107 protein-coding genes and 1 tRNA gene (2 of these 108 cut by a window edge) are annotated in these 115,343 nt (G+C 34.9%); 50 read left to right on the plus strand and 58 right to left on the minus strand.

Annotation, left to right across the window (positions count from 1 at the left end):
• From BLT04_RS17570 to BLT04_RS17630, 13 genes are all read left to right on the plus strand, one after another.
• A protein-coding gene (locus BLT04_RS17570; RefSeq protein ID WP_089757091.1) for a DinB family protein crosses the window boundary here: on the plus strand, window positions 1-266 show its 3' portion. It extends 232 nt beyond the left edge of the window; 266 of the gene's 498 nt are visible here — the last part of the coding sequence; its start codon lies beyond the left edge, outside the window; the stop codon is at window positions 264-266.
• A 205-nt stretch (window positions 267-471) separates the two neighbouring features.
• Window positions 472-3,405 carry a reprolysin-like metallopeptidase gene (locus BLT04_RS17575; protein WP_089757092.1) on the plus strand — a complete coding sequence of 978 codons (2,934 nt, stop codon included), beginning with the start codon at window positions 472-474 and terminating at the stop codon, window positions 3,403-3,405.
• Between the two features lie 392 nt (window positions 3,406-3,797).
• Window positions 3,798-4,265: a pyrophosphohydrolase domain-containing protein gene (locus tag BLT04_RS17580; protein WP_089757093.1), complete on the plus strand. Its 468-nt coding sequence runs from the start codon at window positions 3,798-3,800 to the stop codon at window positions 4,263-4,265.
• A gap of 2 nt (window positions 4,266-4,267) precedes the next feature.
• On the plus strand, window positions 4,268-4,831 hold the full coding sequence (locus BLT04_RS17585; protein WP_089757094.1) for a TlpA family protein disulfide reductase: 564 nt from the start codon (window positions 4,268-4,270) through the stop codon (window positions 4,829-4,831).
• A 6-nt stretch (window positions 4,832-4,837) separates the two neighbouring features.
• On the plus strand, window positions 4,838-5,443 hold the full coding sequence (locus tag BLT04_RS17590; RefSeq protein ID WP_089757095.1) for a DUF4230 domain-containing protein: 606 nt from the start codon (window positions 4,838-4,840) through the stop codon (window positions 5,441-5,443).
• 12 nt (window positions 5,444-5,455) lie between these two features.
• Window positions 5,456-5,641: a hypothetical protein gene (locus BLT04_RS17595; RefSeq protein ID WP_089757096.1), complete on the plus strand. Its 186-nt coding sequence runs from the start codon at window positions 5,456-5,458 to the stop codon at window positions 5,639-5,641.
• 246 nt (window positions 5,642-5,887) lie between these two features.
• On the plus strand, window positions 5,888-7,807 hold the full coding sequence (thrS, locus tag BLT04_RS17600; RefSeq protein ID WP_089757097.1) for a threonine--tRNA ligase: 1,920 nt from the start codon (window positions 5,888-5,890) through the stop codon (window positions 7,805-7,807).
• Between the two features lie 165 nt (window positions 7,808-7,972).
• Window positions 7,973-8,473, plus strand: a complete 501-nt coding sequence (gene infC, locus BLT04_RS17605; RefSeq protein ID WP_139166279.1) for a translation initiation factor IF-3 — start codon at window positions 7,973-7,975, stop codon at window positions 8,471-8,473.
• A 211-nt stretch (window positions 8,474-8,684) separates the two neighbouring features.
• On the plus strand, window positions 8,685-9,506 hold the full coding sequence (locus tag BLT04_RS17610) for an alpha/beta fold hydrolase (RefSeq protein WP_089757099.1): 822 nt from the start codon (window positions 8,685-8,687) through the stop codon (window positions 9,504-9,506).
• Window positions 9,507-10,000: 494 nt separating this feature from the next.
• The gene (rpmI, locus tag BLT04_RS17615) at window positions 10,001-10,198 is read left to right on the plus strand and encodes a 50S ribosomal protein L35 (protein WP_034711140.1); all 198 of its coding nucleotides are present in this window, start codon (window positions 10,001-10,003) and stop codon (window positions 10,196-10,198) included.
• Between the two features lie 122 nt (window positions 10,199-10,320).
• On the plus strand, window positions 10,321-10,665 hold the full coding sequence (rplT, locus tag BLT04_RS17620; RefSeq protein ID WP_089757100.1) for a 50S ribosomal protein L20: 345 nt from the start codon (window positions 10,321-10,323) through the stop codon (window positions 10,663-10,665).
• 116 nt (window positions 10,666-10,781) lie between these two features.
• Window positions 10,782-11,957, plus strand: a complete 1,176-nt coding sequence (locus tag BLT04_RS17625; protein WP_089757101.1) for a M28 family peptidase — start codon at window positions 10,782-10,784, stop codon at window positions 11,955-11,957.
• 100 nt (window positions 11,958-12,057) lie between these two features.
• On the plus strand, window positions 12,058-13,230 hold the full coding sequence (locus BLT04_RS17630) for a M28 family peptidase (protein ID WP_089757102.1): 1,173 nt from the start codon (window positions 12,058-12,060) through the stop codon (window positions 13,228-13,230).
• Window positions 13,231-13,255: 25 nt separating this feature from the next.
• Here BLT04_RS17630 and hisIE read toward each other — a convergent pair whose 3' ends face one another.
• The 14 genes from hisIE to BLT04_RS17700 all read right to left on the minus strand — a co-directional run bounded on the left by hisIE (window position 13,256) and on the right by BLT04_RS17700 (window position 25,989).
• On the minus strand, window positions 13,256-13,843 hold the full coding sequence (hisIE, locus tag BLT04_RS17635; protein ID WP_089757103.1) for a bifunctional phosphoribosyl-AMP cyclohydrolase/phosphoribosyl-ATP diphosphatase HisIE: 588 nt from the start codon (window positions 13,841-13,843) through the stop codon (window positions 13,256-13,258).
• Complete coding sequence (gene hisF, locus BLT04_RS17640; RefSeq protein ID WP_089757104.1) at window positions 13,840-14,592, minus strand: imidazole glycerol phosphate synthase subunit HisF; 753 nt, start codon at window positions 14,590-14,592, stop codon at window positions 13,840-13,842. Before hisF ends, hisIE begins: the two co-directional genes overlap by 4 nt.
• Window positions 14,585-15,307, minus strand: coding sequence for a 1-(5-phosphoribosyl)-5-[(5-phosphoribosylamino)methylideneamino]imidazole-4-carboxamide isomerase (gene hisA, locus BLT04_RS17645; RefSeq protein ID WP_089757105.1), 723 nt, complete (start codon window positions 15,305-15,307; stop codon window positions 14,585-14,587). Before hisA ends, hisF begins: the two co-directional genes overlap by 8 nt.
• A gap of 2 nt (window positions 15,308-15,309) precedes the next feature.
• Complete coding sequence (gene hisH, locus BLT04_RS17650; RefSeq protein ID WP_089757106.1) at window positions 15,310-15,888, minus strand: imidazole glycerol phosphate synthase subunit HisH; 579 nt, start codon at window positions 15,886-15,888, stop codon at window positions 15,310-15,312.
• Entirely contained in the window at window positions 15,888-16,982 is a 1,095-nt protein-coding gene (gene hisB / locus BLT04_RS17655; protein WP_089757107.1) for a bifunctional histidinol-phosphatase/imidazoleglycerol-phosphate dehydratase HisB, read from the minus strand. The genes hisH and hisB overlap by 1 nt, the downstream gene beginning before the upstream one ends.
• A 2-nt stretch (window positions 16,983-16,984) precedes the next feature.
• Window positions 16,985-18,010 carry a histidinol-phosphate transaminase gene (hisC, locus tag BLT04_RS17660; RefSeq protein ID WP_089757108.1) on the minus strand — a complete coding sequence of 342 codons (1,026 nt, stop codon included), beginning with the start codon at window positions 18,008-18,010 and terminating at the stop codon, window positions 16,985-16,987.
• A gap of 6 nt (window positions 18,011-18,016) precedes the next feature.
• On the minus strand, window positions 18,017-19,297 hold the full coding sequence (gene hisD, locus BLT04_RS17665) for a histidinol dehydrogenase (RefSeq protein ID WP_089757109.1): 1,281 nt from the start codon (window positions 19,295-19,297) through the stop codon (window positions 18,017-18,019).
• Window position 19,298: 1 nt separating this feature from the next.
• Window positions 19,299-20,156 carry an ATP phosphoribosyltransferase gene (gene hisG / locus BLT04_RS17670; protein ID WP_089757110.1) on the minus strand — a complete coding sequence of 286 codons (858 nt, stop codon included), beginning with the start codon at window positions 20,154-20,156 and terminating at the stop codon, window positions 19,299-19,301.
• Window positions 20,157-20,410: 254 nt separating this feature from the next.
• Entirely contained in the window at window positions 20,411-21,508 is a 1,098-nt protein-coding gene (locus BLT04_RS17675; RefSeq protein ID WP_089757111.1) for a glycosyltransferase family 4 protein, read from the minus strand.
• Window positions 21,505-22,281 carry a polysaccharide deacetylase family protein gene (locus tag BLT04_RS17680; protein WP_089757112.1) on the minus strand — a complete coding sequence of 259 codons (777 nt, stop codon included), beginning with the start codon at window positions 22,279-22,281 and terminating at the stop codon, window positions 21,505-21,507. Before BLT04_RS17680 ends, BLT04_RS17675 begins: the two co-directional genes overlap by 4 nt.
• A 2-nt stretch (window positions 22,282-22,283) precedes the next feature.
• Window positions 22,284-23,213, minus strand: coding sequence for a glycosyltransferase family 2 protein (locus tag BLT04_RS17685; RefSeq protein ID WP_089757113.1), 930 nt, complete (start codon window positions 23,211-23,213; stop codon window positions 22,284-22,286).
• Between the two features lie 4 nt (window positions 23,214-23,217).
• A complete protein-coding gene (locus BLT04_RS17690) occupies window positions 23,218-24,393 on the minus strand; it encodes a glycosyltransferase family 87 protein (protein ID WP_089757114.1) in 1,176 nt (391 codons plus the stop codon).
• Between the two features lie 25 nt (window positions 24,394-24,418).
• On the minus strand, window positions 24,419-25,231 hold the full coding sequence (locus BLT04_RS17695; RefSeq protein WP_089757115.1) for a 2,3,4,5-tetrahydropyridine-2,6-dicarboxylate N-succinyltransferase: 813 nt from the start codon (window positions 25,229-25,231) through the stop codon (window positions 24,419-24,421).
• A gap of 185 nt (window positions 25,232-25,416) precedes the next feature.
• Entirely contained in the window at window positions 25,417-25,989 is a 573-nt protein-coding gene (locus BLT04_RS17700; RefSeq protein WP_089757327.1) for a C40 family peptidase, read from the minus strand.
• A 237-nt stretch (window positions 25,990-26,226) separates the two neighbouring features.
• Between BLT04_RS17700 and BLT04_RS17705 the strand changes: the two genes are divergently transcribed.
• Window positions 26,227-26,874, plus strand: coding sequence for a hypothetical protein (locus BLT04_RS17705; RefSeq protein ID WP_089757116.1), 648 nt, complete (start codon window positions 26,227-26,229; stop codon window positions 26,872-26,874).
• A gap of 51 nt (window positions 26,875-26,925) precedes the next feature.
• Here the strand turns inward: BLT04_RS17705 and BLT04_RS17710 are convergent, their stop codons facing one another.
• A complete protein-coding gene (locus tag BLT04_RS17710) occupies window positions 26,926-27,294 on the minus strand; it encodes a hypothetical protein (protein ID WP_089757117.1) in 369 nt (122 codons plus the stop codon).
• Window positions 27,295-27,619: 325 nt separating this feature from the next.
• Here BLT04_RS17710 and BLT04_RS17720 point away from each other — a divergent pair, with 325 nt between their 5' ends.
• Entirely contained in the window at window positions 27,620-27,991 is a 372-nt protein-coding gene (locus BLT04_RS17720) for a DoxX family protein (protein ID WP_089757119.1), read from the plus strand.
• Between the two features lie 51 nt (window positions 27,992-28,042).
• Here BLT04_RS17720 and BLT04_RS17725 read toward each other — a convergent pair whose 3' ends face one another.
• From BLT04_RS17725 to amaB, 10 genes are all read right to left on the minus strand, one after another.
• Entirely contained in the window at window positions 28,043-28,402 is a 360-nt protein-coding gene (locus tag BLT04_RS17725) for a winged helix-turn-helix transcriptional regulator (protein ID WP_089757120.1), read from the minus strand.
• Window positions 28,403-28,634: 232 nt separating this feature from the next.
• Window positions 28,635-28,708: transfer RNA gene (locus tag BLT04_RS17730), tRNA-Ala, on the minus strand.
• Between the two features lie 252 nt (window positions 28,709-28,960).
• Window positions 28,961-30,376: an efflux transporter outer membrane subunit gene (locus BLT04_RS17735; protein WP_089757121.1), complete on the minus strand. Its 1,416-nt coding sequence runs from the start codon at window positions 30,374-30,376 to the stop codon at window positions 28,961-28,963.
• A gap of 90 nt (window positions 30,377-30,466) precedes the next feature.
• Window positions 30,467-33,613 carry an efflux RND transporter permease subunit gene (locus BLT04_RS17740; RefSeq protein ID WP_089757122.1) on the minus strand — a complete coding sequence of 1,049 codons (3,147 nt, stop codon included), beginning with the start codon at window positions 33,611-33,613 and terminating at the stop codon, window positions 30,467-30,469.
• A 1-nt stretch (window position 33,614) separates the two neighbouring features.
• A complete protein-coding gene (locus tag BLT04_RS17745) occupies window positions 33,615-34,799 on the minus strand; it encodes an efflux RND transporter periplasmic adaptor subunit (protein ID WP_089757123.1) in 1,185 nt (394 codons plus the stop codon).
• 1 nt (window position 34,800) lies between these two features.
• A complete protein-coding gene (locus tag BLT04_RS17750) occupies window positions 34,801-35,256 on the minus strand; it encodes a transcriptional regulator (RefSeq protein WP_089757124.1) in 456 nt (151 codons plus the stop codon).
• Between the two features lie 118 nt (window positions 35,257-35,374).
• Entirely contained in the window at window positions 35,375-35,887 is a 513-nt protein-coding gene (locus BLT04_RS17755) for a GNAT family N-acetyltransferase (protein WP_089757125.1), read from the minus strand.
• Window positions 35,888-36,080: 193 nt separating this feature from the next.
• Window positions 36,081-36,311 carry a DUF2007 domain-containing protein gene (locus BLT04_RS17760; RefSeq protein WP_089757126.1) on the minus strand — a complete coding sequence of 77 codons (231 nt, stop codon included), beginning with the start codon at window positions 36,309-36,311 and terminating at the stop codon, window positions 36,081-36,083.
• Window positions 36,312-36,374: 63 nt separating this feature from the next.
• A complete protein-coding gene (gene lat / locus BLT04_RS17765; protein WP_089757127.1) occupies window positions 36,375-37,700 on the minus strand; it encodes an L-lysine 6-transaminase in 1,326 nt (441 codons plus the stop codon).
• Between the two features lie 100 nt (window positions 37,701-37,800).
• Window positions 37,801-39,351 carry an L-piperidine-6-carboxylate dehydrogenase gene (gene amaB, locus BLT04_RS17770; protein ID WP_089757128.1) on the minus strand — a complete coding sequence of 517 codons (1,551 nt, stop codon included), beginning with the start codon at window positions 39,349-39,351 and terminating at the stop codon, window positions 37,801-37,803.
• A 134-nt stretch (window positions 39,352-39,485) separates the two neighbouring features.
• On the opposite strand from amaB, the gene BLT04_RS17775 reads away from it, so the two are divergent.
• Complete coding sequence (locus BLT04_RS17775) at window positions 39,486-39,683, plus strand: hypothetical protein (protein WP_089757129.1); 198 nt, start codon at window positions 39,486-39,488, stop codon at window positions 39,681-39,683.
• Window positions 39,684-39,764: 81 nt separating this feature from the next.
• Here the strand turns inward: BLT04_RS17775 and BLT04_RS17780 are convergent, their stop codons facing one another.
• The 5 genes from BLT04_RS17780 to BLT04_RS17800 all read right to left on the minus strand — a co-directional run bounded on the left by BLT04_RS17780 (window position 39,765) and on the right by BLT04_RS17800 (window position 45,845).
• Window positions 39,765-39,953, minus strand: a complete 189-nt coding sequence (locus BLT04_RS17780; RefSeq protein WP_089757130.1) for a type II toxin-antitoxin system antitoxin — start codon at window positions 39,951-39,953, stop codon at window positions 39,765-39,767.
• A gap of 133 nt (window positions 39,954-40,086) precedes the next feature.
• Complete coding sequence (locus BLT04_RS17785; RefSeq protein WP_089757131.1) at window positions 40,087-40,953, minus strand: SPFH domain-containing protein; 867 nt, start codon at window positions 40,951-40,953, stop codon at window positions 40,087-40,089.
• A 210-nt stretch (window positions 40,954-41,163) separates the two neighbouring features.
• Complete coding sequence (ccsA, locus tag BLT04_RS17790) at window positions 41,164-44,424, minus strand: cytochrome c biogenesis protein (protein ID WP_089757132.1); 3,261 nt, start codon at window positions 44,422-44,424, stop codon at window positions 41,164-41,166.
• A gap of 196 nt (window positions 44,425-44,620) precedes the next feature.
• Entirely contained in the window at window positions 44,621-45,202 is a 582-nt protein-coding gene (locus BLT04_RS17795; protein WP_089757133.1) for a Crp/Fnr family transcriptional regulator, read from the minus strand.
• A gap of 82 nt (window positions 45,203-45,284) precedes the next feature.
• A complete protein-coding gene (locus BLT04_RS17800; protein WP_228421995.1) occupies window positions 45,285-45,845 on the minus strand; it encodes a cysteine hydrolase family protein in 561 nt (186 codons plus the stop codon).
• A 386-nt stretch (window positions 45,846-46,231) separates the two neighbouring features.
• Here BLT04_RS17800 and BLT04_RS17805 point away from each other — a divergent pair, with 386 nt between their 5' ends.
• The 5 genes from BLT04_RS17805 to BLT04_RS17825 all read left to right on the plus strand — a co-directional run bounded on the left by BLT04_RS17805 (window position 46,232) and on the right by BLT04_RS17825 (window position 52,675).
• On the plus strand, window positions 46,232-48,772 hold the full coding sequence (locus BLT04_RS17805) for an FtsK/SpoIIIE family DNA translocase (RefSeq protein WP_089757135.1): 2,541 nt from the start codon (window positions 46,232-46,234) through the stop codon (window positions 48,770-48,772).
• A gap of 70 nt (window positions 48,773-48,842) precedes the next feature.
• Window positions 48,843-49,490 carry an outer membrane lipoprotein periplasmic chaperone LolA1 gene (locus tag BLT04_RS17810; RefSeq protein ID WP_089757328.1) on the plus strand — a complete coding sequence of 216 codons (648 nt, stop codon included), beginning with the start codon at window positions 48,843-48,845 and terminating at the stop codon, window positions 49,488-49,490.
• Window positions 49,491-49,590: 100 nt separating this feature from the next.
• On the plus strand, window positions 49,591-51,051 hold the full coding sequence (locus BLT04_RS17815; RefSeq protein ID WP_089757136.1) for an LptF/LptG family permease: 1,461 nt from the start codon (window positions 49,591-49,593) through the stop codon (window positions 51,049-51,051).
• Window positions 51,052-51,186: 135 nt separating this feature from the next.
• Window positions 51,187-51,945, plus strand: coding sequence for a hypothetical protein (locus BLT04_RS17820; protein WP_089757137.1), 759 nt, complete (start codon window positions 51,187-51,189; stop codon window positions 51,943-51,945).
• 91 nt (window positions 51,946-52,036) lie between these two features.
• Entirely contained in the window at window positions 52,037-52,675 is a 639-nt protein-coding gene (locus tag BLT04_RS17825) for a hypothetical protein (RefSeq protein WP_089757138.1), read from the plus strand.
• A 53-nt stretch (window positions 52,676-52,728) separates the two neighbouring features.
• Here the strand turns inward: BLT04_RS17825 and frr are convergent, their stop codons facing one another.
• Complete coding sequence (gene frr, locus BLT04_RS17830; RefSeq protein WP_089757139.1) at window positions 52,729-53,283, minus strand: ribosome recycling factor; 555 nt, start codon at window positions 53,281-53,283, stop codon at window positions 52,729-52,731.
• Window positions 53,284-53,403: 120 nt separating this feature from the next.
• The gene (pyrH, locus tag BLT04_RS17835; protein WP_089757140.1) at window positions 53,404-54,111 is read right to left on the minus strand and encodes a UMP kinase; all 708 of its coding nucleotides are present in this window, start codon (window positions 54,109-54,111) and stop codon (window positions 53,404-53,406) included.
• A 168-nt stretch (window positions 54,112-54,279) separates the two neighbouring features.
• Between pyrH and porQ the strand changes: the two genes are divergently transcribed.
• From porQ to BLT04_RS17860, 5 genes are all read left to right on the plus strand, one after another.
• A complete protein-coding gene (gene porQ / locus BLT04_RS17840) occupies window positions 54,280-55,272 on the plus strand; it encodes a type IX secretion system protein PorQ (RefSeq protein ID WP_089757141.1) in 993 nt (330 codons plus the stop codon).
• A gap of 107 nt (window positions 55,273-55,379) precedes the next feature.
• On the plus strand, window positions 55,380-56,054 hold the full coding sequence (cmk, locus tag BLT04_RS17845) for a (d)CMP kinase (protein WP_089757142.1): 675 nt from the start codon (window positions 55,380-55,382) through the stop codon (window positions 56,052-56,054).
• Window positions 56,055-56,147: 93 nt separating this feature from the next.
• Window positions 56,148-56,495: a YtxH domain-containing protein gene (locus tag BLT04_RS17850; RefSeq protein ID WP_089757143.1), complete on the plus strand. Its 348-nt coding sequence runs from the start codon at window positions 56,148-56,150 to the stop codon at window positions 56,493-56,495.
• Window positions 56,496-56,574: 79 nt separating this feature from the next.
• Window positions 56,575-56,883 carry a phage holin family protein gene (locus BLT04_RS17855; RefSeq protein ID WP_089757144.1) on the plus strand — a complete coding sequence of 103 codons (309 nt, stop codon included), beginning with the start codon at window positions 56,575-56,577 and terminating at the stop codon, window positions 56,881-56,883.
• Window positions 56,884-56,886: 3 nt separating this feature from the next.
• Entirely contained in the window at window positions 56,887-57,384 is a 498-nt protein-coding gene (locus BLT04_RS17860) for a phosphoribosyl-ATP pyrophosphatase (RefSeq protein ID WP_089757145.1), read from the plus strand.
• A gap of 278 nt (window positions 57,385-57,662) precedes the next feature.
• On the opposite strand, the gene BLT04_RS17865 is transcribed toward BLT04_RS17860, so the two are convergent.
• A complete protein-coding gene (locus BLT04_RS17865) occupies window positions 57,663-58,388 on the minus strand; it encodes a TrmH family RNA methyltransferase (protein WP_089757146.1) in 726 nt (241 codons plus the stop codon).
• Between BLT04_RS17865 and tamL the strand changes: the two genes are divergently transcribed.
• Complete coding sequence (tamL, locus tag BLT04_RS17870; protein ID WP_089757147.1) at window positions 58,374-60,971, plus strand: translocation and assembly module lipoprotein TamL; 2,598 nt, start codon at window positions 58,374-58,376, stop codon at window positions 60,969-60,971. The genes BLT04_RS17865 and tamL overlap by 15 nt on opposite strands.
• 2 nt (window positions 60,972-60,973) lie before the next feature.
• Here tamL and BLT04_RS17875 read toward each other — a convergent pair whose 3' ends face one another.
• Window positions 60,974-61,591 (minus strand): SanA/YdcF family protein, encoded by a 618-nt coding sequence (locus BLT04_RS17875; protein WP_089757148.1) that lies wholly within the window; start codon window positions 61,589-61,591, stop codon window positions 60,974-60,976.
• Window positions 61,588-62,712 carry a flavin reductase family protein gene (locus tag BLT04_RS17880; RefSeq protein ID WP_089757149.1) on the minus strand — a complete coding sequence of 375 codons (1,125 nt, stop codon included), beginning with the start codon at window positions 62,710-62,712 and terminating at the stop codon, window positions 61,588-61,590. Before BLT04_RS17880 ends, BLT04_RS17875 begins: the two co-directional genes overlap by 4 nt.
• A gap of 32 nt (window positions 62,713-62,744) precedes the next feature.
• Here BLT04_RS17880 and BLT04_RS17885 point away from each other — a divergent pair, with 32 nt between their 5' ends.
• From BLT04_RS17885 to BLT04_RS17930, 10 genes are all read left to right on the plus strand, one after another.
• Window positions 62,745-63,299: a TlpA family protein disulfide reductase gene (locus BLT04_RS17885; protein WP_089757150.1), complete on the plus strand. Its 555-nt coding sequence runs from the start codon at window positions 62,745-62,747 to the stop codon at window positions 63,297-63,299.
• A 24-nt stretch (window positions 63,300-63,323) separates the two neighbouring features.
• Window positions 63,324-64,295 (plus strand): FecCD family ABC transporter permease, encoded by a 972-nt coding sequence (locus tag BLT04_RS17890; RefSeq protein ID WP_089757151.1) that lies wholly within the window; start codon window positions 63,324-63,326, stop codon window positions 64,293-64,295.
• Between the two features lie 178 nt (window positions 64,296-64,473).
• Complete coding sequence (locus BLT04_RS17895) at window positions 64,474-65,397, plus strand: ABC transporter ATP-binding protein (RefSeq protein ID WP_089757152.1); 924 nt, start codon at window positions 64,474-64,476, stop codon at window positions 65,395-65,397.
• Between the two features lie 166 nt (window positions 65,398-65,563).
• Complete coding sequence (locus tag BLT04_RS17900) at window positions 65,564-66,013, plus strand: MarR family winged helix-turn-helix transcriptional regulator (protein WP_047402308.1); 450 nt, start codon at window positions 65,564-65,566, stop codon at window positions 66,011-66,013.
• Between the two features lie 21 nt (window positions 66,014-66,034).
• A complete protein-coding gene (locus BLT04_RS17905; RefSeq protein ID WP_089757153.1) occupies window positions 66,035-68,428 on the plus strand; it encodes a 3-hydroxyacyl-CoA dehydrogenase/enoyl-CoA hydratase family protein in 2,394 nt (797 codons plus the stop codon).
• 84 nt (window positions 68,429-68,512) lie between these two features.
• Window positions 68,513-69,694, plus strand: a complete 1,182-nt coding sequence (locus BLT04_RS17910; protein ID WP_089757154.1) for an acetyl-CoA C-acyltransferase — start codon at window positions 68,513-68,515, stop codon at window positions 69,692-69,694.
• A gap of 35 nt (window positions 69,695-69,729) precedes the next feature.
• The gene (locus BLT04_RS17915; protein ID WP_089757155.1) at window positions 69,730-70,086 is read left to right on the plus strand and encodes a four helix bundle protein; all 357 of its coding nucleotides are present in this window, start codon (window positions 69,730-69,732) and stop codon (window positions 70,084-70,086) included.
• Between the two features lie 47 nt (window positions 70,087-70,133).
• Window positions 70,134-71,924 carry an acyl-CoA dehydrogenase family protein gene (locus BLT04_RS17920; protein ID WP_089757156.1) on the plus strand — a complete coding sequence of 597 codons (1,791 nt, stop codon included), beginning with the start codon at window positions 70,134-70,136 and terminating at the stop codon, window positions 71,922-71,924.
• A 264-nt stretch (window positions 71,925-72,188) separates the two neighbouring features.
• Window positions 72,189-72,635: a phosphohydrolase gene (locus tag BLT04_RS17925; protein ID WP_089757157.1), complete on the plus strand. Its 447-nt coding sequence runs from the start codon at window positions 72,189-72,191 to the stop codon at window positions 72,633-72,635.
• Window positions 72,636-72,642: 7 nt separating this feature from the next.
• Window positions 72,643-74,691 (plus strand): M48 family metallopeptidase, encoded by a 2,049-nt coding sequence (locus BLT04_RS17930; RefSeq protein ID WP_089757158.1) that lies wholly within the window; start codon window positions 72,643-72,645, stop codon window positions 74,689-74,691.
• Here the strand turns inward: BLT04_RS17930 and BLT04_RS17935 are convergent.
• On the minus strand, window positions 74,688-75,404 hold the full coding sequence (locus BLT04_RS17935; RefSeq protein ID WP_089757159.1) for a DUF2490 domain-containing protein: 717 nt from the start codon (window positions 75,402-75,404) through the stop codon (window positions 74,688-74,690). The genes BLT04_RS17930 and BLT04_RS17935 overlap by 4 nt on opposite strands.
• Window positions 75,405-75,477: 73 nt before the next feature.
• Window positions 75,478-77,289, minus strand: coding sequence for a TonB-dependent receptor plug domain-containing protein (locus BLT04_RS17940; RefSeq protein ID WP_089757160.1), 1,812 nt, complete (start codon window positions 77,287-77,289; stop codon window positions 75,478-75,480).
• A 690-nt stretch (window positions 77,290-77,979) separates the two neighbouring features.
• Here BLT04_RS17940 and uvrA point away from each other — a divergent pair.
• Window positions 77,980-80,772 (plus strand): excinuclease ABC subunit UvrA, encoded by a 2,793-nt coding sequence (uvrA, locus tag BLT04_RS17945; protein ID WP_089757161.1) that lies wholly within the window; start codon window positions 77,980-77,982, stop codon window positions 80,770-80,772.
• Between the two features lie 107 nt (window positions 80,773-80,879).
• Here the strand turns inward: uvrA and BLT04_RS17950 are convergent, their stop codons facing one another.
• Window positions 80,880-81,533: an NAD(P)-dependent oxidoreductase gene (locus BLT04_RS17950; RefSeq protein ID WP_089757162.1), complete on the minus strand. Its 654-nt coding sequence runs from the start codon at window positions 81,531-81,533 to the stop codon at window positions 80,880-80,882.
• A 693-nt stretch (window positions 81,534-82,226) separates the two neighbouring features.
• Between BLT04_RS17950 and BLT04_RS17955 the strand changes: the two genes are divergently transcribed.
• Window positions 82,227-82,823: a Crp/Fnr family transcriptional regulator gene (locus BLT04_RS17955; protein WP_089757163.1), complete on the plus strand. Its 597-nt coding sequence runs from the start codon at window positions 82,227-82,229 to the stop codon at window positions 82,821-82,823.
• Window positions 82,824-82,869: 46 nt separating this feature from the next.
• On the opposite strand, the gene BLT04_RS17960 is transcribed toward BLT04_RS17955, so the two are convergent.
• From BLT04_RS17960 to BLT04_RS17980, 4 genes are all read right to left on the minus strand, one after another.
• On the minus strand, window positions 82,870-83,787 hold the full coding sequence (locus BLT04_RS17960; protein ID WP_089757164.1) for a helix-turn-helix domain-containing protein: 918 nt from the start codon (window positions 83,785-83,787) through the stop codon (window positions 82,870-82,872).
• A gap of 131 nt (window positions 83,788-83,918) precedes the next feature.
• Window positions 83,919-84,716 (minus strand): SDR family oxidoreductase, encoded by a 798-nt coding sequence (locus BLT04_RS17965; protein WP_089757165.1) that lies wholly within the window; start codon window positions 84,714-84,716, stop codon window positions 83,919-83,921.
• 345 nt (window positions 84,717-85,061) lie between these two features.
• A complete protein-coding gene (locus BLT04_RS19150; protein ID WP_317040706.1) occupies window positions 85,062-85,871 on the minus strand; it encodes a GNAT family N-acetyltransferase in 810 nt (269 codons plus the stop codon).
• Window positions 85,872-85,918: 47 nt separating this feature from the next.
• Entirely contained in the window at window positions 85,919-86,974 is a 1,056-nt protein-coding gene (locus BLT04_RS17980; protein ID WP_089757166.1) for a M28 family metallopeptidase, read from the minus strand.
• Between the two features lie 87 nt (window positions 86,975-87,061).
• Between BLT04_RS17980 and BLT04_RS17985 the strand changes: the two genes are divergently transcribed.
• Window positions 87,062-88,201: an aminotransferase class I/II-fold pyridoxal phosphate-dependent enzyme gene (locus tag BLT04_RS17985; RefSeq protein WP_089757167.1), complete on the plus strand. Its 1,140-nt coding sequence runs from the start codon at window positions 87,062-87,064 to the stop codon at window positions 88,199-88,201.
• Window positions 88,202-88,364: 163 nt separating this feature from the next.
• On the opposite strand, the gene BLT04_RS17990 is transcribed toward BLT04_RS17985, so the two are convergent.
• The 10 genes from BLT04_RS17990 to pdhA all read right to left on the minus strand — a co-directional run bounded on the left by BLT04_RS17990 (window position 88,365) and on the right by pdhA (window position 99,651).
• Window positions 88,365-91,091, minus strand: a complete 2,727-nt coding sequence (locus BLT04_RS17990; RefSeq protein WP_089757168.1) for a sodium-translocating pyrophosphatase — start codon at window positions 91,089-91,091, stop codon at window positions 88,365-88,367.
• A gap of 523 nt (window positions 91,092-91,614) precedes the next feature.
• Window positions 91,615-92,226 (minus strand): inorganic pyrophosphatase, encoded by a 612-nt coding sequence (locus BLT04_RS17995; RefSeq protein ID WP_089757169.1) that lies wholly within the window; start codon window positions 92,224-92,226, stop codon window positions 91,615-91,617.
• A gap of 23 nt (window positions 92,227-92,249) precedes the next feature.
• Entirely contained in the window at window positions 92,250-92,762 is a 513-nt protein-coding gene (locus BLT04_RS18000; protein ID WP_089757170.1) for a DUF7935 family protein, read from the minus strand.
• 36 nt (window positions 92,763-92,798) lie between these two features.
• Complete coding sequence (locus tag BLT04_RS18005; RefSeq protein WP_089757171.1) at window positions 92,799-93,731, minus strand: phytanoyl-CoA dioxygenase family protein; 933 nt, start codon at window positions 93,729-93,731, stop codon at window positions 92,799-92,801.
• A 78-nt stretch (window positions 93,732-93,809) separates the two neighbouring features.
• Complete coding sequence (locus BLT04_RS18010) at window positions 93,810-94,676, minus strand: hypothetical protein (protein WP_089757172.1); 867 nt, start codon at window positions 94,674-94,676, stop codon at window positions 93,810-93,812.
• A complete protein-coding gene (gene radC, locus BLT04_RS18015; RefSeq protein WP_089757173.1) occupies window positions 94,673-95,350 on the minus strand; it encodes a RadC family protein in 678 nt (225 codons plus the stop codon). Before radC ends, BLT04_RS18010 begins: the two co-directional genes overlap by 4 nt.
• A 29-nt stretch (window positions 95,351-95,379) precedes the next feature.
• A complete protein-coding gene (locus BLT04_RS18020; protein ID WP_089757174.1) occupies window positions 95,380-95,961 on the minus strand; it encodes a murein L,D-transpeptidase catalytic domain-containing protein in 582 nt (193 codons plus the stop codon).
• Window positions 95,962-95,973: 12 nt separating this feature from the next.
• A complete protein-coding gene (locus tag BLT04_RS18025; protein WP_089757175.1) occupies window positions 95,974-96,642 on the minus strand; it encodes an ABC transporter ATP-binding protein in 669 nt (222 codons plus the stop codon).
• 301 nt (window positions 96,643-96,943) lie between these two features.
• Window positions 96,944-98,554, minus strand: coding sequence for a pyruvate dehydrogenase complex dihydrolipoamide acetyltransferase (locus BLT04_RS18030; RefSeq protein WP_089757176.1), 1,611 nt, complete (start codon window positions 98,552-98,554; stop codon window positions 96,944-96,946).
• A 95-nt stretch (window positions 98,555-98,649) separates the two neighbouring features.
• Window positions 98,650-99,651, minus strand: coding sequence for a pyruvate dehydrogenase (acetyl-transferring) E1 component subunit alpha (gene pdhA, locus BLT04_RS18035; protein ID WP_089757177.1), 1,002 nt, complete (start codon window positions 99,649-99,651; stop codon window positions 98,650-98,652).
• Between the two features lie 126 nt (window positions 99,652-99,777).
• On the opposite strand from pdhA, the gene BLT04_RS18040 reads away from it, so the two are divergent.
• Both BLT04_RS18040 and BLT04_RS18045 read left to right on the plus strand, forming a co-directional pair.
• Window positions 99,778-100,380 carry a phosphatase PAP2 family protein gene (locus tag BLT04_RS18040; RefSeq protein WP_089757178.1) on the plus strand — a complete coding sequence of 201 codons (603 nt, stop codon included), beginning with the start codon at window positions 99,778-99,780 and terminating at the stop codon, window positions 100,378-100,380.
• A gap of 9 nt (window positions 100,381-100,389) precedes the next feature.
• Complete coding sequence (locus BLT04_RS18045; protein ID WP_089757179.1) at window positions 100,390-100,839, plus strand: BlaI/MecI/CopY family transcriptional regulator; 450 nt, start codon at window positions 100,390-100,392, stop codon at window positions 100,837-100,839.
• Between the two features lie 49 nt (window positions 100,840-100,888).
• On the opposite strand, the gene BLT04_RS18050 is transcribed toward BLT04_RS18045, so the two are convergent.
• The gene (locus tag BLT04_RS18050) at window positions 100,889-101,278 is read right to left on the minus strand and encodes an RNA recognition motif domain-containing protein (RefSeq protein WP_089757180.1); all 390 of its coding nucleotides are present in this window, start codon (window positions 101,276-101,278) and stop codon (window positions 100,889-100,891) included.
• A 335-nt stretch (window positions 101,279-101,613) separates the two neighbouring features.
• On the opposite strand from BLT04_RS18050, the gene BLT04_RS18055 reads away from it, so the two are divergent.
• The 8 genes from BLT04_RS18055 (at window position 101,614) to BLT04_RS18090 (ending at window position 110,795) form a co-directional block, all read left to right on the plus strand.
• Window positions 101,614-102,009, plus strand: a complete 396-nt coding sequence (locus BLT04_RS18055) for an acyl-CoA thioesterase (RefSeq protein WP_089757330.1) — start codon at window positions 101,614-101,616, stop codon at window positions 102,007-102,009.
• On the plus strand, window positions 102,006-102,566 hold the full coding sequence (locus tag BLT04_RS18060) for a helix-turn-helix domain-containing protein (protein WP_089757181.1): 561 nt from the start codon (window positions 102,006-102,008) through the stop codon (window positions 102,564-102,566). The genes BLT04_RS18055 and BLT04_RS18060 overlap by 4 nt, the downstream gene beginning before the upstream one ends.
• 237 nt (window positions 102,567-102,803) lie before the next feature.
• Window positions 102,804-105,629, plus strand: coding sequence for a heavy metal translocating P-type ATPase (locus BLT04_RS18065; RefSeq protein WP_089757182.1), 2,826 nt, complete (start codon window positions 102,804-102,806; stop codon window positions 105,627-105,629).
• A 5-nt stretch (window positions 105,630-105,634) separates the two neighbouring features.
• A complete protein-coding gene (locus BLT04_RS18070) occupies window positions 105,635-106,366 on the plus strand; it encodes a DUF72 domain-containing protein (RefSeq protein ID WP_089757183.1) in 732 nt (243 codons plus the stop codon).
• Window positions 106,367-106,492: 126 nt separating this feature from the next.
• Complete coding sequence (locus BLT04_RS18075; RefSeq protein WP_089757184.1) at window positions 106,493-107,359, plus strand: polysaccharide deacetylase family protein; 867 nt, start codon at window positions 106,493-106,495, stop codon at window positions 107,357-107,359.
• An 88-nt stretch (window positions 107,360-107,447) separates the two neighbouring features.
• A complete protein-coding gene (locus BLT04_RS18080; protein ID WP_089757185.1) occupies window positions 107,448-108,107 on the plus strand; it encodes a YggS family pyridoxal phosphate-dependent enzyme in 660 nt (219 codons plus the stop codon).
• A 56-nt stretch (window positions 108,108-108,163) separates the two neighbouring features.
• Window positions 108,164-109,348 (plus strand): sigma-54-dependent transcriptional regulator, encoded by a 1,185-nt coding sequence (locus BLT04_RS18085; RefSeq protein ID WP_089757186.1) that lies wholly within the window; start codon window positions 108,164-108,166, stop codon window positions 109,346-109,348.
• Window positions 109,349-109,433: 85 nt separating this feature from the next.
• The gene (locus BLT04_RS18090) at window positions 109,434-110,795 is read left to right on the plus strand and encodes an MATE family efflux transporter (RefSeq protein WP_089757187.1); all 1,362 of its coding nucleotides are present in this window, start codon (window positions 109,434-109,436) and stop codon (window positions 110,793-110,795) included.
• Window positions 110,796-111,203: 408 nt separating this feature from the next.
• Here the strand turns inward: BLT04_RS18090 and BLT04_RS18095 are convergent, their stop codons facing one another.
• The 5 genes from BLT04_RS18095 to BLT04_RS18115 all read right to left on the minus strand — a co-directional run.
• On the minus strand, window positions 111,204-111,707 hold the full coding sequence (locus BLT04_RS18095) for a GNAT family N-acetyltransferase (RefSeq protein ID WP_089757188.1): 504 nt from the start codon (window positions 111,705-111,707) through the stop codon (window positions 111,204-111,206).
• Between the two features lie 104 nt (window positions 111,708-111,811).
• A complete protein-coding gene (locus BLT04_RS18100; protein ID WP_089757189.1) occupies window positions 111,812-112,240 on the minus strand; it encodes a DoxX family protein in 429 nt (142 codons plus the stop codon).
• 68 nt (window positions 112,241-112,308) lie between these two features.
• Complete coding sequence (gene era / locus BLT04_RS18105; RefSeq protein ID WP_089757190.1) at window positions 112,309-113,184, minus strand: GTPase Era; 876 nt, start codon at window positions 113,182-113,184, stop codon at window positions 112,309-112,311.
• Window positions 113,185-113,301: 117 nt separating this feature from the next.
• Window positions 113,302-114,144, minus strand: a complete 843-nt coding sequence (locus tag BLT04_RS18110) for a sugar phosphate isomerase/epimerase family protein (RefSeq protein WP_089757191.1) — start codon at window positions 114,142-114,144, stop codon at window positions 113,302-113,304.
• A gap of 16 nt (window positions 114,145-114,160) precedes the next feature.
• A protein-coding gene (locus BLT04_RS18115; protein WP_089757192.1) for a carbohydrate porin crosses the window boundary here: on the minus strand, window positions 114,161-115,343 show its 3' portion. The gene runs 227 nt beyond the window's last position; 1,183 of the gene's 1,410 nt are visible here — the last part of the coding sequence; its start codon lies beyond the right edge, outside the window; the stop codon is at window positions 114,161-114,163.

A 115,343-nucleotide genomic window follows, 5' to 3' on the forward strand; every position in this document is an offset into this window, starting at 1 on the left:
CTGAAAATATTGTTGCTAAATTTGAAGAGAATGTTGCTAAAGCTAAGCAGGCAATAGAAAATTCTGACGAAAATACCTACTTTAACGATTGGAAAATGGAAATGAACGGCAATACGCTTTTCCCTCCTACCCCGAAAATTCAGGTTATCCGAGGCTTTTTATTTAATCATTTATACCATCACAGAGGTGAATTGGTTGTTTATTTACGATCGACAGGAAATAAAGTTCCCGGAATGTACGGGCCGACTGCCGACGATAAGTTATAAGAAATTAGAATTATATCATTAATAAGTGAATAGCACTCGTGTTTTGCGGGTGCTATTTTCTTTTCAGAAGACAATATAAAATTCATTATATTTAATGTATTACATAATATTTTGAATGAATTATCAAAAAAAATCTTAAAAAATTTTCTTTTTCGTTATAAAATTTTTATTAGCTTTGATATTCCATAACCTAAGAATATTTTATATGAAAAAACAATTATCCATGATTGGGATGCTTCTTATCACGGGCATTTCTTTCGCGCAGACCGATCGTCTTTGGTCTGAAAGTTCTAAAAAAACATCATCAGAGATTTTTGAAAACAAAAACAGCATTAATAATCCTAAGATTTACAGTCTTGATATTAATGGGTTGAAAAATGCTCTTGCAAAAGCTCCCAAAAGGCTGGCTGCAGGAGAAAAATCAGAGATCATTATTTCTTTTCCCAATTCGGAAGGAAAAATGGAAAATTTCAAAGTAAAAGAAAATTCAAACTTTGATCCTCAGTTGGCGGCAAAATATCCGGATATCAAATCTTACGTTGGTGAAGGTCTTGATGATCCCAATTCTACGGTTTATTTTAGCCTTTCTCCGCTGGGATTATCTTCAATGGAAATTTATGGTGATAAATCTGCCGTTTTCATTGAGCCTTACACAAAAGATTTATCTGCTTATGTGGTTTACAAAAAGTCAGATAAAAAAGACAATCTCGATAAATTTGAATGTACCGTAATTGATGTTGCCCAAAAAGGAGTGGCCAATACAAGCAATCTCACAGCAAGACCAAATGCGGATGATGCAAAATTAAGAACATTCAGACTGGCGCTTTCAAGTACAGGAGAATACACCGCTTATTTTGGCGGAACAAAGGCCAACGCTTTGGCAGCAATGAACAACACAATGACCCGTGTAAACGGAGTTTTCGAGAAGGATTTTTCTGCCAGAATGGTTCTTATCGCCAATAATGATGCGGTAATTTACACAAGTGCTTCTTCTGATCCATATTCACCTGCTGCTCAGATGAACAACTGGAATTCTCAGTTGCAGTCAACCCTAACATCAGTAATCGGTGAAGCCAATTACGACATCGGTCACTTATTCGGAGCTTCCGGAGGGGGCGGAAATGCGGGCTGTATCGGTTGCGTTTGTACAAACGGCTCAAAAGGAAGCGGTTACACGTCTCCGGCAGATGCAATTCCATCAGGTGATAATTTTGATATTGATTATGTAGCGCACGAAATGGGTCATCAATTCGGAGGAAATCACACTTTCTCAATGAGTAATGAAGGAACCGGTGCCAATATGGAACCTGGCTCAGGATCAACAATCATGGGATATGCAGGAATTACAGCTCAGGATATTCAGCCACATTCAGATGCTTTTTTCCATGCGATCAGCATTCAGCAGATTACCAATAATATTAAAGCTAAAACCTGTCCGGTAAGCACCAATACAGGAAATTCAATTCCGACAGCAAGCGCAGGTTTGGATTATACGATTCCAAAAGGAACACCATTTATGTTAACAGGAACAGGAACTGACGCCAACGGAGATTCTTTAACCTATGTTTGGGAGCAAATGGACAACGCTTCTTCTTCTCAGACGGGCGCAAGTTCTGCGGCAAGTGCTACAAAAGCTTCAGGGCCAACCTTCAGATCCTGGACCCCACAGACAACTCCGACAAGATATTTCCCAAGAATGGCTTCAGTTTTAGCAGGAGCAACAACAACTGCCGGATCAGAAATTACTGTTGAAGCTTTATCTAATGTAGCGAGAAGTTATAATTTCAGATTTACCGTTCGTGACAACAGAGCCGGAGGTTCAGGAAACAATTCTGACGATGCGGTAATTACTGTAAACGGAACTGCAGGACCTTTCAGCGTGAGCTCACAGAATTCGGCAACAACGTATACAGGAGGAACTTCTCAAACCGTAACCTGGAATGTTGCAGGAACTACCGCCAACGGTGTAAATGCAGCAAACGTAGATATTCTTTGGTCTACAGACAGCGGAAATACTTGGTCTACGTTATTGGCAGGAACTCCAAACGACGGAACTCAGGCTGTAACAATTCCGAATGTTTCTACAACGACAGGAAGAATTATGGTAAAAGGTTCAAATCATATTTTCTTTGATGTAAATAATGCAAATATTACAGTAAATGCAGGTTCAGGAAGTGGTGATGTAATTGCTCCGACCGCTCCTACTCTTGCAGCTTCCGGAACGACTTCCACAAGCACAAATCTTTCCTGGAGCGGTGCCACAGATGCAGTCGGCGTTACAGGATATGATGTGTATCAGGGAGCTTCATTGATCGGTTCTACAGCTTCTACAACTTATACTGTGACAAGCTTAACACCATCAACAATTTACAGCTTCTCAGTTAAAGCAAAAGATGCAGCCGGAAATATTTCGCCTTCAAGCAATACGGTGAGCGTTACCACTCTTGCGGGAAGTACAGTTTCTTATTGTTCAGCAGCTTCTACCAATACAGCTGATGAAAGAATCGGAAATGTAAAATTCGGAACTATCAATAATACTTCAACGGGAACTGCCGGTTACGAAAACTTCACTTCTGTTTCTACTAACGTGACAACAGGAAGCGCTTATACCATTTCTGTAACTCCGGTTTGGACATCAAGTGTTTACAGCGAAGCTTATGCAGTTTACATTGATTATAACCAAGATGGCGACTTTACAGACAGCGGAGAATTAGCATGGTCAAAAGCCGGTTCTACCACTTCTCCAGCGACGGGATCTATTACAATTCCTTCGGCAGCAACGTTAGGAAACACAAGAATGAGAGTAATCATGAGATATAGCACTACTCCTACAACTTCTTGTGGTACATTTACTTACGGACAGGTTGAAGATTATACTTTAAATATCGTTTCTTCAGGAAAAGGAGATATTTTAGATACAAAAGATGTCATGACCGGCATTAAATTATATCCAAATCCTGCAAGAAATACATTAAATATTTCAAATACGACTTCAGAAGATTATAAAATCTTCGATATGGGTGGAAAACTAATCAATTCAGGAAAACTCGAAAGAGGCTCTGTCAATGTGAGCAATCTTATCAAAGGAGCTTACATTATTCAGATTGGAGATATCTCCAAGAGATTTATCAAAGACTAATAATTACTTAATTAATCTTTGAAATACAAGGCTGTCCGTTTGGGCAGTCTTTTTTTAATTATGAATTATGAATTATGAATTATGAATTATGAATTATGAATTATTTTTATTAAACACTATATTTTCCAACATCAATAGAAACAGGCTTTAGCCCGTTTATAATAATGAAAACCTTCATTTGGTTTTAGCTAAATTTAAACATAATAATTCAGTTTTTTATAATGTTAATAAATATCTCAACTTTAATTTTAAAATAAAAGAGATTCTTCGTTCATCAGAATGACAACTATAAATAATTTGTCTTACAATAAAAAACAATCAATAAAAACCTGACTCCTGATTCCTTATTTCTAATTCCTAATTTTTATATTTGCGTTAAATAAAAAATATTCATGGATAAAATTGACAGTCTGAACCAGGTAGCAGAATTCCACACCACTTTTAAAGCCCCTATTTTAGATACACCACAGATTCCTTCCCCGGAGAGATGCAACCTTAGAGTTGAGCTTTTGCAGGAAGAATTAAACGAATTAAAACAGGCTATTGCAGATAATGATATCGTAGAAATTGCAGATGCACTTTGCGATTTGCAGTATGTTTTAAGCGGTGCGGTGCTTGAGTTCGGACTTGGCAACAAATTTGTAGAGCTATTCAATGAAGTTCAGCGTTCCAATATGTCTAAAGCTTGCGACAATGAAGAACAGGCACAGGAAACCGTTGAGTTTTACAAAGAAAAAGAAGTAGAATCTTTTTATGAAAAATCAGGTGAAAAGTACAATGTTTACAGACAGGCAGACCATAAAGTCTTAAAAAACAAATACTACTCTCCTGCCGATTTGAAGACAATTATTGAAAAATAAATATGAAAAAAATTATTACAAATATTGCTGTTATCTCTTGTCTGGCACTGACTGCCCAACAGGTTAGCGCTCAGAAAGTGGTCGTAAATCGCGAAGTTGAAACCACAAATGACGGCAAAATGCTTTTGGGAAATCAGTTGAAAGACCAGTTTCTAAAAGCTCCGTACGCAGATTGGTTTGTGAAAGAACATGACGAATATACTGTTGATCAAAAAGCAGTCGGTGAGCTGAAAAAGGCAAAAATCAATACATACAATCTTGTTGTTTTCATGGGGACATGGTGTGAAGACAGCCACAGAGATTTCCCAAGACTGATGAAAATTTTAGAGGAATTGAAGTTTCCTGACGGAAAATTGACCATTATTGCGGTTAACCGTAAAAAAGAATCTCCTACCGGCGAAGAATCACGATATAATATTCAAAAAGTTCCGACCATTATTGTTGAAAAATATGGCAAGGAAATTGGAAGAATCATCGAAATGCCCACATCAGGTTATATTGAAAGAGATTTGGTTGAAATTTTAAAGAAAGACGACAAATCTGTGATCAAAGAAATATTTAAATAACAGATATTGAAAAATAGTAGAATTATAATACCATTTTTAGCAGGAGCTCTCATTATGTTGCTCCTGTTTTTTGGTTTAAAATCCTGCCTAAATCTGGGCGGAAAAACAGAAAAATCAGATTATTATATTCTGACCAATCAGATTTCCAAAATGAATAAAATGGTGGTGTTGGAGCAGGATATTTCCAGTATGCAGAAAACAAAAATGAGCTATGAGTTTTTTGGAAGCGAAATGACCAGCAACAACATCATTACCTACACAAAAACCAATGCTCAGGTTTCTTACGACCTTAATAAGATGAAGATGAAGGTAGATTCAATTAATAAAAAATTGATTATTACTGAACTGCCCGATGCAAATATAAGAATTACTCCAAGCGTTGAGATCCAGTCGATGGACGATTCTTTTTTCAATAGAATTTCCGAGAAAGACATTAAAAATGTAACTCAAAAAGCCAAAGAAACGGCGGTTAAATCTATTAACCAAAATAAGCTGAGAGATGAAGGACATAAACAATTAATGGAAAATCTTAATAATATTTTCGTTTTGGCAAAGGCTTTGAATTATACAATAGAAGACCAGACAGGTAAGCTGGGTGTTTTAGGACTATAAAATTTCAACGTTATGGACTCAAAAGGAAAAGATAAAAAAGAGGAATCTGCAAACTCTGCAGAGTCAAAAAAGCAAAATCAGGATTTTCCAAATATTCCTGCTTCATCAAAAAAAACAAATCCGCCTGATATTGATAAAGAAGATGTTCAGAAATCTTCAAAAAATAAATCAGGAAAAACCGATAATACGGATGAATAGATGCAACAAAAAGATTCTGTCTCACACGAGGCAGAATTTTTTTACAAAATATTCATTGTAAGAATTGTAAAAAAATTTTTAAAATAAATCTATCAACCCATTCATAATTAGAAGATTAATTATTTAAGAATTAGTAAAAACGATTTTATTTAATTTTTAGTATTAAATCTCGTCTCAAATATACCGTAATGTAGTATTTTAAATAAAAAATGCGTATTTTTGCATCTTAAAATTTCTTAGTAAACAATGATAAAAATTACACTTCCAGACAATAGCGTCAAAGAATTCGAGGCGGGAGTTACTCCGCTAGATGTGGCAAAATCTATAAGCGAGGGATTGGCTAGAAACACCATTTCCGCAGTTGTTAACAACCAACAAGTAGAGACGACCACACCTATAACCACGGATTCTACGGTACAGCTGTTGACCTGGAACGATGATCTTGGAAAGAAGGCTTTCTGGCACTCTTCAGCCCACCTTTTGGCGCAGGCTATCCTTGAATTTTATCCTAATGCTAAGTTGACGATCGGGCCCGCTATTGAAAGCGGATTCTATTATGATGTAGATTTCGGGGACGAAAGTTTATCTGAAAAAGATTTTGAGAAAATTGAGAAAAAAGTATTGGAAAATGCTAAAAAAGCTTCAACATTCTCATTATACCCTGTTTCTAAGGAGGAAGCATTAAAAACATACGCTGATAATCCTTACAAAGTTGAGCTGATCTCTAATCTTAATGATGGTGAAATCACTTTTGTAACACACGATAATTTCACAGATCTTTGTCGTGGAGGACATATTCCGAATACTGGAATTGTAAAAGCAATGAAGATTTTAAATGCTGCCGGAGCTTATTGGAGAGGAAATGAAAAAAATCCTCAATTAACAAGAGTTTACGGTATTTCTTTCCCTAAACAAAAAGATTTAACTGAATATCTTGAGCGTTTAGAAGAAGCAAAAAGAAGAGACCACAGAAAATTAGGTAAAGAATTAGGGATTTTTGCTTTCTCTGAAAAAGTAGGTGCCGGTTTACCGCTTTGGTTGCCAAAAGGTACTGCTTTGAGAAGGAAATTGGAAAATTTCCTTTCTGTTGCTCAGAAAAAAGGAGGTTATGAATTTGTAATGACGCCACACATTGGGTCAAAAGATTTGTATGTAACTTCCGGACACTGGGATAAATACGGAGCAGACAGCTTTCAGCCGATCAAAACTCCGAATGAAGGAGAAGAATTTATGCTGAAGCCGATGAACTGCCCTCACCACTGTGAAATTTACAAAACTTCACAATGGAGCTACAGAGATTTACCAAAAAGATATGCAGAATTCGGAACTGTTTACAGATATGAGCAAAGTGGAGAGCTTCACGGCTTAACAAGAGTTCGTGGATTTACCCAGGATGACGCTCACCTTTTCTGTACTCCGGATCAGTTGTTAGGAGAATTTGAAGCGGTGATCGACCTTGTATTATATGTTTTCAGATCTTTAGGTTTTGAAGATTTCATGACTCAGGTTTCGTTAAGAGATCCTGATAACAGAGAAAAATATATCGGTTCTGATGAGAATTGGGAGAAGGCAGAAAATGCAATTATCACAGCAGCAGCAAACAAAGGGTTGAAAACTGTTGTTGAATATGGTGAAGCTGCATTTTATGGTCCGAAATTGGATTTCATGGTAAAAGATGCTTTAGGCAGAAAATGGCAGCTTGGAACCATCCAGGTTGATTATAATTTACCGGAAAGATTTGATCTTCACTACATCGGAAACGACAACGAGAAACACAGACCGGTAATGATCCACAGAGCGCCATTTGGTTCTATGGAACGTTTTATCGCGATTTTATTAGAAAATACTGCAGGAGATTTTCCACTTTGGCTGAGCCCGGATCAGTTTATCATTCTGCCGATCAGTGAAAAATATGTAGATTATGCTAAAAAAGTTTCACAATTTTTAGAAAATCACGATATTAGCGGTCAGATTGACGACAGAAACGAAAAAACGGGTAAAAAAATCCGTGATGCAGAATTAAACAAGATCCCATTCATGCTTGTTGTAGGAGAAAATGAAGAGAGAGACGGCACAATTTCTGTAAGAAGACGTAGTGAAGGAGATCTTGGAGTGATGAATATGGAAGATTTCGTCAGTTATTTTAAGAAAGAAGCAGCAATATAAAAATTATTAAAAGATTGAAGGATTAAATTAAAAAATTACATAAGTGTAAATGATATTCTAATCTTTTAATAAATAGTAAGTTAACCAATAAAATTTAAGACAATAGCACAAAAAAGATTTAACAACAGGGGCCCACTAAGACGTCCGGTACAGGAGGACGCACACTTGATCAACGATAAAATTCGTGTGAGAGAGCTTCGTTTGGTGGGCGATAACGTAGAGCCGGGAATTTATCCGATTGACAAAGCAAGACAGCTTGCTGCAGAACAGGAATTGGATCTGGTAGTAATTTCAGATAAGGCAGAACCGTTTATTGCAAGAATATTAGAATATAAAAAATTCTTATACGAGCAAAAGAAAAAGCAGAAGGAACTAAAAGCCAAGCAGGTAAAAGTGGTTGTAAAAGAGATCCGTTTCGGGCCTCAGACAGATGACCATGATTATGAATTTAAGAGAAAGCATGCTGAAAAATTCCTTGAAGAAGGTTCAAAATTAAAAACCTACGTATTTTTTAAAGGACGTTCGATTATCTTTAAAGATCAGGGAGAAATTTTGCTTCTAAAACTGGCTCAGGAACTTGAGCACGTTGGAAAAGTAGACCAGCTTCCTAAACTTGAAGGAAAAAGGATGATCATGATGATGAGTCCGAAAAAGCCAGCAAAATAATCTATAGCCAGATCATTTGGATCTGATTACGATATAAACCTCAAAGAAATTTGAGGTTTTTTTATTTTATATATATTGATTAATTAATTATTAAAATTTACCTTACATCAATATTATGATAAAAAATTTCCTCTACATTTGCTTTATAAATGAGAAACGGAAAACTCATTTAGATCAAAAATAAATTATTAATATTTTAAACATTAAAAAAATGAGCACACTTACATTAAAAGACGGAACAGAAATTTTTTACAAAGATCAAGGAGAAGGACCAGTACTGATGTTCCACCACGGATGGCCGCTATCTTCAGATGACTGGGATGCGCAGGTGATCTTTTTCCTGCAGAAAGGTTACAGAGTAGTTACACACGACAGAAGAGGCCACGGACGTTCAAGCCAGAATATTTACAATCATACTATTGAGCAATATGCTTCTGATGCCGCTGAGCTGGTAGAATTTCTTGACCTTAAAGAGGTAATCCATATCGGGCATTCAACAGGTGGTGGTGAAGTTATTCGTTATGTAAATAAATATGCTAACGGCAGAGCGAAAAAAGCAGTGTTAATTAGTGCTGTGCCTCCGGTAATGGTAAAAAGTGAAAATAATCCGGATGGAGTTCCTATGGAAGTTTTCGATAATATCAGGGACCAGACTTTAAATAACAGAAACCAATTTTATATTGATCTGACTTTCCCTTTCTACGGATACAACAGAGAAGGCGCCAAAGTGAAAGAAGGCGTACAGAGAAACTGGTGGAGACAGGGAATGATGGGAGGTATCGTAGCTCATTATGATGGGATTAAAGCTTTTTCTGAAACAGATTTTACAGAAGATTTGAAATCTGTTGATATTCCTGTTCTTTTACTTCATGGTGAAGATGACCAGATTGTGCCAATTGAAAATTCAGCAATAAAATCAGCGAAGTTATTGAAAAACGGTAAATTAATCACATATCCAGGATTCCCTCACGGAATGCCGACTACTGAACACGAAACGATCAATAAAGATCTTTTGGAGTTTATCGAATCTTAATTTCTTATCTAAACATATTAAAAGAAAGCTACAATCAAATTTTGGTTGTAGTTTTCTTTATAAGTTTGTTTTGCACATAGTATTAGAAAAAAAGCTTGAAATATTCGTGTCTAGATCCTTTCAGGATGACAAACAGGATGGTTTTAAAAAGTGTGAATTTTAAAAGTGAATTGTCAACCGTCAATTTTTCCAGCTTCATGTAAATTCACAATTCACTTATTGACCATTCACTTTCCTAGCCCCGATAGAAACGGCATCCTTTTGGGTTGCGGGCGAAGCGAAGCGGAGGCCGTAACTCAAAAGATACAGTGGAAAGCGGGAAACAGCTTCAAATAAAAATTTAAACTTCTATCCAGCCTCAAACTTCCCTCTTCCAGTCTAAAAATTTCTTTCGCATCTCACTTTTTTTTCGTAATTTTGCAAACTATTATTCCTAAATGTATTTAGGGATAACCAATACAGATATTGATAACAAAACAATAAAAAGCAAAACAATGCCAAAATTAAAAACGAAATCAGGTGCTAAAAAGCGTTTTAAACTTACCGGAACTGGTAAGATTAAAAGAAAAAATGCTTTCAAAAGCCACATCTTGACAAAGAAAGAAACTAAGCAGAAGAGAAATCTTACGCAAACTTCTTATGTTGCAAAAGTGGACGAGAAAAGCGTTAAACGTCAATTAGCAATTAAGTAGTTTTTATAAATCTATAATTCGGTTTATAAGAATTCAAAAAATTCAGAAATTTTAACCCTGAAATGGAGCAGCTAAGTGTAATGAAACAGTTTACCGCACATTTCAAAAAAACAATTTAAATTATGCCAAGATCAGTAAATGCAGTAGCTTCAAGAGCTCGCAGAAAGAAAATTATTAAGCAAGCTAAAGGTTTTTTCGGTAGAAGAAAGAACGTTTGGACTGTAGCTAAAAACGCCGTGGAAAAAGCAATGCAATATGCTTACCGTGGTAGAAAAGAGAAAAAGAGAAACTTCAGAGCACTTTGGATCATGCGTATCAACGCAGGAGCTAGAGAGCACGGGATGTCTTACTCTCAGTTTATGGGAGCTCTTAAACAAAACAACATTGAGCTTAACAGAAAAGTTTTAGCAGATTTAGCAATGAATCACCCTGAAGCTTTCAAAGCAGTTGTAGATCAAGTAAAATAATGTAGAATTTTTTGTTATCAATATAAATCCCGAGTTTTTTTGCTCGGGATTTTTTTATCACTACATTTGCTTGAATTTTATTAAATATATAAAGGATTATTAAATTTTATAAGAAAGTGAAAAAACTAGCTACTCTTCTACTCTTTTCTTTTGCAACATACACTGTACAGGCCCAAAGCTTTATCCAGGCTTATCAAACAAGGGCTAACCAGGTTTTGCAGACAAATATTACTTCAAATTTACAGGAATTCGGAAACCTTGGTGTGAAAACCACAGGTTCTGCAGCCAATACAAATACCTTAAACTGGATTAAGAATAAGTACATTTCTTATGGATATAACGTAAGCCAGATGGAAGAAGATCCTTTTCTGATCGGAAGTAACACAAGTTCTAAAAATTTAATTATAACTAAAACAGGAACCGTTTATCCTAACACTTATGTGATTATCTGCGGACATTACGACACAATAGTAGGACCCGGAGTGAGCGATAACGGGAGCGGAACTTCAATTATTCTGGAAGCTGCTAGAATTTTAAAAGATGTTCCGACAGAATATTCGATTAAATTCATCCATTTCTCAGGCGAAGAGCAAGGCTTATACGGAAGCGATCATTATGCCAATAACGTGGTTTTCCAAAACGGTGTCCGCCAGTTGGATATAAGATTGGTTTTTAATATTGATCAGGTTGGTGGTAAATTATCTAGCCCAAGTAATTCTATTAAATGTGAGAGTGATCAGTCAGGTCAGTCAGGAAACGACGCGCCATCATTAGATTTTACAGAACAATTGGCAACTTGTACTACATTATATTCGCCATTACAAACGGTAATGTCAAATGCATATTCATCAGATTATATGCCTTTCGAAGAAAATGGTGACATCATTACAGGCTTCTACGAAACTCCACAAAGTCATAATGAGCACACGGTAAATGATACTTTTGCAAACGTTGATCCGACGTATGTATTCAAGGTGGGAAAAGCTGCGGTAGGAGCTCTTCAGCATTTTGCAGTCGCTTCTACAACAATTTTAGGGACAAAAGAAAATGATTTAAATAAATTTGAATCGGTACAGGTTTATCCGAATCCTACAAAAGATTTTCTTAATCTGGACTTGCCAAATAGTATTAAAGATTTTAATGTAGAAATCACAGATGCAAGTGGTCGCACAGCATTACACATAGGAAATGAGAAAAAAATCAATGTTTCTACACTAATAAACGGAACTTATTTATGCACTATTAAATCAAAGGAAACAAGTGTTACCAGAAAATTTATCATTGAAAGATAATTTTACTGATATAAAGAATTAAGGTCCTGAGTTTTTGCTCAGGATTTTTTTATTATCTACATTTGTCGGAATTATTAAAATACTAAAAAGATAATATAAAGTGAGAAAAATTACTACTCTTTTGCTTTTTTCTTTAACAACTTTAAGTTTGCAGGCGCAAAGCTTTATCCAGGCATATCAGGACAGAGCCAATATGGTTACACAAACCAATATTACAATGAATTTGCAGGAATTTGCTAATCTTGGCGTGAAAACAACAGGTTCCACAGCAAATGCAAATGCATTAACATGGCTTAAAAATAAATATCTTTCTTATGGATATTCTGCAAGCCAGATCGAGGAAGATCCTTTCACTTTTGGAAGCACCAGCTCTAAAAATCTGGTCATTACAAAAACAGGAACTGTTTATCCTGATAAATATGTAATTATCTGCGGACACTTCGACAGCATCGTAGGCCCGGGAGTAAATGATAACGGAAGCGGAACTTCAATTATTCTTGAAGCTGCCAGAATTTTAAAAGACGTTCCTACAGAATATTCTATAAAATTTATTCATTTTTCAGGTGAAGAACAGGGGTTAAAAGGAAGTACTCACTATGCAAATACTGTGGCCTATCAGGGAAATACCCGAGTTTTGGATATTAAATTGGTGTTTAATTTAGATCAGGTCGGTGGTAAATTAGGCAATAATAATGACACAATCTATTGTGATGAAGACATGGGCGGAAATCCTAACAATACCGCAGCTTCAGTGGCCGCAAATCAGGAATTAATTGCTTGTACAGGACTTTATTCACCATTATTTACAGATATTGATGAAGCTGAAGATACTGATTATATGCCTTTTGAAGCTAAAGGAGAAGTGATTACAGGGTATTTTGAATACCATAGAAGTAATCTTCCTCACACCGCAAACGATACTTTTGCAAACACAGATCCGGTCTATATTTATAAAGTAGGAAAAGCTTCGGTTGGCGCCCTTCAACATTTTGCAGTGGCGGCTACAACGATTTTAGGAACGAAAGAAAACACTTTAAATACCTTAGAATCTACAGAAATTTATCCGAATCCGGCAAAAGATACCTTGAATATTGAACTTCCAAAGAATGTCAAAAACTTCAGCTTTGAAGTAACAGATCTATTAGGCCGACCGCTTTTGAAAAACAGTAATGAAACGAAAATCAATGTTTCATCTTTACAAAACGGAGCTTATATTGGAATTTTAAAATCCGGAGATCAGAAGGTTGTAAGGAAAATTTTAATTGAAAAATAAAAAGTAAACCCTGTAAAAGCAGGGTTTATTTATTTCTGGTCTCCAAAGCTTTTTCAACGTCCTCTAAAGAAAATCCTTTTGCTTTAAGTAAAATCAAAAAATGATAAAGCAAATCTGCCGCTTCATTTTTAAATAATTCATCATTATTATCTTTGGCTTCAATAACCAATTCTACGGCTTCCTCTCCTACTTTTTGAGCTACTTTATTAATACCTTTTTGATATAATGAATAGGTGTAGGAAATATTTACTTTATTATCTATTCTTTGCGAAATTTTTTCTTCTAGTTCGTACAAAAATCCTTTAGAATCTTTTTCGCCAAAACAACTGAAACTTCCGGTGTGACAAACCACATTTTTAGGAATTGCTTTAATTAAAATGGTATCGTTATCACAGTCTATTGTAATATTTTTTACACTTAAAAAATTTCCGGATTCCTCACCTTTTGTCCAAAGTCTGTTTTTTGAACGGCTGAAAAAGGTGACAATTCCTTCTTTTTTAGTTTTTTCAAAAGCTTCTTCGTTCATGTAACCCAGCATCAAAACCTGCAAAGTTCTGTTATCCTGAATGATAACGGGAACTAGCCCGTTTGTTTTATTAAAATCTATTTTCATCGTATTGCAATTTTTTTGAATTTTAATTCTTTTTTTAAATCTTTAATACTAACCTCTCCAAAATGGAAAATACTTGCTGCCAAAGCCCCTGTTGCTAATGTTTCATTAAAAACATCTTCAAAATCTTTTGTTTTTCCTGCTCCTCCGGAAGCAATCACCGGAATATTTACATTCTCAGAAATTAATTTCGTGATTCTCAGATCAAAACCGTTTTTTGTTCCGTCACCATCCATCGAGGTCAAAAGAATTTCTCCTGCTCCTAAAGATTCAATTTCTTTTGCCCAGTCTAATGTTTTTAGCTGAGTTATTTCCCTTCCGCCTTTTATATGAACCCGATCAGACTGATTGACAAATTTTGTATCAATTGCTACAACGATGCACTGATTTCCAAACTCTTTTGACAGATCATAAATTAATTTTGGATTTTTCACAGCAGAAGAATTAACACTAATTTTATCTGCTCCGGCTTCCAATAATAATCTCACATCTTCAACTGAAGAAATTCCACCTCCGACTGTAAATGGTATGCTTGAATTTTTTGCTATATTTCTAACTAATTCAGCGAAAGTTTTTCTCTTTTCAATGGTTGCGGTAATATCTAGGAAAATCAATTCGTCAGCTCCATCTTGTTCATATTTTTTTGCTAATTCTATTGGATCTCCTGCATTTCTGAGTCCTTCAAAATTGATTCCTTTTACGGTTGTTCCGTCTTTGATATCCAAACATGGGATGATTCTTTTTTTAAGCATTCTCAATAAAATTTTGAAGTTGGATTAATGTAATTTTCCTTTCATAAATTGCTTTTCCGATAATCGTTCCGGAGCAGCCGATTTCTTTCATTTTGTAAACATCTTCAATACAGGAAATTCCACCGCTTGCTATCAGCTGAATTGAAGTTTTGACTAAAATTTCTTCATACAACTCAATCGACGGGCCTTCAAGCATTCCATCTTTTGAGATGTCTGTGCAGATTGTATTTTTTATACCTTTTTGTTGATATTGTAGAATAAAATCAATGACGTTTTGGCCACTTTCCTCAACCCAACCCGAAGTTTTTATTTTTCTATCATCACAGTCTGCTCCTAAAATAATTTTCTCAGGACCATAATTTTCAATAATTTCATAACAAGATTCAGGATTCTGAATGGCAAAGCTTCCAATCGTTATTTGTTTTGCCCCTGAATTAAAAGCTATTTCAATGTCTTCTTTTGATTTTAATCCACCTCCGAAATCTATTTGTAATGAAGTGTCTCTAGCTATTTTCTCAAGTATTTTTTGATTAACAATATGTTTAGATTTTGCGCCATCTAAATCAACAAGATGTAAAAATTTAACTCCAAAGTTTTCAAATTCTTTTGCAACTTCTAAAGGATTTTCATTATAAATTTTCTTTGTCTCGTAATCACCTTTGGAGAGACGTACACATTTTCCGTCGATAATGTCAATTGCAGGAATAATTTTCATCTTTATAGTTTTAAAAAGTTATTTAATAGACTTCTTCCAATTTTGCCCGATTTTTCGGGATGAAACTGCATGGCGTAAAAATTATCTTTTTGTAAAGAAGCGCTGAAAGGTAAAATATAATTGCAAACAGAAGTCGTAAAATGAGATATTTCACAATAAAAACTGTGCACAAAATACACATCCCTTTCTTCTTCAATTCCTGAGAAAACTGTTGTTTTTAAATTTGAAATCGTGTTCCAACCCATATGCGGAACTAAATCTTTCGGCGGAAATTTTTTCACATTAATATCAAAAATTCCCATCCCATTTGTATTCCCTTCTTCATTTTCATTACACATCAGCTGCATTCCCAGACAAATTCCCAAAAAGGGTTGTTTCAAAGTAGGAATTAATTGATCTAACCCTTTTTCCTTTAATAATTTCATTGTTGAGGACGCTTCTCCAACTCCCGGGAAAATTACTTTGTCAGCTTTTTGAATCACATCATAATCATCTGTAATAATGGATTTTACATTCAGTCTGTCGATTGCATTTTGTACGGAACTGACGTTTCCGCCGTTGTATTTTATGATGGCTATCATTATAAGCTTCCTTTTGTTGATGGTACATTAAAATTTTGATCAGTCTGATTAGCAGCCATTTTTAGAGCTTTTGCAAATGCTTTAAAAATAGATTCGATCTTGTGATGCTCATTCTCTCCTTCCGCTTTAATATTTACATTACATTGAGCCGAATCTGTGAAAGATTTAAAGAAATGGTAAAACATTTCGGTCGGAACATCACCAATTTTTTCACGCTTAAAATCTGCTTCCCAAATCAACCAAGGTCTTCCCCCAAAATCAATGGCAGCCTGTGCCAGACAATCATCCATTGGGAGTAAAAAGCCATATCTCTCGATTCCTTTTTTCTTTCCTAATGCTTTTAAAACGGCTTCTCCCAAAACAATTCCCGTATCTTCAATTGTATGATGTTCATCAACTTGCAAGTCTCCTTTTGCTTTAATTTTTACATCTAAATTTCCGTGTTTCGAAATTTGTTCAAGCATATGGTCGAAAAAATGTAATCCCGTTGATATTTCAGAATTTCCTTTTCCGTCGAGATTGATTTCAATTTCAATATCGGTCTCATTCGTTTTTCTTGATACTTTTGATTTTCGTGGAATTTGCTTTAAATATTGATAAATTTCTTCCCAGCTTTCTGTTGTCAAAACAGCATCTTCATTTTGAATATTATTAATGAAAATTGCTTTTGAGCTTAAATTTTTTGCAAGCTGAATGTCTGTAATTCGATCACCAATCACAAAAGAATTTTCAAGATCATAATTTCCGTAAATATATTTTCCGAGCATTCCTGTTTTTGGTTTTCTAGTTGATAGATTTTCATGCTCAAAACTTCGGTCGATCAGAATATCATTAAATATTATCCCTTCATTTTCAAAAGCTTTTAACATTTTTTCATGAGGTCCGGTAAAATTTTCAAAAGAAAAAGTTTCTGTCCCCAAACCATCCTGATTGCTTACTATTACCAACTCAAAATCAAGCTCTTTTGCAATTTTTGAAAGATTTTGAAAAACATTAGGATAAAATTCAAGCTTCTCAAAACTATCAACCTGAAAATCGATTGGTGGTTCAACAATTAATGTTCCGTCACGGTCGATAAATAATACTTTTTTCATGATTAAATACTTTTTAAAAGATTGAGAAGCTTTATGTTTTCCTCTCTATTTCCAACATTAATTCTGATGCAGTTAGGAATTGCCGGACTTCTTTTGCTGGTTAAAATTTCTTCATTTAAGAGCTTTTCATACACTTTTTCAACATCATCAAATTCGATCAGAAAAAAATTCGCGTCTGTCGGAAAAATTTTTGTTATGCAGGTAATATTTTGAAATTCTGATTGCAACCATTCCCTTTCTTTTAAAATATTTTTTACATTTTGTTTAAATTCATCTGTATTTTCAAGGCTTTTTAAAATTAGTTCCAAACTCAAAGAATTGACATTATAAGGCGCTTTTACCGTGTTGATAAATTGGATTATTTCTTCGGAAGAATAGGCGATTCCTATCCTTGCTCCTGCCATTCCCCAAGCTTTCGAAAAGGTTTGTAAAACAATAACATTGGGATATTTTTCTATTAATACTATACTTGATTTTTTATCTGAAAATTCAATATATGCTTCATCAATTACTACAATTCCATCGAAATTTCGAACAAAAAACTCAATATCTTCAATACTGTTTCCTGTTGGATTATTTGGTGAGCACAAAAAGAAAATTTTCAATCGAAAATCTTTTATAATCTTTAAAAAATCATCTTTTATAATTTCGGAATTTTCATTTAAATCAAGCTTCATTATTTTGTTTTGATTAATAGAAGCATAAAATCCATACATCGCAAAAGAAGGATTCATCATTAAAATTGAATCATTGTTGGGTTCACAGAAAATTTTTGTAATTAAATCAATTAATTCATCACTTCCATTCCCAACGGCAATTTGATTAGGTGAAATGTTTTTTATCTGAGATAATTTTTCCTTTAATTTTTTCTGTGTTGAGTCAGGATAACGGTTGTATTTTCCGAACGGGCTTTCATTAGCATCCAGCAAAACGGGATTATCAAATTCATTGTGATCTCTGAAACTGATATAAGGCTGTAGTTCTAAAATGTTCTTCCGAACAAGATTGTTTATATTAATTGTTGTCATTTTTGTCTATTTTGTATTTAATCGAATTGAAACTGCATTTTTATGGGCTATTAAACCTTCTGCTTCTGCCATAATTTCTATAGTTTTACCTAAATTTTGAAGTCCATTTTTTGTCAAATATTGAAATGTAATTTTCTTCACAAAGCTGTCTAAAGAAACACCACTGTAATTCTTTGCAAAGCCGTTGGTAGGAAGCGTATGGTTGGTTCCGCTGGCATAATCTCCCGCACTTTCACAGGTGTAATTTCCCAGAAAAACGGAACCCGCATTTTGAATAAACGGAATGTATTTTTCAAAATCCTGTAAAGCTAAAATAAGGTGTTCCGGCGCATAAAAGTTACTTAATTCTACAGCTTTTTCGAGTGAATTTAATAGAATGAAATTGCTGTTTTTTAAAGAATCCTGCGCAAATTTATTTCTGGGAAGCTGAATAATTTGTTTATTTATTTCATTGATGGTTTCATCAAAAACTTTTTCATTTGTTGAGATAAAAATCACCTGACTGTCACTTCCATGTTCCGCCTGTGAAAGAAGATCGGCTGCACAAAACTCGGGTATAGCCTGTTCATCGGCAATGACGAGGACTTCACTTGGCCCGGCCGGCATATCAATCGCCACTCCAAAACTTTGAGCATATTCTTTTGCGGCAACAACAAATTGGTTTCCGGGGCCAAAAATTTTATAAACATTTGGGATTGTTTGTGTACCAAAAGTCATGGCTGCAACAGCTTGGGCACCACCTGTTTTGAAAATTTTTGTCACCCCGCAAAGTTGAGCAGTGTAAAGAATTGCAGGATTTATTTCTCCGTTTTTATCTGGAGGCGTACACAAAATTATTTCCTGACAACCAGCCAATTGAGCGGGAATGGCAAGCATTAAAACAGTTGAAAACAGTGGCGCGGTTCCTCCCGGAATATAAATTCCAACCTTTTCGATGGCTCGATTTTCTCTCCAACAAATCACTTCTTTTGCCGTTTCAATTTTTTCAATTTCTGTTTTTTGAGAGGCGTGAAATTTGGTGATATTTTCTTTTGCTTGCAGAATGGCAGTTTTAAGTTCATCATCAACTAAATTTGATGAATCATTGATTTCACTTTCAGAAACTGCAATATTTTTAATTTCAACTAAATCAAACTTTTTATTGAAATTTATTAATGCCTGATCGCCTTTTTTTTCAACTTCATTAAAAATTTCAATGATAGTTTTAGAGAGCTGTTCCCTTTTTATGACAGGTCTTTTGATTAATTCTGACCAGGAATTTTTATTTGGATATTTATAAATTTTCATATTAAATCACCATTTTATCGATTGGAATTATTAAAATATCCTGTGCTCCGTTTTCCTTGAGTTCATCAATGACATCCCAGAATCTTTCTTCATCAATTACCGAATGAATACTGCTCCAACCCTCTTCTGCTAAAGGAATTACAGTTGGGCTTTTAAGAACCGGAAGTATTTTTGAAATAATAGAAATTTTATCATTTGGAACATTCATCAAAATATATTTTGAGTTTTTCGCCTTTAAAACAGCTTTAATTCTGAATAAAAACTTTTGAAGGATAATTATTTTTTCTTCGTCTAAATTTGAAGTTTTGGCCAATACAGCTTCTGATTTTAACAGCGTAACGGTTTCTCTCAACCCGTTTTTGAATAAAGTGCTTCCGGAACTTACTATATCACAGATTCCGTCTGCCAAACCAATATTGGGAGCAATTTCTACAGAGCCCGAAATCACGTGGATATCTGCATAAATATTATTTTTTTGAAGAAAATTTTTAAGTGTATTCGGATAAGAGGTTGCAATTTTTTTACCCTGAAAATAATTAATATCATCTGTTTCAATTTCTTTCGGAATCGCTAAAGAAACACGGCATTTTGAAAATCCAAGATTCTGAACAATTTCAATGTTTTTTTGTTTTTCAGCTAAAAGATTTTCACCAACGATGGCAATATCCACGACTCCGTCTTCCAAATATTGAGGAATATCGGAGTTCCGTAAATACAGGATTTCCATGGGAAAATTGTCAACCGAAACTTTTAACTGATCTTTTCCGTTGTTAATGAAAATCCCGCAGTCTTTGAGAAGTTGCAGAGATTCTTCATAAAGCCGTCCGCTTTTTTGTATCGCAATTTTTAATTTACTCATTTTACATTATTTATGTCTGAGTAAAAGAAAAACAGATTAATTGAAATAAATTGCCCGGGAAGAATTTAGAAACAAAAAAACCGTCTGTTTACTCAGACGGTTTTTAATTATTTTGATTTTTAACATAGTTACCTACCAATCAATTCCGTCTAGCAGAGATGATGATAATAATGATGTACTGTTAAAAAATTCGGTTTCATTGTTGAAATTTGTGGTACAAATGTAAAGCTTATTTTTAAACTGCCAAGTTTTTTCTAGAGAATTTTTTGATAGAGATTCATTAATTCATTTGCAATCGGTTTATCATTAAATTTTTGAACAAACTCGAAACCCTTATCAGCACGGCGTTTTCTCTCAGATTCATTATCCCATAAAAATTTTATTTTTGACTGAATGTCTAAATAATTATTAGGATCAATGTAGACAGAATCCGGTCCGCCCGCTTCAGGAAGGCAACTTGTGTTGCTCGTAATGGTTACCGTTTTTGAAAATAAAGCTTCAATCACGGGAATTCCAAAACCTTCAAAAAAGCTTGGATAAACGAAAATATCAGCTGATTTATAGATCATCGCAAGCTCCTCCATAGAAACTCCTTCTAAAAAATGAACTTGATTTTCCAGCTTATTTTTTTTTATGAAATCCTGGATTTTAGTGAAATATTTTGTCTTTTTTCCAACAACAACTAAAGGGATATCTGTTCCTTTGATAGCTTTAACAATATTCAACAGGTTTTTGCGGTCTTCGATCGTTCCGACGTTTAAAATAAATCTTTCCGGAAGGCTGAATTTCTCTTTAGTAATCTGAGTTAATTCGCTGGATTGCTGTTCTTTAAAAGACTTGTGACAACCTTGATAAATAACTTCAATTTTACTTTCAGGAACTTTTAAGTATTGAATAATATCTCTTTTTGTCTGCTCAGAAATTGCAATAATTTTATCTGCAGTGTTTGCTGCTTTTTTAAATTTCCAAAGATGAATTTTCCGGTCAAAAAATGAATAATATTGAGGATATCTAATGAAGATTAAATCATGAATGGTAACGATTTTTTTAATTGGTTTTTTATCCCATTTAAAGGGTAATTCGCCTGATAAACCATGAAAAATATCCGCATTTTGTTTCTGCGCATCTTTTCCCATTTTTAATTGACGCGACATCGTTCCTTTTGATGTTTCAACAAAATGAACATTGGGTTTGTTTACAATATCCGCTCCTCGTTCAGACTTATTTTTATTCATTAAAATGTATTCATTTTCGGGAAAATATTCAGCTAAGATTCTTACGAGATCTCTTGAATAATTTCCTAATCCTGAAGTATTGTGAAAAAAACGTTTGGCATCGAAAGCAATTTTCATGATTCTATTTGTTTTTGAAATTCCTGAAATGTTCCGAATGAATAATTTTTACTTTTAAGCCAGAAAATAAAATTATCAAACCTTTCAATCATTTCTTTTCCTGAATTTTTTACCGTAAATCCGGGTAATTTGAATGCTTCATCTTTAATTTCTGCAAACTCCCACGGATGAAAATAAATGTTCAGATAATGGTCTTTTTTTAAGGTATCTGAAGCTAATTTTTTATAAAAAAATAAGGGAAAGTTATGAAAACTCAACCAAAATAGCGGTATTCTGAAATTCGGAGAAACAGACGCCGGAATTTGCATTACTTTTCCTTCTTTAAAATAGGTCCTGGAAACTTTTAAATTATTATATCTTCCCGGAAGAAATGTTGGATTGATCGAAGAATTGTAAGAATATCCTGCATTTTCAACAGCATTTTCATTGACGGGCATCATTCTCGGCATTCGCAAACCTGTCACTTTTGTAGAAAATAATTCTTCGAGCTTTTCTCTGGATTCGAGTAAATGTTTTTCTTCAAACTCAGAATGAAACCAGGTATGAGAGGCCAATTCGTGACCTTCATTCAATAATCTTTCAATAAGAAGCTTACTGTTTTCTGCAAAAATTACCGTTGAAAAAAAAGTAGCTTTTGCATTATGTTTTTTTAGAATATCTAAAATTTTTTCTAATCCTGTCTGTGAAATCGATATTTGCTTTTCAAAAGGAATTTCTCCTTTATATTCTAATGGCATATCAAATTCCTCAATATCAAAACTTAATAAAACCATTGTTAAAAATTTTTATTTCTAATGATGTAATTAGGTCTTTCTTTAACCTGTTTGAATATTTTACCTAAATAAATTCCCATGATTCCCAAAATAATCAATTGAAGGCCTCCAAAAAAAACGATGGTCATAATTAATGATGCCCAACCTGAAATTTCGGTTTCTACAACGAATGAATAAATAACATACCCAACATATCCGACAACAGAAAGCGCCGAAAATAAAAAGCCCAGATAAGCCGCAATATAAAGAGGTTTCACACTGAAAGCGGTGATTCCTGTAAAGGCAAAAGTGATCATTTTCTTTAGATTATAGCTGCTTTCACCGGTTAATCTTTCATTGGCGGTAAACTCTATTCCTGTTTGTTTAAAGCCCATCCAGCTTGTCAAACCCCTTAAAAAAAGGTCGTCTTCCGTGAAGCTTCTCATGACTTCAACTGCATGTGCATCCAATAATCTAAAATCTGATCCGCCGCCTTTTGTAAGATCTACATCGGAAAGCCTTGAAAGCATTTTATAGAAAAAATCTGATGTTTTCCGCTTAAAATAAGGAATTTGTTTCGGATACGTGCGGATTGTATAAACAACATCAAATCCTTCTTCCCATTTTTTAATTAGTTCCGGAATCAGCTCGGGTGGGTGTTGCAAATCGCCATCCATTGAGATAACTGCGTTTCCTCGGGCGTTATCCATTCCGGCTTTTACGGCGGGTTGGTGCCCGAAATTTCTTGAAAATTCGATAAATTTTACTTCGCTATATTGTTGGGAAAGCTCTTCTAATCTTTGTTGAGTATTATCACGGCTTCCATCATTGACGAAAATAATTTCAAAATCATAATTGTTTAATCCTGAAAAAACTTCTTTAATTTTTTCATGAACTAAAGCAACGTTCCCTTCTTCGTTATGGGCAGGAATGACGATAGAAATTTTCTTCATATTGTTAATTCAGGCTGTAATCTTTCTCAAAATCTTTAGTTAAAAGTTCGTAAACGACCCTCAACCAAACGATAATGCAAGGTACAGCTTTTAGAGAATATTTTTTGATATAATTAAGTCTGATATCTTTAGGAAATAAGTCTGAAGTTGAAAAACACGTGAAAATAATCACGAAAATCAACAATCCGATCAACCAAGGAGTTCTTACTTCCTGAATAAAAAACCAGATCATCACACCCGTTACGGCGATGATGTAAGTCGGTGATTCTGAGCTTGAACTGAACAATACCAAAAACAGTAATGTTGAAGCCAGAATCATCAATTGGAAAGCATAATTTTTATATTGTTTAATTCTGAGATAAGGCGCTGCGAATAATGGTAATCCCACCGCTAAAAAGACCAAATTTGAAATCGAGGCATCTCCTAAAATTCTTCTGAAAAATCCCATTAATGAAATATCCTGCATATTACCTAACGCCTGATTCTCATTGTTTTTTTCAACGATTGAATGAAACCAATCTGCATAACTCTGAATCACAAACTGCGGACTGGAATACACCATCGGAATTACAAAAAATAATACAGCAATTATTAATCCTGAAAGAATAAATTTAACCTTATTTTTAATAAAGAAGAACTGTGTTAATCCCACAATTCCGTAGATTTTCACAAAAACACCGACTAAAATTGCAGTGACAGATTTCACTTCTTTATTCTCGTAAATATACGTTGCAGATAACATCAAAAGCCCTGTCAGAGCGATATTGAACTGTAAGCTTAAAGCCGCCGTAATGTATTCCTGCAAACAAAGTAAAGCGAAAATTGCCTTTTTTGGATCAGATAAAGGTAGTTTATGAATGGCATAAACAAAAATGAACGTATTGGCTACATTCCAAAGAGAAATCCCCAGCCAATCGGGCATTACAGCAAACGGAGCGATCAGTAAACTAAAAAAAACTCCATAATGATTTAAATCAAAATAGAGATCAGGATAGTGAATAAATAAATTTTTCTGATGGACTGTATTAAAAAACACATTCTTAAAGATCAGATAATTATTGATCGCATAATCTCCTCTGAAATATTTGGAAATCGCTGTAACAACCGATATAATAAGATAAACCCCAAATATATATTTAGGGTTTAATAATATTTTAAGAAATTTTTCTTTCAAAATTATTTGGTATTGGTTTAAAAAATTAATCTTAAACAGCTACGTTGTTTTCTCTCAATGCATCATTCAGAGACGTCTTCTTATCTGTAGATTCTTTTCTCTGACCGATGATCAAAGCGCATGGAACTTGATATTCTCCCGCAGGATATTGTTTTGTGTAGCTTCCGGGAATTACTACTGAACGAGCAGGAACTCTTCCTTTAATTTCGATTGGTTCAGGACCTGTAACGTCGATAATTTTAGTGGAGGCCGTCAATACAACATTCGCTCCTAAGACCGCTTCTTTTTCTACGTGGACTCCCTCTACAACGATACATCTTGAACCGATAAAGCAGTCATCTTCAATGATAACCGGTGCAGCCTGAAGGGGCTCCAAAACACCACCGATTCCAACACCACCGCTCAAGTGTACGTTTTTACCGATCTGTGCACAACTTCCTACCGTTGCCCAAGTGTCAACCATTGTTCCTGAATCTACATAGGCTCCGATATTTACATAAGAAGGCATCAGAATCACTCCTGAAGCCACGAAAGAACCTTCTCTCGCGATCGCATGAGGTACAACTCTCACTCCTTTTTCAGCGTAATTTCTCTTCAAAGGAATTTTGTCATGAAATTCAAACGGACCTACCTCGATAGTTTCCATTTTCTGAATTGGGAAATACATAACCACTGCTTTTTTCACCCATTCATTTACCTGCCATCCGTTTTCTGTAGGCTCTGCAACACGAAGCTCACCTGAATCTAATAAAGAAATAACCTCTCTAATTGCCTTCTGGCTGTCTTCATTTTGTAATAAATCTCTATTTTCCCAAATGTTTTCAATAGTTTGTTGTAACGACATGTTTCTAGTTTATATTAAATTGAAATTATACGCGACCAAAGATACAAAAGTTTTATTTTAAGGCTAAGGTTTAGGTTAAGAATAAAATTGAAAATATTATTTGAATTGTAGAATTGAACGTTATCATTTACAGTTTCTTTAAACTATAATTCTTGCCTGGTTTTAACTTAAACCTTAGTCTCAATTTACAAAACTCTTTGCGCATGAAGGTAAGCTTTGTTCCAGTATTTTTCGTTTAAAGAAGAAATAATTACGCCTTTTGATGTCGATGCATGAATAAATTTAATTTCACCGTCGCTTGCAATGTCGTGAACAATTCCCACGTGGGAAACCCTGCTTCCGCCTGCCGTTGCGAAGAATAAAAGATCTCCGGGTTTTACCTCTTCAATATCAATTTTCTTACCGGCTTCTGCCTGATCAGAAGATCTTCTGGGAATCGTTACATCATGTTCTTCAAAAACTTTTACGGTAAATCCGGAGCAATCGAAACCGGAAGCAGAGTTGCCACCAAATTTGTAAGGGGTTCCCAGGTATTTTTCTGCGTCTTTCAGAATATCATTGACCGATTTTGAAACTTTTCCGTCAAAACGAGAATCTAGTTTTCTGAGGTTTTCTGCTTTTACAACTATTTTAGAACCTGTATTTTTCTTTGTGGCAACACTTTTTGAGCTTCCACATGAAATCACAAACGCCGATGCCATCAATAAAACAAATAACTGTTTTATCCCTAAGTTTTTGTAAAGTAATCTTGTCTTCATATTCATCTGATTTTTACTACAGTAACTAATTAATTACAAATATACTAGTTATAATTTAATTATACTTAAACTATACTACAACTATGTTATAAATATATGTTAAAATTTTTTAATTGGTTATTAATTGTTATATTTGGACTTTAAATAGAAAAGGCACAAATATTTTTAACGAATTACCATGAATTTCATTTATAGAACTTGTGAAAGTATTTGTAATGTTCGGCTTATCAATAAATTATGGCAACATACGAGAGCTTAATTACCATAAAAGGCGCAGTTGGCGATCTTGTTTTTTATAATCTGAACGGCAAAAATGTTGTTCGGAAGAAAAGCGGATTCAATAAAACTGCCTTTAAAAAAAGTCCGACTTACGAAAAAGTAAGACATAACAGCTCGGAATTCGGACATTGTTCCAAGATTGGGAAAATCATCAGAAAAGGATTGGATAAATACATTAAAGAATCTGGAGATCCTCTACTTTACCAAAGTTTTGCGAAAATGATGACTGAAGTTAAAGATTTAGATACCATTTCAGAAAGAGGAAACCGAACGGTAAAAAACGGATTGGAAACGGAAAAAGGAAAATTAGTTTTGAACAATTTTCAGTTTGGAAAAAAGCAGAATCTGAAAAATATTTTATCTGTTAAAAACGGACTTTTTGAGAAAAGTATTCAACTTGAGCAGGAAATTTCTTTCGACGAAATTGAAGTTATTAGTTTAAAAATCGATTTTGAAAATTATGTAACGGAAAGCCTTGAAGAAAAAATAAATGTAAGCCGGCACCAAAAAATTTCTTTTCAAAAACATTTTACTGATGATGATTTTGTGCTGAATTTCATTGTTTTAAAAGCAAACGGGAAAATTCTAAATATGGGATTTGTGTAAATAAAAAGACTATCTAAAATAGATAGCCTTTTTTTATATTGTAATAATTATTTACTTTTTTTCGCCTGTCCAAGAACCTGTTCTTTCCGGGGTCGGGACTGAGTTTCTCCAGTTTCCGCTGCCTTTCTTATCTCTTGTTAAGCTTCCTTTGAATTCACCGTCTGAAGGCAATCCTACGACAGCATTCAAATCTCCTGATTCACTTAAGCTACCGGAAATATTGTAATTTTCAGTATTTACGTCAGAATGCATAGTCCCTGTAACTTTACCATTGCTTGCCACAACAATGTTCCAGGTGCCTTTGTCACTGCCTTCGTAAGTACCCGACCATGTTCCGATGTAGTCATAAATCGTATCTTCGTCTGAGCTGCAACCGATAAATAAAAAAGCTGTCAATAAAAGGAAAAAAAGTTTCTTCATAGTTTGATAAATAGAGTTTTATGATAATTAAATTTTGTTTAAAAAAAGGAAATCCTAATAATTTTACACTTTTAATAAATAATTTATCCAAGAACTTTTATGGATATTGGCAAATATATAATTTTTATTTGATTTGTGCACTTTTTGTGCTTTTTTATGATCTAAGAAATTATATAGTAAGGAAGATTATTAAAGTCAATAAAAATTCGCCGAAGATAAAAAATGATATTGCAAAATATTATTCCTTTTGACGATACATACAATTTTGTCTGTTATTCTTTATATTTTTTTTAATAATTAAATTTGGACAATAAAATTTTAATAAATGGAATTAGTAAGTAAAATAATTTATTGGGCATGTTATGCTTATTATTTATACGTATTCGGATATGCGTCATTATTTAAAATCTTTCAGAAAGAATCTATGGTGAAAAGTATGCAATCGCTTGGTTTCAATACAACATGGACAATGCTGATTGGTGCAGCAGAGTTTATTGGTGTTATATTGATTGTTGTGGGATTAATTAAACCACAATTCAGGAATTTGGGAATTCTTTTTCTATTTCCTTTTGCTATCGGTGCACTTACTACTCATATGGCTCATGGCGAGTATAATCATTACTATAACTCATTAATAATGTGTGTGTTCTCGGTAATTCTCTTAACGTTGGATAAGAATTTTAAAATAATAATTTAATAACTGTTTGTTATTGAATCCTAAATAACCGCAGATTAGCTGAGCGGTTATTTATGTCTTGTCATACCTGGACTCTCCCCATTTATCCATGCATTTGATGATTTCATTAAGAGATTGGCCAAGTTCCGTTAATTCATACTCCACCTTTCGAGGATATTGCTGGTAAATGATTTTGTTTATTAACTCGTTGTTTTCTAGTTCTTTCAGGTTTTTTATGAGCATTCTTTCAGAAATTCCCTCAAGCTTATTTTTAAGCTCACCAAACCTTAGTTTTTTATCTTTCAGAAGATAGGCTAAAATATTTATTTTCCATCTGCCACCAATCATTGCCAATGTATATGAAATGCCGCAATAATTATTCAGATAAGTGAGATTAATATTATTTGTAGAGTTTTTCTTTCTTGTTTCCATATGTAACTTCTAATATTTATACTTATTACCATTAATTGTGAATGAATAAATATGTATTCAGGTTTGGACATGTATTTAAATTTCACGTAAAGAGTATAGTATAAATTAAAGACTATTTGCTTTTTATTTCGATCTTAAAATAATATTATAAAATCAATAATTTTTGAGCAAATTTTATGGCAAATAAAAAAGAGTTGCAAATTTAAACCCTGCAACTCCTTGATTATCAATGTGGAGAATACGGGGATCGAACCCGTCACCTTTAGACTGCCAGTCTAACGCTCTAGCCAGATGAGCTAATTCCCCAATTTTGCAATCCGTATCCGAAAAGCGGTACAAAAGTAAGTATTTAAACCACAAATGCAAATATTTTATCGAATTTTATTTGGAAAAAATATAGATTAAAGTAAAATGATTATTTCTTATTGCTGTTTAACAAAGAAAAACAGAAAATATGAGAAGAAATTTATCTGAGATTTTAGAAAACCTAACTTTTAATATAAACAAAAACGCGTGCCCAAAAAGAACACGCGTTTTAATTTTAATATATTGAAAAAATTATTTCCAACCACCGCCAAGTGCCTGATAAAGGTCTACAGCAGCTTTCATTTTGCTGTATTGAGCATTAGAAATATTCAGTTCTGCGTTCAGTGAATTTACACTTGCATTCAATACTTCAAGGTAATTTGCCATACCGTAATTCACCAATTCCTGTGAATATTCAACCGAATTTTTGTAGGCATTTAATTCCTTTTGCTTTAAATCAATATAAGAATCCTGAACAGAGAAAACTCTAATCGCATCAGAAACCTCTTTTCCAGCGGTAAGAACTGCCTTTCTGAAGTTTAAATAGGCTGTTTCCTGATTGGCAAGGCTTACTTCATAATTGGTTTTAATCGCTCTTCTGTTTAAAATCGGTTGAGCCAAACCTCCCACAACACTTGCAAACAATGAATTTACACTGAATAAATGGTCAATATCCAAAGACTGAATTCCTCCGCTTCCTGTAATTTTCAAAGTAGGATAAAACTGTGCTTTTGCAGAATTTGTTAATTCAAAAGCATTCATTAAATTGTATTCCGCCCTCATAACGTCCGGTCTGTTTGCCAGTAATTGAGCCGGATAACCTAATTTTAGGTCAACCGGAACATTCTGAGCTTCCAGCGTTGATCTTTCAATCGAATGTGAAGGCTCTCCCATCAGCAAACTCATCGTATTTTCCAATAACTGAATCTGAGTATCAATATCAATTAATAAAGATTTTGCGTTTAAAACCAGCGCTTCACTTTGCTGAACGGCAACTTCTGTTACTGTTCCTGCAATTTTCAACGCTTTTGTCGTTTCTAGATTTTTCTCACGAACGGCAATTGTTTCCGCAATAATTCTCTTTTGCGCATCGTACGTCAGCAATTGATAATATGAAGAAGCAATTGAAGCTATAAGATCACTTTTTACCGCTTTGTGAGCAGCAACAGTTCCTAAATAAGCTGCTAATTGCGCTTTTTCCTGAGATTTTAATTTACCCCAGATATCTGCTTCAAAACCTACACTTGCAGTAATATCAAGCTGGTTGATGTAACGTCTTGAACCAAATAGCTGTCCGGTTTGTGTATTCAGAGACTGTGTCTGGAAAGTATAGCCCGGTCCTACAGTCACTGTCGGTTCGTAAGCTGCTTTACTCTGCTTTAGATAAGCTTCTGCTGAAGTAATGCTCTGCAAAGCAATTCTTATATCTAAATTGTTTTCTAAAGCTTTGTTGATATGCCCCTGAAGTATCGGATCCGTAAAAATCTGTTTCCATGAAACATTCGCGATATTGGTACTGTCAGAAGGAAGCATATCTGTACGGAACAGCTTTTCGTCCACAACATTTTTCGGTCTTTCATATTCTTTTCTTGTCATACAAGATGATACGGCTGCAAGAATTGCGACTGAAAAAGTTATTCCTTTTATAATGTTTAATAAACTCTTCATTGTTAAAAATTAGAAGTTAGAAATTAAAGGTTAGAAGTTAGAATCAGAACTAATTTTTCTAATATCTAACCTCTAACGTCTTTAATTAAATTATTCTGCTAAATTGATGTCTTCTTTTTTAAGAGGTTTAACCTTTTCCTGTAATGTTTCAAAAATTACATACAAAACCGGAATTACGAAAAGTCCTAAAATGGTTCCTATTAATAATCCGATTGCTGCACCTGTTGCGATGGATCTGTTACCAACCGCACCAATTCCGCTTGCTAAAACCAATGGCAATAGACCGAAGATAAAGGCAAATGATGTCATCAGAATTGGTCTTAATCTCGCTTTTGCAGCATTGATGGCAGACATTACAATCGTTTCACCGTGATGTCTTCTCTGGACGGCAAATTCCACGATCAAAATTGCATTTTTTGCTAATAATCCGACCAGCATGATCAGGGCAATCTGGAAATAAATGTTGTTTTCCAAGCCCATGATTTTCTGTCCGAAATATGCTCCCATTACCCCAAGAGGAAGAGAAATTACAACGACAAGCGGTAAAATATAACTTTCATACTGAGCAGAAAGGATGAAATAAACGAAGATTAAACTTAATGCAAAGATGAGAACCGTTTGCGATCCTGAGTTTAATTCTTCTCTTGTCAATCCTGTGAATTCTACGTCATAGTTTTGATTCAAAGTCTCTTTTGCAACAGCCTGTACCGCAGTAATTGCATCCCCGGAACTGTATCCCGCCGAGTTTGCACCTGTAATTTTTACTGAAGTAAATAAGTTGTAACGGCTTACAGATTGTGGGCCGTATGCTTTTTTCAATGTTACGAACTGTGAGATCGGCGACATAACCCCGGAACCTGTTTTTACATACAATTCATTCAGATTATTGATGTTTTGTCTGTTTTCAGGAAGTGCCTGTACCATTACTCTGAACTGTTTTCCGTATTTTGTAAAGTCAGCGGTATAAATACCTCCGATATAACCCTGCATCGTTGAAAGGATATCACTTACAGAAACTCCCAGCTGTTTTGCCAACGGAACGTTGATCTGCATTTCATACTGAGGATATTTTGTATTGAATGAGCTCTGGGCAAATTCGATCTCAGGTCTTTCTGTCAGCTTACCAATAAATTCATTCATTTTATTGTCTAAATCTGCATATTCCCCACCTGATTTATCTAGCAATACCATCTCAAAACCGGCACTGTTACCAAATCCAGGTACACTCGGCGGCTGGAAGAACACAACTTTCGCATCAGGCACTTTCCCTGAAATACCGAATAAAGTTTTTGTAATGTCTTCAGAGCTTTGACCGTCTTTTTTTCTTTCGTCAAATGGTTTTAACTTAATGAACGCCAAACCGTTGTTACTACCGTTTCCTGATAAGAAGCCTCTACCCGTAGAAATCGTAACGTTTTGTACTCCAGGAACTTTCATTGCATTTGCCTGAAGAGTTTTCAAAGCATTATAAGTTCTTTCCATTGAAGCACCCGGAGGAAGCTGAACGTCTGTAAAGATAATTCCTCTGTCTTCCGTTGGTACGAAACCTTTTTTCATGGTTGTACTTGCCCAATATAGGATACATCCTGTAACCGCAAAAATGATTAATGTGACCCATTTATGTCTTAATAAGAACACAAATCCTCTTCCGTAACGGTCTGTGGTTGTTTTAAAAGCAATATTAAACTTATAGAAAAACTTCTGTAAAAGATTTAATTTTTTATATTCTGCATGATGCGCATCGTGAGGTTTTAAGAATAATGAACATAAAACCGGACTCAGCGTCAAGGCATTAATTGCAGAAATAATGATCGCAATAATCAAAGTAATACCAAACTGTTGGTAGAAAACCCCTGTCGGGCCCGTAATAAAGGTTACCGGAATAAATACAGACGCCATTACCAATGTAATTGAAATAATCGCTCCTGTGATCTCGTCCATCGCTTCTACCGTTGCTTTTTTAGCATCAGAAATCCCGTGCTCCATCTTGGCGTGAACGGCCTCGACGACGACAATCGCGTCATCCACAACAATACCGATCGCAAGAACTAAAGCGAATAACGTTAATAAGTTTAAGGAATATCCAAATAAATTAAGGAAGAAAAACGCACCTACAATCGAAACCGGAACCGCAATTGCCGGAATTAAAGTAGATCTGAAATCCTGTAAGAAAATATACACCACGATAAATACAAGAATAAAGGCCTCAATTAAGGTATGAACAACCTTTTCAATCGATGCATCAAGGAATTCGTTGGTATCAAAGTTAAATGTATATTTTACACCTTCAGGGAAGCTTCCTTCTGCTGATTTTAGATAGGCTTTAATATTTTTGATAATGTCCTGAGCATTCGATCCCGGTGTCTGGAAAAGTCCCATACTGATCGATGGATTATTTCCGTTTTCCCCGATTCCTGTGTAAGACTGTCCTGCCAATTCTACTTTCGCGACATCTTTTAACATTAAATTCTGCCCGTCCGGAAGAGCTTTAATGATGATATTATCATATTGCTCTTTATCGTTGAATTTACCGACATATTTAATGATATATTCGAAAGAGCTTCCGCTGTTTTGTCCGATAGAACCGGCCGCAGCTTCTCTACTCTGCTCGTTGATGGCAGTTGTAACATCATTTGGAGTTAAACTGTAAGCGGCCATTTTTGCAGGATCCAGCCAAACTCTCATGGAGTAGTTTTTACCCCCGAAAACAGTGGCATCACCTACTCCGTTAATTCTTTTTATATTCGGAATAACGTTAATATTTAAGAAGTTCTGAAGATATACATCGTCTAAATCTTTATTTTCAGAATAGAAAGACATATACATCAGGGCACTCGTCTGCTGTTTTTGCGTCACCACCCCTGAACGAGTAACTTCACTTGGAAGCAAAGGTGTCGCTCTGGTAACACGGTTCTGAACATTTACCGCGGCTATATCGGGATCAATTCCTTGCTTAAAAAATACCTGAATCTGTGCTGAACCGTCATTTCCTGCACTGGAAGTGATGTAATCCATTCCTTCCACTCCATTGATCTGTTCTTCCAGAGGCACTACAACACTTTTCATCACCGTTTCCGCATTGGCTCCGGTGTAGTTTGCTGAAACACTTACTGTTGGAGGCGCAATATCTGGATATTGTGTGACTGGCAGGGAAATCAATCCCAACACCCCCAGAATCACAATCAAAATTGAGATTACGGTGGATAAAACCGGTCTGTTTATAAAATTTTTAATCATTTTAGAATTTCGGTTTTATAGATTGAACAAGGCTATCCATTTTTACTGGTTTTTTGATGATGGCAGTTCCCGGCTTCAAACCTCCGATTCCTGCGGCAACAATTACTTCGTTTTTATTGATACCGGATTTTATTAAAGCCATATTGTTGATTCTGTCGATTACATTCACTACAACATTTTTAGCAGTATCTTTATCTACTTTATAAACGTAAACAATGCCCTGCTGCTCGTAAGTGGCACTTTCCGGAACAACCAAAACGTTATCATAAGCTTTTGGAAGCCTGATAGATCCGCTGTTCCCGTTGCTTAATAATTTCTGAGGGTTTGAGAAGGCAACCCTGAACTGAATGGTACCTGTTGTCGCATCAATCTGTCCTGTAATTGCTTCGATTCTGCCTTTTTCAGAATAAATGCTTCCGTTTGCCAGTTGCAATTCAACCATCGGAAGATTTTTGATTTTTTCGGGTAAAGATGCTCCCGGAGATTTTTCCAGGAAATCAAAATACTCCTTTTCGTTCATTGAAAAATAAGCGAACAGTTCAGAAGTGTCTGAAATTGTTGTTAATGCCGTCTGATCCGTCGGGCCAACCAAACTACCTACTTTTAAAGGAAGTTTCCCGATCACACCAGAAATAGGCGCACGAATGACAGAATAGTCAATGTTTGCTGCAACTCCTTTGTAGTTGGCAACTGCCTGACTTTTACCTGCTCTTGCCTGTTGCAACTGAGCCTGAGCCTGAGCTAGATTTGCCTGAGCCGTCTGCAGCTGAACATTACTGATGATATTTTTCTGAACAAGCGGCTTTAGTTTATTAACTTCCACGTTAGCAGCATTTACAGCAGCCTGAGCAGCCGCAATATTGGATTCTGCAGCACCGATTCCGGCCTTGGAAGCAGCCGCGTTTTCGTTCAGGATATTGGTTTCCAAACGGAATAACGGTTGCCCTTTTGTAACATACTGGCCTTCATCTACCAAAACCTGAGTAATGTAACCCTGAATTTTTGCGCGAACATCATTATTTACTCTACCTTGAATCGTAGCCGGAAATGTCTGATAACCCACTATGTTTTTTTCTTCCACACTTACAACAGGATATGGTTTTGGGCCGTCCTGTTTCGGAGCTTCTTTTTTGCAGGCCACCAATGAAAGTGCTGCAATAGAAAGTATAACTAGTTTATTATTCATTTTAAAGTTTATTAAGAGATTCCTGAATATTTTTAATGTTTTTGTTTAAAAGAGCTTTATAAGCTTCCATTTTTTCGTTGTGCCCGTCATCATGATTTTTTTTAAAATTCCCTAAATCTTTTAGTAGTTTTAATTCGTCTTGCATCTTCTGAACTATTTTTTCAAATCTTATTCTCTTATATTCATCATTGGTGAAAAAATATCGTTTCCGTTCATCCATTTTGTTGTGATCTACGATAAGCTGGGCATTAAGCAATAAAGAAATGCTTGTAGAAACCGAACTTTTACTCGCAGAAAGCACCTCCACAAACTCGTCAAAAGTAATACCCGCCTTTTCATAATCGAAAAGAAGATAGGCATAAATCTTCGAGGCTAAGGGAGGAAGGTTGAAAACGGTACCATAAAACTTTACGGCGTCCTGAAAAATTTTTTCATCAATTTCTATACTCTTATGCATGGTATATAAATTTGAAGCAAAAGTAAAAAATTAGTTCAGAACTAAACGAACAAACTCAATAGAGTTTATAAATACATAGTTTTTTAAAAATTCAATGGAAATTGATTTAACTTTTGGCTTAAATTATAATCTTCTCAAAAGCCTTTCTCATTCCGCCGGCCAGAAAAACCTCTCCACAATAGGAATATCCTTTGCTTTCAAGGATTTTCAACATGGGAATATTGTCAAAATTGGTGTCCACTTTTACACTCTGAATTCCCTGAGATCTCGTAAAATCTTCAATATGATCAAATAATTTTTTCACTAAACCTTGTCCGGCAAACTTTTCATCAACTGCCACTCTGTGAACGACTACAAACTCTCCGTCACTCAGCCAGGCACCTTCAATTGTGCTGTAAGCTGGCTCGTCATTCAAAATTAAGGCTGTATAAACGGCAATTTCTCCATCAATTGTCATTACATATCCGAATCCTTTTGCAATATCACTTTCAACCGTGTCAAGATTGGGATAGCCTTGTTGCCATTGGGAGCTGCCATCTTGCCTTCTTCTTTCAATTGCCTGCTGTAGAATGCTCCAGATTATGTCTCTGTCTTCAATTTCCGCTTTTCTTAGTTTAATTTCTGAATTCATTGTTCTTTGATTATGAAATTAAAAAAATCAGAGATTAGTTTTAATAAATAGGATAATGGTAATCAAAATTTTATCTTAATTTCTAAATCTCAGAATCTCTTAATTATTTTTAAATATTTAATTAAAAAACCGAAAACTAATTAAAATTAATTTTCGGTTCGAAGTAGTAAAATTTAAAATTATGAAATTGTTTTTATTGATTTTCATTTTGTTGAAGATAAGCATCAATAATCTCGAATGCTTTCTTCTCATCCAGCAAATCTACCATCACTTTCAACGAAGTGGCCGTTGGCGTTGTTGTAAAAGTAAGGTAATTGTTCTCGACCGCATTGGTAATCTGGGCATCGTCCAATTTTGATTTGATTAGCTGAATTTCTGATGGTTTGTCACTTTCAAAAACTGATACTCTTGTACTTCTTTCCATATTTCTATATCGTTTGAGTATCTAAATGTACAAAGTTTTTTTTAAAATTACAAATTTTGGATTTTAAATTTTGTTAATTTGATTTTCAATTTTATCCAATGCCAATTGAATTTCTTCTTTGGTAACATTTAAATGTGGCCTGAAGCGAAGTGACTGATCTCCACATCCTAAGATGATCAAACCATCATTGAAAAGTTCGTTTCTCAGGAAATCTCTTTGTTCTCCGGAAGGCAGATCGATGGCGCACATTAAGCCTCTTCCTCTTGCATTTGAGATTTTTTCAGGATATTTTTCAGCTAACTTTTTCAGTTGTTCCAGCAAATAATCACCAACAATTCTTGCATTTTCTACAAGATTTTCTTTTTCAATTACATCCATTGTCAACTGAAAACGAAGCATATCAACAAAATTACCGCCGAAAGTAGAATTAATTCTTGAGCTCTCTCTAAAAACATTATTCGGAACTTCATCAAACTTTTCTTTATTCGCTAAAACCCCACAAACCTGTGTTTTTTTACCGAAAGAAATGATGTCAGGTCTTACCGAGAAATGCTCAAAAGCCCACATTTTCCCTGTAATTCCGATGCCGGTCTGCACTTCATCAAAAATAAGAAGGACATCATTCTGATCACATAATTTTCTTAATTCAACAAAAAATTCGTCTCTGAAATGGTTGTCGCCACCTTCTGCCTGAATCGGCTCGATGATGATGCAAGCCACTTTATCAGGATTCATCAAAATAGATTCTTCGATCTGAAGTAAAGCTAATCTTTCGTTTTTAATGGTTTCTTCTAAATTTTCTTCCGTGATTGGGAAATGTAATTTAGGATTTAAAATTCTCGGCCATTCAAACATCGGGAAATATTGATATTTCCTAGGATCAGAAGTATTTGTTAAGCTTAATGTATAACCGCTTCTCCCGTGAAAAGCCTGTCTGAAGTGAATACAGATGCTGCCTTCCGTCTGAATATCTTTTTGAAAATTTTTATGCGTTTTCCAGTCGAAACAAGCTTTCATAGCGTTTTCAACACCTAAAGTTCCACCTTCGATAAAGAAAGCATACTGCAATTCCTGAGGAATGACAACTCTTTCGAAAGTTTCTAAAAACTGGGCGTATTCTTCTGAATAAACGTCAGCCAGAGTCGGTTTATTGACCGCCATTCTGCCTAACCAGGCTGATTTTTCAACCAAATAAGGATGGTTATAACCTACAGCAGCAGATCCGAACATGGAGAACATATCTAAAAATTCTCTGCCGGTCAGCCTATCGTAAAGCCATGAGCCGTGGGATTTTTCAATATCCATCACGAAATCAAAGCCGTCTGCCAAAACGTGCTTTCCTATTGTTTCCTTAACTTTATTTGCTTGTATATCAATTATTTGTTCCATATTAAATAAATCTTAGGTAATGGATTAAAAGACGAGCATTAAAAAATTGCTTAGGGACAATTTCTGAACTCTGAATCTCTTAATTTTTAAAATTAAATGTTTATAAATCAAACTTAATTCCTTGTGCTAAAGGAAGTTGAGCAGTGTAATTTATAGTATTGGTTTGTCTTCTCATATAATATTTCCAAACATCAGAACCGGATTCTCTACCGCCTCCTGTTTCTTTTTCACCACCGAAAGCACCACCGATCTCAGCACCGGAAGTTCCGATATTGACGTTGGCAATTCCGCAGTCTGAACCTGCATGAGAAAGGAATAATTCCGCTTCTCTTAAATTTTGTGTCATAATCGCAGACGATAACCCTTGAGGAACGTCATTCTGAACAGCAATCGCTTCTTCCAGCGTTTTGTATTTGATTAAATATAAAATAGGCGCGAAAGTCTCGTGCTGAACGATTTCGTAAGAATTTTTAACTTCAGCAATACAAGGTTTTACGTAACAACCTGATTCGTATCCTTTTCCTTTTAAAACTTCACCTTCAACGATAAATTTTCCACCTTCTTTCTTACATTTTTTGATCGATTCTTCGTATTGATTCACCGCAGCAACATCGATTAGCGGTCCGACATGATTGTTTTCATCCAAAGGATTTCCGATCTTTAATTGTCCGTAAGCCTTTATCAGTCTGTTTTTTACTTCGTCATAAACATCTTCATGAATAATCAATCTTCTTGTCGAAGTACATCTCTGTCCTGCAGTTCCTACAGCCCCGAAAACAGCCCCGATAATCGACATATTGATGTCTGCATCTTTAGAAATAATGATAGCGTTGTTTCCACCTAATTCAAGGATAGATTTCCCGAATCTTTCAGCAACTTTCGAAGAAACCATCCTTCCGACTCTTGTAGAACCTGTGAAAGAAACCAGAGAAACTCTTTTGTCATCCACTAATTTTTGGCCGATCTCGTGATCCGCGATCAAAACACTTGAAATACCTTCTGGAAGATTGTTTTCCTTTAAAACTTCATTCATGATATTCTGACAGGCCAATGCACAAAGCGGTGTTTTTTCTGATGGTTTCCAGATCGTAACGTTACCGCAAATCCAGGCTAAAGCCGTATTCCAAGCCCAAACTGCAACCGGAAAATTGAAAGCGGTGATAATTCCCACGATCCCAAGAGGATGATATTGCTCGTACATTCTGTGACCAGGTCTTTCTGAATGCATTGTGTACCCGTGAAGCTGTCTCGAAACTCCAACGGCAAAGTCGCAGATATCGATCATTTCCTGAACTTCACCAAGACCTTCCTGTAAAGATTTACCCATTTCATAAGAAACAAGCTTACCTAAATCGTCTTTATATTGTCTTAATTTTTGACCTAACTGTCTTACGATCTCTCCTCTTTTCGGAGCCGGAATCGCCCGGAATTCCTGAAAAGCTCTTTGAGCTGTTTCAATTACTTTGTCATAATCACTTTCCCCGGAAGTCTTTATTTTAGCAATTAAATTACCATCTACAGGCGAAAAACTTTCTAATATTTTCCCGGAAGCAAAATATTTTCCACCGACTGAAGTTCCTTTATTCTCATCTTTAATTCCTAGATTTTTGAGTGTTTTTTCGATCCCAAAATCTTTTACTTTTTTAGACATAAAAATTCTACTTTTCGTTTCCTCTAAAGATAAAAATATTATGTGAACCGCAAAATTTTAATTTTAACATGATTTTTATTTGGACTAATTATAAACATGCTTATCTTTGTAAGGTAATCATTTGAATTTCAGAAATGGAAAATAATAAGAGTATAAATGAACCGACAGAAGAAAAGAAAAGCTCTAAATGGAAAAGTTTAGTTAAAAAATTCGGAATTGGCGGTATTATTTTCTTTACCGTAAAGGGAATTATCACTTCTACCCTCATCTATTTCCTCGGAAAAAATTTCTGGACTGTTATCAGCAATTACGTCACAACAATATTTGATTAATTTAATTGATATATTTCAAATAAAAAAGCAGAGAAAATTTCTCTGCTTTTTTTGTTTTTTTAAGGTTAATTTATAGTTTAATTATTCTTTTTTCTTTCTTCCCGCTTCGATCAAACTTTGATGTAGCAAATACTCAATTTGCCCGTTTACACTCCTGAATTCATCATTCGCCCATTTTTCGAGGAGCTTGTACGTGGACTCATCTATCCTTATAACGAAGGATTTTTTTCCTTTGCTTTCGGGAGAGTTTTGAGCTTTTTCTGATTTCATTTTTTGTTACTTTTCTAATTTCTTGTCTGATGCTTTTTTGTTTTTTAACGCAAAGGACGCAAAGATTTTCTTTGAATTACTTAATGTTTTTAAGTTCGCAAAGGCGTTTCACTTAGCAAAGATTATAAGAAATTTAATTATACAAAGTTCCTGCATTTAAAATCGGCTGTGCTGCTTTTTCTCCGCAAAGAACAACCATTAAATTACTCACCATTGCCGCTTTTCTTTCATCATCAAGCTCAACAATATTTTCCTCGGAAAGCTTTTTTAAGGCTAAATCTACCATTCCGACAGCACCTTCAACGATTTTGGTTCTTGCTGCAACGATTGCTGTTGCCTGCTGTCTCTGAAGCATTGCTCCTGCGATTTCTGAAGCATACGCCAAGTGTGAAATTCTGGCTTCCTGAATGATGATTCCCGCTTTCGAAAGACGGTCTGTCAATTCCTGCTCCAGGATAGAATTAATCTTGTCACCGCCTTCTCTTAAAGTAATCGGCGCATGGTCATCTTCTAAATTATCATAAGGAAAACTCATCGCCAAATGACGCACCGCAGCCTCACTCTGCATTTTCACAAAATCTGAATAACGCTCAACATCAAAAGCCGCTTTATAGGTATCTCCTACCTTCCAGACCATTACGACAGCAATTTCAATTGGATTTCCCATTTTGTCGTTTACTTTTAAGGTTTGTCCCTGTAAATTTTCAGAACGAAGAGACATTTTTTGAGATGAATACAATGGATTAATGAAAAACAATCCGTTGTCTTTTACTGTTCCGACATATTTTCCGAAGAAGTTCAGCACTCTTGAGTGATTCGGCTGAATGATCATTAAACCTTTCAGAAAAAAGCACGATAATAAGAAGCAAAGTATCGCCAAAACAGCAAAAGTGATATTTTGATCTACCCCGTTAATGAATAAATAAATTGAAGCTACAAACAGGATTAAACAAATAATTAATGTTAAATAGCCCGACATTGGTTTTAAGACTTTTTCCATACATGTAATTTTAAAATGATATTATTTTGATATCATAAAGATATGAAGGAGTTTTGAATTATGAATTATAAATTATGAGTTTTTTTTATGCTTTAATTGTTATTTATTAGAGATGCTTCGACTCCGCTCAGCTTTCTAGGTCGTTTAATAGATACAATGAAAAATCCCGGAAAATAACTTCCGGGATTAATTTAAATATGATTTTGAAATTTATTTCTTATTTAAAGTTTTAAACTTAAAGAAAGAAACAAGTGCTAATAAAAGCATCGTTGAAAGCCCGATGTACACCCAGGCCGGAACAGGAACAGGATCTCCTGCCGCGTAAGAGTGAAGTCCGCTCAGGTAATAATTTACTCCGAAATAGGTCATTACCATCGAACAGAATGCAAACATTGCTGCTACATGGAACGCCCATCTGCTTCTCAATCCCGGAACTAATCTCATGTGGAGAACAAAAGCGTACACCATAATTGAGATGAAAGCCCATGTTTCTTTCGGGTCCCAGCTCCAGTATCTTCCCCAAGATTCGTTGGCCCAGATTCCTCCTAAGAAGTTTCCTACTGTTAGGGCAAAAAGTCCGATGGTAAGAGACATTTCAGAAACGATTGCCAGTTCCTTCAAAGTTGTATCGTGATGAATTTTGTATGTTTCTTTACTAGAAATAATATAGAATACCAAACTGATTACCGCAATGATCATCGACAGGGCAAAAAATCCGTAACTCGACGTAATAATTGCTACGTGAACGATCAGCCAGTAAGACTTCAACACAGGTACAAGCGGCGTAATCTGCGGATCAAGCGCTGAACCTCCGTGTGCAAATCCCATCATAATTACCGCTACCATAAATCCGGCTGCCGGAATCAATGCATTTGAATTTCTGTACAGTAATAAACCTGCCGAAATACCTACCCAGGAAATAAAGATAATCGCTTCGTAACCGTTACTCCAAGGTGCGTGGCCCGAAATATACCATCTTGCAACAAGTCCTAAGAAATGGAACAAATATCCAACTACACCAAGTGCAATAATGACTTTAATTATTTTATTTAAAATTTTATTTGGCTTGAATAATTCAACAAAACCTAACAGTAATAATAAACCTCCGATTAATGTATAGAAAATTAATAATTTGAAGTTAATGTTTACTTTATTCATGAAAACCTCAAGATCAACTTTAGATTTTGTAGGAACGACTGCTTTTCCCCATTTTTGTTGATACTCTGAAAGTTTCGCCAATTCTTTATCAGCCTTACTCCAGTCACCGGATTTTTGAGCAGCCAAAGCTTCCGCAAAATAAGGTCCCATTACTTGCTGAGATTCCATATCCGGTTCGAATTTTTGGTCAAGCCATGAATGCCAGGTGTGGTTTGCATCGTTTTTCACAGGAACAATTCTCATAAACTGTCCGCTGAAAAATTCGTTAAAAATCTGAACTCTTTCGTTGACAGAAATTACTTCTTTGTCATAGTTCGTTTGTTCAGACGGCTTTTTACGGAATGCAGTATTGTAATCGTGCTCTAAAATATAAGTCAGATTTCCATTTGCATCAGCCGGGAAAAGACTCATTAACGAAGTGTAACCATCGTCGTTTGCTTTCGTTTTGTTCTTTAATTCGTCACCACCTTTTGAGCCTACATAGATGATCGGAACCATCGTCCAGCTTGGTGTATCTGTATTGATTGAAAGAAACCATTGATTTGCCGTTAAAGATTTTCCGTCTGAACCCTTAAACTCATCTTTTTTGTATAATTTTCTTAAAATATCAAGCGCTTCCGTATTAATAGGAACAATTCTTCCTTCAAAATTCTGTACCAAAAGATACCCGAATTTATCTGCGTGCTCTTTGCTGATCTTATTTCTGGCGATAATTTCGTCTGCAGAAATAATTTGCATTTTGCTCAAAGGCGCTGCCAAAGAATTTTGCTGTGGCTGAGTTTGTGAAGCCTCAGGAACCGGAACATGATTGTGATTTTCACCTTCTACATGAATGTGTTCCCTGCTTCCGTCCGTTGTTCCGTGGGTTTCGATTTTCTGAGCATTTAAGCCTAAACTTAAAAGGAATAAAATAACTGTTGCCGTTCTTTTTTTGTTAACATTTTTAAGCAAATTATTTAATTTCCAGAAATGTGTTCCTTTCCAGAAAAACATGACGAACATTCCTCCAAATAAAAACGTATATCCGATATAAGAGATTATAGTTCCCCAGAAATCGTGGTTTACAGAAAGTACCGTTCCCATTCTGTCCGGATCAAAACTTGACTGGAAAAATCGGTATCCTCCATGATTCAAAACATGATTCATATATATTTTATAAGGAGTCTGTGTTCCTCTATCGATGATTTTAACATGACTTTCATAAGCACTTGGAGACGAGCTTCCCGGATATGTTTCCATTACGAAATCATCTAATTTAAGTGCAAAAGGAGTGTTGTAAATCTTCGGACCGAATCCTACCATGATATTCAATCCATCCATTGTTACTTGTTTATAAGCGTTAGGATTGCCTTTTTCAACAGAAAGATCAACCAACTGCTTGGTTTTAGGACCTTGAATTTCAACGGTCAACATATCAGGAACGTTGGCATCTTTTTTCCTGTCGCCTTCGATAGACATTAATTTTCCTTTCTTAAGACCTTCCGGTACAACTAATTTTAGTTCATTAATGCTATATAAGCTCCTCAAAGCCAACGGTTGAAATGCATCTTTCACTGTATTTCCCGTAGCCTGAGTTGCCATCGTCATATAAGTTGCGTCAACCGGTGTTTTGATGAATAATTTTCCGCCTTCATTTTTGAATTCTACCGCACCTTCGATCGCTCTGTTGAATGTCACCAAAGTACCGTTGATAGACTTCGTTTCGCCCGGTTTTATGTAAATATTCTGTCTTCCGGTATTTCCTGTTGATACCAAATGAAGATATTCTGCACCGCTCGGATCAGCAACTAAACTGTCTTTTTTTCTCTGAATGTACTCTTTAGCTTCTACGGTTATTGTTTTTCCGTGAAAATCGTAAGTTGCATTAAAATCTTTATGCAACGGGGACATTAAATAAGGAACATCCTGATAGTTAAGAACGTCTCCTTTTTCTTCAATCTGAATTTTAAAGAAATTTTTGTCAGTTACAATTTCATTGGAAGTCTCCCCTTCTCTGATATGCATTGTCCCTTCAAAGCTTACATATCTTGTGATCGCTCCACCGATGAAAATTAAAATAAATGCAAGGTGAAAAACTAAAACAGGCCACTTTTCTCTTTTCCAAAGTCTGTATCTGCCGATATTTCCGATGAAATTAAGAATTAACAAAAGCATGATTAATTCAAACCATTTTGCTTCATAAATTAAAGCCTTTGCTGTTGGTGTTCCGTAATCATTTTCTAAAAACGTGGCATAGGCCATCGAAAATGCGAATGCCAGCAACAATACAGCCATTGTTCTGGTTGAGATAAGAATATCCTGGATCTTCTTCATGATTTTTTATACTTGACATGCAAAAATAAGGATGATAAACCACAAAGAGGATAAAAAAAGCTGTTTTTTGTCACTTTGAAGGCTATTTATGCTATTTTGAATCGTTCTTAATAACATTAATTTAATTAAAGAAAATTCAAAAATAAAATTTTGTAAAATATTAATAAAAATCATTTATCCAGATAACTGGATTCATTTATTTGCCAAGTGTTGTTTTTTTTCTGATTTTGCTTAAAAATTCATGTGAAATTCCCAGATATGATGCAACTTGCTGTTGAGTCAGCCGTTGCTCCAAGCTTGGATATTTTTCTAAAAATTCGAGATAACGTTTGTCGGCAGTTTTATTCATTAAAGATAAAATCCGTCTCTGTAAAGCGATGGATGACTGTTGATTCATGATCCGGAAAAGTTTTTCAACCAGCGGCATGACCCCATAAAGAAGCTCTTTATCTTTTTTTGAGATCATTAAAACCTGGCTATCTTCCAGAGCTTCAATATTTAAAACACTCGGAACATTGTTGATCAGGCTGTCAAGATCAGTGATCCACCAATTGTCAACTGCAAAATATAAAGTTTGTTCGGTCCCTTGTTCATTTAAAAAAAACACTTTAAAACAGCCATTCAGAACAAAACCTTCAAATAAACAGTATTCTCCTTCATGAAGAATTATATCTTTCTTTTTATAGCTATGAAGTTTAAAATATTCAGAAAAATCTTCAAATTCCGTTTCCGAAAGTTGAATATATCTGCTTATATTTTTATACAGTGAATTGAACATGATGAATTTAAATAAGTTTAAACACATAAAGATACCAACATTTGCCGGTATCTTTATCTGAATATGTTTTTTCTTTAATTAATTATTTTCCATTTAAAAAATCTTGTGTATTAATAACACGGGCGTAAAGATTTCCCAAAGCAGAAATACCTGCAAGAATTGATTTTTGTACATCCGATGCTTTTACGATCTGCCCGAATAATTCTCTGTTTCTGGTTGCAGTTGCATCGCCAATCACCGTATTTGTAAAGCCATAATCAAATGCTGCTCTTGTCGTAGATTCGACACAAACGTCGGTCATCATCCCTGTAATAACAAGGTTTTCAATCCTTTTTGAATGAAGATACTCCAAAAGATCCGTCTCTCTGAAACTGTTGGGATAATGCTTTATAATAACTTTTTCACCTTCTTTTGGAGCGACTAAAGGATTGATTTCTGCACCCGAAGTATTTGGTAAAAAGAATGTTGCCCCTTCATTCGTAGAAATATGTTTAATATGAATGACCGGTAACTTATTTTTTCTGTAAAACTCCAATAACTGTTTGGCTTTTTTACCCGCTTCCTCTGCTCCATCCAACGTCATATTTCCTTCTTTAAAATAATCGTTTTGAACGTCAATGATTAATAATGCTGTGTTTTCCATGTTCTTTTTTTGTTGTGCGTTGATTTGTATAAGTGAGATTAAAACTAGACATAAAGCCAAAGTGCTTTTGAATACATTGTTCATAATTTTTGTTTCTAAAATTCTATGAGACAAAATTATGCACTCCCGAATCGCTGACATTTGAACTAGTTCAAAAAAGGAAAAATATTTTTAATTAAAAATTATTAATACTATTTTTTCGTTTACTCTCATGTAAAGACAGAAGAAAATATTTATCAATAATTAATTTATTTTGAATATTTTTAATCATTATTAATCAATTGAATTAAAATAAAAACTCTGAAAACCGAGCGGAATTTAACAGTTCTTTTGACTGAAAAATATTTTTTAGTCTTGAAAAAACACTAAATTTGCCTCATTGAATTATGGATAAAAAGACACAAAAACAACAACCGGAATCGCCTGAAAAAGGCAGGATTTTATCAAAGCCAAGAATATTTTCAGGGCTTACTTTTATACTTTTTTCTGGAGTGCTTACCTTCTCATTTATCTCCTATCTGGCGAACTGGAAAGCAGATCAGAGCCAGGCAGGAACGATGCTTGACAAGAGTATAAAATCTTCAAATATTTTTGGAAAGCTTGGCGATTGGCTGGGAAATATATTTATTTTCGAGAGTATCGGTGTTGCTTCTTTTATTATAGCGTTTCTTTTTCTGGTTTTCGGGACAATGATCCTTAAAAAGAAAATTTTTAAACCCTGGAAAACTGTCGGACACTCCTTATTTTTCATTTGCTGGCTCCCGATTTTGTTTGGAGCAATCACAAAAGGACAGGGTGTTTTAAGCGGTGTTTATGGTTATCAGATCATGGATTCTCTGAATGCTATTATCGGAAGTGTTGGTCTTTGGCTGGTTTTGGTGGCAAGTATCGCGTTGTATTTTATTTTGGAATTTAACCTTCGTCCAAGTTCTGTGAAAGCAAAACTGGACCAGATCAATGAAAATACCATCGGAAAAGTGAAATCCATGATGCCGAGTTCTGACGAAAACTTTGAAGCTGATGAAGAATTAATTGAAGAAGCAGAAGAAAATCAGTCAAAAATATCGGTAACAGAAGTTGGTGTAAATAATAATATAAAAGTACAGGATCCTGAACCAATAAGTGTTCCCAAAGGTTTTCCTGAAGTGCCTGTTTCAACCAATTTAGAAACAATTACAACCCCGAATCAGACTTCTTTTGAGGATGATAAAAATGATTTTTCACAACCTCTTAATTTAAATCTGAATACAAAACCAAGTTTTCCGACTTCAACTCCTGAACAGGCTTTTGATACTAAAATTTCAACGCCGGTTTCTACCATGGAGAAAGATATTAAATTTAATGTAGAAGTGGCTCCGGTAATTGATGTTTTGGATGATACGGATAAAAAATCTCAGGAATTGGTGCAAAAACATGGTCTTTATGATCATAAATTAGACCTTGCCAATTTCCAGATGCCGACGGTAGATTTACTGACAGATTACGGAAACGAGGAAATCTCTATTAATAAAGAAGAACTAGAAGAAAATAAAAATAAAATTGTCGGACTTTTAAAGAATTTCAATGTTGGAATTGCTGAAATTAAAGCGACAATCGGGCCAACGGTAACCTTATATGAAATCGTTCCTGAAGCAGGGATCAGAGTTTCAGCGATCAAAAAGCTGCAGGATGATATTGCATTGAATCTTTCGGCTTTAGGAATCAGAATTATTGCTCCGATGCCAGGAAAAGGTACGATCGGAATTGAAGTTCCGAGAAAAAATCCTACAATGGTTTCGATGCGTTCTGTGATCGCGTCTCAAAAATTCCAGAATACGGATATGGATCTGCCTGTTGTTTTCGGTAAAACAATCTCGAATGAGATTTTCATGGCAGATTTATCAAAAATGCCTCACTTATTGATGGCGGGTGCAACCGGACAGGGTAAATCGGTGGGAATTAATGCGATTTTAACTTCACTTCTCTATAAAAAACACCCGAGCGAACTGAAATTCGTAATGGTGGATCCTAAAAAAGTGGAGCTTTCTTTATATTCAAAAATTGAAAGGCATTATTTAGCCAAGCTTCCGGATTCGGAGGATGCGATTATTACTGATACCAATAAAGTAATCAATACGTTGAATTCCCTTTGTGTCGAGATGGATCAACGGTATGATCTGCTTAAAAATGCATTCTGTAAAAACTTAAAGGAATACAATAAAAAATTCACGGAAAGAAAATTAAATCCTGAAAACGGCCACCGCTATTTGCCATACATCGTTTTGGTGGTCGATGAGTTTGCTGATTTGATCATGACTGCCGGAAAAGAAGTTGAATTACCGATCGCAAGATTAGCACAGCTTGCCAGAGCGGTAGGAATTCACCTGATTGTTGCCACGCAAAGACCTTCTGTTAACGTTATTACGGGAATGATTAAGGCTAATTTCCCGGCTAGAGCGGCATTTAGGGTAATTTCAAGTGTAGATTCAAGAACCATTTTGGATTCTACTGGTGCAGATCAGCTGATCGGAAAAGGAGATATGCTTTATTTTAACGGAAATGAAATTTTAAGGCTTCAATGTGCTTTTGTCGATACTCCTGAAGTTGAAAGACTTGCGGAATTTATCGGTGAGCAAAAAGGCTACGCTTCGGCATTTCTGCTTCCCGAATATGTTTCTGAAGAGTCTACAAGTACGGTGGGAGCCTTTGATCCGAATGAAAAAGATGTTTTATTTGAAGATGCCGCAAGAATTATCGTTTCAACACAGCAGGGCTCGACTTCAATGCTTCAGAGACAGTTGAAGCTAGGTTACAACAGAGCCGGAAGAATTATGGATCAGCTGGAGGCAAGCGGGATTGTCGGAGGTTTTAACGGCGCTAAAGCAAGAGAAGTTATCATCAGCGATCTCCACTCTTTGGAACAGTTTTTGGAAGATTTGCGCAGTTAGAAGTAAAGGGTAAATCATTAGGTTTAACTTTTACTATTGAAGAATGTCTAAAGATAAAGATTTAAATAAAATGAGAAATATTATTTCAAAAGTTATAGTTGGTAGTCTGGTTGTAGGAACGGTGGGTTTTGCCAGTGCTCAGAAAATTGATGCAAAAGCAAAAAAAATCCTTGATGATATTACAGCCAATTACAAATCTAAGAAAAATACCTACTTCAAGTTTTCTTTTGGAAGCGGTGTCAATGAGCAGGTTGCCAAAACAGAACCCGGAATTTACTACGCTGCAGGAGATAAATATAAGTTGAAAATCATGGATACAGAACAGATTTTTGACGGAAATAAAATCTACAATATCAACACCGATGATATGGAAGTAACGATTGCTAAACCAAACGGAAGCAGCACCATGTTCTCCCCTATCAATTATCTTTCAACCTACAGAAATGATTATAATGTAACGTATGGAGGAAAGAAAAATGTAAACGGTGTAAATGCAGATTTCATAAAATTAACTCCCGTAAAAGCAAACGGATTAAAATACGTCTATATTTTTGTAGATTCTGCGAAAAAACAAATGGTAAAACTGGAACAGCACGGAAATAATAAAGATGTTGCCGTCATTGCCATCAAAGAATACAAAGAAAACCAGGAATTAGACCCGAATATGTTTGTATTTGATAAAAATAAGTACAAAAATTATGTGATTACCGAGCTTTAAAAGTGATGAAAGCCAATAAGCTTACTTACTTAATAATAAAGTTTCATAAAATATACAGGCTGCAAAGTAAACTTTGTGGCTTTTTCATTAATTTTGGCGCATGTTAAAAATACTAGACCGATATATTATAAAAACCTTCTTTGGACCGTTTTTCTTTATATTCAGCGTATTGTTTTTCATTTTTATTGTAAACATTATCTGGGTTCAGTTGGGACAATTTATGGGTAAAGGACTGAGCTACTGGCAGATCCTTAAGCTCCTTTTTTATCTTGGGGTAAGCGTTATCAGCATGGTGCTTCCGCTTACGATTCTTCTGGCGAGCATTATGTCGTTCGGAGAATTTGGGGAACGGTACGAGCTTGCTGCCATGAAAGCTGCCGGAATTTCTCTGACCCGCGTCATGATGCCGCTTTTGGGAGTGGTCACCATTATGTCTGTCATGCTCTACTTTTTTTCCAATAATATTATTCCTGATTTTCAGCGGAAAGCCAAAAATATGTTGTTTAATATTGCCCAGACAAAACCTGCACTAAATTTCACTCCAGGCCAATTTATTGATCAGATTCCCGGATATATGGTGAAATTTGATAAAATTTATGGGGAAAACGGAGAAAATATCGAAGGCGTTTTTGTTCACAGAAAAGCAACAACTTTTGAAAATCAACAATCAATTGTCGCCGAAAAAGGAAAATTTGTACAGGCCGCAAATAAAAATTATCTGAAGCTGGTTTTATACAACGGCTATGTATTTGAAGATAATTTTGCAGGAAAAGGGGAAAATGTAAGGCTTAAACAACCTGATCAGGCTATTAAATTCGATACATTGGTTTCGCATTTTGATGTAAGTGAAATTATTAATAAAGCCATTGAAAAAGAACAAATTACGGATGATTACCGATTTCAGACATATACCGAGCTTAATAAAACCATTGATAATAATAAGAAAGACAACACAAAATTCTTTACCAATATCAGCAATGATGCATTAAATCAGGCAAATTCTGTGGTAACTTATATGGATGTAAATAACAAATCCAAAGCTGTTGCAAAGCCGCAGATCAAATTAGATACTATAAAAAGTGATAAAAAGCTTGAAATTATTTATAATGCTTATAATAGATTAGATAATTTAAAATCAGTCTTAGATTCAAAAAATAATGAGCTGAGCCCGACTATTAAATATTACAGTAAAATGGTTATTTACCAGCAGAGAATTGTTTCCTATTCCTTTACGTGTATTATTTTCTTCCTGATCGGGGCAAGCTTGGGTTCCATCATCAGAAAAGGAGGAATGGGGCTTCCGGTGATTATTGCGATCGTTATTTTCATTATATTTTATGTCATGAATGTTGCGATAGAAAACGTTGCCTGGTCTGGAAAAATCAATCCTTATCTGGCAGCCTGGGTTCCCAATCTCATCCTCTTTCCTTTTGGAGTTTGGATGACATACAAAGCGCTTACCGATTCTCAGTTGTTTGATGCTGAAAAATATAAAGCATTGCTGAAGCCTATCACAAAAAGATTCGCTAAAAAGAATACGGAACATAAAAGATATCAATAGCTTTTAAGATTAAAAATTATAATTTGTAAAGATTCAGAATTTTCTGGATCTTTTTTTTATGGTATGTTAAAATTTTTCGTTTATTACTTGTTTCGGTATAAAAAATTATCTTTGCGTGAATTAAATAAAACTTGTATGAAGAAATTATTACTTATGGGCTTATTTGGGCTTTTATCATTAAATATGAATGCCCAGGAAGAAACAGGAACTTACAATGGTGAAAAATATGGCTATATTATTGATAAAACCGGAAAGAAAATTGAGGGGGTAGTTCATTTAAATGGCGGCTATTCCAGTCCGTGGCAAAATCAGTTAAAAGTGAAATTTGCCGGTGTTGCGGATATTGATAAGGTGAAAAACAAGATCAAATTCAAAACGTATGATGCTGATGATATCAAAGAATATATGCTGTACGAAGGTGATACACCAAGAATTTTTAAATCTGTAAAATATACCAACACAAGAGAAGCTCTGAACAGCTCTGACACTTCAACAGGTTTGGGCGCAAGCATTAAAGCAATGAATAACCTTACCAGAACGTCTCAGTTTGCAGAATTGGTAACAGAAGGGAAAATTACCGTTTATAAATTGTACGGTTATCCGGCAGCCAATTCACAGGATGCGGCAAGACTGGCAGAAAACCCGAATTATATTTATTCTAAAAAAGGAGGAAAAGTTGAAGAGCTTACGCCTGCAAAAGCAAAAATCATCATTGCAGATTGTCCTTATGCAAAGGCGAAAGCGACAAAAGGAGAATACGGTTCGCTGAAAAATGAAGAAAAGAAAAGATCCGGTCTCGGAAAATTCATCAGAGATGAAATCACCAATTCAACGACAGACAAATTATCTATCGTGAATGAGGTCATCTACGATTACAACGAAAATTGCAAATAATAAACAGATCCGGAAAAAACTCCGGGTCTTTTTTATTTTAAGCTAAACTTAATTTTGACCATTTTTTTTAATTTAAATCAAAATATTTAATATGAAAATTTTACTTTCCGTTTTAAGTTTATGTTTAATTATTTCATGTCATAAAGAAACAAAAACAAAGCTTCAAAACAAATCATCTGAAGGCATTGGAAATCTTAAAAAAGATTCAGCAAAAATTCAAAATGACAGCATAAAAACAGTTGATGATATAAAAAAAGAATACAGTATTCTTAATACGCTTTTAACTTCAAAAAAATTAGATTCCACAAGCTTTAATTATAATTGTGATGAGCGGGAAGGTGAAATTGTTTTATACTATCAAAATAAAAAGCTGAAAATTGTAAAAGATTTTTATTCGGAACACAGTCATTTTTCGTCGTCAACAAAATATTTTGTGAATAATGATCATGTTTTTTTCATTTTCAAAGAAGACACATCCTGGAATTTTGACGGCGGAACTCCCGAAAAACCCATTACGAAAGATGATATTACTGAGAAAAGGATTTATTTGCAAAATGGAAACGCTATACAATGTCTTGAGAAAGAATATTCAATAAGATCTGTTGGAAATAATCCGGATCCGGATAAAATAACCAATAAAGAAACGAAATGTGATATCGGGGAATTGATGAAAAACTATCAGTCCATCCTTAAAAATAAAGATAAAAAAGGCGAAATCAAATGCCTGTAAACAAAAACGGCTTCAAAAAATTTGAAGCCGTTTTTTATGTTCAAAACTGAAAATTATACTTTCATAATTTCAGCATCTTTTACTTTCAGATGGTCATCACAAGCTTTTACATACTTGTCGGTAAGCTCCTGGATATCAGCTTCTACGCTTTTTATAGCATCTTCAGAAACCCCTTCTAATCTTTTAAGCTCTTTCAAACCTGCCTGTCTTGCGTTTCTAACAACGATTTTTGTATCTTCAGTTTCTGCTTTAGCCTGTTTTGCCAATTCTTTTCTTCTTTCCTCTGTTAAAGGCGGAACATTAAGGATAATGTTTTCTCCGTTATTAGAAGGCGCAAAACCTAAATTAGAGTTCACGATTGCTTTTTCAATAGCGTTGATCGCTGTTCTGTCCCAAGGTTGAATAGAGATTGTCATCGCATCCGGTACAGAAACGTTTGCAACTTGGTTAAGAGGAGTGAGAGCCCCGTAATATTCTACCATCACATCCTGAACCATATTTGTAGAGGCACGCCCCGCTCTGATTCTTTGAAATGCATGATCCAAGTGCTTAATAGCCGCTTCCATGTCTTGTTTTACCGTTTCTACTATAAGATCTAATTCTTCCATTATATATTTAAAATTTGAAAGGTTACACATTTTTTTATAAATGATAATTGATAAGTAATCAATAATGAGTAAAAATCTTTTATTTTTTTAATCATTAAATCTTTTAATTAAAAATTCTTTCTACAAATCAACTAAAGTACCAACATTTTCTCCGTCTACAATTTTAACTAAATTACCGTCTTTATTCATATCAAAAACAATGATCGGCAATTTATTTTCGTGGCTTAAAGTGAAAGCAGTCATATCCATTACTTTAAGATTTTTCTCGAAAACTTCGTCGAAAGATAATGAATTATATTTTACTGCATTTTCGTTCTTTTCCGGGTCGCTGTCGTAGATTCCGTCTACTCTTGTTCCTTTTAAAATAACATCGGCTCCGATTTCGATAGCTCTTAAAGTTGCCGCTGTATCTGTTGTAAAATAAGGATTTCCTGTTCCGGCTCCGAAGATCACGACTCTGCCTTTTTCAAGATGTCTTACGGCTCTTCTTTTGATGAAAGGCTCAGCTACTTTGTCCATTTCGATGGCAGACTGCAGCCTTGTTTTGATTCCTGCATCTTCCAGAGCGCCCTGCAGAGCCATTCCGTTGATTACGGTGGCAAGCATCCCCATATAATCACCCTGTACTCTGTCCATTCCTTTTGCAGCACCTGCTACTCCACGGAAAATATTTCCTCCTCCAATGACAATGGCTACCTGACAACCTTTATCTACAACTTTTTTGATCTCTACTGCATACTCCTGTAGTCTGTCATTATCAATACCATATTGTCTGTTCCCCATCAATGCCTCTCCACTTAGTTTTAGAAGGATTCTATTATATTTCATCTTTAATTTTTAATAACTTTTTTAGTAGGGATGGTTTCCCCGAAATTTGATTTTGCAAATATAATCATTAAAAATATTGGAAAAAGAAAAATATTTAAGTAGAAATAATATCAGAAATATTTTGCTACGTACGAAAAAGGATTATTTTTGCATTAATTATAAATTGAATTGAAGAAAATTATCATTTTTTCATTATTTCTGTCAGGAATTGTTTCTTATGCACAAACAGGAACAAATGTTTATCCGTTCTTAAACATTCCTGTATCTGCAAGACAGGCTGCTTTAGGTGGTGATGCAATTTCCGTAAGAGATTATGATGTTTCCTTTGCGATTGCCAACCCGGCTTTGTTGAATAAAGATTCTGATAAACAGCTTTCTGTAAATGCTACGGCTTATCTTGCCGACTCAAAATACGGAACCATTGCCTTTGCCAAAGACTTTGATAACGGTCATATGGCGACGATCAATGCGAGATATATGAGCTATGGAGATATTCCGAGAACAGATGACAGCGGTTTTGAAAACGGTACTTTCTCTGCTTCTGATGTAGCCATCGGAGCTGGTTATGCCTATCAGTTTGAAGAAGACTGGACGATCGGTGGCGGACTTAATTTTATCACTTCAAAAATTGACACATATTCATCTTCTGCCATTTCAGGAAATTTAGGTGTTACGTATCACAACAAAAAAAATAAGGAAGTTCTTTCTGTAGTGGCAAGAAATTTCGGCTATCAGTTCAAATCATTTAACGGAACGAGAGAAAATCTTCCTTTTAGGGTAGATTTGGGATATACCAGAATTTTGAAAGCGATTCCGCTTGCGATTACAATTACGGCACACGATTTACAGCAATTTGATATTTCGTCTGATTATAATGTAAATGGACAGGAAGTCAATGTCGGAAGAAAAATCGCCGACCATTTCTCCATAGGAGCCGAGCTTTTCCCTGAAAAAGGCTTTAACATCAGATTAGGTTACAATGTAAAAAGAGGAAATGAGCTTGCCGTGGCAGATCAGAGAAACTTTTCAGGTCTTTCTGCCGGTTTTGGAATTAAAATCTCAAAATTCCGTGTAGATTATGCTCACGTAAGATATCACAACTCATCCAATGTGAATCAGTTAGGCGTTTCTATTGACCTTAGTGGACACAGAGGAGAATAAGTTTTTCCTTCTTAAAAAATTTAAAAAGCATTAAAAAATATTCAGAAACCTTAAGAAAATATCTTAAGGTTTCTTGGTTTTTAAGAAAATTTCAAGAAATTTGTCATATGAAAAAACCAGTAATAGCTATCGACGGATATTCGTCTACCGGAAAAAGCTCGATCTCTAAAATCATTGCCGAAAAACTAGGACTCATCCACCTGGATACCGGTGCGCTTTACAGAGGTGTTACTTGGTTTGCCCTTCAGAATTGTCTTAATGATAATGGGACTATCAATTTGGAAAGGTTATTTTCTTCTTTTGATCAAATTGAGCTGGAGTTTAAAAATCAAAATGGCGAACTAGTTCTTTTTCTTAATCATATTGATATTTCAAAAGCTATCCGTTCTAATGAGGTTTCGGATAACGTAAGTTTGGTGGCAAAACAAAAAGAAGTAAGGGATTTTTTACTGGAATCTCAACGTTCCTTGGCTGAAAAAGGCGGCATTATTATGGACGGCCGCGACATCGGAACCGTTGTTTTGCCTAATGCAGACTTCAAATTCTTCCTAACAGCCAGCATTGATGAAAGAACAAAAAGGAGATACAACGAGCTTTTAACCCTTGGAATTGAAGCTGAAGAGCAGCAGGTTAAGCAAAATCTCATAGAACGTGACAAAATAGACAGCGAAAGAGAAATTGCGCCATTACGACAGGCCGAAGATGCCATTGTCATTGATAATACCGATCTTACAAAAAAAGAGACTATACAGGCTATTCTAAATCACATTCAAAAGATTTAACAATTTTTAAATGCCAAAATCTTCCTTTGGTATGTTAATTGTTGTCTTAGTTACTGTAAAAACTAATTTTATTAACTATTAAAAAAAACGAAAATGTCTAGAAAAGGAAACAATACAGCAGGTATATTAGCGGGACTTCTTGCAGGTGCTGCTGCAGGTGTAATCTTAGGAATGCTTTATGCTCCGGAAGAAGGTAAAGAAACTAGAAAAAAAATCAAAACAAAGGCCAACGATCTTAAAGATCAGGCAAAAGAAAAGTACGGAGAAGTTTCTGAAAAAGTAAAAGATCAATATGGTAATATTTCATCTACTTTTAAAGAAACAGCTAGTAATGTAGCTCATACCGTAAAAGATGGTTATGACAAATACAAAGATCAGATCGTTTCTAAAACTACAGATGTAGTAAAAGACGTAGAAGCAGGATTGAATGATCTTAAATAATAAATAATTTATTTAAGTAAATTATGAGAAGGAACTTTTTGCATTAAAGTTCCTTTTTTTATAACTTTAAACAAAAACAATGATTGAAACTATAAAAGAATATGCTTCTAAGAGGATAGATCTATTAAAAATCGAAGCCACGGAAAAGTCTTCTCTTTCGGCAGGTATGATCAGCTATTTTGTGATTCTGCTTGTAGCGTTCGGCTTTTTCATCATTCTGTTTAATTTCGGGATCGCATTCCTCATAGGGCGGGCTTTAGGCGACCACTCCTATGGATTCCTGATTGTTGCGGCTTTTTATTTTCTGGTAATGATTCTTATTATTATCTTTAAGAAGAAAATTGTAAATTACGTTGCCGATCAGGTCATTAAATTTTTAAATCATTAAACTATGAGCAGAAAATACGAAAGCTTAGAAGAACTTAGAAGAAAGAAAAAACTTTTAAAAGGTGAGATTAATGATTTGGAAAACCTTCTGACATTTAAAAACACTAAAGAAAGTTTAAGTGCTTTTACAAACGGGCTTACCGACCAATATCTGCAGGAAAAAGTAGATGACGACGGTGACGAAAAAGTGGTTCTCAGAAAAGATGTTATTGCAAAACAATTAACTTCTGAAGTTAAAGATTTGTTTATCAACAAAAATACAGCAATGGGAATTGCTAATTCAGCATTTAAAGGAAATGCCGTTGACGCACTTATCAAGTTGGGAATTACAGCATTTGTAGGGAATTTTGCCAAGAAAAACATGAAAAGCCCCAACTGGAAGAAAAAAATGCTTGGGGTAGCCATGATCTACCTCGCTCCTATTGCCTTAAAATTCGTAAGGAAAAAATTAGAAAGCTATCAGAAAAATAAAAGTGTTTCCAGTATGGAACAACTTATATAATGTTGTAGAGTTTTAGCGTCGGAGGGCTTTAGAGTTTTATTTTAATCACTCTTAACTCTAACTCTAAAACTCTATTACTCTCGACCTTTAAAAAGTTGCAGAATTTCGTAAATCAGAATTTTAAAATTTTTATTGATAGTTCTTAACTTCAACTCTAAAACTCTATTACTCTCAAACCCTTAAAAAGTTGCAGAATTTCATACCAGAGAATTTTAAAGTTTTATTAATAGTTCTTAACTTCAACTCTAAAACTCTATTACTCTAAAACTCTAAAACTCTCAAACTCTAAACAGCTGCCCCAAAATAATCCCCGCCGCCATTGAAACATTGAGGCTTTCTGTGGATTGTGATTTCCCGAATCTTGGGATGCTGATGTTTTTTTGGAGTAATTTTTCGGTTTCCGGGCGCATTCCGTTTCCTTCGTTTCCTAAAATTAAATTTAATTTTTGAGGTTTTTCAAAAGTATAAATATTCTCCCCTTCCATATCCGTTCCGATGTTTACATTCTCTGTGTTTGATAGGTATTCTACCAGGTTTGTGTAAACCATATTTACCCTTGTAAAAGAACCCATGCTTGCCATAATGACCTTCGGATTATAAAAATCTACGGTGTCTTCGCTGCAGATGATTTGCTCAATTCCAAACCAGTCTGCCAGTCTTATTATTGTTCCTAAATTTCCGGGATCTTGAATACCATCCAACACCAATTGTATTTTCTGATCTTCCAATTTCTCTTCTGATTTCAGATAACAAATTGCTACAGAATCTTTAGGATGTTGAAGAAAACTTATTTTTTTAAGCTCATTTTCAGAGATATGAGTGACGGGCGTGTCGGTACGGTCCAATTTTTGCGGATCGGTAGATAAAATTTCTTTAATTTTAAACTTAGAATTAAAAAGTTCACAAATGATTTTATTGCCTTCAACCAAAAACAAATCGTATTTTTGTCTGAACTTCTTTTTATCCAAAGATTGTAAAACTTTTATTGTATGAGCTGTAAGCATTATAAGAATTCTCCTCAAAAATATTACAAAATTATATCATTTGCAACATTTGTAGGTCTCCTTTATGCTTGTAGTACCACGAAAAAAGTTCCGGATGGCGAATATCTGCTTACCGAAAACAAGTTTGAGTTTGAAGATCAGAAGCAGCCTTTCGATAGCGAACTGAAAAATTACGTACAGCAGAAACCCAATAAAAAGCAATTTCTGTTTATGCCATTAAGCTTATGGCTCTACAATGCTGCAAATCCAAAATACGATACCATTCTTAATGAATATATGACGTATCCGAGTGAGATGCGAAATCAAAAGCTGCGGGATTCTCTTTTCATTAAATATAATATGCAGAGCAGTGTCGGGAAAAGCCTTCTCCTGGACAGATTGTATCACAATTGGGGATCACCGCCTATTATTCTCGACCCTACAAGAACAGAAAAAGGAGCACAGTCAATTGAAAAAAGATTAACCTATCGCGGATTTTGGGATGCTGAAGTAAAGTTTAAGCAAAAACTGGATTCAACCGCAAAAAAAGCAGCAGTAACTTATTTTATAACCCATAATGATCCTACTTTAATTAAAGAATATTATTATAATATTCCGGATCCTGTTGTTAAAAATATTTATCAGCAAAAAATTCATGAAACGAACATCAGATCAGGGCAAATTCTGGATCAGACCGTACTTGAAAAAGAAGTGGCAAGGCTTAATGAATTAATGCGGGATTATGGCTATTACAGATTTAACAGCGGCGCAGATGAAGTTTATTTTGTTGCGGATTCTTTAAAAAGCAGAAAACAGGTCCCTCTGACCTTGGAAATTCACCGCGATTCTCTGGATACTCCTTATAAAGTGTCAACAATCGGGAATATTGATGTCGCAATCGTTGATGAAGCCGGAGATTTTCCAAAAAATACAACCAAAGACAGCTTACGCGGAATTAGATTTCATAAAGTTAATGACCAATATAAAGACCGAGCCATCTGGAGGTCAATTATTGTAGGCAGTAAGCAGCCTTACGACCAAAAAAAGCTTGATCTTACGAAGAGAAACCTTTTGGCCATGAATAATTTCAGTATTCTAAAAGCTAAAGATTCCTTGAGACGGGGCGGCGAAATTGCTCCAAATGACAGCATTGTTGACGTTTTATATTTACTGAAGCCGCTTCCGAAATATGAGCTGAAAGTGGGGACAGATATTAATTATTCACAATTATTAAACCTTGGAATTTCTCCATCGGTCGATCTTACAACAAGAAATGTTTTCAAAGGCGCGGAAAACCTTTCTACAAGCGTTTCCGGAACATTCGGATCTATCAGAAGTCCGCAGGATATCAGCAAAAGGATTTTAGCCTATGAAATCTCTGCGCAGGCATCCCTTAATTTCCCGAGATTGCTGTTACCTTTTGATTATTACAAATTTATCCCGAAAAGATACAGCCCGACTTCATCTATTGTTTTGGGTGCTTCAGTTCAGAATAATATCGGATTGGGAAGAATAAATTTCAATACAGGCTTAAATTATCTTGCAACCGTAAATGATAAGATTTCACATAGATTAACCCTTTTCAATACGCAATTAAGCTTAACTAAAAACAAAGATGCGTATTATGACTATTTTGTGAATGATGATGCAATCAGGTTTGATATATTTGAGAATTATTTCGCTTATAATCCTTCTGTTGAGCAACAATATAATTCCGGTCAGCTTACGATAGATCAGGTTTCTGAGCATATAATTAATGATGAGCAGTACAAGCAAAACTTAAATCCTGCGGGCCTTGACCTTTATACAGCATTTAAGGGGATATTAATTAATAAAGACCGGCAGACCGAAGATGTTTTTATTTCTTCAATGATCTATAATTATATTTATAATGAAGTTGGGAAAAAAGAATATCCAAATGCTTTTTATTTTAACGGAAAAGTAGAGCTTGGAGGAAATATTTTAAGCATTTTTAATCAAAAAAGAAACGATAACTCCATTACAGAAGAACCAAGGCGAACAATTTTTGGAATTCCTTATGCCCAGTTTATAAAATTTGATTTTGATATAAGAAAATATTTTAAATTTAATAAAAACACCCTCGTGCTCCGTCAATTTATCGGAGTCGGAATTCCTTACGGAAACTCGGAAAGCATGCCTGTTATCAGATCCTATTTTAACGGAGGTTCAAATGATATCCGGGCCTGGGTGGCTTTTGGAGGACTGGGACCCGCGGATTCTCAGGTAGATGAAAGGGTTCGTAACTATTTCACGGATAATATTAAGCTTACAACAAACATAGAATTCAGAGTGCCTTTCAGTGATATGTATGAAGGCGCAATTTTTACGGATATCGGTAACACATGGAGCCTTCATAATTATAATGACGGTTTTGGTGATGAATTCAGATTTAATAAGTTTTTAGGTCAGGTGGGTGTAGGTAGTGGTGTCGGATTGAGGATAAATGTGGCTTATATTACGCTTAGACTTGATTTAGCCTATAAAATTTATGATCCGAACAAACCTGATGGTGACAGATGGAGGTTCAAAGATTTCCAGCCCTTTAAGCCTACTTTAAATATCGCGTTCGGATATCCTTTCTAAAATTAATCGGGCGAAATTCCTAATAAGAAATAAACTACAGCAATCATTCTGGCGAATATCTCCCGGAATTGATTTCTGTAGTAACTTTCTGGTTTTGTGACATCCTGCGCATCAAAACCCAATGCATTCATATTGTTATTCCGGGCAAAAAACAAAGCCCTGAGATTATGAAACCCCTGTGAAACAATGATTACATTTTTCTTTTTGTAAATATCTTTACAGCGCAGAATGCTTTTATAAGTATTAAAACCTTTAGGGTCTTCTATAATAATTTCTCCGGGTACACCTTCCTGAAAGATTAAATAATTTTTCATGGCAGCGGGCTCATTATAGCCTTTACTTTTTTCACCACTTACGATAATTTTCTTAATTTTTCCGTGATGATAAAGCAAAGCGGCGGCATCCATTCTTTTTGTAAAATAAGGATTTGACTGCCCGGATTTCATTTTAGGAGAAGTTCCCAATACCAAAGCTACTTCACGAGGCGGGATTTTTGAAATTTTCGTATAAGTTCTACCGCCTGTAAGCGCAAAAACCCACGCATTGGCAAGGCATATGAGAAGAATACCAATTTCTATCGATATAAAACCAAGATTAAATATGTTTTTTACAATTCTCAAATAAGATCAAAGTTAAGTTTTATTTTTTTACTTTTTGCAATCGACATACACGCCAGAATATGCCCTTTAGCTTCCTCTTTTTCAGTCAGATACTCATTTTCCAACAGCTCGACTTCACCCTCTTCCAACATACATTCGCAGCTTCCGCAAATTCCCGATTTACAGGAATAAGGAACATCGAATTTCTGAACCAGTAACTGCTGTAAAATTTTCTCCTTATTGTTCGGAATCACTGTATTATATTCTTTTCCAAACATTGTAAAATCAATTTCTACATTTTCAATCAGAGGAAATTCTTTTTCTATAGGATAAATATCGTCATTAAATTCTTCAAAAAGCTCAAAGTGAATATTTTTCTTTGGAATTCCGTGATGATAACATGCATTTGCCAGCGTTTTAATCATTTCTCCCTTTCCGCAGATCAAAACTTCATCCACTGCATCCCAAATTGTCGACTCTTCATCCGTATCATCTAAATGCAGTATCTGGTTGATAATCAGGTTTAATTTCTTTGCATCAAGCCTTCCGTAGAAAAATTGATCAGCTGTTTTTTCCCTGGAAAAAAAATAAAAGATCTGCAATCTGTCGCTATATGTTTTGGCTAAAGTATCCAGCCAGTCTCTATAAACCAATTCCTCTGAACTTTTATTTCCAAAGAATAAAAATAACCTTGTTCGGGGTTCTTTATGAAGAATATTTTTAAAATGGCTTAAGATCGGCGTGATTCCGATTCCTGCAGCAAAAGCAACAATCGTCCTGAATTCGCTTGGTTTTGATACAAGAGTAAATCTTCCACTCGGTTCACTTACCAAGAGCTCATCTCCTACCTGATAATTTTTGAATAATTCGGCGGCGGCTCCTTCGGGAGAATTTATTTTTATGCCTAAAGATATTTTTTTTTCGTACGGTGCGGAAGTCATTGAATAATCATTAATAACTTCTGCCCCATGAGATTGAAATTTTACACTTACGAACTGCCCTGCCTCAAACTTGAAATTATTATGTAAATTCTCCGGAATTTCAAACTCCAGAGAGAAAGTATTTTTGGTCAGTTCTTCCTTTTTCGCTATTTTTAACCAATGAAACTGCGTCAGTTTCCCTTTATAGATTTGTTGTTCCATAACTTCAATTCAAAAATAGATAAAAAATAATTATGAAGAAGATAATTTTATCCACGTTGGTCTTACTTGCGGTTTCTGCCTGCAAAAAAGAAAATCAAAAAATTGAAGACAATGCAACACCTGTAGATTCAGTTGCCACCCATGAGCCAGCTCCTGCTGCTGCGGCTTTAAAAATGATAAATCCACAACAGACTTCTGAGTTTTTGGGTAAAAAGAATGATACCTTATATGTAACAAATTTCTTCGCAACCTGGTGCGGACCATGTGTAAAAGAAATCCCGCATTTTAAGAATAAAATCAAAGAATTAAACGGAAAACCCGTAAAAATTACATTCGTAAGCCTTGACAATAAAGACGTCTGGAATACTGATGTTCCACTCTTTGTGGATGAACAGGGAATTCGTGAAAATACAGTTTTACTTGACGGCCAGCTTCTTGACGGAAACTTTTTTAGAGGGAATTTCAAAAAATGGGACGGCGGGGCAATTCCTTTCACATATATGAGAAAAGGCGATAAAACCGATGAATATTTAGGAATGATGACCGAAGAATTACTAGATTCAAAAATCAAATCTTTTCTAAAATAAATTTTACAGAATTATTTCTGAATAATGTCAAATAAATTTAAAATCCTGTGTTTTCTGTTCTTAATCGCCATTATTTCTACTGCGATCATTAACCTGAATACAGGATTTTTAAGTTTAAATATAAATGATTTTTTTAGTGAATCAATAAACAGCCAGATTGCTGAAATCCGTGTTAACCGGGTTTTAGTAATGCTTTTGGCAGGAATTTCAATTCCGACTTCAGGTTTTCTGATGCAGGAATATTTTCAAAATCCTTTAGCCGGACCCGATATTCTGGGAATAACTTCTGTAGCGAGCTTATCGGTTGCGTTTTACATCTTTTTTTCGTCTGATATTCTCCTTCCCGATTTTCTGCAAAACAGCTTCCTGAGCTTGTCTGCCATTATTGGAAGCTTGTTGTTGATGTTGGTTTTATTGTCAATGTCTAATAAATTTCAGGATAAATCATATTTAATTATTTTTGGTTTTTTGGTTTCTGCTTTTGCCGGAGCTATTGTTTCTATGTTGCAATTATACGCTGAAAATCAAAGTTTAAAGAATTATATTTTATGGTCTTTCGGAGCTAACAATATGGTGACGAGAAATCAGATTATTGTTTTATCAATCTTGGTTTTAATTGGGTCTTTTATTTGCTTTAAAACTATAAAACCTTTGATAGGAAACTCACTGGGAAGTTCTTATGCACAAAGTTTTGGGGTAAATCTGCAACATTTAAAGCTCCTGATAATCGTTGCTTCTTCCTTACTTTCAGCTTCAATTACAGCGTTTTTGGGGCCTATTTTATTCATAGGAATTATTGTTCCACATTTTTGCAGATTGATCTATAATCCCGCAAAGCTTTGGCAGCAATGGATTTTAAATATGTTTTTAGGAATATTGATGATGCTGTTGTTTTCGATCGTTGCAGAAAAAACGCAGATTCCTTTAAATGTTATAAGTTCAATTTTTGGAATTCCTGTGATCTTGATGATGCTTTTGAAACATAATAAAGTGTGAAGGTGAATTGTGAATGGGTGAATTGTCAATTTAAAATAATACGTTATACTTGTCATTCCGTAGGAATCTAAACTACTTTGTAGAGATGCTTTCAGCATGACAGATAAACCGGAAATAAAATCAGCAAAATCTGCAAGAAAAAAATAAAGATAAGAATCCAGGAAATAAAAGATAGAATATGCACCTACAAATCAATCAAGCAAATATCGGGTACAACAAAATCTTAATTTCAAATGCAGATGCAACATTGAATTTAGGTGATGTATGCTTGTTGATTGGTAACAACGGGGTTGGCAAAACAACTTTAATTAAATCTATTTTACATCAAATTCCTTTATTAAGTGGAGAAATTTCTATCAACAATAAAAATATAAGAAACCTTTCCGTTAAAGAAATTGCAGAAAACATTGCGGTTGTTTTTTCAAAATCAATTATTCCGCAGAATTATACGGTTGAAGATCTTATTTCTCTGGGAAAATATATTTATTATCCTTTTTATTTTGAGCTTAAAAAAGAAGACAGAGAAGAAGTTTCGGAGATTATTACCGAATTGGATTTAGATCAGTATAAACATACTTTATTGAGAAATCTTTCAGACGGAAACCTGCAAAAAGCCTTTATCGGAAGGGCTTTGACACAAAACTCCCCTATCATTATTCTCGATGAACCGACAACGCATTTGGATGAAAAAAATAAAATTATCATTCTTAAAACCCTCCGGAAATTAGCCAAAGAGCAAAATAAGCTGATTCTTTTTTCTTCCCACGACTGGCGCCTGGCAAAAGAGTTTGCAGATAAATTATGGTATGTAAAAGACAATCATTTATATTCGGGGATTGTTGAGGATGTTTTGCTTCAACATGACGAACTTACCAATGTTTTTTTGTTTGAAGTCAATGAAAAATTTGTTGCTCCAAAAATTTCAGCACCATTTATTTATAAAGAAATGCTGTATTCTCTTTTGCAAAAAAACTTCCAAAAAGACCTTTCTTCATTCCATTTTGAGTTCCAAAACAACTTTTGGATTATTTCTAATGATTCAGGAAAACAACAATGTGAATCTTTCGAAGAAATCATTTATTTCGTTAAGAACATTCATTAATACTGAGGTTTCTTTACATATTTCATATACTATGCATGCATAGTATTATGCTTATCATACAATTTAATTATCTAGTTATCAAGTTATTAACAAAATTTAACTTTAATAAATACTATGCATGCATAATATTTACTAAATTTGATAAAAACCATTACAGCTAAAAATGATGGACAATAACAAAGATAAAATAGAAAATGTAGATTTAATTTTAAAGCAGACCTGGTTGGCTGTTTCTAAAATGTATACAGATCTGGCTCAGGAGCATGATTCCACGGCGGTTCAGGCCCTTACTCTTCTTAAAATTGATCCCAAAGAAGGAACAAGAAGCACCAATTTAGGTCCTAAAATGGCGATCGAACCGACTTCTTTAACAAGAATTATAAAACTTCTTGAAGACAACGGATATATCTATAAGGAAAAAACCACTACAGACAAACGTGAAGTGATTATTAAGCTTACAGATAAAGGCCTGAATTCCAGAAACATGTCTAAAGAAGTTGTCGTAAACTTCAATAAAAGGGTCATGGAAAAAATCTCGCCCGAAAAATTAGATACTTTTAAAGAAGTAATGGTTGAGATCATGAAAATCGCTGTCGATTTAAACAATAAGAAATAATATAACAAATCAATAAATCAAATGAAAAGAAGAATCAAACACGTTACAGTTCTTGGTTCAGGAATCATGGGAAGCGGTATTGCGGCTCACTTTGCCAACATTGGCGTAGAAGTTTCGCTTTTGGATATCGTTCCTTTTGAGCTTACTGAGGCTGAACAGAAAAAAGGTTTGACAAAAGATGATGAAGCGGTAAGAAACAGAATCGCTTCTGAAAATTTTGAAAAACTGAAAAAAGCAAGTCCGGCTCTACTCTATTCCCCAAAATTTGCAGATAGGATCAAAGTCGGAAACTTTGATGATGATTTACCAAAAATAAAAAATACAGATTGGATTATTGAGGTTGTAGTTGAAAGGCTTGACATCAAAAAATCGGTTTACGAGAAAATCGAACAGTTCAGGAAACCTGGCACTTTAGTTTCTTCAAATACTTCGGGAATTCCTATTAATATGTTAGTAGAAGGAAGAAGTGATGATTTCAAACATTATTTTGCAGGAACGCATTTCTTTAATCCTGTAAGATATCTTCCTCTTTTAGAAATTATTCCTACCAACGATACAGCTCCGGAAGTTATTGATTTCTATATGAGTTATGGAGCAAAATTCTTGGGAAAAACAACCGTTTTAGCAAAAGATACGCCCGCGTTTATTGCGAATAGAATTGGGGTTTTCTCAATGATGGATTTACTTCACAACGTTCAAAAATTAGGATTAACAGTTTCCGAGGTTGATAAATTAACCGGTCCGGTAATCGGTCGTCCAAAATCTGCGACGTTCAGAACAGCTGATGTTGTTGGTTTGGATACATTGGTGATGGTGGCGAATGGCGTTCGTAACAGCGGTGTTGAAGCTAATGATTTCAATGATGTTTTTGCCCTTCCAGGTTACATCCAGAAAATGGTTGATAACAAATGGTTAGGTTCGAAAACTGAGCAAGGTTTCTATAAAAAAGTGAAAAATGCAGAAGGAAAATCTGAAATTCACGGATTAAATCTTGATACCTTAGATTACGAACTTCAAGGAAAATCTTCTTTCCCGACATTGGAATTAACTAAAAATATTGACAAGCCGATTGACAGATTCAAAGTCTTAATTGGCGGAAAAGATAAAGCCGGAGAGCTTTACAGAAAGTCTTTAGGTGCATTATTCGCTTATGTTTCGCACAAAGTTCCTGAAATTTCTGATGAAGTTTATAAAATCGATGATGCCATGAGAGCTGGTTTCGGTTGGGAAAACGGTCCATTTGAAATCTGGGATGCCGTTGGCGTTCAAAAAGGTATTGAATTGGCTAAAGATGCTGGTTATGAAGTTTCAGACTGGGTAAAAAATGTAGAGACTTTCTATAAAGTTAATGATGATGGGCAGACTATTTTCGTTGATAAGAATTCAGGAGAATACAACAAAATTCCGGGTCAGGATTCTTTCATTATTTTAGATAATATTAGAAAAAATAAAACGCTTTGGAGTAATTCAGGGGCTGCAATTGAAGATTTAGGCGACGGAATTATCAACTTTGAGATTCGTTCTAAAATGAATTCGCTTGGCGGCGAAGTTTTAGATGGATTAAACAGAGCGATCGATTTAGCTGAAAAAGAATATGACGGTTTAGTGATCGGAAATCAAGGGACAAATTTCTCTGTTGGAGCTAATTTAGCGATGATTTTAATGATGGCTATCGAGCAGGATTGGGATGATTTGAATATGGCAATTGCCTATTTCCAAAAATCGATGATGAGAGTGCGTTACTCTTCTATTCCTGTTGTCGTTGCTCCTCACGGAATGACGCTTGGTGGCGGTTGCGAAATGACCATGCACGCAGACAGAGTGGTTGCAGCAGCAGAAACGTACATCGGATTGGTTGAAACCGGAGTGGGAGTAATTCCCGGCGGTGGCGGAACGAAAGAATTAACATTGAGAACTTCAAGAGAATTCCACAGCGATGATGTTAAAAATAACAGACTTCGTGAAGCTTTCATGAATATCGCGATGGGTAAAGTAGCAACTTCTGCTTATGAAGCCTATGATATGGGAATCCTTGAAAAAGGAAAAGATATTGTTGCAGTTGATAAAAGAACCCAGATCATGACTGCAAAAATGTTGGCTAAAAGTTTGGCAGAACATGGTTATACTCAACCTATCGAGCAAAAAGTGAAAGTTTTGGGTAAAGATGCCTTGGGAATGTTCTACGTTGGAACTGACCAAATGTTAACCGGAAATTTCATCTCTGCCCACGACAAGAAAATTGCTGATAAGCTCGCGAATGTAATGGTCGGCGGAAATCTTTCTGAGCCAACGATCGTAACTGAACAATATCTATTGAATCTTGAAAGAGAAACTTTCTTACAGCTTTGTGGTGAAAGAAAAACGTTGGAGAGAATTCAGTATATGTTACAAAACGGAAAACCTTTGAGAAATTAACCGTCAGGTTTTTGAGCCACGAAGTGGCGAAACAACAATAGCATCGGGTAAAACCCGGTGTAAAAAATAAAAAAACAAATAAAAATGTCAAAGACAGCATATATAGTAAAGGGTTTCAGAACTGCCGTTGGAAAAGCTCCAAAAGGAAGTTTAAGATTCACGAGACCCGACGTAATGGCGGCAACCGTAATTGAAAAATTAATGGCTGAGCTTCCGCAATTAGACAAAAACAGAATCGATGACCTTATCGTAGGAAACGCAATGCCGGAAGCCGAACAAGGCTTGAACGTAGCCCGTTTGATCTCTTTAATGGGATTAAATACAGACAAAGTTCCCGGAGTTACCGTCAACAGATATTGTGCATCAGGAAGTGAGGCGATTGCGATTGCTTCTGCAAAAATTCAGGCAGGAATGGCTGATTGTATCATTGCAGGAGGTACAGAATCAATGTCTTACATTCCGATGGGTGGCTACAAACCGGTTCCAGAAACTGAAATTGCCAAAACAAACCCTGATTATTATTGGGGAATGGGCTACACGGCAGAGGAAGTTGCAAAGCAGTACAATATCACAAGAGAAGAACAGGATCAATTCGCTTTTGAATCTCATATGAAAGCTTTAAAAGCCAATCAGGAAGGTAAATTTGCCAATCAGATTGTTCCGATTCCTGTTGAGTATAATTTTTTGGATGAAAACCAGAAAATGCAGACTAAAAAGTTTGACTTTTCAGTTGATGAAGGTCCGAGAGCAGATACTTCTTTACAAGGTTTGGCTAAATTAAGACCAGTTTTCGCCAACGGAGGAAGCGTAACAGCCGGAAACTCTTCTCAAATGAGTGATGGAGCCGCTTTCGTAATGGTGATGAGCGAAGAAATGGTCAAAGAATTAGGATTGGAGCCTGAAGCAAGATTAGTAGCTTATGCAGCTGCAGGTCTTGAACCAAGAATCATGGGAATGGGACCAATTTACGCTATTCCAAAGGCTTTAAAACAGGCTGGATTAGAATTAAAAGATATTGAATTAATCGAATTAAACGAAGCATTTGCCTCTCAATCTGTTGCTATTAAAAAAGAATTAGGCTTAAATCCTGATATTCTAAATGTAAACGGAGGTGCCATCGCTCTTGGTCACCCTCTTGGATGTACCGGAACAAAATTAACCGTTCAGCTTCTTGACGAAATGAGAAAACGCGGAAACAAATACGGAATGGTTTCTATGTGCGTAGGAACGGGACAAGGCGCAGCTTCAATTTTTGAGTTATTATAGATAAAAAGAACAAAGAATAAAGAGAAAAGACAGAGGTGAAACATAATTTTAAGAATTTAAATATTTGGAAATTAGCTATTGAATTGGCTAATGACGCTTATATTCTTACTGATTGTTTTCCTAAAAATGAAGAATTTGGATTAAAATCTCAACTTAGAAGATGTTCTGTTTCGGTTGCTTCAAATATTGCTGAAGGATCAAGCAGAAGTTCAAATAAAGATTTCAATCGATTTTTGGAAATAAGTCTTGGATCTCTTTACGAATTACAAACTCAAATTATAATTTCTTCAAACAGAAGTTATTTTGATTTATCTAAACTTGAAAATATAGAAAATAAAATCACAGAATTACAGAGAATGATTTCTGGCTTTCAAAAAAAACTAAAGTTGTAAGTCTTTATTCTTTTCTCTTTATTCTTTAAATCTAAAAAATTAAAACAATGAGTGATACACTTAATAAAACATTAAAAGGCGGTGAGTTTTTAATTAAAGAAATTCCTGCTAATGAAATCTTCTCTTTGGAAGAACTTTCTGAAGAACAAAAAATGCTTCGTGATTCTGCAAAAGAATTTATTGACAGAGAAGTTGTTCCACAACATGATCGTTTTGAGAAAAAAGATTATGCCTTAACGGAAGAAACCATGCGCAAGCTGGGCGAAATGGGATTGCTAGGAATTACCGTTCCTGAAGAATACGGCGGTCTTGGAATGGGATTCGTCAGCACCATGTTGGCTTGTGATTATGTTTCAGGAGGAAACGGCTCATTAGCAACAGCTTACGGAGCTCATACAGGAATCGGAACCCTTCCGACACTTCTTTACGGAAGTGAAGAATTAAAAAAGAAATATCTTCCTGATTTAGCGACAGGAACAAAATTCGGAGCTTATTGCTTAACTGAGCCTGATGCCGGTTCTGATGCCAACTCAGGGAAAACAAGAGCAAAATTATCCGAAGACGGAAAACATTACATCATCAACGGACAAAAAATGTGGATTTCAAACGCAGGTTTTGCAGATACTTTCACTTTGTTCGCTAAAATTGATGATGATAAAAATATCACTGGCTTCGTAATCAATCGTTCAGAACTTGAAAATCCGGAAAGTTTGACTTTCGGAGAGGAAGAGCATAAATTAGGAATCCGTTCTTCTTCTACACGTCAGGTTTTTTTCAATGATATGAAAATTCCGGTAGAAAATATGCTGGGCGAAAGAAATAATGGTTTCAAAATCGCTTTAAATGCCCTGAACGTCGGTAGAATTAAATTAGCCGCCGCAAATCTTGACGGACAAAGAAGAATTTTAAACCACTCAATTCAGTATGCAAACGAAAGAAAGCAGTTTGGAGTTTCAATCTCAACTTTCGGAGCAATCAGAAAGAAAATTGCGGAAATGACAACCGGAGTTTTCGTAAGTGAAGCAGGTTCTTACCGTTTAGCAAAAAATGTTGAAGATAAAATTGCAGAATTGGTTGACGGCGGAACAGATCATCAACAGGCTGAATTAAAAGGAGTTGAAGAATTCGCAGTTGAAGCTTCTATCCTTAAAGTTTTTGTTTCTGATCTTACTCAAAAAACGGCTGATGAAGGAATTCAGATCTATGGCGGAATGGGATTCTCAGAAGATACACCAATGGAATCTGCATGGAGAGATGCCAGAATCGGAAGAATTTATGAAGGAACCAACGAAATCAACAGACTTCTTGCTGTTGGAATGTTGATCAAAAGAGCAATGAAAGGAGAATTAGACTTATTATCTCCCGCAATGGCGATCAGCAAAGAATTAATGGGAATTCCTTCATTTGAAGTTCCGGATTATTCTGAATTTATGAGCGAAGAGAAAGCAATTATCGCAAATCTTAAGAAAGTTTTCTTAATGGTTTCAGGTGCTGCTCTTCAAAAATATATGATGGATATTGAGAAACAGCAACATTTACTATTAAATGCTTCTGAAATTCTTAACCAGATCTATATGGCAGAATCTGCAATTTTAAGAGCTGAAAAACACTTCTCTGCTGATTCTGTGGAAGCTGCAATGGCTCAATTAAACCTTTATAAAGCTGTTGAGAAAATCACGGTAGCAGCTAAAGAGGGAATTATTTCTTTCGCGGAAGGTGACGAGCAGAGAATGATGCTTTCAGGATTAAGAAGATTCACAAAATACACAAACAATCCGAATGTGGTGGCATTAACTGAAAAAGTGGCGGCTCACTATATCGAAAAAGGACATTATTAGTCTTTTATATATATAAATTTGATTTCAAAAAACGTCTCATTTTGTGAGGCGTTTTTATTTAAAAGCTTTTAACGATGAAATTATCAGAGAAGTAATTGTACAATATAAGAAATGTTATGGGAAAAAGCATAAAATCTGTGAAAATACTGCTCTGGGGTGCTTTTATAGAGGGTAAACAAATTAAAATTATTATTTAAAATAATTCATAAAAAAGCCTCAAAGTTTTGGGGCATTTTTTATTTTTGTAATCTATTTTTAAATGGGATGACAAAAGAAGAGCTATTGCATAAAGCAATAAAAATCGCAGATAAAGCGCATAAAGGTCAAACAGACAAATACCATGCTCCGTATATCGCCCACGTGATGCGCGTGATGGAATATGGTAAAACAATGGATGAAAAAATCGTCGGCGTTCTACACGACGTGGTAGAAGATCATCCTACGGATTTTAGCCTTGATTATCTGAGAAGTGAAGGCTTTCCGGAGTATATTATTTTTGCGATCAGCTGCCTTACAAAATTCGATCCTGAAGAGGATTATGATGATTTCGTCAAAAGAACCGAACGTTCTCCCCTGGCCGTTGCCGTAAAGTTGAACGATCTTCGCGACAATATGGATCTGAGAAGAGTTCCCGGAGAATTAAGCCCTAAAGATATTAAAAGATTTAATAAATATTTAAAGGCTTATCATTATTTGATAGATAAATATTAACAAAGCAATGGCTAATAACCTACCTCCTATTTCATCAGCTTACAGAACTAAGCTGACTTCTGCAATTGTCTCTATTTCAGTGTTTTTTATAGTTTATTTTATATTAATCCTCATTTCGCTCTTCATGCTTTTCTTATTAGGTTACGGAGCAGTAAAATTAATCTCGTTTTATGCAAATTATTTCACGGCCGTTATCGCATTGGGAATGATAGGCATAGGGCTTGTGGTTTTTTATTTTTTAATCAAATTTATTTTTATAAAAGACAACTACAGCAACAGACATTTAATTGAAATTGACGAAAAAAATCAGCCTGAATTATTTGCCATTATTAATGAAATTGTTGCCGAAACTAAAGTTCAGAAACCCGGAAAAGTTTTTCTTTCTCCTGAAGTAAATGCGAGTGTAAGCTACAATTCTCTTTTCTGGAGCATGTTTTTACCCGTAAAAAAGAATCTTACCATCGGCATGGGATTGATTAATTCTACAACCGTGGGCGAACTTAAAACCGTTTTGGCTCACGAATTCGGTCATTTTTCTCAGCGAAGCATGAAAATCGGAGGCTATGTAAGCCAGGCAGAGAAAATTATTTTCGATACCGTTTACAACAATAAAGATTTTGAAAACACTATCAAAAATGGTTCGGGACATTGGGTATTTCAGTTTACGGGATTCGTTTCTGTAGGATTTATCAGTGTTTTTCAATATATTCTAAAGATTTTTTCTGATTTTCTGTTTAAAAATAACGCTTCTTTACGCAGAGAAATGGAATTTCATGCAGATGCGGTGGCGACCTTTGTTACCAATCCTAAAGAACAGACAAGTTCTTTGTTGAGACTTGATCTGAGCAGTGCTGCTTTCAACAGCTCTTTTATGTTTTATACACAAAGTGAAAATAAATATCTTCCTGAAAATCTTTTCGAAAACCAAACCATTTTAATGAAAGTTTTCAGTGAAAGAAACAATCATCCTTATGAAAATAATCTTCCGAGGGTGGATCTGGATGATCTCAATCGCTATAATAAAACAAAAATTGAAATTGAAGACCAATGGTCATTCCATCCCGACACTGATAAAAGAATAGAATCGATCTGGAAAAACCAAACCAAAAACCACCCTGAAAATAATGAACTGGCGAAGAATATTATCCGTGGATTTGATGAAATCGGTAAGGCTTTAACCAGTAAATATCTAACTTTATATCATATTAAAAATGTCGGCGAAATTGTGGATAACAACGAGAAATTTCTGCAGCTCTACAACGAGAAATTTCCTTATCACAGCATCTATTCGGATTTTAACGGATATTACGAAAGACATAATCCTGTTCTGGAAAATCTTGAAGAATTAACGAATGACGAAAAACCTGTGGAAAATGATTTATTTAATGATAAAAAAGTAGCATTAATCCATGAAAAAGTAGGTATCGAAAGCGATCTTTATACCCTCAATCAGCTTGTTGCGAATCCGAAAGTGATTACAACTTTTAAATGCAACGGAAGGTTGTACAAAACGGGTGAAGCTAAGATTTTAATTTCAAGATTTACAAAAGAGCTGGAAACTGTTCAATCTGAAATTGTTGAAAATGACAAAAATATTTTCCGTCATTTCTATCAGAAAGCAGATGAAAATAATAAAAAAACGTTACTTGAAAAATATGCAACGCTTGCAAAGCTTGACAGTGAGTACGATATATTTCAGAGTGCAATCAATAATTTCATCCCTCACTTGCAATTTATGATGGTGACTTTGAAGGTTGAAGAAATTCGTAACCACAGAGCGAACTTGCTTAAAAATGAAAAGCCTTTCAAAAATAGCATCAGACATTTTATCGAAGAGTCTGCTTATAAAGATCTTTTATCAATAGAAAACAGACAATTGCTGAAAGATTTTTCTGATTCGGAATATATCTATTTCAACAACGACAAATATATTCAGTGGGAGGTGGATGCAGTATTCAATATACTCAATGAATATCAGGCGATCCTCAACAAAACATATACGGATTACAAAATTCAGCTTATAGATTTCCAGGTGGATTTGGATAAAGCATCCTAATCCGCTCCCGGATAATCAAACGTTTTTACTGGATGATTTGTTCCGTCGATATTGATGTTTAATGCAAGATAAACGAAATGAAAATTTTGGTTTGCAGATGCATTAAATTCTCTCTGCCAAAGATATCCTGCTGCAATTCCTAAATTATTATCAATTTGATAACCACCTCCCGCGTAAACTCTGTTTCTCGCAAAAGTAGGTTTCATAGGTGTTACAAGAAAAATCTCGTCATAGACATTCGCGAAAACGGTTCCTTTTTTCACTTCTTTTGCGTTTAAAGGAACACTTACATTCAGACGGTAACGGTAACGCATTCTCTGAGAATTTTTATCCGTTTGAGGCTCGTAAAACCATGATTTTTCAATTCGAAAACGGTTTTCAAATTTCACAACACCTTTTTTAACGTCAATGACATCCTGTAGCCAAACTCTGAACTCTTCTTTATTAATTTCGTGATCTTTATAAGTTGCGTATCGTCCTAAACCTACAAAAGGTTTGTGATTTTTAGTAAGATTATATCCCAATCCACCTTTTATTTCATAATAATCCGGATATGTATAGTCCTCAATACTTCTCATTTGTCCTTCTGCATACAGGAAAAACTTCGGATGAAACTTATATGTTAAAGTCAGAGCATTGAAGGCGGAAATATGTTCCTGTGCCTTGAGAAATGTCACACCTAAAAGTAAGCTTAAGCTTAAAAACAGTTTCATCTAAAAAATTTTTGCAAATGTAAACGAATTAACAATTTCGTAATATTAACTTTAATTCATCATTAGTTAACATTTACTTAATATTGATATTATAAGAAAAACCAATGTGGAACCATCTTTGCGGCATTTTGACACCAAAGGTTTCTGTATATTCTGTATTTGTAACATTATTAATTAAAACATACACCGAAAAGTCTTTTTTAACGAAACTTAATTTTTCATCCAACAAATTATAGCTTCCTAAATTTAACCTGTCATTATATCTGTAAACCAATTCGTTTGTGAAATATTTCATAAATTTCAACTCTAATTTTGATACAAACTGATGTTTTAGATTATCCAAAACATATCTTGAAACAAAATCATTCGGCGCCTTAAATTTATTATCCAGATAAGTATATCCAACGGAATATTTTAACCAGTCCAAAATCCTGTGGTTGACTTCCACTTCTACTCCTTTTACATTTGTATCTCCCACATTCTGAGCATACCATACAGGATCATTTAAAGTAATTTTTGTCCAGTCGATTGAGTTGTTAGCGTTTCTTACAAAACCACTGATTTTAGCTAAAATATTTTTATTTTGGAACTGATATCCGATTTCCGTATAAACTGCATTTTCAGGTAACAAATCTGGATTCCCAACTTCTGTTTTGCTTACATAATAAAGATCTGTAAACGTCGGAACTCGATGTACTTTTGAAATATTTCCGTAGATTTTATTGTTTGAATTGAAATTATATCCTACATCTAATCCCGGATAGAAAAAATTTCCTTCATTCGAATAATTTGCCCATGAAATTCCTGGTGTAATATTTAATTTTTTATCCAATAACGAAAAGTGATGCTCAAAGAAAACCTGAGAAACAAAACGCTGCCTGTCGCCTAAATTATTACTCGCCAAAAACTCTTTTCTCAGCTCAACCCCCAAACCGGTCGTTCCCAAACTTGATTGGTAACTTGAATTCACTTCTCCGCCGACATTGTTTCCGATGTGCATATTTCTATAAATTTCAGGCTTTTCACGATTGAATAAATACATATCCTGCCCTCTTCTCCAGTAAATATTTGAGTTGATTTTAAATTTTCCGAAGGTCTGCTGATGCGCTAAACTGATGATTGAAGCCTGCATTTCTTCGTATTGTTCCGTAGCAAGTGGAGACGAATAGAAACCGTTTGCCCCAAATTTTTTCTCTGAAAAGCCCGCCTGCAAACGAAGATCACCATTTTTTATGTTTAATTTATTCTGATAAAAAACATTTCTGATCTCATAATCCGTATTATGCATATAACCTTGTGAAGAACTGGAATTTGCCTGAAGCGAATTAGAAAATTTCTCATTTCCCAATTGTGCATTAAATCCGAAACCATAAGTTTCATAATCACCACCTTCTGCGCTTATTTTCACTCTTTTTCCGGGATTGGTTTTGGTGATAATATTAATTACCCCGGCGTAGGCATTTTGTCCGAATCGTCTTGCTGCAGGGCCTTTTATGACTTCAATCCGTTCTACATCCTGAAGATCAACGGGAATATTCATAGAATTATGCCCCGTTTGAGAATCATTCATCCTGATTCCGTTTAACAACAGTAAAACCTGCTCAAAAGAGCTTCCGCGGAAGCCGATATCACTTTGTACACCATTCGCTCCTCGCCTTCTGATGTCCATTCCCGGGATTTGCTGAAGGATTTCGTCGATACTTTTTGCCGGAGAATTTACAATTTCTTCTTTTGTGATTACTGTAATATTCTGATTAGCATTCTTATAAGGTGTTGAAATAAATTTTCCCTGAACCTCAATAGTCTCAATATCCGTAGATTTTTCCTGCGCCTGAATTGTCAATATACTGCCAAGAAAAAAAGCAGCTCCCAGTTTTTTGATCATGTCCCTTTTGTTTATTTTTTTGTCTTTTAAGACGCTCCAAAAATAGAAGTCTCAGTTAAGACTTAAAAATGATTCTTATCATAAAAAAAAGATGCTGATATTCTCAGCATCTTTTTGGGAGTAATTTCGTTTTTTATCTTTTTCTCATTAAATGTGTAACTAGATCTCTGAACAATTTTCTCATTTCTATATTACATATTTATGAATACAATTTTAAATAATTTTAAAATACAAAACAAGAGTAAAATAAAAAAATATAATGAATATGATAAAATTTAACATTAACCATCAATTATATTCAATGAATAAGATATTCTGATTAATTATTGTTTAATTTTAAATATAAGTAGGAGTCCACCAATAGGAATCTTTCATTTTTAAATCAAGATATTGTTTAATTTTTTCATTTTAAAAAAATTGATTATAAGCTTTTAAATATTTTTATTTTTAACGGTTTGTGCTGCAATTTTAGCTTAAATTAAAAAACAATTGCTGAAGATCTCTGATTTTCTTGCGTCTTATAACAATATTTATGGATAAAACTTTGCGCTTTTGCGAAAAACCAACAATTAACATGAATGTAATGATTCAAATTCGTAGTTATTTGTGAAAATATCCGTGTAATTTGGCTTTAATTAAAATATAAAAAATTCGCTAAAAATTCGTAATTTTGTTAGTCTTAATTTTACTATGGCTAATACAACAGAAATAGATATAAAAAAACAGGTCTTTGTTAAAAACGCACATCTTAACAACCTGAAACACATAGATGTACTCATCCCGAAAAATAAACTGATCGTCATCACAGGAGTTTCCGGAAGCGGAAAATCTTCTCTTGCTTTTGACACGATTTATGCAGAGGGACAAAGAAGATATGTCGAGAGCTTAAGCTCTTATGCTCGTCAGTTTTTGGGTAAATTAGAAAAACCAAAAGTTGATGATATAAAAGGACTGGCACCTTCAATTGCCATTCAGCAGAAAGTAATTTCGTCAAACCCGCGTTCTACCGTAGGAACTTCAACGGAGATTTACGATTATCTGAAGCTTTTATTTGCAAGAGTCGGAAGAACATTTTCCCCCGTTTCAGGTGAAGAGGTTAAAAAAGATTCGGTTTCTGATGTGATCGATTATATTAAATCTTCAAAAAAAGATACTGCATTTTTATTGACAGCGCCACTGGAATATGATGCCGCGAATTTTGGTGAGAATCTGAATGTTTTAAAACTGGCAGGTTTCACAAGATTGGAAATCAACGGAAATCTTGCGGGAATTGAAGATTTGGAAAGTTTTGGCTTTACCCCTGAAAAAGGAATGATCATCAATCTGGTTATCGACCGTTTTTCTTACGAAGAAGATGAAAGTTTCCTTCAAAGATTGGCAGATTCTATCCAGATGGCATTTTATGAAGGCCGAGGATATTGTTCGCTGAAAAATATTGACACTGAAAAAATTAAAGAATTTTCAAATAAATTTGAGCTCGACGGTTTGGAGTTTTTGGAGCCGAATGTTCATTTTTTCAGCTTTAATAATCCTTACGGCGCGTGTCCAACTTGTGAAGGTTACGGAAAAGTGATCGGAATCGATGAAGATCTTGTTATTCCCAATAAAACGCTTTCCATTTTTGAAGATGCTGTTGCTTCATGGAAAGGTGAAAGTATGAGCGAATGGAAAAAAGATTTCATTAAAAAAGCAAAAGACTTCCCTATTCATAAGCCTTACCATCAATTAACCAAAGAGCAGAAAGCTTACCTTTGGAAAGGTGACGGAAAAAGCACATTTCCATCGATTAATAATTTCTTCAAAATGCTTGAAGAAAATTTATATAAAATCCAGTATCGTGTGATGCTTTCCCGTTACAGAGGAAAAACGCTTTGTCCTACTTGCGAAGGTCTGAGATTGCGCGAAGAAACGAGTTGGGTAAAAATCGACGGACACAATATTCAGTCGATGATCGAGCTTCCTCTGGATGAGCTTTTCCCATTAATTAACAGCTTAAAATTATCCGAACACGATCAGGAAATTGCCAAACGCCTTTTATATGAAATCACGACCCGCATTGAATTTTTATTAAAAGTGGGATTGGGATATTTAACGATAAACAGAACTTCAAATACGCTTTCCGGCGGTGAAAGTCAGAGAATTAACCTGGCAACAAGTTTGGGAAGTTCTTTGGTAGGTTCCATTTATATTTTGGATGAGCCATCGATCGGATTGCACTCAAGAGATACGGAAAATTTAATTGAAGTTTTAATGAATCTCCGTGATCTCGGAAATACAGTAATTGTTGTAGAACATGATGAAGACGTTATGAGAGCTGCAGATTATATCATCGATATCGGTCCGGAAGCCGGTTATCTTGGAGGTGAGCTGGTTTTTGCAGGTGATTATAACGAACTGAAAAATGCGGATACATTAACTTCAAAATATTTAACCGGAAGATTAGAAATTGAAGTTCCTGCAAAACGCAGAAAAGCAAAAGAATGGATTCATATTAAAGGAGCCCGGCAAAATAATCTTAAAAACATTGATGTAGACGTTCCTTTGGAAAGTCTGGTCGTAATTTCGGGAGTTTCCGGAAGTGGAAAGTCTACTTTAATGAAAGAAATTCTGACGAATGATATTCAAATCCAGTTAGGAATGGGTGGAAAAAAAGGAGATTACGATTCTGTGGAATTTCCTAAAAAATTAATTAAGAATATAGAATTAATTGATCAAAATCCTATCGGAAAATCTTCCCGTTCGAATCCTGTAACGTATTTAAAGGCGTACGACGATATCAGGGATCTTTTTGCTAAACAAAAAGTGTCGAAAATGATGGGCTACAAGCCTAAACATTTCTCTTTCAACGTTGATGGCGGAAGATGCGACGAGTGTAAAGGTGAGGGTGTGATCAATGTTTCGATGCAGTTTATGGCTGATATTGAGCTGGAATGCGAAGTTTGTAAAGGTACACGTTTCAAAAGTGAGATTCTGGAAGTAAAATTTGACGAGAAAAACATCTCCGATATTCTTCACATGACCGTTGATGAATCTTTGGAATTCTTTAAAGATAATAACGAAGACAAAATTGTGACCAAACTAAGACCTTTACAGGAAGTTGGTCTAGGTTATTTACAATTAGGCCAGAGTTCTTCTACTCTTTCCGGCGGTGAAGCACAACGTGTGAAACTGGCTTCTTTCCTGGTAAAAGGCGTTACAACAGATAAAACCTTGTTTATTTTTGATGAGCCATCGACAGGTTTGCACTTCCATGATATTCAGAAGTTACTGAAATCTTTGCAGGCATTGATTGAGCTTGGGCATTCCGTGATTGTGATTGAGCATCAGCCGGACATTATAAAATCCGCTGATTACGTTATCGACATCGGTCCGGAAGCCGGAAAACATGGCGGAGAAGTCGTTTTCACGGGAACTCCGGAAGAACTGGCAAAAAATAAAAAATCTCATACAGCAAAATATATCAAAGAAAAGCTGGAGAAATAAAATAAGAAAGAGAGTCGTTTTGACTCTCTTCTTTTGTTTAAACACTAATACCACAAGTACTTTGCAAATATTCACAATTTGAAAATAGTGTTATTCGTGAAAAAAATTTAGTCTAATTTGTGTTTAAAAATATTATACAAAAACGGACTTTCTCTTATATAAGTCTCATCCTCAATCTGAGAAACCAAAAATTCGGCAAGATCTGTCGCGCTGATATTTTCACCTTTACAGTCTTCCAAATTTGTCTCTGTAGGAAAACTTTCCGAGGTCTGAATAATCATCGGAAGCCTGACTAAAGTCCAGTCCAGATTACTTTTTAAAAGAATTTCGTATTCATCCTGTTTATCCTGAGTAGTTTTTGGATAATTCTGATACATCCATTCGGTAGCCATTTTTACCTTTTCATTTTTATTGTCAAATGGTGTATCTACATTCAAACCTGTGGTTACGATATATCTCCTTATTCCGTGGAAATTCATAGATTGGATAATATTTTTCGTAGAGTCACTGAAAATCGATTCCTCTCCAACCGGCTGACCAATTGTACTGATAACGGTATTACAATCTTTAATTAAATTATTAATCGCATCATAATCTCTTGCATCCCCTTTTACAATTTCGATTAAAGGGTTTTTGATCTTAAAATTTTCGGGATTTCTCAGTAAAAGTTTGATTGAATATTTTTTATCTAGTAAATTTTGAACAAGATATTTTCCTGATTTTCCTGTTCCGCCGATTACGGCAATTGTATGTGTATTCATAATGATTTCTCTTTATTGTTGTTAATGACAAAAACAAATGACAGAATAACAGTCAGATATTTTTACTTTAAAATAATAGATTATATGGGTCCAGGAATTTTGAACCTAATGTTTTTCAGGCTTTTAGAATGTGCCTGAATATAAAATGATATTTATAAAGAGATTTTAATGAAATAAAGTTAATCATTTTTTTGATTTTGAGAAAACTTTATTTACTTATAAAACTACCTTCAAAGTTATCCACAAAAAAATGTGGATAAGATGTGAATTTTAACATTTAATTTATGTTTCGTATTAAAATAATTCCTACATTTACTCTGTAATAATCACAGACGTGGAAACAAATTTTGCTTTTTTCAGATCTGAAATTGCAATTAAATTTATAAAAATTTAAGCACAGCATTGTCGGCTGTGCTTTTTTATTGTTGTCTAATTAAAAAAATGAGATGTATTTATCTACTGGATCCGCTTCTAAAGAGCGGATTCTTTTATTTGAATTCCTTAAAGTTAAAATTATTCATCATATTTTACATTTTAACGAATTAATTTTATAATTATTAAACTTTGATGCGCCGTATTTTCAAATAATTTATTATTTTTATCATTGCTTCTTATTGTTGAATACATAATTTATTATTCAATTTTCACATAATATTACAGATTAAATTTCAAAACTTACACTATAATAAACATATGGTAATTGCTGAGGATATTTTACTTTCGTTGGATGCGGAAGTCCAGAGTTACAAGATAAATGACATCATATTTAATGAAGGTGATCAGCCTAAATATTATTATCAGATCATCAGCGGAACGGTGAAGCTTAATAATTATTTCGAAGATGGTAAAGAAATCATTCATAGTGTGCCTTTTGACGGGCATTGCTTTGCAGAAACATTTTTGATTTCAGATAAAAAATACCCAATTAATGCTATTGCGATGAACGATTGTGAGATTATAAAATTAGAAAAATCAAAATTTATACATCTTATTAAAACCGATCCTGATTTGTTGCTAAAGCTCTATGAATACACGGCTGAAAGAATGTATTACCGATATATTATGTTTAATGCGATCTCAATTACCCAACCTCTTGAAAAAATAAGAAAGGTTTTGGATTCATTTAAAACTTACAATAAATATACGCTGCCCTACTCCTATCAGGTTCCCTTTACGAGGCAACAATTGGCTGCACTGGCGGGATTGAGCGTAGAAACAGTCATACGAACTGTCAAAAAAATGGAAAAAGAAAAGACCGTTAAAATTGAAAATGGTAAAATTTTCTATTAAATCTTTAATTGATAATAAATTTTTCACTTTTTATTATCATCTAAAATTAGTTCATAAAAGACTGTTTGTAACTTAAAGGAGTGGTATTCATCTTCTTTTTAAATAATTTATTGAAAGACTGGGCATGCTCAAACCCAAGGTTATAGGCAATTTCTGCAACAGAAAAATTGGTTGTTGTAAGATACTCTTTTGCTTTTTCAATTAATTTTTCATGAATGTGCTGTTGTGCATTCTGACCGGTTAAATTTCTCAGCATATCACTTAGATAATGCGTTGAAAGATTTAGCTTTGAAGCAAGAAATTCTACTGTAGGAAGTCCTTTTGTTAATGTATCCTGTTGATTAAAATATTCTTCCAGCAGATCTTCCATTTTTGAAAGAAAATCGTTATTTATAGCTTTTCGGGTAATAAATTGTCGTTTATAGAATCGATTGCTGTAATTTAATAATACTTCAATGTAAGAAACAATTACATCCTGACTTACTTCATCGATGGCATTATTCATTTCGTCAAGAATATTATTCATCAGGCCTACAATCGTATTCTTCTCTTTATCAGATAAATGCAAGGCCTCGTTTGTATCATATGAAAAGAAGCCATATTTTTTTATGTTTTTAGCTAAAGGATAATTACGGAGAAAATCAGGATGGATTAATAAGGTATATCCATGATATTCAGCATCTTCTTCTGTAAATAAAATCTGATTCGGCGCTGTAAACATCATTCCGCCTTCGTTGAAATCATAATATCCTTGTCCGTAACCAATTTTGCCGTTTTCAGAAAATTTATATGAAATTTTATAAAAATCAAAGACAAAACTTCGGTTAAGCATTTCCTTGTTCACGCTCATGCTTGTATTATCAACCAGACTGATCAACGGATGAAGAGGTTTTGGAAGGTTCAAAATTCTATGAAGCTCAGAAATTGACGAAATTTTTAAAGGAGAATTATCTTTCTTTTCCATGATTTAAAGTTACAAAATTATGTTTGAGTGTTTTAGGGTAAATAGCGTTTGAGTGTACAAAATATTTTAAAATTCAAAAAAGATAAACTCTAAAATACACCTACACTCAAACTCTCAAACCCAAATTAAATTTAAATAAACTGTTTCCCGAATTGCTCTCTGAAGGCTTCAGCTCCCATTTCCTGACGTTGTGCATATAAAGCTTTTGCATCTTCACCGGCGATATATCTCAATTGTTTTTTACCATCGGTTGCTGCTTCATAAACCACATCTGCGATTAGTTCCGGCGCAGAAGCGTGATCCATCATATTTTCTGTATTAGAAAACATTTTATTAACCAGATCGGCATATTCCGGTTGATTTCCTGTATCTAATGAACGGCTGATAAAATCTGTTTTAATTCCGCCCGGAGAAACGGTTTTAATGTCGATTCCTAAAGTATTCAATTCAAAAGCCAGACTTTCGCTCCAGCCTTCCAGCGCCCATTTTGTTGCGTGATAAATTGAGCTTAAAGGGAACGTTAATAAGCCACCAATCGAAGTTGTAGAAATAAACATTCCTTTGCCTTTTTCTCTGAAATAAGGTAAAAAAGCTTGCGTAACGCGGATAACTCCCAATAAATTAGTTGTTATTTGCTTCACAATCTGATCATCTGTTAAAGATTCCAAAGGCCCTATCAATCCGTAACCTGCATTGTTGAAAACTAAATCGATATCACTTATTTCCAATGCTTTTTTTGATGTTGATTTAATCTGATCCAAATTTGTAACATCCAAAGGAAGTAATGTAACATTGTCTAATTGAGTAAGTTCTGTTTCGGCTTCAGGATTTCTCATTGTTGCGATAACGTTCCATCCTTTGCTTTGAAATAATTTTGCTGTTGCTTTTCCAAGTCCTGTTGAAGCACCTGTTATGAAAATTGTTTTCATTTTTTTATTTGTTTAATTTTTACATGACAAAGGTGAGAATTAGTGAAAAAGATAAAGTTGCCAAATCGGGTAAAGATGTAGCCAAAACGGAAAACCGATTTTATTGTAGAATTTATCCAAAAAGAAAACCGACAGAATCTAAACTGCCGGTTCGAAAAAACAAAAATTGATATGGATATGATTAGATATGTGTTTTAATTTTCCTAGACAAATTTATTCTTATTTAGAATCAGTAAAAATAATAACCTGATGATATTTGTCACTTATTCACAATTAATTGTTTAATCAAAAATAAAAAAGCCACTAAAAAGCGGCTTTAACATAAGTTTATCAATCTAGTTTTGATTATTTATTAAAAAATTCTCCAAAATGCCATAAAATCCCGGATGGATCATGAACGAAACATTCTTTGCCCCAATCCAATGTTCTGACGGGTGCCAGTTTTACATTTTCATATTTCTCCGTAAGATTTAATGTTAAAAGTTCAGTCCAAAAAGCGTCAGCATCTTCTACTTCAATGAATAGCATGGTGTTTTCAATCCAATCTTTAGTGTAATAATTTTGTAGATAAAAAGCTATTCCCTGTTTTTTAAATACAGATAAATTGGGTTCTAGCACAACTTCTTCAAAGCCCAGATCTTTGTAAAAGTTCCTGCTTATTTCAAAGTTTTCAGCTCCGATAAACGGACGGATAGATTTTATATTTTGTTTCATTTTTGTATGATTTTTCCAGTTTTTTAAGGTCATTTCAAATTTTACTTCTCCTTTTCCGTGGGTTCCTATCTTTTTCCAGCCTGATTTTCTGTAGAATGTTTCAGCCCGTGTGTTGGGTGAAGTTCCGAGCCAGACATTTTCTTTAGTTTGCTTAAAATACCAATCCAACATCACATCGTGAAGTTTTCTTCCAATGCCCTGTTTTTCAAAATTGGGATCTAAAAATAAAGCCCAGATATTGTTTTCCTGAAGATCAACAATCGAGAAGCCTACAACCTGATCGTCAATTTCACAAACCCAACCTTTCCCTCTTTCAAATAAAAATTCTTCACAATCTTTATCTGTAACGAGATTGGGGTCAGATAATGCGTTTTCAGTAACGGCATTTCTCACGACCTGAATTTGTGGAATGTCTTCTATTCTGGCTTCACGAATTATCATTCATATAAGCTTTAATTAAAATTTATAACATTCTATTTATTAGACAATTATTCTTTTCTATCAACTGCAATTCTATCAGTTCTGTTCGCTAGTTCCCAGGCCGTCGCAAAAACCAACTGAGCCCTTTTTTGCAACAATGAAAAATCAATTTTCTCAACATCATCGGTTGGCTTGTGGTAATCTTCATGAATTCCGTCAAAGAAAAATGCCACCGGAATATTATTTTTTGCAAAATTGTAATGATCTGATCTGTAGTACAATCTTTCAGGATCGTTTGGATCGTCGTATTTGTAATTTAACTCTAAATTATTGGTTTTTTTATTTGCTGTTTCGTTAATAATTTTTAATTGAGAGCTTAGCATCTCAGAACCAATTACATACACGTATTGCTTTCCTCTGTTTTCGGGATCATCACGACCGATCATGTCAATATTCAAATCAACAACTGTATTAGCCAAAGGAAAAACAGGATTTTCAGAATAGAATTCAGAACCGAATAAACCGTGCTCTTCCCCTGTTACATGAAGGAAAAGAATCGATCTTTTCGGGCCATTTCCGGATTTTTTTGCACTTTGAAAAGCTTTTGCGATTTCCATAACAGCTACGGTTCCGCTTCCGTCATCGTCTGCACCGTTGTACACCACTCCATTTCTGGTTCCTACATGATCGTAATGCGCAGAAACAACAATGATTTCGTCCGGTTTTTCCGTTCCTTCAATAAACGCTAAAATATTTTCAGAATCAGGAAGATTTCCTCCGCCTCTTTTTTTCATGAAATCTGCCGGAACCTTTTGATAATAAGATCCCAAAGCTTTTGGAAAAGAAATTCCTTGATTTTTATAAAAATTAATCATGTACTCGCCCGCTTTTTTCTGCCCCGGACTTCCCGTATCCCGGCCCTGCATCTCATCAGAAGCAATAACAGTGAGATTTTTCTTTAAATCTTCAAGTTCAATATTTTTATAGGCAGCCTGAAAAGCTTTCTCCGCTTTGGTTAAACCTCTCGAGGATTTGGATGTATTTTGTCCGTTATCAGAAATTTTTGCCGTTCCGCAGCTCGCCAGAATAGCAATAGAAAATAACGGGATAAGTAGTTTTTTCATTTTAATAATTTGTTTAAAAATAACAAAATTTTATTTAATCCGTAACAGATTCTATTTTTTCTTATATTTGAAATAAATGCAAAGGATATGCAGAATATTTACGGATTTACTCATTACTCATTTTTTACGGAAATGTCTGATCTCGCAACAAAGAATGATAGTTTTGACTTATCTTTAGGGTTGCCCGATTTCGATATTGATGGAAAGCTGAGAACTTTTTTAAAAGAAGCTGCAGACCATAACACCCATAATTATGAGCCACTTGCAGGAAATCCTTTGCTGATAGAAAGCGTTATTAGATTTAATTGCAGAAGAAAAAACAGCATTTCACTGAAAAATAATGAAGTAAGCATTGTTCCGTGTGCAACCTTTGCTTTATATACTTCCCTGAAATGTATTTTAAATCAAGGAGATGAAGTCATCGTTATCCAGCCTTCTTATTATACTTACGGGCCGTCTATTGTCTTAAATGGTGGGATCCCTGTATATTATGATGTTGATAATGATTTTGAAATAAATTGGGAAAAACTTCAATATTGCATTTCTGAGAAAACCAAAGCTATTATTGTAAATTCTCCACAAAATCCTACAGGAAAAATCTGGTCAAAAAAAGACTGGAATCAATTGTATGAATTAATTAAGAACCGGGAAATTTATTTGATTTCAGAAGAAATTTATGATATGTACTGTTATGACGGGGTTGAACATTACAGTTCGTTCCTTCATCCTGAATTAAAAAAACGTACGTTCTGTATATTTTCTTTTGGTAAAATGTTTAATTCCACCGGCTGGAAAGTGAGTTATCTGCTGGCTCCGGAAGATCTGACCGCCAAATTCAGATGCCACCAGCAATATATTTCTTACAGCGCCAATGCGCCTTGTCAATATGCCATAGCAAAATACCTTGAAATTTTTGACCCTTCTCAAAGCCAACGTTTAATGCAAAATAAAAGAGATATTTTTCATGAATTAATAAGAGAAACACCATTTCAGGTTGAGAAAAAATGTGATGGAGCGGTATTTCAGATCGTTAATTTCAGGAAGATTTCTAAAACAATGACCGATGTAGAATTTTCAAAATGGTTAACAGTTGAGAAAAAAGTGGCGTGTCTTCCACTTTCTGCTTTTTATAATTCGAGGCAGAATTCTGATTATGTACGTTTTAGTTTTGCTAAAAAAGATGAATTGATTATTGATGCTTTGGAATATTTGATAAAAAATCTTTAGTGTCATTTCGAGGAATGAAATGACGAAGCAATCTCTTTAAAATTATTTCCTGCCACAGATTTCACTGATCTTGTGTTTATTTGTGAAAAAATTCGTGCTATTAGTGTTTAATTTAAATAAAAAGCACCGCAAAATGCAGTGCTTTTTTATTTATAAATTTGATTTAAAGAGCTAAAATCCTTACATCAATTCTTCTGTTTTTGGCTTTACATTCATCCGTATCATTGGCCGGACAAACCGGATATTGAGAGCCGTAACCTTCTGCTTCTACCCTGTCACCGGAAATTCCCAGCTCCAGCAATTTAAGCTTGGCAGTCTGTGCTCTTAAATTTGATAATTTCTGATTGCTTTCTTCATTACCCGTATTGTCTGTGTAGCCTCCTAATTTTACTTTTAAATCGGGATAAGCATTTAAAATTTCAACTAAATTAAGCAATTCTACTTCTGATCCCACTTTCAGATCGCTGGAACCTGTCTGAAAATAAAGATTTTCAATCGTGTACCATTTATTCGGGTCTAAAGCTGCCTGATCTTTCTGATTAACAGCATTATAAAATTGTAATAATTGGCTTCCTTCACCCATTTTGATCGCTTTTCCGCCTTTCAACTGCACTTCCTGAATATTTCCTGTTTCATACACAAAATCACCATCTTCATTCAGATGTCCTTTGATTTCTGTCGGAATCAAAACAGGTGCTACAGCTCCTGAAGTCATATGAGTTCCCGTAACTCCCATTAAAGCTTCAATTTTTGTTTTTCTATTGGCATCAATTTTATCTTTATGTAAAACAGCTAAAGTCGGTGCAATTACCAACGACACAATTGACATTAATTTAATCAAAATATTCATTGATGGCCCTGAAGTATCTTTGAACGGATCTCCCACTGTATCACCCGTCACGGAAGCTTTGTGAGGCTCGGAACCTTTGTAATAAGTCTGCCCGTTGATGTCAACTCCTTTTTCAAAAGATTTTTTGGCATTATCCCAGGCTCCACCTGCGTTATTCTGGAACATTCCCATTAAAACTCCGCATACTGTAGCTCCGGCTAAAAATCCGCCTAAAACTTCAGGTCCGAAAATAAATCCGATCAAAAGTGGCGAAATAATAGCAATTGCTCCCGGAAGCATCATTTTTCTGATAGATGCATCAGTAGAAATGGCCACACATTTTTCGTATTCCGGTTCCGCTTTTCCTTCTAAAATCCCGGGGATTTCACGGAATTGTCTTCTTACTTCTTCCACCATTGCCATTGCAGCCTGCCCAACCGCAGTGATCGCCAACGAAGAAAATATAAACGGAATCATTCCACCGACAAACAGACCTGCCAAAACATCGGCTCTATAGATATCAATACCGTCAATTCCTGCAATTCCAACGAAAGCGGCAAACAAAGCCAAAGCCGTCAAAGCTGCAGAAGCGATCGCAAAACCTTTTCCAGTCGCTGCTGTTGTGTTTCCGACCGCATCTAAAATATCTGTTTTTTCACGAACTTCTTTTGGTAACTCGCTCATCTCGGCAATACCGCCTGCGTTATCGGCAATCGGTCCGAATGCGTCAATAGCCAGCTGCATCGCTGTCGTAGCCATCATTCCTGCTGCTGCAATAGCAACACCGTACAATCCGGCACATAAATAAGAACCGTAAATTCCGCCGGCTAAAACGAGAATTGGAAGCAAAGTAGATTCCATACCAACGGCAAGCCCGCCGATAATATTTGTTGCATGGCCCGTAGAAGATTGTCTGACAATGCTTTTAACCGGTCTTTTACCCATTGCGGTATAATATTCTGTAATGATACTCATCAAAGTACCAACAACCAATCCAACCATGATAGCCCCGAAAACACCCATTTTTGTGAATTCATGGCCTCTTAAAACCATTTTATCAGGTAAAATGTAAGTAACTAAGAAATATGAAGAAATTGCCGTAATCACGATACTTCCCCAATTCCCCAGATTTAAAGCATTCTGAACGCTTGATGTAGAAGATTCTTCATTATCATTAATTCGGACAAATAAAGTTCCTATCATTGAAAAAATAATTCCGGTTCCTGCAATCAGCATTGGTAAAAGTATAGGTGCAAAACCTCCGAAAGAATCTACAGAAACTGTTTCTCTTCCTAAAACCATGGTTGCTAAAACTGTCGCTACATAAGAACCAAATAAATCGGCTCCCATCCCGGCAACGTCCCCAACATTATCACCAACATTATCTGCAATTGTCGCAGGATTCCTTGGATCATCTTCCGGAATTCCGGCTTCAACTTTTCCTACTAGGTCGGCTCCCACGTCTGCCGCTTTTGTGTAAATACCACCACCTACTCTTGCAAACAAAGCAATAGATTCGGCTCCTAATGAAAATCCGGTAAGAATTTCAATGGTTCTTTCCATCTCATGAGAATCCACTGTTGAATGAGGGGCGAAAATCTGTTTTAAGATTAAAAATAAAGCACCTAATCCTAAAACGGCTAATCCCGCAACTCCCATTCCCATTACAGAACCTCCTGCAAATGAAACCTTTAAAGCTTTTGAAAGTGAAGTTCTTGCCGCTTCTGCTGTTCTTACATTGGCTTTTGTGGCGATCTTCATTCCTATAAAGCCTGCCAATGCAGAAAAAAAAGCTCCGAGGGCAAAGGCAAGCCCGATACTCCAGTGTGAGTTGGCATTGCTGGATCCCATTACAGCTAATAAAATAGCTACAACCACAACAAAGTAGGTTAAAATCTTGTACTCAGCCTTTAGAAAAGCCATTGCACCGTCAGCGATATGTCCGCTGATAATTTTCATTTTGTCATTTCCGGCGTTTTGCTTATTTACCCAGTTACTTTGCAGAAAAGTGTAAATTAAAGCGATAACACCAAAAATTGGCACTAACACAAATAAGTCCATAGTTTAATATTTTTTTGGTAATAGAGAACTAAATATAATAAATAATTCCTATCAAATTATTAAAAAAACGTTCTACTATTTAAAAATAAGTGTTTAAACGCTTAACCAAGTTTTGGATTATTATTTAAGTTTTGGGTTTGTAGTTTATATTAGTTTACTCAATTCAACGTTGTTTTTGTTGAAGAGAAGAATAAAATTAATCTCTAATACTTTAGCCTAGATCCTTTCAGGATGACAAACTTTGTGGAAAATTGTATTGTAAAGGTTTTGCTTAAGCCAGTTTAATTTTGGAAACCTGTAAGGTGTATTATGTTTAGAGTTACAGCCAGACTTGAGTGGAGCACATTTTGTATTTTTGGGAGGAAAAAAGCGAAGGCAAAAAATACAAAATTGCGAGAACGGAAGGCGGAAATAGCTGCCCAAAAAAAATTAATGCTTAAAGTTTTTAGTTTTTGGTTCTACTAACAAAAAAAGGATAAACGAAAAATCATTTATCCTTTTTTTATCTTCAATTAAGAGAATTTTATCCTCCGAATTTGTCTGCGTAATCTTGCTGAGAAGCTTTGATCACAAGTCTTGCGTGCTCAGCTCCGTAAACCTCCTGAATTCTGCATTTTGCAGGCTCATCCGGTAAGTTTTTATACGTTAAAAAGTAATGCATTAATCGTTTCACTTCTGCTTCAGGCAATTCCGTGATATCTCTGAAATGTCCGAAAGCGTGGTCATTGATCATTACGGCTACAATTTTATCGTCAGCTTCACCTCCATCGATCATTTTGAAGCCACCGATCGGAATAGCTTCCATCAGTAAACCTCCAGCATGAATATTGTGTGAGCTCAAAACACAGATATCAAGCGGGTCATGATCTCCCATTGTAACGTCTGTAGCGCCTCTTTCAACCGCTAATTTCATTACTGCATCGTTACAGTAAGTTCTTGGAACAAAGCCGTATAATGCCGGAATAATATTTGAAAATTTCTGAGGTCTGTCAACCTTTAAATATCCAGTTTCTTTATCTATCTCGTATTTAATAGTGTCTGAAGGAACGATCTCCACGAAAACATTTACAACATTTGGCGCATCTTCTCCTGCAGAAATCCCGTGCCATGGATGTGCTTTAAAATTTGGAATCATTATTTTAATTATTTATTTTTTAATTACGTTATTATTAAAATTTCTCGTCTTAAATCTTCAATGGTTGCTGCGATATAATCTTCACTTTCCATATAATTCATGATAAATATGGTCTTGAACTCGTCAAGATTGGCATTCCCATTCAAGCCTTCGTAAGTTTTGTGAAGCAAATCTATCACTGCATTCTTTGAATCTACAATATTCTTCCATGAATTTTTAGTTAAATAAAGCTGCTGTGACGAATTGTAGTCAAATTCTTCATTAATTGTTTTCTCTGTAAGGAAAATAAACTCATGCGCCTCCAGGCCTTTATCAAATTTCTGAATAAGATTTGAAGGTTTTATTCTTTCTAAAAATAGTGCCATTCTTTCGTAAGAATGTGTCTTATTTTCTGTATTAGATTTCACGGAAAGAAGCTTAATTTCCTGATTCTTAAGCGTGATATAAGAATTTACGAACTGCCTCAGCAAAACCAAAAACGGAATTGCAACAATCAATGCAAAAGCATACGGTAGATATTCTGAAAAATTTGCCATAAAATTAGGTGGCAAAATTACTAATATTTTCTGAAATTATAACTCAAATAATGCCGGTCTTTGCGTTACTTCGTGATAACACACACTATTTTCGTCAAAATAATGATAAACCAGACTTTTTCTCGTTCTGGACTTATCTAAATGTGGTTCGCCGCCATGTAAAATATTGGCATGCCATATCAACAAATCTCCCTTTTTTGCTTTAAAAACTTCTTTCTTTAATCCCAATTCCTTTACTTTATTTTCAAGAAATTCTTCATAGGCCTTGTAACTTTTTTTACCAATTCTGATGGCATCTCCTTCATTTTCATAATCGGAATTTAAAAAATAAGGTAATTTATGACTTTCCGGAATGTAGTGAAGAGCTCCATTATTTTCATCAATATCTTCCAAAGCAATCCAGACTCCCAACAATCCGCCTAAAGGATAAGTTGTCATATGAATACTGTCTGAATGCGTTTTTTGCTGACTTCCGTTAATAAAATTGATGCTTTGAAAAAGTTTCGCCTGTCCGTCAATTAAGACAGAAAGAAATTCAGTTAAATCTTTATCATTACCAATATTTTTAATGATTTCAGAATGATGAATGACAAACATTAATTTCCCGCCGTATCGGAATTTTATGGTTCCGTTCGCCATTAATTTATCGATCTCTTCATTAATCTTATCTGCAGTTTCTGTACTCAGATAATTTTTCAAGATCAGATAGCCTTTATCATCAAAACCAAGGACACTTTCTTTATTGTCATCTGAAAGTTTTTTATAAAAGGTAGTGTTAATAAGCTTTTCATGATCTATTTTTCTTTCAGCAGCCGGTAAATGCTTAAAATCTTTGCTTGAAATGCTTGAGAAATAACTTTTATTAATTCCATACTTTTTGTACAGCGGAATATTGTGCTGTAATTTCCTCTTATTGAAAAAGTTATAAATAATATATGGTAATTTGTAATTACGAATTTGCTTTAACATAACGGGAACTATTGAAATAAATTTATCTTATAAAATTACGGATTAATATTTAGAATTGGTCTAAACAGCATTTTTTTCTTAAGAAAATATTTTTAGAAATTTATTTTCAGTGAAACAATAATCATGCAGCTCTCCACCAAAACTCTTGAAGAAAAGTTCAATTCCACGGATATTGCTTCCCATAAAATTAAACCTTTTTTCATGAATATAAAGATTCAAAATCCTGTCAATAAGAAAAGACGGACCGTTTTCATTTTTAAAATTTTCATCATTAAAAAGAGCCAGCAAAGACAATTGTTGAGGCTCGGAAACCAAAATAGCCAGATTAATCAACTTATTCTCCAAATATGCACCACTTATTTTCAGGCTGTTTTTTTTCTCAAGAAAACGGAGGTATTTTGTAAGCTTTTCAAAATCGCTTTTTTTATCCAGCCCTTTAAAATTACTTTCTATAAAAGAAAAACATTCGTTATCCAGCTGAATTTCTTTATAAAACAAATGCTGCGCCCATTTCGCGGTAGATTTTCTGCCTTTGAAATATTTTTTTCGCCTTAAAATGACATAATCAGAAACCGGAACGATATAATTTTTTCTTTTATTTAAATTTTCAGAAAAAATATTATGGTGATTAAATGAATACAGGAAAACTTTATATTTTTTTTTAAAAAACTTTAAGAACTGATCATTAATTTCGGGTTTATCAATTTTTGAAAAAATTCCCAGTTGTTGACAAAAAAGGGGCATATGAACAAAATTAAATCCAAACTTTTTCTTAATGTGAATAGGCATAACAGCCTCATAATCACCACAAATCAACAATTCCCAATTCCCTGAAAGCTCATCTAAAACTTCTTTCTTAGCATACCAGTTTTTTTGCTCAGAAAAATCTAAACAATGGCTGTATTTTTCGAAATTAATTTCGTGATATTTCAGTCTTTTAATCATAATAATCCTTCGTCTGAGAAGCTAAAATATGAATTCTGTGTGACAATCAAATGATCCAAAAGCTGAATGTTTAAGGTATTTCCGGCTTCTTTTATCTTTTGAGTAATATCAATATCTTCAATGCTCGGTTTTAAGTTTCCGGAAGGATGATTGTGTGCAATAATGATTCCCGTCGAAAAGTGTTCTAAAGCCGTTTTAAATAAAACCCTCAAATCCACAATCGATTGATTGATACCTCCTTGCGTCAATTGTGCAATATGAATAACTCTGTTGCTCTGATTCAGAAAAACAGCCCAAAATTCTTCGGTTCTTAAATCTGACAAATGATTTTTTAAAATTTGATACGCATCATAACTTTTAGAAATTACAGCTTTTTCAGGGACTTCCTGACTGGCTCTTCTTCTTCCGATTTCCAAGGCAGTTGTAATTGAGATTGCTTTTACTTCACCCACGCCTTTAAATTTCGTCAAATCTTTTACAGAAAGTAAGCTTAACTGATGCCAATTGTTATTGACGGAAGCCAAAATTCTTCTTGCGAGTTCTACAGCGGTTTCCTCTTTATTGCCGCTTGCCATAATAATCGCCAAAAGTTCAGAATCGGAAAGTGAGCTTTTACCTTTTGATAAAAACTTTTCTCTTGGTCTGTCATCTTCTGCGAGAAATTTTATGGACATATTTATCAGGAATTAGATTTTAGGCTTAGTTAATAGAAAGCGTATAAAATGATCGGTTGTTTTGATTGATCGATGTATTTTGCAGTTTCGTTGAAGGCATTTTTTGAAAGCATCGGGCAACCAAAGCTTAAACAGGTAGGATTTACCGATTCTTTATCCGGCACGCAATAGTATGAATGAAGAACAATCGCTCTCGACATTGCATTGCTGTTAGTTTCATCAAGACCATTTAATCGGTAAGCTTTTCCGAATTTTCCGGTATAGCTTTCCCGAATTTCATATTTACCTAAAGAGGACTGGTGAGAACCGTCAATATTACTAAATTGTAAATTATCTGAATTAGAAATTACAGAACCCTCACCGTGGGCAACGACCGCTTTCTGCAAAATTTTATTATTTTTCAGATCATAAACGAAATAACGGTATTTCCCGGAGTGAATTTTAAAATTAATAAAAACAGCCAAATCCTGATTGTAATTTTTTCCTTTAATATAACTCTTAATTTCTGAAATTTTTGATTTCGGCAAATAATCAATTACATTATTACCCTGAGATTCAAATTTTGAACAGGAAATTATAAAAAGGAAGAGAAAAATAAATTGTTTCATCATCAGTCCGGAATTTTATTCGATAATCATTCCGTCTTTCATGACTAATTTTCTGTCGGTAATCTCTGCAAGATTAGGATTGTGGGTTACAATAACAAAGGTCTGGTTATATTTATCTCTTAAATCAAAAAACAACCGGTGAAGGTCATCGGCATTTTTTGAATCTAAATTTCCTGTCGGCTCATCCGCAAAAATGATTTTCGGAGAGTTGATTAAAGCTCTTGCAACCGCTACTCTTTGCGCTTCACCACCGGATAGCTGGTTAGGCTTATGATGCAATCTTTGTTCGATTTTCAGATCTTCAAACAAAGCATATGCTTTTTCTATCGCTTCCTTTTCATTTGCTCCTGCAATTTTTGTAGGAAGCAAAACATTTTCCAACGCTGAAAATTCAGGTAATAACTGATGAAACTGAAATACAAAGCCAATATTCTGGTTCCTGAATTTAGAAAGCTGCTTGTCATTCATATTGATGAACGATTCTCCTGCAATAGTAATTTCAGTTTCGTTCTGCTTAGAACTCGTAGGCTGATCCAAAGTTCCTAAAATCTGCAAAAGCGTAGATTTTCCCGCCCCGGATTCGCCGACAATGGATACCACTTCACCTACTTTTATGTGAATATCAACACCTTTTAATACTTCTAAATTCCCATAAGATTTATGGATATTTCTCGCTTTAATCATAATTCAAAAATAGTAAATTGATTTGAAATATTGAATAGTTTTAAAGGGATTTATAACAAGAGCTTTATACTTTGTTATAAATTTTTATTCGTTAAATATTATCACTAATAGAGATGCTTCGACAAGCTCAGCATGACATCTCTAATACTGTTCGCTTAAAAAATCAATAAAATAGATATTAAAACAATTAGTATTCGCGTTGTCATGCTGAGCTTGTCGAAGCATCTCTATTAAACGATAAATTTCAAAAAAAACGCTTCCCAAAACTGAGAAGCGTTTTTAATATTTACAAATTAAAAAATTACAGTAACAATGTTAAAGGACTTTCTAAATATGTTTTTAAAGTTTGTAAGAACTGAGCACCAGTCGCTCCGTCTACTACTCTGTGGTCACAAGCTAATGAAAGCTTCATGATGTTCCCAACTACGATCTGGCCGTCTTTTACGATCGGTTTTTCGATGATGGCTCCTACTGAAAGGATTGCAGAGTTTGGCTGATTGATGATGCTTGTAAATGTTTCAATTCCGAACATACCCAAGTTTGAGATTGAGAATGTAGAACCTTCCATTTCGTTTGCCTTAAGACCTTTAGACTTCGCTCTTCCGGCCATATCTTTAACAGCAGCAGAAATTTGAGTATAATTCATCTGGTCTGTATTCTTAAGAACCGGAACTACCAATCCGTCAGGAATTGCAACCGCTACCCCGATATTGATGTTTCCTCTGTGAATGATCTTGTCACCCGCCCAGCTTGAATTAACCTGAGGATGTTTTCTTAACGCAACGGCAGTTGCCTTAATGATCATATCGTTGAAAGAAATTTTTGTATCCGGTAAAGAATTGATCTCTTTTCTGGCCTCAATTGCTTTATCCATGTTGATCTCCACCATTAAATAGTAGTGAGGAGCAGTGAATTTACTTTCAGCAAGACGTTTTGCGATGATATTTCTAACCTGAGAGTTTGGAGTCTCTGTATCTTCTCCCTGAACAAAACTTAATGCAACCTGAGCTGCCGGACTTGCAGTCGGTGCAGCAGAAGCTGGTTTTGCCTGAGATGGCTGATAATTTTCAACATCTTTTTTAACGATTCTTCCGTTTTCACCAGAACCCTGAATCCCGTGAATATCAACTCCTTTATCCTGAGCAATTTTTTTAGCTAATGGAGAAATCGCAACTCTTTCGTTGTTGCTGGCTGCTGGTTGTTGGTTTTCAGATTCTTGTTTTGGAGCTTCAGCTTTTTGTTCAGCAGGCTTTTCTGAAGACTGAGCCGCAGGTTTTGCAGCACCAACTCCTGAAACGTCTGTTCCTGCAGGGCCGATGATTGCCAATACTGTATCAACAGGAGCAGCACCACCTTCTTCAACGCCTTGCTTCAATAAAACCCCGTTGAATTCAGATTCAAAATCCTGAACCGCTTTATCTGTTTCGATTTCAGCAAGAAGATCACCTTCTTTTACTGTATCACCAACATTTTTGTGCCATTTTGCTACTTTACCTTCTGTCATTGTATCAGAAAGTCTTGGCATAGTAATAACTTCTACACCAGCTGGAACTTCCGCAGAAGCCTGTTCCGGAGCAGCAGTAATAGCTTCAGCTTTAGGCTCTTCTTTTTTCTCTTCAGAACCACCTGCAGAGGGAGCAGCAGCTCCACCAGTTAATCCTGAAATATCTTCCCCTTCATTACCGATAATTGCCAAAACAGAATCTACAGCAGCGGCAGCACCCTCTTCTACACCTACGTATAAAAGTGTACCTTCCATCTCAGATTCGAAATCCTGAACGGCTTTATCCGTTTCAATTTCAGCTAAAATATCTCCTTCTTTTACTTTATCTCCTACTTTTTTATGCCATTTTGCCACCTTTCCTTCCGTCATTGTGTCGGAAAGACGAGGCATTGTGATTACTTCTGCCATAATTTATTTTTTAATTTGTTAATGTGATGAAGTGATGATAAGATTGTGAATAAAAATAACACATCAACATATCACCGTATCAGCAAATTATTGTATTAGTTTTCTAATTTATCTAAAAACGGATAGTTTTCCTGAGAATACACATATTCATATACTTTCTCAGCAGTTGGATACGGAGAGTTTTCCATGAATTCGATGCATTCTTCAACAAAATCTTTTGATTTGTTATCCATTGCTTCCAATTCCTCTTCTGTCGCCCAGCTGTTTGCTAAAATTCTGGATTTTACCAACTCGATAGGGTCATCATTTTTATGGATAGCAACTTCATCCTTAGATCTGTAAGGCTCAGCATCAGACATAGAGTGACCTCTGTAACGGTATGTTCTGGCTTCGATGAAAGTTGGTCCGTCTCCTCTTCTTGCTCTTTCGATAGCTTCGTAAGCAGCTTCTGCCACTTTTACAGGATCCATTGCATCTACGGCAAGACAAGGCATTTCGTATCCCAGACCTAATTTATAGATATCTTCGTGGTTAGCAGTTCTTTTTACAGAAGTTCCCATTGCATATTGGTTGTTTTCTACAACAAATATAACAGGAAGTTTCCAGTTCATTGCCATGTTAAACGTTTCATGTAATGAGCCCTGTCTAGCCGCTCCGTCTCCGAAGAAGCAAATATTTACCGCTTTTCTGTCAAAAAATTTATCAGCAAAAGCAATACCTGCACCCAAAGGAATTTGTCCTCCAACAATACCGTGACCACCATAAAAACGGTGCTCTTTACTGAAAATGTGCATAGAGCCACCCATACCTCCTGAAGTTCCCGTAGCTTTACCACAAAGCTCGGCCATGATTCTCTTAGGATCCACTCCCATTGCCATTGGATGGATGTGACATCTATAAGCAGTGATCATACTATCTTTAGTTAAATCCATTGCATGCGTGAAACCGGCAGGAATAGCTTCCTGACCATTATACAAATGTAAAAAACCTCTGATTTTTTGTTTTAGATAAAGAGAACGGCATTTGTCTTCAAACCTTCTCCACATTGTCATATCTTCATACCACTTCAGGTATATCTCTTTAGAAAATTCTTTCATGTGTTAGCTCTTGCTTATTTATTATGAAATAGTTGAGCAAAATTATAAAAAAAACTTTGTTTTTGTTGTATATAAACCAATTGTTTTTTTAGTTATAATATTATATTTACATTATTAAACTTAAATATGGACGAAAAACAACCTTCATTTATCTATAAAATTTCAAAAGTAATATCTGATTTTTTTAATCCTCTTATTTCTCTGTTTATATTTTTCGTTTATATGAGCGTTCGGGAATATTCCTTAAAAGATGCCCTGTTATATTTCCTTCCTATATTGGTAATCGTCATCGCCCCTGTTATTTCCTGGATTGTCTGGAATGTAAAAACCGGCAGATATACGAATATGGACGTCTCTAATCGTGTTCAGAGAAAGACTTTATATATATTTATTGCGGCTTGTGTAATCGCTTACATTGCTTATAATTATTTCAAAAACGGATATATTGATTTTGTGATGCTGTTTATTCTGATTTTGCTTTTCGCATTACAGATCAGCAATTTTTTTATCAAAAGCTCGATGCATACAGCATTTAATATATTTGTAGCAGCGTTATTTTTTGTCTTAAGTGTAAAAATGGGAATTTTCTGGCTGGGAATAGCAATTTTAGTAGGAATTACGAGAATTATCCTGAAAAGACACACTGTACAGGAAGTTTTTATGGGTGCAGGAATAGCATTTGTGGTATCTTTTCTTTATCTTTATTGCAACATACAATTTCAACATTAAGAGTATTATATGAAAATAAATCATCTTACATCTGCGGAAGAAAATTTAATGAAACAATTCTGGAAGCTGGAAACCTTTTATTTAAAGGATGTTATGGAAAAGCATCCTGAGCCGAAACCACATCAAAATACAGTTTCAACTTACTTAAAAATATTGGTTGAAAAAGGATATTTATCTACTGAAAAAGAAGGCAGAATTTTCAAATATAAAGTATTGGTTCCTTATGAAGAGTATAAAAAATTCTTATTAAAAGAGTTTTCAGTTAATTTTTTGAACAATTCAGGAAAGGAGATTTTAGAATTTTTATTTACTGAAAATATAATTTCAAAGGATGATTTGCAGGAATTCGCCGATCTTAAACCTGCAAAAGCAAAAGAACCGAAACTGGAATATGCTAATGAAATTTTAAATCCCAAGAAAGATAAAAAAATCAAGGACAAAAAGAAAAAGAAGAAATAATTTTAACTATAAGACATAAAAAAAGCGGCTCAAAAGCCGCTTATATTTTTTACCAACGTTTTCCACCGCCGCCATTTCCACCACGGCTGTTTCCACCTCCGTAGCTTCCACCGCCTCCGCCGTTTCCACCTCTGTTGTTTCCATAACCTCCGCCGTTTCCACCGCTTCTGTTGTTATCAAAACTTCTTCTTGGTTTCTCTTCTCTTGGCTTAGCCTCAGAAACGTTAAGTTCTTTTCCATTAAATTCTTTCCCGTTTAGAGCTTCGATAGCTTGTTGACCTTCTTCGTCACCCATTTCTACGAAACCAAAACCTCTAGAGCGACCAGTTTCTCTGTCTGTTACAATTTTAGCAGATGCTACATCGCCAAATTCAGCAAATAAATCGTGCAACTCATATTCTTTAGTTGCGTAATTGATGTTTGAAACAAAAATGTTCATTTTAAATAAAAATTAAAAATTAATAAAAATTTGGTATATAAAAGAAAAACAACATAAAGTCAATGAACAAATATTGATTCCAAATATAACTGATGCAAGATACGATTAAAAAATTTATATCAAAACATTTTTTAGTTTATTTTATTCCTTTACTAAGATTTTTCGGAATTAAGTTTTTCAAACACTACAGAAACATTTACTACGAAAGGTTTTAAGCTCGGTTTTCATCATAAAATCAATTGAGAAAATAAATAATCCGTTTAAGATAAGTAAATCTCATTCTGTTGAAAAAGCCAGTTTTTAACACTAAATTTGTCATGCAAAAAAATAAAAGCATGAATTATCACACCAGAAAATGGGTAAAGCCTGAAGATTTAAATCCCAATCATTCACTTTTCGGAGGAAGATTATTGCAATGGATCGATGAGGAAGCTGCGCTTTATGCCATTATTCAATTGGAAAACACAAAAGTTGTCACCAAATTTATTTCTGAAATCAATTTCGTAAGTTCTGCAAAACAGGGAGATATCGTCGAGATCGGAATTGAAGTTTCTGCGTTCGGATCCACTTCTATCACCTTAAAATGTGAAGTGAGAAACAAAATGACCCATCAGACGATCATCACCGTTGATAAAATTGTGATGGTAAATCTTGGAGAAGACGGAAATCCTGTAGCTCACGGCAAAACTAAGGTCGAATTTGTAAAAGACAGATTAAACAATCAATTATGAAAATTTTCATAAAAAATATGGTTTGTGGAAGGTGTATTTCTGCTGTTGAGACAATTTTTAATGACGCTAATATTAAGATTAAAGCAATTAATCTCGGCGAAGTTGAAACCGAGTCTGAAATCCCGGAAAACGACTTAGCCTCTCTTGAAAAAAAATTATTGAAAACTGGATTTGAAAGAATAAAAGACTCCGCACATCAGCTTATAGAGAAAATTAAAAACTTGATCATTATTAAAATAAGCGAACTGGATATTGATGAAAATTTTCTTTTATCTGAATTTTTAAGCTCAAAACTTCATAAAGATTACAGCGCGCTTTCAAAAACTTTTTCACAAAACGAAAATATTACATTAGAACAGTTCTTTATCCTTCAAAAAATTGAAAAAGTAAAAGAGCTTCTTTTATATAATGAATTTACTCTAACGGAAATCGCCGGAAAGCTAGGCTACAAAAGCGTTCAGCATCTATCATCACAATTCCGGAACAGCACAGGTTTCACTCCTACCGAATTTAAAAAACTGAAAATTCACAGTAGAAAAGCTTTGGATCAAATCTGAGTTTGAGAGTTGTAGTGTTTGAGAGTTTTTTGAGTTTTAATAATTATACCTATAATATTTAACAACATAAAAATCTGCGTAAAAAGCAAAACCTTTATACTCTGGAACGCTCCTACCCTCAAACCCTAATACACTCCCACTCAAAACCTCTCAAACTAAATTCTATAAACATTATCCTTAAATTTATAACAACCTTACACTTTCATTTTGGAAATTTGTAGTATAAATTAAAGGATCATGCAACAACAATATAAAATTCTGGGAATGACCTGCTCCGGCTGTCAGAAAAAAATTTCAGAAAAACTCAATATTATAGAAGGAATTACAGCTGACATCAATCTCGAAAACAGCACTGCAACAATAACTTCCGACCGGCCGATCGAACTTGCAACTTTAAATAAAGCTTTAGAAGAGATCGGAAACTACAAGCTTGAAGATCCCGAAAAAGCCTTTGTAAAGCCACAAGATCGCATTTCGCCGTCTTCAGTTTATTATTGCCCGATGGAATGTGAGGGTGATAAAGTTTACTTTCAACAAGGCAAAAGATGTCCGGTTTGTAATATGTATTTGGTTCCGATTGAGGAAAAACACGCTAAAGATCCGAATTATAAACCTACTTTTTCTTCAACAAATCTTCCCGAAAATTTTAAAGATAATGTCGGAAAACATTACTGCCCGATGTTCTGTGAAGGTGATAAAATTTATGATGAAAAAGGTGATTGCCCGGTTTGTCATATGCATTTGGAGGAAATTACAGAAGATCTGGTTAAAAATTCAACAACACATTCACACGATCATTCTCATCATCATCATGAAGCTCCGAAACTTACGGATGAAATGGCTGGAAAATATTATTGCCCGATGTATTGTGAAGGTGATAAAACGTATGACAGCAACGTTGGTTGCCCTGTTTGCGGAATGGATTTGGTGAAATATCCCGAAAAGAAAATTGCAAAATACACCTGTCCGATGCATCCAGAAATTGTTCGGAACGAACCAGGCGACTGCCCGATCTGTGGAATGGATCTCGTGAGAATGCCCGAAAAAGATGATCATGAAGAAGACGAAACGTACAATATTTTAAAACGTAAATTCATTATTTCACTGGCATTTACCATTCCTGTTTTTATTCTTTCGATGGGTGGAATGTTGATAAATTTTCCTTTTTCACATCAGATTCAGGGAGTTATTGAATTGATTTTAACGCTTCCTGTTTTATTTTATTCAGGATGGTTTTTGATGAAAAGAGGTTGGGTTTCGTTCAAAACCTGGAACTTAAATATGTTCAGTCTGATTGTTTTGGGTGTTGCAGCAGCATTTATTTTCAGTATTGTTTCTTTGATTTTTCCTGATATTATTCCGCATGAAATTCGTGGTCACAATCATGAAATTCCGTTGTATTTTGAGGCGGTCTGTGTGATTTTAACGCTTGTCATTTTAGGCCAGTTAATGGAAGCTGCTGCCCACAAAAAAACAGGAAATGCAATTAGAGAATTAATGAGTCTTTCTCCTGATGAAGCGAATTTGATCATTAATGGTGAAGAAAAAAAAGTTCTCCTTTCGCAAGTGAAAATCGGAGATTTATTAAGAGTAAAACCAGGTGAAAAAATTCCTGTCGACGGAAAAATTACAGAAGGAAATTCCATTGTTGACGAAAGTATGATCACGGGAGAACCCATGCCTATTGAGAAAAATATTGACGATAAAGTAACTTCCGGGACGATCAACGGTAATCAGGTTTTCATCATGAAAGCTGAAAAGGTTGGCGACGAAACTTTGCTTTCTCAAATCATAAAAATGGTCAATGAAGCGAGCCGAAGCAAAGCGCCCATTCAAAAACTGACGGATAAGGTGTCTAAAGTTTTTGTTCCGACCGTTATTTTGATTGCTGTTCTGACTTTCATTTTATGGCAGTTTTTCGGTCCGGAAGGGAAAAAGAGTTTGTTTGCTTTTGTGAATGCTGTTGCAGTTTTAATCGTGGCTTGTCCGTGTGCGTTAGGATTGGCAACACCGATGTCTTTGATGGTGGGAATTGGTAAAGGTGCAAAAAACGGTATTTTAATTAAAAACGCCGACGCCCTTGAACAAATGAATAAAGTAAACGTTCTAATCACTGATAAAACAGGAACTTTAACAGAAGGAAAACCATCAGTTGAACATATCGAAACGATTAATAATAATAAAAATTTGATCTTAAAATTGGCTTTTTCCTTAAATCAAAATTCAGAACATCCGTTGTCAAATGCAGTTATCAAAAAAGCAAAAAGTGAAAAAATAAATCCGGAAAAAGTAGAAAATTTTGAAAATATTTCAGGTAAAGGAGTGAAAGGAAACATCAACGGAAAAACAGTCTATTTGGGTAACGAAAATCTTTTGACATCTCATCAAATTTCAATTCCTTATGTTTTGAAGCAAAAAGCTATTGAAGTACAGTCAAAAGCCCATACAATCTCTTATATTGCTCAGGATAAAGAAGTTGTAGGCTTTATAAGCTTTACGGATAAAATTAAAGAAAGTTCAAAAAAAGCTGTTCAGCAATTGCTGGATGAAGGCATTGACATCATCATGATGACCGGAGACAACGAGCATACTGCAAAAGCCGTTGCAGACGAATTGGGTATTAAACATTTCAAAGCAAATTGTCTTCCCGAGGATAAATTAAATGAAGTAAAAAAGCTTCAGCAACAAGGCAAAATTGTAGCAATGACCGGCGACGGAATCAATGACTCTCCCGCTTTAGCCCAGGCCAATATCGGGATCGCAATGGGAACAGGAACCGATGCCGCCATTGAAAGCGCAGAAATTACTTTATTAAAAGGCGATATTCTTGGTGTTGCAAAAGCCAAATTATTAAGTGAAAAGCTTCTGAAAAATATTAAGGAAAATCTGTTTTTTGCTTTTATTTATAATGTTTTGGGAATTCCGGTTGCGGCAGGATTATTGTATCCTTTTTTTGGAATTCTATTGTCCCCGATGATTGCAGCCGCAGCGATGAGTTTCAGCTCTTTATCTGTGATTTTGAATTCATTGCGATTGAATTCGGTTAATTTAGATATAAAATAAAAAATATGAAAAAAGAAAATCTTTATATCGGATGCTCAGGCTTTTACAACAATGACTGGAAAGGATCTTTATATCCTGAAGATGCCAAAAGTAAAGACTTTCTGACCTTATATTCTCAGGAATTTAATTCCGTTGAAATCAATTCTACATTTTACAGAAAGCCAACTGCCAAAACATTGCTGAAATGGGTTGATGAGACGTCTGAAGGTTTTAAATTTTTCATTAAAATTCCAAAAACGATTTCTCATGAAAAGCGATTGAAAGATTGTAAAGAAGAAATTTCAGAATTTTGCATTCACATTCAATCTCATCTAAAAGAAAAACTTTCAGGGTTTTTGTATCAATTTCCGCCATCATTTAAAAATACTCAGGAAAATATTGATTTAATTCTTAATAATCTTGATTTTAATTATTTAAATGTCATAGAATTCCGTCACGAATCCTGGTGGCGGGATGAAATTTTTAACCTTTTAAAAGAAAATAATTTAATTTTTTCAGGAGTCAGTTTTCCTGGAAATTTGCCGGAAGATGTAATTGTCAATCACTCTGATATTTTATATTACCGACTTCATGGTAAACCTGTTCTCTATAAATCAGAATATGCTGAAGAGTTTCTCTCTCAGTTAGCTGAAAAAATTAAAGAAGAACAAAAGAAAACGTTTATATTTTTCAACAATACCTGGGGAACGGCAGCGATTAAAAATTCACTGTATTTAAAGAAAATTCTGGAAGGTTAACTGCTTAAAAATAAATTTATTAAAAATACCTTAAAAAGTTTAAGTTTAAGGAGAATCGGCATAGATTTTGTTAAGAAATATATAGAAATTTTAACAATTTTTAACAATTAAATTCCAATAAACTTTATGACAAAAATTTTTGCAGAAAAGTCTCGAAATAAGACTTTTCTTGGGATGTTTGCAGTGATGAGTGCAACTTCAATTTTATTTAACGGCTGCAGCCAGGAAAAAGACAAGAAAGAATCTGAAAAACTGATTCCAAAAAGCCATCCCGTCGCAAAAATAGTCCCCAAAATTGATGATGAAAATGTTCCCTCTGACAAAAGAGTTATTTATCTTACTTTCGATGACGGCCCCAATCGCGGAACCGAAAATCTATTGAAAATTTTACATAAAAGAAATGTTTGCGCCACTGCTTTTTTAGTCGGAAAACACGCCTATGGAAGTAAAAAACAGAAAGATGATCTTAACCTTTTAAGAAAAGATCAGCTGGTTGAACTGGCAAATCACAGCTTCTCGCATGCCCACAACAAATACAATGATTTTTACAAAAATCCGCTTGCGGTAGTTCAGGATTTTGATGCTGCAAAAGACAGCTTAAAGCTCTTTGATAAAATTGCAAGAACTCCCGGAAGAAATATCTGGAGACTCAACAATATTACGGTAACCGACCTGAAAAGTTCTACTGAAGCGGCTAACAGCCTGAAAAAAGCAGGCTACAAAGTTGTAGGCTGGGATCTTGAATGGAAACCGACTAATAAAATGGCTTTGAAAGGAAATCACGAAGCTATGCTTAAAAGAGTTGACAGTATTTTCTTCAATGACCTTGAAAAAACTTCAAGACACCTGGTTTTTCTTACTCACGATCAGTATTTAACGGATTCGGATTCTGTGAATGAGCTTGATCTTTTTATTGAAAAACTTCAGAAAACTAACCGATTTGTTTTCAGAAAAATTTCAGAGTATCCCAAGATTAATGAGGTTTTGAATTAGCTTTAAAAATAAGTTTTCTATCAACAGCTTTTAATTAAAATTTACATTTTACTAGTTTTTTGCTTTTAAAATTCAGAAATTTGCAATTATGGGCATTCAAGAAAATTACAAACATATAAAAAGCCAGCTTCCGGAAAATGTTCAATTGGTTGCTGTTTCAAAAACTCATCCTGTTTCTGCAATTCAAGAAGTCTATGATCTTGGTCAAAAGGTCTTTGGAGAAAATAAAGTTCAGGAATTAATGGAGAAATATCCTCTGCTTCCGAAAGACATTCAATGGCATCTGATCGGGCATCTGCAAACGAATAAAGTAAAATATATCGCTGAATTTATTGACACGATTCAAAGCGTGGATTCCGAAAAATTATTATCTGAAATCAATAAAGAAGCAGGCAAAAACAACCGTACAATTAAAGTTTTACTTCAAGTAAAAATTGCAGAAGAAGAAAGTAAATTCGGTCTTGAAATTAATGAGGCAAAAGATTTATTTGAAAAATTTATGAATGGTGAATTTCAGAATGTAGAAATCACGGGCCTGATGGGAATGGCAACTTTTACTGAAGATGAAGATCAGATCAGAAAGGAATTTTTAATTCTAAAAAAGCTTTTTGATGAATTAAATCAATTAAAAACTCTAAATACATTATCAATGGGAATGAGCGATGATTTTCCTGTTGCCATTGAATGTGGTGCTAATTCTGTGAGAGTGGGATCAGCAATTTTTGGAAGGAGAGATTATTCAAAATAGAAGATTTAGGTACGCTTTTTGCTAATAATTCAATCAAAAAATCTAAATTTGCAACTATGCAAAAAATCCTTATTGTAGAAGACGAAAAAGCAATTTCCGGAGTACTTCACAGTATTCTTTCTGATGAACTTACTGAATATGAATTCGTTATAGCCGAAGATGGCCTTGAAGGCTTTAAACAGGTAGAAAAAGAAGATTTCGCATTGGTGATCTCTGATATTAAGATGCCAAAACTTTCAGGGACAGAGCTTTTAAAACAAAGTTTAGCTTTAAAACCTGAATCCACTTTTATCATGATCTCAGGTCATGCTGATATTGATTCTGCAGTGTCTTGTCTGAAAGATGGTGCTTACGATTTTATTTCTAAGCCTATCGATATCAACAGGCTGATTACGAGTGTAAAAAATGCTTTAGCTAAAGAACATTTAAAGAAAGAGAATAAATATCTTCAAACTGAAAATAAAACCTTAAAGAAAAAGGTTAGTAAAAAATACCAGATGATCGGTGAATCAGCTGCTTTGCAAAAGATTCAGGATATGATCGAAAAGGTAGCCGCTTCTGATGCAAGGGTTCTGATTACAGGTCCGAACGGTGCCGGAAAAGAGCTTGTTGCTCACTCTATTCACAATCAAAGTGAGAGAGCAAGAGGTCCGATGGTAGAAGTAAATTGTGCCGCGATTCCTTCAGAACTTATTGAATCTGAATTATTTGGGCATGTAAAAGGTTCATTTACCGGAGCAATTAAAGACAAGCAGGGAAAATTTGAACAGGCAAATGGAGGTACGATTTTTCTGGATGAAATTGGGGATATGAGCCTTATCGCTCAGGCAAAAGTATTGAGAGCCCTTCAGGAAAGCAAAGTTTCTCCTGTCGGAAGCGATAAAGAAATAAAAGTTGACGTAAGGGTACTTGCTGCAACCAATAAAAATATGCAGGCGGAAATTGAAGCAGGAAGATTCAGAGAAGACCTTTACCACAGACTTTCTGTGATCGAGATCTATGTACCGCCATTGGATGAAAGAAAAGAAGATATCAAATTGTTGGTAGATCATTTTTCAGGATTGATTTCCGAAGAGCACGGTACAGCGTTAAAGAAATTTGATGACAAGGCTATTGAAGCGTTAAAAGCCCTTTCATGGACCGGAAATATCAGAGAATTAAGAAACGTTGTCGAAAGACTGATTATTCTTGGCGGAAACACGGTTTCTGCTGAGGACGTTGCAAGTTTTGTAAGGAAATAATTTAATTATTATTTTGAAGATATATAAAGATTTGCAGTATTTACGCTGCAAATCTTTTTTTTGAACTATATGAATATAAACTATTATGAACTTTTTACACAAAAACTATACAAAAGAATGCCTGACGCTGGCTCTTCCTGTGATGTTGACGCAGGTGGGGCAGGTCTCGGTGAATTTGTTTGATAATATTATTGTTGGAAAATTACTGGGTGCAGACGCTTTGGCTTCTGTTTCCTTGGGAAATGCTGTGTTTTTTTCCATGTTTGTGCTGGCATTGGGATTTTCTTTTGCCATTCCGCCATTGGTCTCGGAGGCGCATTCTAAGGGAGATCACAAGACTATTAATTCAGTTTTCAGCCATGGATTTGTGATCAATATGACAGTTGGGATTATTTTAATGGGTATCCTGCTTTTAGGGTTGCCACTACTCTATCATTCCGGTCAACCCGCGAAAATTATTCCTGATACAGTCGGGTTTTTAGGAATAATGGCCATCAGTATTGTTCCTTTTATGGCATTTCAGACTTTAAGAGAAGTTTCGGAAGGATTATCTTATACCATCGGGGTTACAAAAGCAACGATTATTGCGAATGTTATCAATATCGTACTAAATTATGTTTTCATTAAAGGACTTTGGATTTTCCCTGAAATGGGTGTAAAAGGGTCTGCTTTGGCGAGCTTAATCGCAAGGGTTTTTATGGTGATTTTCCTGTATTTTGTGCTTTTAAATGAGAAGAAAACAAGACAATATATCAAAGATTTTTCGTTAAAAATCCAGGTTTTTACGAAAGAAATGTTTGAAAGAATGGTGAGATTAGGATTTCCTACCGCTTTACAGATGTTTTTTGAAGTAACGGCTTTCGCGGGAGCTGCTTTTATTTGCGGATTGATTTCGGCTCATGATATTGCTTCTCACCAGATCGCGTTGAGTATGGCTTCTTTTACTTTTAACTTATGTATTGGTTTCAGTGTGGCTTCAACCGTCATGATCGGGCGAAAACTGGGTGAAAAAAACTTTGTTGAATTAAGAAAAGTCGGTATCAACAATTTGAAAATAGCTTTTATTTTCATGTGTATTTGTGGAGTTGTATTTATTTTAGGGCGAAATATTCTTCCTACATTCTTTACAAAAAAAGAAGAAGTTGAAGTAATAGTATTAGCCTCAAAATTAATGATTGTCGCTGCTTTATTTCAATTATCAGACGGAATTCAGGTGACGGCGTTAGGAATGCTAAGAGGTTTGCAGGATGTGAAAATCCCTTCTATTTATACGTTTATCGCGTATTGGGTGATTACTATTCCTTTGGGATATTTCCTTTGTGTGACGTTGAATATGGGAGCATTTGGAATGTGGATCGCTTTAGGATTGGGATTAACCGTTTCTGCGGTTATGCTGGTCAAACGGTTTTTGAATCTGTCTGCGAAAAGAATTAAGCAGAATGCATAAATTTAAAGCGGTCTTCGGATCGCTTTTTTTATTCAAGTTTTTCCAATGTTTGTTTTTCCGTAGGAATTGTGACTCAAAATAATGTTTCTTTATAGAAATTGCTTCGTCGCTAAGCTCCTCGCAATGACGGAAATATATCGCTAATATTATTCTTGATATCCTTTGACTACGTCAAACCTAAAGGTTTCAGGTTGACAAACTGGATATTGAATTTTTGTGATACATTAAGATAACAACTGCAATCCTAGCCCCGATTGGAGCATCTGTTTGAGCTCATTTTATTGGATTCGGCGGCGGCTTTGCCGCCGCCGAATCCAATAAAATAGCGAGTGCGGAAAGCGGGAAATAGCTTCTAAAAGACAATTAAACTGTTTTAAGATTGCTTCGTTGCTGTGCTCCTCGCAATGACTACCCAATCCTCTTTCCTAAAATCACCAAGCTCCTTTCTACGCCATCCAAAACTGCTACATCGGGAAAAACACCCCAATCTTCAAAACCGAAGTGTCTGAAGAGTTTCAAGCTTGGTTCGTTATGCAGAAAGATAAAGCCTAATAAAGTTTTTACCCCAAATTTTCCGGCATTGTCGATGCAATATTGAAGAACTTTCTTGCCGAAGCCTTTTCCGCGACAGCTTTCATCCATATAAATGCTGATCTCAACCGTTCCGTTGTAGGCCGGGCGCCCGTAAAATGATGAAAAGCTTACCCAACCAATCGTATTATTTTGTAGATCTTCAATCATCCAAAGTGGCCGGTTTTCGGTATTATGCTCTTTGAACCATTGCTGCCTGCTTTCCACAGAAACGTTTTCTGTATCAGCGGTTACCATTCTTGACGGAATGGTTGAGTTGTAGATTTCTACAATTTTTGGCAGGTCTTCAGGGGTTGCATTCCTGAATTTTATTTCTTCCATTTTTTATGATGATTGAGTTGGCAAATATCTTAAAAATCAAATTTAAAGACACAAAAAAAGCAGTAAAAATTTCACTGCTTTTTATATTTTTTATGTAAAATTCATTACCAATCCGAAGCTCTTTTTCTTTTTTCAATCATATAATCAACAGAAAATTTTCCTGCTCCGAAAGCCATTAAAAGAAGATATATCGATAAATAAATTAATCCTATTTCCTGTTTTTCAAAAGGGTCTGCACCATGAACTATAAATACAGCAATAATCATTGTAAAGATCAAAAATCCCAAAGAAATGCGTGTAAAAAGTCCTAAAATAAGAAATATAGAACATACAAATTCTGCAAAAACCGTAAGAATTAAAGTGATCTGTGGCCCTAATCCCAGAAAATTAAAGAAATCAATTTTATCGCCTTCCAATAACATCTGAAGTTTTGGAAAACCGTGAGACAGCATTGCAAATCCAATGAAAACCCTCACAATTAATAAAATAATATCCCTAAATACTGAGTTAGAATTTGAGTTAAAATAATTCATGAAGTGGAAAATTTAGACTAAAGATAATAAAAACTCTTTTAATATAACGCCTTTATGCTTCTTTTAGTCTATCTATAACCGAAATTCTTTAGATCCCTGTCATTTTTTCGCCAGTCTTTTTTCACTTTTACGAATAAATTAAGGTGGATTTTTTTCGCAAAGAATTTCTCAAGATCAATTCTCGATTCTGTTCCCACTTTTTTAATTGCTTCCCCTTTATGACCGATAATAATTCCTTTTTGCGTATCTCTTTCTACATAAATGATAGAATCAATGAAAATTATTCCTTCTTTTTCCTTAAACTGCTCAGTAACTACTTCTACAGAATATGGAATCTCTTTATCATAATTCAGAAGAATTTTCTCACGAATGGCTTCATTAACGAAAAATCTTTCAGGTTTATCTGTATATTGATCTTTATCATAATAAGGTGGATTTTCCGGAAGCATTGATTTTAGCTTAGGTAAAATAACCTCTGTATTAAATGCATTCAACGCAGAAATAGGCAAAATTTCAGCCTTTGGAATCCTGTTATGCCACTCTTCCACCAGTTTTTCAAGACCTTCCTGATTCGTCTGGTCAACCTTATTTAATAAAAGTAAAACCGGAACCGGGATTTTATTTAATTTTTCGATTAAAAATTCGGAAGGTTCCGATCTGTCTGTAACATCTACAATGAATAAAAAAACATCTGCATCCTGTAAAGAATCCTTTACAAAATCCATCATTTTCTCCTGCAAACCGTATTTCGGGTCCAATACTCCGGGAGTATCAGAAAATACGATCTGCAAATCTTCTTCATTATAAATTCCAAAAATTCTGTGACGTGTTGTCTGAGCCTTTTGGGTAACAATGGCCAGCTTTTCTCCCATTAATTGGTTTAATAAGGTAGATTTTCCGGCATTGGGCTTTCCAACTATATTTACAAATCCTGCTTTGTGCATAAAAACTATATTACGAGCTGCAAAGTTACTAAAACAAAATCGGTCTTTCGCCCTATCTTCAGATTTAAAACAAAAAAAGCCTCTCCGGTTAAGGAAAGGCCAATCAAATAAATTGATCTAACTAATAATATGGTTTTTCATAAATTCCAGACTTCCAGAAGCAAGTTCTTGTGCATTATGCGGGGATTTCTGCCATAAAGAAACCATTTGCTGCATTCCCGGGACGGATGATGAAAAATTTTCCAAAACCAGATTCCCTTCAAAATTGATTTCTTTTAATGCTTTAAATAATTCATTCCAGTTGACAGTACCTTCTCCCAGCATTCCGCGGTGGGATTCTGTCATGTGAATATGTTTTAATTTTTTTCCTGCTAAAATGATCGGATCATAAAAATTATTCTCTTCAATATTCATGTGAAAAGTATCTAAATGAAGAAATAAATTGTCTTTTCCGGTTTTTGAAATTAAATCCAGAACATTTTTTGCCGTATTGCAAACGTAAGTTTCGTATCTGTTGATTGGTTCAATCCCGATATTTACGCCTTTTTCTTTGGCATAATCTGCCATATTGCTCCATACTTCTGCGATGATTTCTGACTCATTTTCGGTTAACGGATTTCCGGAAAAAACCCCGATTCCGCCATGAAGAACTCCTCCTAAAAAGTCAGTTTCCAGTTCCGAAGCCTTATCAATTGCCTGTTTTATTAAGCTTTCTGCCGCTTTGGGGTAAAATGCAATGTGTGCTTCTTTTGGAAGATTTAACGAACAAGCTGCCTCTAAATTATTATCTTTTAACTGCTGCTTAACTTCTTTTGCATTAAATTCCATGGAAGATGGCAATAGAATTTCAATTAAATCAAAACCCGCATTTGCTGTTTTTTCTATCGCATATTTTCCGGCTTCAGGATTCCAAACGGGTGTTATCCATGAAAGAAGAGACGCTCCAAATTTTATTTTCATATTAATTTAATTTATTTTAGAAAACCCACCATTCTGTCCTCACCCCAAGATACGTTCCGAATCTTTTCGCGCCGGACTGACCCAAAAATGGAGAATATAAGCTATTCATTGCCTGATCATTATATCTTGAAACTTCTGCAATTAACCTGATGTGTGGCCTTGCCCAAACGCTTCTTTCCGCGGTCGGAACGATTGTAGGAGCCAAAACTAATTTCATCATTGATGCTGCATCCTGATTCCCGTCTTTTCTTACCGCATAATGCAATTCCGAAAGGATATGGAACCAGTTATTGAAGTAATACGTCGCTCTAAAGCCAGTGTTAAATTCGGACTTTTTATTGAAAATTTCTCTTTTATAATAATCCATTGCTTTATTGTCACTATTGGCACCCCCTTTACTTTGCGTGTAAACAGCATAGGCATTGACGGACCATTTATCCGAAAGATTCAATAAAATATGCTCAACTGCAGTCAATGAATAGGCGCCTTTATAATTGTGAGTCACTTCGTCCGGTGCACCGTAAGTTCTCCATGTCTGGGTATTTCCGCTATCTCCACCATTGGCAATTCCGGAACCGTATCGCAATGAAATCTGGTTAAAAGATCCCGGAAGCTTTGTTTTTAAATTGGTATTTAATTTTGCTCCCAAAACCCAACCATTGTCGGAAGGATATTGCTGTACAGAGTTTTTTCCGGATTTCTCCAAAACATGAAATTCTGCCAAAAATTTCAACTTATTCTGATTGTCTTTAAACGGAATCGTATGTTCTAAAATAAAAACCTCTCTCTGTCTGTAAATCAGATTTTTTCCTCCGCTGATAACGTTTGTAAAAGAATAAGGTGTTGAATTGCTTGCAGCCGTATCAATCGCCGCCGGGAAAAACATGGAGAACCTTGTATTTTTATGTCTTACTCCCCAACCCGTTGCTGAATGATCATCGAAATAAAAATAATCTGCGACATGTACATCGTCAAATCTCAACCATCTTGATCCTGCCCAAACATCCCAGTCACTTCCCATGATATTTCTGGCTTCTACAAACGCTTCCGGCAGAGCAACGATCATTCCCTGGTTTGATTTTGTATCTACATTTCCCAAGAAAGTTCCTCCAGAATAAAAACTTAATCTCGCCTGCATATCAATTTTTGTACTTTTTGTACTGTCACCTCCCACAACCGGTTGAAAATGGAATGCAGGT

Source organism: Chryseobacterium soldanellicola (genome assembly GCF_900100115.1).
GTDB classification, from domain to species: domain Bacteria; phylum Bacteroidota; class Bacteroidia; order Flavobacteriales; family Weeksellaceae; genus Chryseobacterium; species Chryseobacterium soldanellicola.

Bases quoted from the DNA above. Each gene is read 5' to 3' on its own strand.
- BLT04_RS17955 (WP_089757163.1), top strand. From the start codon at position 82,227: ATGGTAATTGCTGAGGATATTTTACTTTCGTTGGATGCGGAAGTCCAG.
- BLT04_RS18110 (WP_089757191.1), bottom strand. From the start codon at position 114,144: ATGAAAATAAAATTTGGAGCGTCTCTTCTTTCATGGATAACACCCGTT.
- BLT04_RS17580 (WP_089757093.1), top strand. From the start codon at position 3,798: ATGGATAAAATTGACAGTCTGAACCAGGTAGCAGAATTCCACACCACT.
- BLT04_RS19150 (WP_317040706.1), bottom strand. From the start codon at position 85,871: ATGATAATTCGTGAAGCCAGAATAGAAGACATTCCACAAATTCAGGTC.
- tamL (WP_089757147.1), top strand. From the start codon at position 58,374: ATGAGCTGTAAGCATTATAAGAATTCTCCTCAAAAATATTACAAAATT.
- thrS (WP_089757097.1), top strand. From the start codon at position 5,888: ATGATAAAAATTACACTTCCAGACAATAGCGTCAAAGAATTCGAGGCG.
- BLT04_RS18100 (WP_089757189.1), bottom strand. From the start codon at position 112,240: ATGAATTATTTTAACTCAAATTCTAACTCAGTATTTAGGGATATTATT.
- BLT04_RS18075 (WP_089757184.1), top strand. From the start codon at position 106,493: ATGACAAAAATTTTTGCAGAAAAGTCTCGAAATAAGACTTTTCTTGGG.
- BLT04_RS18070 (WP_089757183.1), top strand. From the start codon at position 105,635: ATGAAAAAAGAAAATCTTTATATCGGATGCTCAGGCTTTTACAACAAT.
- hisH (WP_089757106.1), bottom strand. From the start codon at position 15,888: ATGATAGCCATCATAAAATACAACGGCGGAAACGTCAGTTCCGTACAA.
- hisA (WP_089757105.1), bottom strand. From the start codon at position 15,307: ATGAAAATTATTCCTGCAATTGACATTATCGACGGAAAATGTGTACGT.
- BLT04_RS18020 (WP_089757174.1), bottom strand. From the start codon at position 95,961: ATGATGAAACAATTTATTTTTCTCTTCCTTTTTATAATTTCCTGTTCA.
- BLT04_RS18095 (WP_089757188.1), bottom strand. From the start codon at position 111,707: ATGGAAGAAATAAAATTCAGGAATGCAACCCCTGAAGACCTGCCAAAA.
- BLT04_RS17780 (WP_089757130.1), bottom strand. From the start codon at position 39,953: ATGAAATCAGAAAAAGCTCAAAACTCTCCCGAAAGCAAAGGAAAAAAA.
- BLT04_RS17820 (WP_089757137.1), top strand. From the start codon at position 51,187: ATGAAGAAATTATTACTTATGGGCTTATTTGGGCTTTTATCATTAAAT.
- BLT04_RS17850 (WP_089757143.1), top strand. From the start codon at position 56,148: ATGTCTAGAAAAGGAAACAATACAGCAGGTATATTAGCGGGACTTCTT.
- BLT04_RS17940 (WP_089757160.1), bottom strand. From the start codon at position 77,289: ATGATCAAAAAACTGGGAGCTGCTTTTTTTCTTGGCAGTATATTGACA.
- BLT04_RS17595 (WP_089757096.1), top strand. From the start codon at position 5,456: ATGGACTCAAAAGGAAAAGATAAAAAAGAGGAATCTGCAAACTCTGCA.
- BLT04_RS17865 (WP_089757146.1), bottom strand. From the start codon at position 58,388: ATGCTTACAGCTCATACAATAAAAGTTTTACAATCTTTGGATAAAAAG.
- pdhA (WP_089757177.1), bottom strand. From the start codon at position 99,651: ATGAAAGAATTTTCTAAAGAGATATACCTGAAGTGGTATGAAGATATG.
- BLT04_RS17910 (WP_089757154.1), top strand. From the start codon at position 68,513: ATGTCAAAGACAGCATATATAGTAAAGGGTTTCAGAACTGCCGTTGGA.
- BLT04_RS17895 (WP_089757152.1), top strand. From the start codon at position 64,474: ATGCACCTACAAATCAATCAAGCAAATATCGGGTACAACAAAATCTTA.
- BLT04_RS18040 (WP_089757178.1), top strand. From the start codon at position 99,778: ATGGACGAAAAACAACCTTCATTTATCTATAAAATTTCAAAAGTAATA.
- BLT04_RS17925 (WP_089757157.1), top strand. From the start codon at position 72,189: ATGACAAAAGAAGAGCTATTGCATAAAGCAATAAAAATCGCAGATAAA.
- ccsA (WP_089757132.1), bottom strand. From the start codon at position 44,424: ATGAAGAAGATCCAGGATATTCTTATCTCAACCAGAACAATGGCTGTA.
- BLT04_RS17990 (WP_089757168.1), bottom strand. From the start codon at position 91,091: ATGGACTTATTTGTGTTAGTGCCAATTTTTGGTGTTATCGCTTTAATT.
- hisC (WP_089757108.1), bottom strand. From the start codon at position 18,010: ATGACAACAATTAATATAAACAATCTTGTTCGGAAGAACATTTTAGAA.
- BLT04_RS17800 (WP_228421995.1), bottom strand. From the start codon at position 45,845: ATGGAAAACACAGCATTATTAATCATTGACGTTCAAAACGATTATTTT.
- hisB (WP_089757107.1), bottom strand. From the start codon at position 16,982: ATGAAAAAAGTATTATTTATCGACCGTGACGGAACATTAATTGTTGAA.
- BLT04_RS18060 (WP_089757181.1), top strand. From the start codon at position 102,006: ATGAAAATTTTCATAAAAAATATGGTTTGTGGAAGGTGTATTTCTGCT.
- BLT04_RS18045 (WP_089757179.1), top strand. From the start codon at position 100,390: ATGAAAATAAATCATCTTACATCTGCGGAAGAAAATTTAATGAAACAA.
- BLT04_RS17890 (WP_089757151.1), top strand. From the start codon at position 63,324: ATGTCAAATAAATTTAAAATCCTGTGTTTTCTGTTCTTAATCGCCATT.
- BLT04_RS17950 (WP_089757162.1), bottom strand. From the start codon at position 81,533: ATGAATACACATACAATTGCCGTAATCGGCGGAACAGGAAAATCAGGA.
- BLT04_RS17740 (WP_089757122.1), bottom strand. From the start codon at position 33,613: ATGATTAAAAATTTTATAAACAGACCGGTTTTATCCACCGTAATCTCA.
- BLT04_RS18005 (WP_089757171.1), bottom strand. From the start codon at position 93,731: ATGTTAAAGCAAATTCGTAATTACAAATTACCATATATTATTTATAAC.
- era (WP_089757190.1), bottom strand. From the start codon at position 113,184: ATGCACAAAGCAGGATTTGTAAATATAGTTGGAAAGCCCAATGCCGGA.
- BLT04_RS17930 (WP_089757158.1), top strand. From the start codon at position 72,643: ATGGCTAATAACCTACCTCCTATTTCATCAGCTTACAGAACTAAGCTG.
- BLT04_RS17725 (WP_089757120.1), bottom strand. From the start codon at position 28,402: ATGGAAACAAGAAAGAAAAACTCTACAAATAATATTAATCTCACTTAT.
- BLT04_RS17810 (WP_089757328.1), top strand. From the start codon at position 48,843: ATGAGAAATATTATTTCAAAAGTTATAGTTGGTAGTCTGGTTGTAGGA.
- BLT04_RS17815 (WP_089757136.1), top strand. From the start codon at position 49,591: ATGTTAAAAATACTAGACCGATATATTATAAAAACCTTCTTTGGACCG.
- rplT (WP_089757100.1), top strand. From the start codon at position 10,321: ATGCCAAGATCAGTAAATGCAGTAGCTTCAAGAGCTCGCAGAAAGAAA.
- BLT04_RS18055 (WP_089757330.1), top strand. From the start codon at position 101,614: ATGAATTATCACACCAGAAAATGGGTAAAGCCTGAAGATTTAAATCCC.
- BLT04_RS18010 (WP_089757172.1), bottom strand. From the start codon at position 94,676: ATGATTAAAAGACTGAAATATCACGAAATTAATTTCGAAAAATACAGC.
- BLT04_RS18000 (WP_089757170.1), bottom strand. From the start codon at position 92,762: ATGGCAAATTTTTCAGAATATCTACCGTATGCTTTTGCATTGATTGTT.
- hisG (WP_089757110.1), bottom strand. From the start codon at position 20,156: ATGAGTAAATTAAAAATTGCGATACAAAAAAGCGGACGGCTTTATGAA.
- pyrH (WP_089757140.1), bottom strand. From the start codon at position 54,111: ATGAAATATAATAGAATCCTTCTAAAACTAAGTGGAGAGGCATTGATG.
- amaB (WP_089757128.1), bottom strand. From the start codon at position 39,351: ATGTCTAAAAAAGTAAAAGATTTTGGGATCGAAAAAACACTCAAAAAT.
- BLT04_RS17965 (WP_089757165.1), bottom strand. From the start codon at position 84,716: ATGAAAACAATTTTCATAACAGGTGCTTCAACAGGACTTGGAAAAGCA.
- BLT04_RS17825 (WP_089757138.1), top strand. From the start codon at position 52,037: ATGAAAATTTTACTTTCCGTTTTAAGTTTATGTTTAATTATTTCATGT.
- hisF (WP_089757104.1), bottom strand. From the start codon at position 14,592: ATGCTTAAAAAAAGAATCATCCCATGTTTGGATATCAAAGACGGAACA.
- BLT04_RS17905 (WP_089757153.1), top strand. From the start codon at position 66,035: ATGAAAAGAAGAATCAAACACGTTACAGTTCTTGGTTCAGGAATCATG.
- BLT04_RS17585 (WP_089757094.1), top strand. From the start codon at position 4,268: ATGAAAAAAATTATTACAAATATTGCTGTTATCTCTTGTCTGGCACTG.
- BLT04_RS17705 (WP_089757116.1), top strand. From the start codon at position 26,227: ATGGCAACATACGAGAGCTTAATTACCATAAAAGGCGCAGTTGGCGAT.
- hisD (WP_089757109.1), bottom strand. From the start codon at position 19,297: ATGAAAATTTATAAATATCCAAATAAAAATTCCTGGTCAGAATTAATC.
- BLT04_RS17935 (WP_089757159.1), bottom strand. From the start codon at position 75,404: ATGAAACTGTTTTTAAGCTTAAGCTTACTTTTAGGTGTGACATTTCTC.
- hisIE (WP_089757103.1), bottom strand. From the start codon at position 13,843: ATGAAAATAGATTTTAATAAAACAAACGGGCTAGTTCCCGTTATCATT.
- BLT04_RS17985 (WP_089757167.1), top strand. From the start codon at position 87,062: ATGCAGAATATTTACGGATTTACTCATTACTCATTTTTTACGGAAATG.
- BLT04_RS17710 (WP_089757117.1), bottom strand. From the start codon at position 27,294: ATGAAGAAACTTTTTTTCCTTTTATTGACAGCTTTTTTATTTATCGGT.
- BLT04_RS17750 (WP_089757124.1), bottom strand. From the start codon at position 35,256: ATGCATAAGAGTATAGAAATTGATGAAAAAATTTTTCAGGACGCCGTA.
- BLT04_RS17980 (WP_089757166.1), bottom strand. From the start codon at position 86,974: ATGAAAAAACTACTTATCCCGTTATTTTCTATTGCTATTCTGGCGAGC.
- radC (WP_089757173.1), bottom strand. From the start codon at position 95,350: ATGTCCATAAAATTTCTCGCAGAAGATGACAGACCAAGAGAAAAGTTT.
- BLT04_RS17700 (WP_089757327.1), bottom strand. From the start codon at position 25,989: ATGAAGACAAGATTACTTTACAAAAACTTAGGGATAAAACAGTTATTT.
- BLT04_RS17610 (WP_089757099.1), top strand. From the start codon at position 8,685: ATGAGCACACTTACATTAAAAGACGGAACAGAAATTTTTTACAAAGAT.
- BLT04_RS17745 (WP_089757123.1), bottom strand. From the start codon at position 34,799: ATGAATAATAAACTAGTTATACTTTCTATTGCAGCACTTTCATTGGTG.
- BLT04_RS18050 (WP_089757180.1), bottom strand. From the start codon at position 101,278: ATGAACATTTTTGTTTCAAACATCAATTACGCAACTAAAGAATATGAG.
- BLT04_RS18025 (WP_089757175.1), bottom strand. From the start codon at position 96,642: ATGATTAAAGCGAGAAATATCCATAAATCTTATGGGAATTTAGAAGTA.
- BLT04_RS17805 (WP_089757135.1), top strand. From the start codon at position 46,232: ATGGATAAAAAGACACAAAAACAACAACCGGAATCGCCTGAAAAAGGC.
- BLT04_RS17785 (WP_089757131.1), bottom strand. From the start codon at position 40,953: ATGGAAAAAGTCTTAAAACCAATGTCGGGCTATTTAACATTAATTATT.
- BLT04_RS18085 (WP_089757186.1), top strand. From the start codon at position 108,164: ATGCAAAAAATCCTTATTGTAGAAGACGAAAAAGCAATTTCCGGAGTA.
- BLT04_RS17880 (WP_089757149.1), bottom strand. From the start codon at position 62,712: ATGGAACAACAAATCTATAAAGGGAAACTGACGCAGTTTCATTGGTTA.
- rpmI (WP_034711140.1), top strand. From the start codon at position 10,001: ATGCCAAAATTAAAAACGAAATCAGGTGCTAAAAAGCGTTTTAAACTT.
- BLT04_RS17885 (WP_089757150.1), top strand. From the start codon at position 62,745: ATGAAGAAGATAATTTTATCCACGTTGGTCTTACTTGCGGTTTCTGCC.
- BLT04_RS17575 (WP_089757092.1), top strand. From the start codon at position 472: ATGAAAAAACAATTATCCATGATTGGGATGCTTCTTATCACGGGCATT.
- BLT04_RS17675 (WP_089757111.1), bottom strand. From the start codon at position 21,508: ATGAAAATTGCTTTCGATGCCAAACGTTTTTTTCACAATACTTCAGGA.
- BLT04_RS17900 (WP_047402308.1), top strand. From the start codon at position 65,564: ATGGACAATAACAAAGATAAAATAGAAAATGTAGATTTAATTTTAAAG.
- BLT04_RS17685 (WP_089757113.1), bottom strand. From the start codon at position 23,213: ATGAAGAAAATTTCTATCGTCATTCCTGCCCATAACGAAGAAGGGAAC.
- BLT04_RS17735 (WP_089757121.1), bottom strand. From the start codon at position 30,376: ATGAAGAGTTTATTAAACATTATAAAAGGAATAACTTTTTCAGTCGCA.
- lat (WP_089757127.1), bottom strand. From the start codon at position 37,700: ATGGAACAAATAATTGATATACAAGCAAATAAAGTTAAGGAAACAATA.
- cmk (WP_089757142.1), top strand. From the start codon at position 55,380: ATGAAAAAACCAGTAATAGCTATCGACGGATATTCGTCTACCGGAAAA.
- BLT04_RS17995 (WP_089757169.1), bottom strand. From the start codon at position 92,226: ATGATTCCAAATTTTAAAGCACATCCATGGCACGGGATTTCTGCAGGA.
- BLT04_RS17775 (WP_089757129.1), top strand. From the start codon at position 39,486: ATGGAAAATAATAAGAGTATAAATGAACCGACAGAAGAAAAGAAAAGC.
- uvrA (WP_089757161.1), top strand. From the start codon at position 77,980: ATGGCTAATACAACAGAAATAGATATAAAAAAACAGGTCTTTGTTAAA.
- BLT04_RS18065 (WP_089757182.1), top strand. From the start codon at position 102,804: ATGCAACAACAATATAAAATTCTGGGAATGACCTGCTCCGGCTGTCAG.
- BLT04_RS17960 (WP_089757164.1), bottom strand. From the start codon at position 83,787: ATGGAAAAGAAAGATAATTCTCCTTTAAAAATTTCGTCAATTTCTGAG.
- BLT04_RS18080 (WP_089757185.1), top strand. From the start codon at position 107,448: ATGGGCATTCAAGAAAATTACAAACATATAAAAAGCCAGCTTCCGGAA.
- BLT04_RS17680 (WP_089757112.1), bottom strand. From the start codon at position 22,281: ATGGTTTTATTAAGTTTTGATATTGAGGAATTTGATATGCCATTAGAA.
- BLT04_RS17795 (WP_089757133.1), bottom strand. From the start codon at position 45,202: ATGTTCAATTCACTGTATAAAAATATAAGCAGATATATTCAACTTTCG.
- BLT04_RS17760 (WP_089757126.1), bottom strand. From the start codon at position 36,311: ATGGAAAGAAGTACAAGAGTATCAGTTTTTGAAAGTGACAAACCATCA.
- frr (WP_089757139.1), bottom strand. From the start codon at position 53,283: ATGGAAGAATTAGATCTTATAGTAGAAACGGTAAAACAAGACATGGAA.
- BLT04_RS17855 (WP_089757144.1), top strand. From the start codon at position 56,575: ATGATTGAAACTATAAAAGAATATGCTTCTAAGAGGATAGATCTATTA.
- BLT04_RS17920 (WP_089757156.1), top strand. From the start codon at position 70,134: ATGAGTGATACACTTAATAAAACATTAAAAGGCGGTGAGTTTTTAATT.
- BLT04_RS18090 (WP_089757187.1), top strand. From the start codon at position 109,434: ATGAACTTTTTACACAAAAACTATACAAAAGAATGCCTGACGCTGGCT.
- BLT04_RS17720 (WP_089757119.1), top strand. From the start codon at position 27,620: ATGGAATTAGTAAGTAAAATAATTTATTGGGCATGTTATGCTTATTAT.
- BLT04_RS17695 (WP_089757115.1), bottom strand. From the start codon at position 25,231: ATGTCGTTACAACAAACTATTGAAAACATTTGGGAAAATAGAGATTTA.
- BLT04_RS17755 (WP_089757125.1), bottom strand. From the start codon at position 35,887: ATGAATTCAGAAATTAAACTAAGAAAAGCGGAAATTGAAGACAGAGAC.
- BLT04_RS17860 (WP_089757145.1), top strand. From the start codon at position 56,887: ATGAGCAGAAAATACGAAAGCTTAGAAGAACTTAGAAGAAAGAAAAAA.
- BLT04_RS18030 (WP_089757176.1), bottom strand. From the start codon at position 98,554: ATGGCAGAAGTAATCACAATGCCTCGTCTTTCCGACACAATGACGGAA.